We start from the raw sequence: 113,722 nt of genomic DNA, 5'->3' as shown, positions 1-113,722 counted from the left end.
GCCGGTCCGTCCGCGGCCCAGTGCGATCGGCCGACCTCGGGCGGGCCGGGACAGGTACGCACGGACCTCGCGCAGCGCCTAGCGGCCGGGCAGTTCGCCGGCGAGCTCGACGCCCGCGGCCTCGAGTTCGCCGAGCGCCTTCTCGGTCGTCGCCTGCGCCACGCCCGCGGTCAGGCCGAGCAGCACGCGCGTCTCGAATCCGGCCGCCCTGGCGTCCAGCGCGGTGGCGCGCACGCAGTGATCGGTGGCGATGCCGACGACGTCGACCGTGTCGATATCGCGCTCGCGCAGCCACTCGGCGAGGTCGGTCCCGTCGGCGGCCGCGCCCTCGAAACCCGAATAGGCGGCGCTGTATTCGCCCTTGGAGAAGATCTCGTGGATCGGCGCGGTGTCCAGGTTCGGGTGGAAATCGGCGCCCGGGGTGCCGACGCGGCAGTGCGGGGGCCAGCTGTCCACGTAGTCCGGCTCGGTCGAGAAGTGCGCGCCGGGATCGACGTGGTAGTCGCGAGTGGCCACGACGGCGGCGTAGTCACCGGCGGTCACGTGCTCGCTGATGCGGCGTGCGACCGCGGCGCCCCCGTCGACCGCGAGCGAACCGCCTTCGCAGAAATCGTTCTGCACGTCGACGATGATCAACGCCCGATTCATCTCATGACACCTTCCGGGTGATGTAAACGAAGATTACCCCGCCGGTGATTACCTCTTGCCGCTCTGTTGTCCGGGCGGATCGGTTCGACAGGGAGGTGGATATGAGTCCTGCGGCGAAGTTGGCGACCGGGGTTTCTCTCGGTACGGCGGCGGGCTTCACCGGGTTCTCGCTGGCGCTGCGCGCGTCCGACGGCGAGTGGCCCGCGGGCGCCGAGTGGTTCTCGGTGGTGATCAGCGGAGTGGTGGTCGGCGTGATCGCACTGCTGGTCGTCTTGGCCCTCGTCGCCTTCACGGGCATCGGGCGACCCGGTGGCAGGCCCTCCGGGAAATGACGGCGGTCAGCTCACGAATGTCGTCGGGATCGCGGGCTCCCCGTCGGAAAGCTTGAGACCCTCCCACGGCAGGCTGACCAGCCCGCGCGCGACCAGCCCCCGGCTCTCGGCCAAGGTCGGAAGTCCGTCCAGCGCTTTGCCGTCGCGCATCAGCGGGACCGACAGCGGGCGGGGCTGGAAGCCGTCGCTCGCGGGCTCGGGGCCTGCCGCGAGGTAGACGATCTCCTCGACGACGGTGCCGGTGTCGCGCGCCAGCCGCACCGCCTTCTTCGCGCCGCCGCGAGATTCCTTGTGGCTGCTGCGCTTGGCGACCGGCAGTCCGTCCACCTCCACCAGCTTGAAGACCATGCCCGCGGTCGGCGCGCCGGACCCGGTGACCAGTGCGGTGCCGACGCCGTACACGTCGACGGGGTCGGCGTGCAGCGCGGCGATCGAGTACTCGTCCAGGTCGCCCGAGACCACGATGCGGGTCTTCGTCGCGCCGAGTCCGTCGAGTTGCGCGCGCACCTGCCTGGCCAGCACCCCGAGGTCGCCGGAATCGATGCGCACCCCGCCGAGTTCGGTGCCCGCGACCTCGATCGCGGTGGCCACGCCCTGGGTGATGTCGAAGGTGTCGACCAGCAGGGTGGTGCCGACGCCGAGCGTCTCGACCTGGCCGCGGAAGGCCGCGGCCTCGTGCGCGCCGTCGGCGGCGCTGTGCAGCAGCGTGAAGGCGTGCGCGCTGGTGCCCGCGCCCGGCACGCCGTAGGTGCGCACCGCCTCCAGATTCGAGGTGGCGTCGAAGCCCGCGAGGTAGGCGGCCCGCGATGCCGAGGGCGCGGCCAGTTCGTGGGCGCGCCGCGAGCCCATCTCGATCATCCGGCGGCCCGCGGCGGCGCTCACCATGCGTGCCGCGGCCGAGGCGATCGCGCTGTCGTGGTTGAGGATCGACAGGATCAGCGTCTCCAGCACGACGCACTCGGCGAAGCTGCCGCGCACCGAAAGGATCGGGGAGCCAGGGAAGTACAGCTCCCCTTCGGCGTAGCCGTCGATCGCGCCGGTGAAGCGGTAGTCGCGCAGCCAGTCCAGGGTGCGGTCGTCCAGGAATTCGGCGACGATCGCCAGCTCCTTTGCACCGAAACGGAAGTTCGCCAGCGCGTCGAGCAATCGGCATGTTCCGGCGACGACACCGTACCGGCGACCATGTGGCAACCGCCTGGCGAAGACCTCGAACGTGCACGTGCGATGCGCGGAGCCGTCGGCGAGCGCGGCAGCCAGCATGGTCAGTTCGTACTGGTCGGTCAGCAGCGCGGTGCTGGCGATCCCGTGGTGGTGCTCCACATCGGCCACTGTAGCCAGCGGGACTCGCGGGGCTGCCGTGCACGGGTGTTGTATCTCCGGAGGCGAGTCGTACCCTGGACGTTATGAGCTTGTGCGAAACGAGAACGACACTGTCGGCGGCACAGGCGACCCCGGAAGCGGTCGAGTACACCGAGATCCTGGAGGCGGAGGACCGTCCGTGGGTAACTGTGGTGTGGGACGACCCGGTCAATCTCATGCACTACGTGGCCTACATCTTTCAGAAGCTCTTCGGCTACAGCAAAGCCAAGGCGACCGAATTGATGCTGCAGGTACACAACGAAGGAAAGGCCGTGGTGTCGTCCGGCTCGCGCGACAAGATGGAGCACGACGTCCGCAGGCTGCACGCCGCGGGCTTGTGGGCGACCATGCAACGGGACGACTGATCGGTACGACTACCCTGGCGCTCGTGCGTGAATGGAGCAGGCTCCGTGCGTAAGTGGAGCCGGAAGAACTCGCTGAGCGGCCTCAAATTGCGGTCCGAGATGGACGCAAGGGAGGCCGGAGTCCTGCGCTCCCTGGTCGGCGCCGTGTCCGGGTTGCTCACCGAGCGGTCGCGGTCCGCGCCCGAGGACGAGCTCGCCGCGCTCACCGGCCTACGCACCGGCAACACCTCCCCGCCGGACGATCCGCGACTGCTGCGGCTGCTGCCGGACTTCCATCGCGCCGAGCCCGGTTCCCCCGACGCCGAGCGCGCGGGCCTGAACAGCGCCCTGCGCGGCCTGCACGAGCCGGAGATCATCGACAGCAAGCTCGCCGCGGGCGCCGTGGTGCTCGACACCGTCCCGCCGGACGGCGGCAAGATCGTGCTCACCCCGGAACAGGCCGACGCCTGGCTCGCCGCGCTCACCGATGTCCGCCTGGCGCTGGGCACGGTGCTCGAGATCGACGCCGACACGCCCGACCATCTCGATCCCGACGATCCGCGCGGTCCGCACCTGGACGTCTACCACTGGCTGACCTGGATGCAGGACACGCTGCTGCAAGCGCTCGCGCCCTGACCGAAGCCGAACGCTGCCGCCGCCCGCCCGGCGACGGGTCGCGCGTGCGTTCCGGTACCGAGTCCGATCGCACGACCGGGCGCAGAATGAAGCGGGTCGTCCCGCAACCTCTGGAGGGCAGCGCATGAACGCAGTGCCGGGTCCACGCGATTCGCTCACCGACGTCGCCGGTCTGCTCGTCGGGCACCATCACGCCCTCGATCCCGACGCCACCCTCGGTTCGGGCGCCGCCACCGGCTGCACCGTGGTACGGGCATCGGGCGGCGCGGTCGCCTCGGTCGACGTGCGCGGTGGCGGGCCAGGCACCCGCGAGACCGATCTGCTCGACCCGGCCAACACCGTTCGCCAGGTCCATTCGATCCTGCTGACCGGCGGCAGCGCGTACGGCCTCGCCGCCGCCGACGGTGTCATGCGCTGGCTGGAGGAGCAGGGCGAAGGCATACCGATGGACCCCGAGGACGCCGACCGGGTGGTGCCGATCGTGCCGGGCGCGGTGATCTTCGATCTGCCGGTCGGCGACTGGGACGTGCGGCCCACCGCCGAATTCGGCTACCGTGCCGCCGCGGCCGCAGCCGCCGATTTCGAGCGCGGCTCGGTCGGCGCGGGCGTCGGAGCGCGCGCCGGATCGATCAAGGGCGGCGTGGGCAGCGCGAGCCTCGTGCTCGGTGAAGGACCTGCCGCGGGCGTCACCGTGGCCGCGCTGGTGGTGGCCAACCCGGTCGGGTCGGTGTTCGATCCGCGCACCGGTCTGCCGTGGGGAGCGGGCACCGACGGACCCGATCGGTTCGGGCTGCGACCGGCCGATCCGGAGCGCTTGGCCCGCGCCAACGCGTTGCCCGTCAAGGGCACCGTCCTCAACACCACGATCGGCGTGGTCGCCACCGACGCGCCGCTCGATCCGTCCGCCTGCCGCCGGATGGCGGCCACCGCGCACGACGGCCTCGCCCGTGCGGTACGCCCCGCGCACTCGCCACTCGACGGCGACACCCTGTTCGCCTTGGCCACCGGCACCGCCAGGCCCGCGCCCGTTCCGCTGCCGCCCGCCTTCCCGGACGACCTGCTGCTCCTCGACGCCCTCTGCACCGCGGCCGCCCTCTGCGTCGAACGCGCCATCGTCGACGCCGTCCTCGCCGCCACCCCGGTCGCCGCCATCCCCACCTACACCGACCTCTTCCTGGACTGACTCCACACCTTTCGCGCTAGCGCACACCGACTCGCCGCGCGACACGCCGAGACGGTGACCGGAAACTGCGTGCCGACGAATCCGGGAAACCGGGACCGGAGAGTGGAACGGGGGGAATAGGCGAATAGGCTGGCTCGTTGTCGGCTGTGGATCAGGTCGGCGAAGGTATGCGGAAGGGTTCTACTCGTGTTGGTGATCAGAGCCGACCTCGTGGAGGCGATGGTGGCGCACGCGCGCGCCGACCACCCGGACGAGGCCTGCGGGGTCATCGCGGGTCCGGAGGGCTCCGATCGGCCGGAGCGGTTCGTCTCGATGGTCAATGCCGAACGCTCCCCGACCTTCTACCGCTTCGATTCCGGCGAACAGCTGAAGGTGTGGCGCGAGATGGACGCGGCCGACGAGGAGCCGGTGGTGATCTACCACTCGCACACCGCCACCGAGGCCTACCCCAGCCGCACGGACATCTCCTACGCGTCCGAGCCCAACGCGCACTACGTGCTGGTCTCGACCCGCGACCCCGAACAGCACGAGCTGCGCAGCTACCGGATCCTCGACGGCGAGGTCACCGAGGAGCCGGTGCGGATCGTCGCCGCCTACGAGACCGCCTGACCCCGAGCCCTGACGAGAACCACCGAGGAGTACCCATGTCGGTAACCGTGTCCATCCCGACCATCATGCGCGGCCTCACCGGAGGCGAGAAGCGCGTGCAGGCCGAGGGCGAGACGCTGTCCGCGCTGATCCAGAACCTCGACGCCAACCACCCCGGGCTGGCCGAGCGGCTGCTCAAGGACGGCAAGCTGAACCGCTTCGTCAACATCTACGTCGACGACGAGGACGTGCGCTTCGCGGGCGGTCTGGCCGCCGAGGTGCCCGCGGGCGCGAGCGTCACCATCCTGCCCGCGGTCGCCGGTGGCGCGCGGACGCACGTCGACGGGATTCGCTGATTCCGTGGCGCGCTACGAATCGCTGATCGCGACCCTCGGTAACACCCCGCTGGTCGGCCTGCGCACGCTGTCCCCGCAGTGGGACGGCGAGAACCACGTGCGGCTGTGGGCCAAGCTGGAGGACCGCAACCCCACCGGGTCGATCAAGGACCGGCCCGCTCTGCGCATGATCGAACAGGCCGAGGCCGACGGTCTGCTGCGGCCGGGTTGCACCATCCTCGAGCCCACCAGCGGCAACACCGGTATCTCGCTGGCCATGGCCGCCAAGCTCAAGGGCTACCGGCTGGTGTGCGTGATGCCGGAGAACACCTCGGTGGAGCGACGTCAGCTGCTCACCATGTTCGGCGCGGAGATCATCGATTCGCCCGCCGCGGGCGGCTCCAACCAGGCGGTGGCCAAGGCCAAGGAGATCGCCGCGGCCAACCCCGACTGGGTGATGCTCTACCAGTACGGCAACCCCGCCAACGCGCTCGCGCACTACGAGGGGACCGGTCCCGAACTGCTCGCCGATCTGCCCGAGATCACGCACTTCGTCGCGGGACTCGGGACCACCGGCACGCTGATGGGCACCGGGCGCTTCCTGCGCGAGAAGGTCCCGAACATCGAAATCGTCGCGGCCGAACCGCGATACGGCGAACTCGTCTACGGTCTGCGCAACATCGACGAGGGCTTCATCCCCGAGCTGTACGACGAGTCGGTGCTGACCTCCCGCTTCTCCGTCGGTCCGTTCGACGCGGTCAAGCGCACTCGCGAACTGGTGCTCGAGGAGGGCATCTTCGCGGGCATCTCGACCGGAGCCATCCTGCACGCGGCGCTCGGCGTGGCGCGCAAGGCGGTCAAGGCGGGCACGCGGGCCGATATCGCGTTCGTGGTGGCCGACGGCGGCTGGAAGTACCTGTCGACCGGTGCCTACGACGGAACGCTCGAAGAGGCGGAGGAGCGGCTGGAAGGCCAGCTCTGGGCGTGAGCGCCGCGGCGCCGGGTGCGTGACCCGGCGCCGTGTCGGCCGGGGCGGCGACTCGGGATCGGTACGCTCGAAGGACGAGCTGTGGCATCGATCAGGAGGTTGCCATGACCGGCGGACTCGGGCCCTCGTTCGACCCGGATCGGATCGCGGCCTTGCGGGCGCAGTGGGGGACGCCGCGCTCGGTAACGCCCGGTGCGGCGCCGCCGGGCTCGAAGCCCGTGCCGCGTCCGGGCAATGCCGGGGCGGTCAGGCAGTTGTGGCTGCGCGCCGGGGTGCTGATCACCGGATTCGTGCTGCTGCTGTACGCCATCGAAGGCTTCGACGCCATCGACAGCCGCGAGCTCGATCGCGCGGGTATCGAACCGCGCGAGGCGGACGGGTTGTGGGGCATTCTCTGGGCTCCGCTGCTGCACAGCGGCTGGGAGCATCTGATCGGCAACACGCTGCCGGTGCTCGTCCTCGGGTTCCTCGTCCTGGCGGCGGGGATCGGGCGCGGCTTGGCGGCCACCGCGATCATCTGGGTGCTTGCCGGGCTCGGCACCTGGCTCACCGGGGGCGACGGCACCGTGCACGTCGGGGCCTCCTCGCTGGTCTTCGGGTGGCTCACCTTCCTCATCCTGCGCGGCTGGTTCACCAAGCAGATCGGACAGATCGTGCTCGGGTTCGTCGTCCTGGTGCTGTACGGCTCGCTGCTCTGGGGCGTGCTGCCCGGCCAGAACGGAATCTCTTGGCAGGGCCACCTTTTCGGTGCGATCGGCGGTGTCGTCGCGGCGTGGCTGCTCGCCCCGAGGCAACGGCGCGCGCCCGAGCCGACACCCGCCTGAGGCCGCCCGGAATCTCTTGGCCGGGGGATGATTTCGCGGGTGGCGCATGAGTCGCCCGGCGGCTGGGTACGCTCTGCTAATGGACGTCGACGCCGTTGGAAGGATCGAGCGGGGATCCTGGGCGCACCACGGTGCGAGTGCAACCCGTCGGAGATTTGGGGGGATCGTTTCGTGACCGAGAATTCGTCGTGGCAGCATGAGGGCATGCGCCTTACCGTCCTCGGGTGCTCGGGCAGTGTGTCCGGCCCGGACTCCCCAGCGTCGGGATACCTGCTGAGCGGCCCGGATATGAATCCGACCGTCATCGATTTCGGTCCGGGTGTGCTCGGCGCGCTGCAGCGCTACGCCGACCCCGGCGAGGTCGACGTCTTCCTCACCCACCTGCACGCGGATCACTGCCTCGACCTGCCCGGTCTGCTGGTGTGGCGGCGCTACCACCCCACCCCGCCGGTCGGGCGGGCCATCGTGCGCGGGCCCTCGGACGCCGCGCTGCGCATCGGCAACGCCTCGGCCGAGATCGGCGGCGAATGCGACGACTGGTCCGACGTGATCGACATGCGGCAGTGGGCCGAGGGCGAGCAGATCGAGTTCGGCCCTGGCCACACGGTCGTGGCGCGGCGGATGTACCACCCGCCGGAGTCCTACGGTCTGCGCATCACCACCAAGGCGGGCCGCACCTTCGTCTACACCGGCGACACCGCGATGTGCGACGCCGTACAGGAGCTCGCCCAGGGCGCCGACATCCTGATGGCGGAGGCGTCGTGGACCCACGATCCGGCGAATCGTCCGCCCGGCATCCACCTTTCGGGCACCGAGGCGGGCCAGATCGCGGCCCGCGCCGGCGTGAAGGAACTGCTGCTGACCCACATTCCGCCGTGGACCTCGCGCGAGGACGTCATCGCCGAGGCCAAGGCCGAGTTCACCGGCCCGGTGCACGCCGTCGCGCCGGGGGAGAGCTTCGAGATCTGACGGGTCGCCGGGGTTGCGGTCGGACCGCGCCGGGCACGTCCACTAGGCTGGCCTCGTGTCGAGACGAGCCGATGGCAGGGCGGACGATGAACTCCGCGAGGTACGGATCACCCGTGGATTCACCACGCATCCAGCCGGTTCGGTGCTGGTGGAGTTCGGTCAGACGCGGGTGATGTGCACGGCCAGTGTGACCGAGGGCGTGCCGCCGTGGCGGCGCGATTCCGGACTCGGCTGGCTCACCGCCGAATACGCGATGCTGCCCGCGGCCACCCACACCCGCTCCGGCCGGGAGTCGGTGAAGGGCAAGGTCGGTGGGCGCACCCAGGAGATCAGCAGGCTGATCGGCCGCTCGCTGCGCGCCTGCATCGATCTCGCGGCCATCGGCGAGAACACCATCGCCATCGACTGCGACGTGCTCCAGGCCGACGGCGGCACCCGCACCGCGGCCATCACCGGCGCGTACGTGGCGCTCTCCGACGCGGTGACCTGGCTCGGCGCCTCCGGCAGGCTGGCCGACCCGCAGCCCATCTCGTGCGCGATCGCCGCGGTGAGCGTCGGCGTCGTCGACGGCCGGGTGCGGCTCGACCTACCCTACGAGGAGGATTCGCGCGCGGAGGTCGACATGAACGTGGTCGCCACCGACACCGGAACCCTGGTCGAGATCCAGGGCACCGGCGAGGGCGCCACCTTCCCACGCTCCACCCTGGACAAGCTCCTCGACTCCGCGCTTGCCGGATGCGAGCAGCTGTTCACGGTGCAGAAGGAGGCGCTGGCGCTGCCGTACCCCGGAGTGCTGCCGGACCCCGTCGAGACGTCGAAGAAGAAGTGATGAGCCGCCGCGTCCTGGTCGCCAGCCGCAATGCCAAGAAACTGAAGGAACTGCGCCGCATTCTCGACGAGGCGGGCGTCGCGGGGGTGGAGATCGTCGGTCTGGACGACGTGCCCCCCTACGACGAGGCGCCCGAGACCGGAGCGACCTTCGAAGAGAACGCGCTCGCCAAGGCTCGAGACGGCGCTGCGGCGACCGGATTGCCTTGTGTCGCAGACGATTCCGGTATCGAGGTGGACGCGCTGAACGGCATGCCCGGCGTGCTCTCGGCCCGCTGGGCTGGGCGGCACGGCGAGGATGCCGCCAACAACGCGCTACTGCTCGCCCAGCTCACCGATGTTCCCGACGAGCGGCGCGGTGCGCGCTTCGTCTCGACCTGCGCGCTGGTGGCGCCCGATGGCGCGGAACTCGTGGTGCGCGGCGAGTGGCCCGGCGTCATCGCCCGGAAACCGGTGGGGGAGGGCGGTTTCGGTTACGACCCGCTGTTCGTGCCGGAGGGCGGCGAGGTCTCGGCCGCCCAGCTCACGCCCGCCGAGAAGGACGCCGCCTCGCATCGCGGCCGCGCGCTGCGGCAGCTGCTGCCCGCGCTGACCGAGCTCGCCGAGGGCTGACGCCCGCGCGGCTCAGACGCCGAAGTCGTTCTTGACCTGCTTGGCGTTGGTGTGCTCGACGAAGAACGACAGCAGCGGGACGGTGCCCGCGATGAGGGTGCCGACGGTGCGGCCGATCGGCCAGCGCACCTTGACCGCGAGGTCGGCGGTGGCGATCAGGTAGATGAAGTACACCCAGCCGTGCACGACCGCGATCCAGCTCGGCGTGCTCGCGCCGAAGCCGTACTTGGCGATCATCTCGCCGGTGAGCAGCAGCAGCCACAGGCCGGTGGTCCAGGCGAGCACCCGGTAGCGCAGCAGGGCCGAGGCGATCTTGGCGGTGTTCGCCGCCTTGGTGAGCGTGGGCGCGGGCGCGGCCTGCGGCTCGGTGGCGACGGTGGTCTCGTTCTCGCTGGCGCTCAACCGGCGCTCCTCTCGGTGTTGCGGGTGTCCAGGCCCGCCCGGCGAACCCGGTCGTCGAGCTCGTTGGCGTTGAGCGCGGCCAGGTACTTGTTGTATTCGGCGAGCACCGGGTCGTCGTCGCGCGCGGCTTTGGGTCGCTCGGGCAGGATGCCCGCCGGAATCTCGCGCGGCGCGGTCTTGGGGGCGGCTTCGGTCCGCTGCGGCGCGGGGCCCTGGGTGTGCTGGTCTTCGGCCTCGGTCTCCAGCCGCACGAACCGGAAATAGGCGAATACCGCGAACCCGGCGAACAACGGCCACTGCAGCGCGTACCCGAGATTCTGGCCGGTGCCGCTGGACGACTCGAATCGCTCCCACTGCCACCAGCCCAGCGCCAGACAGGCCAGGGCGGCCACGATCACCAGCACGATAAGGGCTGGGCGATTGTGTGCCGAGCGGCGGGGAGAAGCGGACACGCCTACTACGGTACCTGTCTACTACAGGGTGCGTAGGAGCAGGTCGGCCTCGGCTCTCCCCGCCGCGAGCACGGTCAGAACTTGTACGTGATCCCGGTCATCCGCTCCGATTCCGACCACAGCCGCCGCTGTAATTCGGGGTTCTTCGAGAGCCTGGTCGACGGCGAGGGCCGGACGGGTCCCTGGGTGCCGAACAGCCGGGTCGGACCCCAGTAGATGTCGGGATCGGCGTCGGGCATGGTGGCGGCGAACAGCGTCGAGTGCGCGGCCTTCGCCGGGGCGTGCCCGATCAGGCGGATGAACGGTTTGCTGACCCGGTCGAGCGGGGTCTCCGTCCTGGCGAACAGATCGGTGGCCGAGACACCGGGGTGCACGGCGTACGAGCGCTTCTTCGAGCCGGACTCGGCCAGGCGGCGCTGGAGCTCCCGCGCGAACATCAGGTTCGCCAGCTTGGCCTGCGCGTAGGCGAGATTGCGCTGGTAGCGGCGGTTCTCGTAGTTGAGGTCGTCGATCCACAGCTTCGGGGTCTGCTTGTGCGCGATGCTGGCGAGCGTGACCACCCGGTCGCGGACACGGTCGAGCAGCAGGCCGGTCAGCGCGAAGTGGCCGAGATGGTTGACGCCGAACTGGGTCTCGAAGCCGTCCGCGGTCCGGGAGAAGGGGATGTTCATCAGGCCCGCGTTGTTGACGAGCACGTCGAACTCGCCGGACTGTTCGGCGAACGCGCGCACCGAGGTCAGGTCGGCGAGGTCGAGCGCGGCGACCCGCACGTCACCGGGGATCTCGGCCGCCACCTCCTTCGCTTTCGCGGCGTTGCGGCAGGCCATGACGACGGTCGCGCCCTTGGCGGCCAGCACCTTGGTGGTCTCCGCGCCGAGGCCGCCGTTGGCGCCGGTGATGACATAAGTGCGCCCGGTCTGGTCCGGGATTTCGGTAGGTTTCCACGCCATGCGGCAACCTTACTCCGGAGTAAGTTTTGTGGGAAGGAAGCGCGCCAGGGTCGCCGCGTCGATGTCGGCCCAGACAGTTCTTGCTACCGGTCCGTAGCGGGATTCGGTGACCTTACCCCGCCATGACGTTCGATACGGTGAAGGCGTGACAACCACGGTGGGGAGGCAATACGGCGGGCGCGCCGTAGCCGAGCGCAAGGCGGAACGGCGGCTGCGCTTCCTGGAGGCGGCGACGCGCCTCTTCGCCGAACGCGGGTACACGGAGTGCTCGCTCGCCGACGTGTGCGCGGCCGCCGGACTGTCCAAGCGTCAGTTCTACGAGGAGTTCGACACCAGGGAGGACGTGCTCGTCGCAGCCTACGACCGCATTCAGGACGACGCGGTCACCGCGGTGGGCGGCGCCCTCGCCGTGCTCGATCCCCGGCTGGACGCGAGCGCTGCGATGACGGCCGTGCTCACCGCCTACCTCGGCTCGCTCGGCGCCGATCCGTACCGCGCCAAGGTCGCCTTCATCGAGGTGGTCGGGGTCAGCGAGCGGATGGAGCGGCATCGGCGCGAGCGCAGGCACGCTTGGGCGACCGTCCTCGAAACGGCGGTGGTGCCGAGGGTCGTGCCCGGCGGCCGGATTCGCGGCAGTGGTCCCAGTCTCGCGGCGAGCGCGCTCATCGGCGCGATCAACGGACTCACCCACGAGTGGCTGCTCTGCGACCCACGGCCGCCGGTGTCCGAGCTGGTGGAGCTGCTGGTTCCGGTGGCTATCGCGCTGATCGAAACCACCTGACCGGCAACGGAACCCGGCGGCCGCCGGGTCGCCGCGTCAGGCGAGCATGCCTGCCAGCCGCCGCGCGCGGTGGGGCTGGCGCAGTTTGTTCATGGCCTTCGCCTCGAGCTGACGGATCCGCTCGCGGGAGACGCCGAGCGCGGTGCCGACCTGCGCGAGTGTGCGCGCTTCGTCCCGGTCCATGCCGAAGCGCAGCAGGATCACCGCCCGCTCCCGGTCGGTGAGCGTGGCGAGCACCGCGTCGAGCCTGCCGCGGATCATGTTCGCCGCCACCACATCGGCCGGGTCGGGGGCGTCGTCCGGGATCAGGCCGCCGAACTCGGTCTCGCCGTCCCCGACGGGAGTGTGCAGCGAGATCGGCTCGCGTCCGTGCCGCAGCACCTCCTCGACCTGTGCCACCGGCAGCTCCAGCTCGGCGGCCACCTCGGCCGCGGTGGCTTCGCGACCCAGTTGCTGGGCGAGCTCGCGCCCGGTGCGGGTCACCCGGTTGAGCACGTCCACGACATGCACCGGGATGCGGATGGTCCGGCCCTGGTCGGCGATGGCGCGGCCGACGGCTTGGCGGATCCACCAGGTGGCGTACGTGGACAGCTTCAGCCCGAGCCGGTGGTCGAACTTCTCGATCGCGCGGATCAGGCCGAAGGTGCCCTCCTGCACCAGGTCGAGCAGCGACATCCCGGTGGGCGTCGGGTAGCGCTTGGCGATGGAGACCACCAATCGCAGATTGGCGCGGATCATGTGGTCCTTGGCGCAGCGTCCGTCGGCGGCGGCGCTGCGCAGCTCGCGTCGCTCGGCCGGAGTGAGTTCGATTCCGGCGGAGGTGCTTTCGTCGAGGCGCCGCTGTGCGAGCGCGCCCGCCTCGATGCGGACGGCCAGCGCCACCTCCTCGGTGGGGGTGAGCAGCGGGGTGCGGCCGATGTGGTGCAGGTAGTCCCGCACCGGATCTTCGGAGAGGGGAGCGGTGTCGAGCTGGGGCACGGGTGGTCCTTCCGGTCGAGACAAACTTAGATCAGACCCAAAAATATGTCAACTACAAAATTATGACGAGATCGGATACGCTCGCCGACATGGCCGAACAGGGACTTCGTGCGCGCAAGAAGCAGCAGACGCGCGAGAACATCTCGCACCAGGCGACGCTGCTCTTCCTGGAGCGCGGATTCGACAAGGTGACGATCGCCGAGGTGGCGGCCGCCGCCGACGTCGCCAAGATGACGGTGACCAACTACTTTCCCCGCAAGGAAGACCTCGCCCTCGACCTCGGGGAGGTCTTCGTCGACCAGCTCGCCCGCATCGTGCGTGAGCGCGCGCCGGGCGAGTCCGCGCTGGCCGCGCTGCGGCGCGCCTACCTCGCCGCCGCCGCGGACCAGGACCCGGTGGTCGGCTTCTCCGGTCTGGAGTTCGCCCGGATGATCGCCGAGAGCCCGGCGTTGACGGCGCGGCTGCGCGAGTTCCACGAAGACAGGGAGTCGGCGCTGGCCCGCGCGCTGGCCGCGGAAACCGGCGCCGCGTCCGACGACATCGCGCCGCGGGTGGCCGCGGCTCAGCTCGGCGGCGTGCACCGCGTGCTGTTCGAGGAGACCGTGCGCCGCACCCTCGCGGGGGAATCGAACGACGAGATCGCCGGAGCGCTCGCCGAATACATCCGGGTGGCCTTCGACGCGCTGGAACCAGGATTGCGGGAGTACGCGGTTCGCGCGGGCTGACGCCCGGCGGCACGTTCGCTGCCGTGTCGCTGGCCGTTCGCCGGGTGACCGTCGGACGATACTGACACGATGACCGGTGCAGTCGCTGTCGCCGAAGAATCCAGCCGGGAGCCGCTCGGCCGCGGGCGGACCAACGTCGTCTTCGCCACCATCGTGCTCGGCATGCTGATGGCCGCACTGGATCAGACCATCGTCTCCACCGCCCTGCCCACCATCGTCGCCGATCTCGGCGGCGCCGGGCACATGGCCTGGGTGGTCACCTCCTACCTGCTCGCCGAGGCGGTGGCCACGGCGCTGGCGGGCAAGCTCGGCGATTTGTTCGGACGCAAACTGATCTTCCAGCTCAGCGCGCTGATCTTCATCGCGGGCTCGATGCTGGCCGGCCTGGCCAACGGCATGCTGGTGCTGATCGTCGCCCGCGGCATCCAGGGCGTCGGCGCGGGCGGCCTGATGGTCACCTCGATGGCCCTCATCGCCGACACCATTCCGCTGCGCGAGCGCGGCAAGTACCAGGGCGCGCTCGGCGCGGTCTTCGGCGTCACCACGGTCATCGGTCCCACACTGGGCGGACTGTTCACCGACCACGCCAGCTGGCGGTGGTGCTTCTACGTCAACGTGCCCGTCGCGATCGTCATGATCGCGATGGCGGCGCGCACCATCCCGCACGTCAAGGCCGCGGCCAAGCCCGTCATCGACTACGCGGGCATCGGCCTGGTCGCGCTCGGCGTGTCCAGCCTGATCCTCGGCCTGGAGTGGGGCGGACAGGAATATCCCTGGGCCTCGTGGCAGATCATCGGCCTGTTCGTCGCGGCGGCGATCCTGCTCGCGGCGTTCGTCGCGGTGGAGTTGCGCGCCGCCGAGCCGATGCTGCCCATGAAGCTGTTCCGCAGCAACGTCTTCACCGTGTGCTCGATCCTGAGCTTCATCGTCGGGTTCGCCATGCTCGGCTCGATGACCTACCTGCCCGCGTATCTCCAATACGTGGACGGGGTTTCGGCCACCGTGTCGGGCGTGCGCACGCTGCCGCTGGTGGTCGGCCTGTTCTTCACCTCGATCCTGTCCGGTCAGGTGGTCGGGCAGACCGGGCGCTACCGGTACTTTCCGATCGCGGGCACGGCGGTGATGGCGCTCGGGCTGTATCTGATGTCGACCATGGGTCGCGACACCGGCATCTGGCAGGAATCGCTCTACATGCTGATCCTCGGTCTCGGCCTCGGTCTGACCATGCAGGTGCTGACCATCGTCGTGCAGAACACCGTGCCCTACGCCGATCTCGGCACCGCGACCTCGGGCGTCACCTTCTTCCGCACCCTCGGCAGCGCCTTCGGCACCGCGGTGTTCGGCACCCTGTACTCCGACCAGCTCACCCCGAACCTGGCCGGGGCGCTGGCCGAAGTGCGGGTGGTGCCGCCCGAGGTGGCGGCGAGCCCGGAGGCGCTGCGCGCGCTGCCGCCGGAGCAGTCCGCGCCGATCATCGACGCCTACGCCATGACCATCGACCACGTCTTCCGCTGGGTGGTGCCGGTAGCGCTGGCCGGGTTCGTGGTGGCCTGGTTCCTGAAGGAGGTGCCCTTGCGCGACAGCGCACGCGCGGGCGCTTCCGATGTGGGCGAAGGGTTTTCGGTACCCGACAACGCCGACCGTGCGGGTCTGCTGGAACGCGCCGTCGCGGTGACCATGCGCAAGGCGCGCGCCGAAGGCCCGGTGTTCCCCGCCGTCCTCGCCGACGCGCGCAGCCCGCTCAGCCGCGGTCAAGCCTGGGCGCTGGGACAGGTATACCTGCACAACAGGATTCGCGGCGTGGCCACCATGCACACCATCGCGCAGGCGCACCGGGTGCCCGACGAGGTGATCGAGCCGGTGGTGCTGAAGGTCATCGGCGCGGGCTACGTCTACGCCGACGACGGCGCACTGCACCTCACCGATTCCGGTGTCGCCGAGGTCGATCGGGTGAAGGCGGCCTGGCGCCGCTGGCTCGGCGCCCACCTCGACACCTGGGACGATCGCGACCCCGCCGATCGCGCGCTGCTCGACCAGGCACTCATGAGCGTCGCCGCCAAGCTGTTGGAAGAACACCTGGACGAGGTCGAACCCGCCGGGGTCGGCTGAACGATCACCGGTGACGGCCGTCCGGCGCAGGGCGTTCGCCGGCTTGCGCGCCGGGTTCTGTTGCCTCTAGGTTGAATTCGTGACTGCCGGGTCGGCGATACGCCGCGCACAGAAGGGTCGCCCGGTCGGCCGGTGACCCTCCGGCGGGCGCGAGGCCCGCCCCCTCCTTCGCTTTTTCCTTGTGACACAAGATTTCCCAGGGACAGCGAAAGGAGATGTACTCATGTCCCATTCCCATTTCGACCTGGACGCCTGGCATCGGTTCGCGGCCACGCACAGCGTGCAGGGCGTGCTCGAAGCCACCGTCGTCCAGATCGTGCCCTTCGGCGCGTTCTTCGAGGTCGCGCCCGGCGTGCACGGTCTACTGCATCGCAACGAATGGTCGCACTGGTCGACGGAACCGCAGGTCGGCGCGACCATGGCGGTCCGGATTCTGGCCATCGATGCCGAGCGTCATCGGGTGAGCCTGGCCGCGGCGTGACATTCGGTTGAGCGGGGTGCGCGGAGGCAGACTCCACCTGCCTCCGCGCACCGTCAGCCTAGGCGGGACCGTATCTCCCACACCTCCCGATGATTACCGGTGCGAAGAATACTTGCGCCCGAATACTCGCGCACGTATATTCGTATACGAGTAAGGAGGTGTCATGGCCACGAAGCGCAAGGTGAACAACCTGCTGGCGCTCGCGATTCTCTCGGTGATCATCGAACGGCCGATGCACCGCTACGAGATCGCCTCGAAGCTGCGCGAGCGCGGCAAAGACCAGGACATGGACATCAAGTGGGGTTCGCTCTACACGGTGGTCCAGAACATGGTCAAAGCCGGTTTCCTCGAACCTGTCGGCAGCGAACGCGACGGCGCCCGCCCTGAGCGGGTCATCTACCGCGTCACCGACGCGGGTCGCGCCGAAATGTCCGACTGGACAAGGGAATTGATCGCCACCCCGGTGCAGGAGCACGACGCCTTCACGGCGGGGCTCTCGGTGGTCGCCGCGCTGTCGCCGGACGAGGTGATCGAGTTGCTCGGCGCCAGGATCGGCGCGCTCGACGCCATCGTCGCGGGCATCCGCCGGGAGATGGAGAAGCTCGCGGGCACGCTGCCTCGCCTGTTCGTGATCGAGACCGAATACGGTCTGGCGATGCTGGAGGCCGAGGCCGCGTGGGCGCGCTCCTGGCGCGCCGAGCTGGTCGACGGCACCTTCCCCGACCTGCCGATGTGGCGGCAGTTCCATGCCGGTGGCATGGCGCCGTCCGACGTCGTCGAGATGGTGGAGAGGGGGATGCGGGAACCGCAGTAGACACCGTCGCCCGGCCGTAGCCGGGAGGGACGCACTCGAGACCGGGCCCGACGGAGGTGCGGCAACACCGCCGCCGAGCCCGATGAAACCGTCTCGAACCGTGCCCGCACGAGCGCACCCGGCCACGAGGCTGGCAACCACAGGATAGCTGGGTGCGCGGTACGCGGATCGGTTCGGGGAAACCAACCCGACTCACTTACGGAGATACCCCATGTCCAGAATCCGTTCCGCGCTCGTCATCGGCGGCGGCATCGCCGGGCCCGTCGCGGCCACCGCCCTGCTGAAGGCGGGCATCGACGCCCGCGTGTACGAGGCATACCCCGGCCCCTCCTACGGGATCGGCAGCGGGCTCGCGCTCGCCCCCAACGGCGTCGCCGCGCTCGACATCATCGGCGCTGGCGATCCGGTGCGCGGCATCGCGCAGCCGGTGACGAAGATGATCCTCTCGGTGGGTGGCAAGGAGCACCACCTGCCCGCCCTGCGAGGCGAGCCGCCGCTGCAACTGGTCGACCGCGCCGAATTGCACCGGACGCTGCACGATCACGCGGTGGCCGCGGGCGTCCAGGTCGAGTTCGACAAGCGCCTGGTCGGCGTCGACGAGCACGCCGACGGTGTCACCGCTCGGTTCGCGGACGGCAGCACCGCCACCGCGGACGTGCTGATCGGCGCGGACGGCATCCGCTCGACCGTGCGCGACCTGATCGATCCGAACGCGCCCGGCCCGCAGTACACCGGCATGCTCGGCTTCGGCGCCGCGACCGTGTGCGATGCCGAAGTGCCCACCGACACCATGGTTTTCGCCTTCGGCAAGCAGGCGTACTACCTGTACTGGTCGGCCGGTGACGGGCGAGTCTTCTGGGGCGCCAACCTGCCGCACAAGCAATACCTGACGCTCACCGAGGCCCGTGCGATCCCGGCCGAGCACTGGCTGTCGATCCTGCGCGACACCTACGCCGAGGACACTCCGGGCGGCGCGCTGGCCCGCAGCACCACCGCGGAGCAGTTGGAGGCCACCGGCGGCCTGCACATCATGCCGCCGGTGCCGCACTGGTACCGCGGACGCATGGTGCTGGTCGGCGACGCGGTGCACGCGCCGTCCAACAGCTCCGGACAGGGGGCCTCGCTCGCCATCGAGAGCGCGGTGCAGCTGGCCAGGTGCCTGCGGGATCTGCCCGAGCCCGAGGCGGCGTTCGCGGCCTACGAGCGGCTGCGCCGGGAGCGGGTGGAGGGCATCGCGGCGCGCGCCGCGAAGATCAACAGCAGCAAGACGCCAGGTCCGGTGGCGCGCAAGATGATGAATCTGCTCATGCCGCTGATGGTGAAGACGGTGATGAACCCCGAGAAGACCATGGGCGCCGAGCAACGCTACCGCATCGACTGGGATGCCCCGGTCCAATCGGAACTGGTCCCCGCCTGAGTCCCTGGCAGAGTTACCGACTTTGCTTCCAGCTTGGCGCCGCCGTCCCTGGTGCATACAGTTACCCCTCGTGCGCTCCCCCACCACTCAGTACATCGATATCCAAGTTGCCGACGCGGCGCGAGCTTTGGCCGCGTTGGGCCTCGTCGACGCCTTCGGGCACGTGTCCGCCAGGGACGTCGACCACATGGTTATCACTCCTGCGGCCGATGTGGAGACCTTCGCGGCTTCGGACTGCCTCCGCGTCCCGTTGACCGCCACGGCATTGCCATCCAGGTGCCCGGCCGAGGCATGGGCCCACCTGGCCCTCTACCGGATCTTCGGTCCGTCCCTGGCCGCCGGTCGCGACATCCGCTCGCGACCGGCGGTTCGTGTGTTCCCCCTTGGGTGGGGAATCTTTCACCCTCGGAGGTGGGGAGGCAGCCTTGGGGTTCCTGTCGGCAACGGCCTCGGAAGACGAAATTGGAAGGCACAAAGAAAACGCCGCATCCCGAGGAGCATCGCAATGTCGACCGAAACCACCGCACCTTCCGTTCTGGTCAGGACGGGCGCGCTCGCGTCGGTCGACCACTTCGACCCGAACGCGATCGCGGTGTCCACCGGCGACTACGAGCTGACCTACGGCGAACTCGACTCCTGGTCGAATCGGCTCGCCCGAGTGCTGCTCGACAACGGAGCCGGACCGGGCGCGACGGTCGCCATGGCGGTGGAGCCTGCGATCGAAGCGGCCGTCACCCGCTGGGCCATCGCCAAGTCCGGCGCGACCCCGGTGCTCGTCACGTCGCGCGGGCCCGGTTCGAGTGAGGTCGAGGCGGCCGCGATCGGCGTCACCACCACCGCGCTGCGCGGCGAGCTGACCGAGGCCATCGGCTGGCTGGCGCTCGACGACCGATCGATGCTCGTTCGTTACCTCACCGGCTCGGACGCGCCGATCACCGACGCCGAGCGCGCGCCGCTGCGGCAGGCATCCTGACGCCGCGCCTCATCCCGCAGCGGGAAATCCTTCCCTGACATGCGGATTTCGAGTTGTCGACCAGCGTGCGGAGCTAAACTCTCCAGGGGAAGTACTCCTATGCGCACGCTGGTCGACTCATCCGCGGGAAGGCTCGTTCCCACACGAGTCGAGACCCGTCGCGGTCGACAGCGCGCTCACCCCTAGCGGGCACCGCGCGCGTCTCGACTTGTTCTCTCCGTCTTTTTCTTAGCCAGCAGGGACCTTGTATGCCTCAGCCGTCTCTCACCCCAGTGGTCGCGGCCGGCCGCCTGCCCGCAGGCGCCTTTCCGCTCTCCGCGGCCCAGCGCGGCATCTGGTTCGCGCAGCACTTCGCGGGTGACATTCCGATCTCGATCGCGCAGTACGTGGAGTTCCGCGGCGCGCTCGACCTGGATCTGCTGGCCGACGTGGCGCGCCAGGCCGTGCACGAGTTCGGGAGCGGCTATGTGCGGCTGATCGAGGTGGACGGCTTCCCTTATCAGATGATCGACACCTCGCTCGAGGACGAGACGTTGCTCGTCGACCTGCGCGGCGAGCCCGATCCGGCGGAGGCCGCGCGGGCGTGGATGCGCGCGGAGTACACCGCCCCGCTGGATCTGCTGCGCGACCGGCTCGCCAAGTCCGCCATGCTGCGCCTCGGCGACGATCACTGGTACTGGTACCAGCGCATCCACCACATCCTGCTGGACGGCTTCGGCGCCATGAGCGTGCTGCAGCGCACCGCCGAGCTGTACAACGCCGGGCCGGCCGGCGGCGAGCCGCCCGCGAACAAGGCCGCCGATCTGCGCACCATCGTCGACGCGGACGTGGCCTACCGGGATTCGGACCGTTTCGCCGCCGACGCGCAGTACTGGCGCGAGCATCTCGTCGGCATGGCCGAACCGGTCAGCCTGGCCGGACGCGCGGCCGACGTGGACGCGCACCCCAGCCTCGTGGCGGGCGAATTGCCCTCCGCCACCGCGGAATTGCTGGACGCGGCGGCGAAGGAGCATTCGACCAGCGTGGCGCCCGTCGTGGTGGCCGCGTTCGGCGCCTACCTCGGCGCGATGACCGGCGCGCCCGAGGTGATGCTGAGCCTGCCGGTCTCGGGGCGCACCACCGCGGTGCTGCGGCGCTCCGGCGGCATGATCGCCAACGTGGTGCCGCTGCGGCTGCCGCTCGGCGCCAGGGGCACCGTCGGCGGGTTGATTCGCGCCGCGCAGCACGAGCTGACCTCGGCGCTGCGCAGGCAGCGGTACCGCCAGGAGGACATCGTCCGCGATCTTGGCTGGTCGGTGGACGAGGCGGTCTCGTTCGGCCCGACGGTCAATCTCATGATGGGGGACACCAGGATTCGGCTCGGCGAGGTCACCGGCCGGATGCACGTGCTGACCTCCGGGTCGATCGAGGACTTGTTCCTGAATCTGTATCCGGGCATGGGCGCGGAGAACACGCACCTCGATTTCCAGGCCAACCCCAACCTCTACGACGACGAGGAACTGGCCGCCCAGCACCGGAGGTTTCTCGACTTCCTGCATCGTTTCCTGGCCGCGGGGCCGGCCGCGCCGCTGTCCGAGTTGTCGGTGCTCTCGCCCGAGGAGCGGGACGAGCTCGCCCCCGCGCGCGGACCCGGCTCGGTGCCGCCGCGCACGCTGCTCGAGATCCTGTCCGACGGCGCGGCCATCGATCCGGACGCGATCGCCGTCCGCGCCGACGGCACGGCGCTGACGTATCGGGAGGTCGACGCCTACGCCAACCGCCTCGCGCGGTTGCTCATCGCGGCGGGCGCCGGACCGGAAACCGCGGTGGCCGTCGCTGTTCCGCGCTCGCTGCGATCGGTGCTCGCGGTCTGGGGCGTGGCGCGGACCGGCGCCGCGTTCGTGCCGGTCGATCCCGGCTATCCCGCCGACCGCATCGAGTACATGATCGCGGACAGCGGCGTCGTCGCCGGGCTCACGGTGGCAGACGCGCGTCCGGCGCTGCCCGACAGCATCACCTGGCTGACGCTCGACGATCCCGAGACGGACGAGATCGTGGGGCGCCAGGATTCGGCGCCCGTCACGGATGCCGAACGGTCGGCCGCGATCGCTCTCGACCAGCCCGCCTATCTCATCTACACGTCCGGGTCGACGGGAATGCCCAAGGGCGTCACCGTGACCCATCGCGGGCTCGCGAACCTGGTCGCGGCATCCGGCGCGTCGTTCGGCGTGGACGCGAACGCGGTAGTGGCGCACGCGGTCTCGCCGAGTTTCGACATCTCGGTCGAGGAGCTGCTCGTCGCGTTCGCGGTGGGCGCATCGATCGCCGTCGTGCCGCCCGCCGCCTACGCGGGCGAGGACTTGGCGCAGGTGTTGCGCGAGCAGCGGGTCACCCATCTGAATGTCACACCGGCCGTGGTCGGTTCGCTGGACCCGGACACGCTGCCGGATCTGCGCACCGTGGTGGTCGGCGGCGACGCGTGTCCGCCGGAGCTGGTGGCGAAGTGGGCGGGCCGCACGCTGCTCAACGGGTACGGCCCCACCGAGACCACGGTCACCGTCACCGTGAGCGTGCCACTGACACCGCAGGGGCCGGTGAGCATCGGCAGCCTCGCCCGCGGGGTCGTCGGGCTGGTGCTAGACCCGTGGCTGCGGCCGGTCGCGCCCGGTGTGGTCGGCGAACTGTACCTGGGCGGGCCCGCCGTGGCGCGTGGCTACCACCAGCGCACCGGGCTCACCGCGAGCCGGTTCGTCGCGGACCCGTACGAGCCGGGCGCGCGCATGTACCGCACCGGCGACCTGGTGCGGTGGCGGCGCCGCGCGGGCAGGCTGGAGCTGGACTACGTCGGCCGCGGCGATTTCCAGGTGAAGGTGCGCGGCTACCGCATCGAACTCGGCGAGGTGGACGCCGCACTGGAGCGGCAGCCCGAGGTCGAGTTCGCCCTCACCATCGGAGCGACCACCCCGAGCGGGGCCACCGCGCTGGTGTCCTACGTGCTCGGTGCGCCGGGCGTCGAAGTACAGCCCGAGGCGCTGAAAGCCGCTGTCGGCGAACGTCTTCCGGCGTACATGGTGCCGACGGTGATCATGGTGCTGGACAGCGTGCCGCTGACGCCGGTCGGCAAGGTCGACCGCAGGGCGCTGCCCGCACCCGATTTCGGCATGCGCACCACCGTGCGCCGCCCGCCCTCCACTCCGCGCGAGGAGACGCTCGCCGGCCTCTACGCGGAGGTGCTCGGCCTGGACGCGGTGGGCGTGGACGAGAACTTCTTCGCCCTCGGCGGCGACAGCATCATCTCCATCCAGCTGGTCTCCCGCGCCCGCACCGCCGGGCTGCGGTTCAGCGCGCGCGATGTGTTCGAGCGCAAGACGGTGGCCGCGCTGGCCGCCGTCGCCACCGACGCGGCCGCCGCCGCCGTGCTCGAATTGCCCGGCGGTGGCATGGGTCCGGTGGAGATCACCCCGATCGTGCACGCGATGCTCGACCAAGGCGAGACCTGGAACCGGTACAGCCAGGCCGTCCTGATCGCGCTGCCGCCGGACGGCGACCGCACCCGCCTCACCGAGGCGGTGCAGGCGCTGCTCGATCACCACGACGCGCTGCGCAGCACCCTGCGGAAGGCCGAGGTCGGCTGGGAATGGGTTGTCGCGGACCCGGGTTCGGTGCGTGCGGCCGACTGCATCGACTCGGTGACCGTCGGCGAAGACCTCGAGGCGAGTTGCGAGTACGCCTTGCAGCGCGCCGCCGATCGGCTGGATCCGGCCGCGGGGATTGTCCTTCGGTTCGTTCTGGTGGAGCCGAATTCGGCTGCGGGCGCATCCGTCGGCGACACCACTGGCACCGGCACTGGCGACAGGACCGGTGTTGCCGCCCCGGGCGCTGCCGGTGGAACAGCTGTCGGGACTCACGTCGGCGTTGACGCCGCCAGTAGCCGTGGAATCGACATGAGTGCCACAGACGGAGTCGGCAGCGCCGATGCGGACCCGATGGATGCGCGCATCGCCGGTGATGTCGGCATTGCCGACGACGGCCGTGGCATCGCCGAGGGGACCCGGCTCTGGTTGGTGCTGCACCACCTGGTCACCGACGGTGTCTCCTGGCGAATCCTGTTGCCCGACTTGGCCACTGCCTTCTCCGGCGGCGAGCTGGAACCCGTCGGCACCTCCTACCGCCGCTGGGCGCACGCGAACATCGAGCAGGCCGAGTCGCGTGCGACCGAACTGCCCGTGTGGCAGCGCGTGCTGGCCACCCCGGACGCACCCTTCGGCGCGCGGCCCGCGGATCCGGCGGTGGACACCGTGGCCACCGCGGCCGAGGTGCGCACCACCGTGCCCGTGGACGTCGCCACCGCCGTACTGGACACGGTGCCCGCGCTGTTCCACTGCGGCGCCGACGACGTGCTGCTGGCCGCGCTCACCATGGCGGTCGCGCGCTGGCGGGCCAGGACCGGCGCGCTGTTCACCCTCGAGGGTCACGGGCGCGAGGAGTCGGTGCTGCCCGGCGCCGATCTGGCTCGCACGGTCGGCTGGTTCACCAGCGTGTACCCGGTGGCGATCGATCTCGCCGGTATCGACTTGGACGAGGCTTTCACGGGCGGGCCCGCGGCCGGTCTGGCGATCAAGGCCGCCAAGGAGCAGCTGCGCGCCATTCCGGACCGTGGCGTCGGATACGGCATGCTGCGCCACCTGAACCCGCGGACCGCCGCGGAGCTGGCCGCCGGGCCGACCCCGCAGATCAGCTTCAACTACCTGGGCCGCGCTGCGGTCGGACCCGAAGGGCCTTGGCTGCCGAGGCGATTCGCCGCGACACAGGACGACCGCTCGCCCTTGCCCGCCGTGATCGACGTCAACGCCATCATGGGCGCCGACGGGCTGGAGGTCACCTGGGCCTACGCCACCGAGCTGCTGGGCGAGGACGACGTCCGCGAATTCGCCGAACAGTGGGCCACCGCGCTCGCCGCGCTGGCCGCGCACGCGCGGACGACCGGCGCCGGTGGGCACACACCCTCTGACTTCCCGCTCACCACGGTGACTCAGCCCCAGATCGATGGCTGGGAGCGCATCTACCCGAACCTGTCCGACGTGTGGCCGCTCTCGCCACTGCAATACGGTCTGCTCTTCCACGCCTGGTACGACACCGACACCGCCGACGGCTACACCGTGCAGTCCCGGCTCACCCTCGCGGGCCGGGTGGACGCCGCCCGCCTGCGCGCCGCGGCGCAGGTGCTGGTGGACCGGCACGAGAATCTGCGCGTCGCGTTCGTGGAGACACCGGACGGACCACGCCAACTGGTGCTCGCCGACGCCGAAGTGCGCTGGCAGGAACTGGATCTCACGCATCTCTCCGAGCCGTCCGAGCGCACGAGGGAGCTCGACCGAATCCTGGCGCTCGACGCGAACACTCGCTTCGATCTCACCCGTCCGCCGCTGCTGCGCTTCCAGCTCATCCGCACCGACGACGACACCTACACCTTGCTGATGACCAACCACCACCTGGTGCTGGACGGCTGGTCGACGCCGCTGCTGGTGCGCGAGCTGCTGACCGTGTACGTCGCGTCCGGTGCCGGTGCGAGTGCTGCGGAGGTGCTCGCCCCCGCACCGTCCTATCGCGGCTTCCTCGCCTGGCTCGCCGAACAGGAAGCCGCCGAGAGCGCCGCCGGGCTCGCCGCCGCTGTCGCCGCGTCCGCGCCTGTCGAACCCGCGGGCGTCGCGACGGCCGAACAGCCGACCGAGGCCGAACAGCCGACAGCCGAACCTGCCGCTGCCGAGGCGGCCGCTGCCGAGGCGGCCGCTGCCGAACCTGCCGCTGCGCCCGGTCCGGTCGCCGAGATGATCACCGGCGCAGCGGCGTCCGCATCCCTCGCCGCCTGGCGCGAAGCGCTGGCCGGGATCGATGCCCCCACCCGCGCGGTGCCGACACTGGCCGGGTTCCAGTCCACCGAGTCCGGCATGGTGTCGGTCGATCTGTCCGCCGAGGCGGTCGCGCGACTGGAGGCGACCACCCGCGCGGCGGGCGCGACCGTGAACACGGCCGTCCAAGCGGCGTGGGCGCTGCTGCTCGCCATGCTGACCGGACGCACCGACGTGGTGTTCGGCGGCACCGTGTCCGGCAGGCCGCCGCAGCTGCCGGGCGTCGAGGACATGGTCGGCCTGTTCATCAACACCCTCCCGGTGCGGATCCGGCTCGACCCCGCCGAACGCGTCGCCGACCTGCTGGCCCGCGTGCAGTCCGAGCAGGCGCGGCTGCTCGATCACCAGCACGTGGGACTCGCGGCCATCCACCAGGCGGTCGGCCTCGCCGAATTGTTCGACACTCTCACCGTTTTCGAGTCGTACCCGATCGATCGGGAAGCGCTGTCGCAGTCGCTGGACATCGCGGGCATGCGGGTGCTCGACATCGCGGGCACCGACGCGACGCCGTATCCGTTGAACCTGATGGTGATTCCGCTGCACGGGCTGCCCGGCGAGGCGGGCGACAAGCTGCGGGTCACGGTGAAGTTCATGGCCGACCAGCTGACGGAGCGGCACGCGCGCAGGTTGCTCGACCGTTTCGTCCTGCTGCTCGAGCAGATCGCCGAGCAGCCGGAGTCCGGCGTCGCGCGGTTGCAGCACTGCGACGCCGTCGAGCGCGCCGCCCTGCTGCCCGTGCACGGCATCGACTCGGTGCCCCAGCGCACGTTGCCCGAGATCCTCGCCGCGGGCGCCGCGGTGAATCCCGACGCCGTCGCGGTGAGCGCGAACGGCGACAGCATGACCTACCGCGAGCTGGACGCCTGGTCGAACCGGTACGCCAGGGTGCTGCTCCGCCGCGGCATCGGCGCCGAGATCTTCGTCGTGCTCGCCCTCACTCGCTCGATCGAGTCGGTGGTCGCGGTGTGGGCGCTGGTCAAGACGGGCGCGGCCTTCCTGCCGCTGGACCCGAACTATCCGGTGGAACGGATCGAGCACATCCTCACCGATTCCCAAGCGCCCATCGGCGTGACCGTGCGCGCCACCGGCGAAACCCTGCCGAGCACCATCGACTGGCTGCTGCTCGACGACCTCAACACCATCCGCAGGGCGATGACGGTCCCGGACGGACCCCTCACCGACGAGGAGCGCGGCGGCGCCATCCGGATGGACCAGACCGCCTACCTGATCTACACCTCGGGCTCCACCGGCAAGCCGAAGGCGGTGCTGCTCAGCCATCGCGGCGTAGCGAATCTCACCACGGCGCAACGCGAATCGCTGGACCTGGATCCCACGGTCAAGGCGTTGCAGGTCGCTTCGCCGAGCTTCGACGCCTCGGTCTTCGAGCTGCTCACCGCGCACGCGGTGGGCGGGCAGCTGGTGCTCTCGCCGCCCGAGGTGTACGGCGGCGCCGAGCTCGAGCACCTGCTGCGCGCCGAGCGGGTCACCCACGCGGTGATCACGCCGTCGGTGCTGGCCACCATGGATCCGAGCGGCCTGCCCGACCTGCGCGTGCTGTCGGTCGCGGGCGAAGCCGTCGGGCCGGAGCTGACCGCGCAGTGGTCCATCGGCAGGCGCATGCTGAACCTCTACGGCCCAACGGAGTTCAGCATCTGGGCCACCGGGCCGGGTGAACTGGAGGCGGGGAAGCCGATCACCATGGGCGGACCGATCCGCGGCGCCGCGGTCATGGTGCTCGACGCCTGGTTGCGTCCGGTGCCGGTCGGTGTGGAGGGCGAGCTGTACCTCGCCGGTCCCGCCATCGCGCGCGGCTACTTCAACCGGTTCGCGATGACCGCGGGCCGCTTCGTGGCGAACCCGTACGGTGCGCGCGGAGAGCGGATGTACCGCACCGGCGACATGGTGCGCTGGGTCGAATCCGAGCGCACCCGTGGACCGGTGCTGGAGCTGGAGTACCTGGGCCGCAGCGATTTCCAGGTCAAGATCCGCGGCCTGCGCATCGAACTCGGCGAGATCGACGCCGTGCTCGCGGCCGACGACCACGTGGAATACGCCGCGACCGTCGGCATGCCTGGCCCGGCGGGGGAGACCGTGCTCGTCTCCTACGTGGTGCTCAGCGACGTGGGCCGCGAATCCCTCGGCGAGGAGGCCGAATACGACACCGAACGGCTGCGCTCGCGCATCGCGGGCGCGCTGCCCGGCTACATGGTGCCCGGCTATCTCGTCGTGCTGGACGAGGTGCCGCTGACACCGGTCGGCAAGCTGGATCGCAACGCGCTGCCCGTGCCCGATTTCGCCGCGTTCCTGCGCCGGTACCTGGCGCCGCGCACGACGGTGGAGCAGGCGGTCGCCGAGGTGTTCGCGGAGGTGCTCGGCGCCGAGCGGGTCAGCATCGACCACTCGTTCTTCGAACTGGGCGGCAACTCGCTCAGCGCGACCAAGGTGGTGGCCAGGGTCAACGCGGCGCTCGGCGCCACGATCGCGCTGCGGGACCTGTTCGACGCCCCTACTGTCGCGCAACTGTCGGCGCGGGTGGTCCCCGCCGCGCCGGGGGCGCGCGCCCGCTTCGCGCTGGCACCGCGCATCCGGCCGGACCGTATCCCGCTCTCACCCGCCCAGCAGCGGATGTGGGTGCTCAACCGGCTCGACCCCACCTCGCCCGCCTACAACATCGCTGTCGCGCTGCGGCTCACCGGTGAACTGGACGTTGCGGGCATGCGGCGCGCGCTGCGGGCCGTGATCGACCGGCACGAAAGCCTGCGCACCATGTACCCGGCCGACGCCGAGGGGCCGCGGCAGGTGGTCCTCGGCGCCGACGCCGTGGCGCCCGAGCTCCACGCGGTCGTCACCGAACCCGGTGCGCCGCTGCGTGATCGGATCGCCGCACTGGCCGGTGTCGGATTCGACCTGGTGACCGAGCCGGCGCTGCGGGTCGGACTGTTCCGGTTGCACACGGCCGACGGCAACGGGCGCGCGACGCCGGTGCACGTCGTGGTCCTGGTGGTGCACCACATCAGCGCGGACGGCGCGTCGATGGCGCCGCTGGCCACCGACCTGATGACCGCGTACGCCGCGGCCACGATGGGCCAGGAGGCGGCGTTGGCCGCGCTGCCGGTGCAGTACACCGATTTCGCGCTGTGGCACCGGGAACTGCTCGGCGACGAGTCCGATCCGGAATCGCCGGCCGCGAGCCAGATTCGCTTCTGGACCGAATCGCTCTCGGGCGCACCGGATCTGCTGGAGCTGCCCGCCGACCGGCCGCGCCCCGCGGTGCAGTCGATGCGCAGCGCCGACCTGGATTTCGCGGTCGAGCAGGGGTTGCACCGGGCCATGGCCGAGCTGGCCGCCGACGCCGACGTCAGCATGTTCATGCTGGTGCACGCCGCCCTCGCGGTGCTGCTCGCGCGGCTGGGCAGCGCCGAGGACGTGGTGATCGGCACCGCGGTCGCCGGGCGCGGGGAGGCCGCGCTGGACGAGATGGTGGGCATGTTCGTGAACACCCTCGCGCTGCGCACACCGGTCGACCCGAACCTGACCTTCCGCGAATTCCTCAGCGCGGTGCGCTCGTCGGATCTGGACGCCTTCGGCAACGCCGACGTGCCCTTCGAACGCCTCGTGCAGGTGCTGAACCCGACCAGGTCCACCGCGCACCACCCGATCTTCCAGGTCTCGCTCTCCTTGCAGAACTTCGTCGAACCGGCGCTCGAGCTGCCCGGCCTGCGCATCGACGTGGAGGATCTGGATCGCGACGCGGCACAGTTCGACCTGACGCTCGACCTGCGTGAGCGCTTCGACGGCGCTCAGCTCGATGAAACCCCGCTCGATGAAACCCCGCTCGAGGGAACCCAGCCCGAGGGAACCCAGCGCGCGGGCATCGATGCCACGTTGACCTATGCCACCGACCTGTTCGACGCGCCGACGGTCGACACCCTCGCCCGCCGGTGGCTCGGGGTGCTCGCCGCGGTCGTCGCCGATCCGGGGCAGCGCCTCGGCGACATCGATCTGCTGGTGCCGCTGGAGCGCGCCGAACTGGCTCCCGCGCGCGGCCCGGAATCCGCCGGGGTGCGCACTCTGCCCGAGGTGTTCGCGGCGACGGCGGACGCGTATCCGGAGCGCGCCGCGGTGGTCGCCGCGGGCGCGACACTGACCTACCGCGAAGTGGCCGCCCGCGCCGCTCAACTCGCCCGCCTGCTGATCGAGGCGGGCGCGGGACCGGAGACGGTGGTGGCGCTCGGGCTGACCAGGGGCGCGGAGCTGCTGGTCGGCATGTGGGCGGCCGCCGCGGCGGGCGCGGCCTTCCTCCCGGTCGACCCGAAGCATCCGGTGGACCGCATCGAGCACATGCTCACCGATTCCGGTGCGGTGCTCGGGCTCACCGTCGCCGCGCACCGGCCGCAGCTGCCCGAGGACACGCGGTGGCTGGTCCTCGACGACGCGACCTTCGCCGCCCGCTGGCGCGCGGCCGACGACGCACCGCTGCGCGCCGACGAGCCGCGCGTGACGATCCTGCCGGACCACCCGGCGTGGATGATCTACACCTCGGGCTCCACCGGAACGCCGAAGGGCGTGACGGTCTCACATCGCGGCATCGCCGATCTCGTGGCCGCGCAGCGCGAGTCGCTGGCGCTGGACGAGCACGCGCGCGTATTGCAGGTCGCCTCACCGAGTTTCGACGCGTCGGTGTTCGAGGCGATCATGGCCTTCGGCGCGGGCGGCGCCTCGGTGGTCGCGCCGCCGGAGGTGTTCGGCGGGGACGCCCTGGCCGAACTGATCGAGGCCGAACGCGTGACGCACGCGGTGATCACGCCGTCGGCGCTGGCCACGGTGGATCCGGCGCGGGTGTCGAGTCTGCGGGTGCTGGCGGTGGCGGGCGAGGCGGTCGGCGCGGAGCTGGTGGAACGCTGGGCGCCGGACCGGACCATGGTGAACCTGTACGGCCCTACCGAATCCACCATCTGGGCGACGGGTTCGGGTGCGCTGTCGGTGGACGCGCCGGTGACCATCGGCGGTCCCATTCGCGGCGCGTCGGTGCTGGTGCTGGACGGGCGGCTGCGCCCGGTGCCGGTGGGTGTCGCGGGAGAGCTCTATCTCGCCGGTCCCTCCCTGGCGCGCGGCTATCACGCCCGCCCCGATCTGAACGCCACCCGCTTCGTCGCGAATCCCTATGGGACGGAGGGGGAGCGGATGTACCGGACCGGCGACCTGGTGCGCTGGGACGGCGACGGTGAACTGGAATACGTCGGCCGCACCGATTTCCAGGTGAAGGTGCGCGGCCAGCGCATCGAGCTCGGCGAGATCGACGCCGTGCTCGGCCGGGCCGATGGCGTGGAATTCGCCGTGACGCTCGGCGTCCGCGGCCCAGCCGGCGGCACCGCACTGGCCGCCTACGTGGTCCACGAATCCGGCGTCGAGCTGGACGTCGAGGGGCTGCGCGCGCACGCCGCCGCGGCACTGCCCGGCTACATGGTGCCCGCGGCCTTCGTGGTGCTCGACGCGATTCCGCTCAACGCCGTCGGCAAGCTCGACCGGAAAGCACTGCCGGAACCGGTGTTCGCCGACGAACGGATCGAGTACGTCGCACCACGCACGCCCACCGAGGAGACTCTGGCGGTGGTCTTCGCGGAACTCCTGGGCCGCGAGCGGGTCGGCGCCGAGGACTCCTTCTTCGCGCTCGGCGGCGACAGCATCCTCGCCATCCAACTGGTCTCCCGCGCCAGGCAAGGCGGCGTGACCATCACCCCGTTGCAGGTGTTCGAGCACCGCACCGTCGCCGCGCTGGCCGCCGCGGCGGACGCCGCGGGTGAGCTGGTGGTGCTCGAGGAGCTGCCCGGCGGCGGGGTCGGCGAGATGCCGCTGCCGCCGATCGTGCGGTACATGATCGAACGCGGCGGCGACTACGACCGTTTCGCGCAGACCGCGGTATTGGAACTGCCCGTCGGCATCCGCGCCGAGCAGCTGGCGGCGACGATCGCGGCCGTGGTCGACCGCCACGACATGCTGCGCGCCAGGCTGCTGCACGACCCGGACGTGCGGCTCGAGGTGTCCGAACCGGGCAGCGTCGATGTGGCGAGCCTGATCCGCCGCATCGAGTTCGCCGCCGACGCGGACACGGTCGACCTGCGCGAATACGCGCTCACCGAACTGGATTCCGCGATGAACCGGCTGAACCCGGCGCGCGGTGTGGTGTTGCAGTTCCTCTGGCTCGATCCGGTCGGCGAGGCCGGTGATCGCAGCCGGTCCGGTCGCCTCATCGTGATCGCGCACCACCTCGTCGTGGACGGGGTGTCCTGGCGGATCCTGGTGCCCGACCTGATGGCCGCCTGGGCTCAGGTCTCGGCGGGCGCGACGCCGGTGCTCGCCGACACCGGCACGTCGATGCGGCGCTGGGCGCACGCGCTGGCCGAGGAAGCGCACAGCGCCGCGCGGGTCGCCGAACTCGACTACTGGCGCGACCTGATCGACGGACCCGATCCGCTGATCGGCGGCCGCGAGCTGGATCCGGCCGTGGATCAGGCGGGGCAGCTGCGCATGGTGGAGGCGGAGGTGTCCGAGGCGGTCACCGCCGCGCTGCTGACCACGCTGCCCGCGCTGTTCCACGGCGGCGTCGAGGACGCGCTGCTCACCACGCTGGCCCTCGCCGTGCACAAGTGGCGCGCGAGCCAGGAGCGCAGCGTCCTGGTGCGATTGGAAGGGCACGGTCGTCAGCAGGAAGTGATCCCCGGCGCCGACCTGTCCCGGACCGTCGGGTGGTTCACCAGCATCTACCCGGTGCGGCTGGACCTCGGGACGGTGGACGTCGACGAGGCATGGGCCGGTGGCCCCGCGCTGGGGCAGGCGATCCGCGCGATCAAGCACCAGCTGCTCGCGGTGCCCGACAAGGGCATCGGGTTCGGCCTGCTGCGCTACCTGAATCACCAGACCGCCGAACAATTTCCGCGTCGCCTGCCGGGCCGCGTCGCCTTCAACTACCTGGGCCGCTACGCCACCGGCGAGATCCCGCCCGGCCTGGAGGGACTCGGCTGGCTGCCCACCGAGGAGCTCGGCGATCTGCCCGCGACCGAGTGCCAGGACGTGCCGCTGCAAGCCGAGATCGACGTGAACGCGGTGGTCCTCGGCGACCGGCTGCGCGCCACCTTCGGCTTCCCCGCGACGCTGCTGGACCGCGCCGAAGTCGCCGAGCTCTCCCGCCTCTGGGTCGAAGCGCTCGGTGTCGCCGCCGCATTCGCGTCCACCCCGGAGGCGCGCGCGGCGGGCGCGGAAGAGGAGCGGGCCATGGCCGAACTCGCCGCCGCCGCGGCGCAACCCGCGCCGGGCACGGCCCTCGGTCTCGACGTGCTGCTGCCGATCCGCCCGGGCGGCGACGCACCCGCGCTGTTCTGCATCCACCCGTCGTCCGGAATGTCGTGGACCTACCTGGGTCTCGCGGAGGCGCTCGCGCCAGGCCGCCCGATCTACGGTCTGCAAGCGCCGGATCTGAGCGGCCGCGAACCGTCCGTGCGCAGCATCGAGGAATTCGCCGACCGCTACGTGCGCGAGATCCGCGCTGTGCAGCCGGAAGGTCCGTATCACCTGCTCGGCTGGTCGTTCGGCGGGCTCATCGCGCACGCCATGGCCACCCGGCTCGAACAGGAGGGCGCGTCCGTCGGCGTGCTCGCCCTGCTGGACGCCGACACCGCGGACATCGACGGCGACAGCATCGAGCCGCTCACCGCGGGCTCGTTCGTCAGCACCTTCGGCGCGGTGTTCGGCATCGACGACGTCCCCGCCGATGCCACGGCGCAGGAGGCGGCCGCGCTGATCGCCGAGCGGACCGGCGGCGTGGCCCTGGTGGACGCCGACACCCTCGAGCGAATGGCGGGCTCCTACAACGCCTCGGCGCGCACCAGAACCGGGTATCAGCGTCCCGTCTACCACGGCGACGCCCTGTATTTCAGTGCCACCGTGGACAGTTCGGACATCTTCGGCCCCGAGGGCTGGCGTCCGTACGTCACCGGTGCGATCACCAACTACGACGTCGAGGTCACCCACGACGAAATGACCGCACCACACGTGCTGCCGATCATCGCGCGTGTGCTCGACGAGCAACTTGGAGGCATGCAGTGAACGACAGCGGAGTTGTGGTGGAAGGCGTGGAGAAATCCTTCGGCCCGGTGCGCGCCCTGCGCGGCGTGGATTTCACCGCCGCGCAGGGTGAGGTGCTCGGCATCCTCGGCCCGAACGGCGCGGGCAAGACCACCATGGTGAACGTCCTGTCCACGCTCATCGCGCCGGATCGCGGCCGCGCGCAGGTCGCAGGCTACGACGTGGTCGCCGATCCGGCGGCGGTGCGCCGCTCGATCATGCTGACCGGGCAGTTCGCGGCGCTGGACGACATGCTCAGCGGCTACGAGAACCTGGTCATGTTCGGCAGGCTCATGGGACTGCGCAAACCCGCCGCGCGGGCGCGCGCCGACGAACTGCTCGCCGAATTCGACCTGGTCGAGGCCGCGGACAGGCGGGTGGGCACCTATTCCGGCGGTATGCGCAGGCGCATCGATATCGCGTGCGGACTCGTCGTGCGGCCCGACGTGGTGTTCCTCGACGAGCCGACGACGGGCCTGGATCCGCGCAGCCGCCAGGGCGTGTGGGATCTGGTGTCCGGCTTCCGCAAACACGGCATCACCACGCTGCTCACCACGCAGTACCTGGAAGAGGCCGACGCGCTGTGCGATCGGATCATCGTCATCGATCACGGCGTGGTCATCGCCGAAGGCACCGCCGACGAGCTGAAGTCGCGCACCGGAGGCAGCTACTGCGAGGTGGTCCCGCTGCGGCTGGAGGATCTGCCCGCCATCGCGGCCGCGCTGGGTTCACTACTGCCCGAGGAGAATCGGGCCGCCCTCACACCGGAGTCCGACCGCATCGCGATCCCCGCTCCCGAGGGCGCGAAGACGCTCGCCGAGGCGCTGCGCAGGCTGGACTCGTCGGGCATCCAGTTGGTCGACATCGCCCTGCGCCGTCCTTCCCTCGACGACGTGTTCCTCCAGCTCACCGGCCACCTGGCGGCCACGGAGACGGGAGCGGCCGGATGACCGCGGGCACCTGGCTGACCGAGACCCGCGCCACGCCGGTCCGCGTGCAACAGTGGTGGGTGCTCACCACCAGGCTGGTGACGCCCGCGATCAAGAGCGGCGAGGTGCTCAGCTCCGTCGTCGCGCCCGTCGCCTTCACCGCGAGCTTCTACATTCCGCTGAAAACGGTGATGACCTTCATCGGCACCGGATTCAGCAGCTACGCGCAGTTCATGATGCCCATCGTCATCCTGCAGGCCTGTGCGTTCACCGCGATCGGCGCCGCGTTCCGGTCGGCCACCGACGTCGTCGCCGGGATCGACCGCCGCTTCGGTTCGATGCCGATCGGTCCGCTCGTTCCGGTCGGTGCGCGCATGTCCGGCAATGTGTTCCGGCTGTTCATCGCGATAGCGGCGGCGCTGGTCTGCGGACACGTGATCGGCTTCCGCTTCCGGCTCGACGGCTGGCACACGCTCGGATTCCTGGCCTTCTCGTTGCTCATCGGCATCGTGTTCACGCTGGGCGGCGACGTCATCGGGACGCTGGCCAAGAGTCCGGAGGCGACCACGCAGGCGTTGGTGCTGCCGCCGTTGATCCTCGGCATGCTCTCGACGGGTTTGGCTCCCGCGGACCAATTCCCCAGCTGGATCCAGCCTTTCGTGCGCAACCAGCCGGTTTCGCAGTTCGTCATCGCGTTGCGCGCGCTGGCGGGCGACACGAAAGGCAATGCGGGCGAGGTGAGCTGGGCGCTGATGGGTCCGCCGCTGCTGTGGGCGGCGGCGATTCTGGTCGTCTGTGTGCCGACGGCGATCCGGCTGAGCTCGAGGAGGGCGTGATGATTGTGACGACCCAACACCCGACGCTGTCGCACGGCGAGAGCTCGCCGGTCTCGTTGCTGCGGCACACCGCGATCCAGACCCAACGCCTGCTGGTGCGCTGGTCCCGCAGTCCGGTGGCGCTGCTGGAGACGCTGATCATCCCGTGCCTGCTGCTGTTGATGCTCGACATCGTCATCGGCAATCAGATCGCGAAGTTCTCCGGCACCGACGCGCTGTACGGGTCCGTGCCGATGGTCGCCATCGTCGGCGCGCTGAGCGGCGCGATAGCGGGCGGGGTGATGCTCGGCCGGGAACGCGACGCGGGACTGCTCGCCCGTTTCTGGGTGCTGCCGGTGCACCGGTCCTCCGGGCTGATCGCCCGGATCCTGGCCGAGGGCTGCCGGATTCTGCTCGGCACGCTCGTGGTCCTCGTCGTGGGCTATGCGCTCGGCTTCCGCTTCCACCAGGGGTTGCCGGCCGGGCTGCTGTTCGTGTTCATTCCGGTGCTCTTCGGGTTGGCGTTCGCCACCATGGTCACCGCCATCGCGGTCTTCACCGCGAAAGCGGCGCTGGTGGAGGGAATCACGATCCTCACCTCGCTGCTGATGTTCTTCAGCACCGGCTTCGTCCCGCTGATCGCCTTCCCGCCGTGGATCCAGCCCGTGGTCCGCAACCAGCCGATGTCGGTCGCGGTGGACACCATGAAGGCGCTCTCGCTGGGCGGCCCGCTGGCCCACCCCCTCACGATGACCTTCGTCTGGTCGATCGGCGCGGTCGTCGTCTTCGCGGTGCCCGCGGTGATCGGCTACCGGCGCGCCAGCCGCCGGTGAGCCGTTCCCATATACGCGTTTCCACGCGTCACAGGGTGGCGTGCGATGACCGTGTGGGGGCGGCTGGCGTCAGCGGCGGTCGGCGCGGGCGCGGAGGACGGCCGCGGTGTGGTCGTCGGCGGGGAGGAAGGCCTCCAGGTGCAGTTCCGAGAGCGTGACGTCGACGGCGGTCGCGAAGGACGTGATGGTGGTGATCAGCCGCAGTTCGCCCTCCTCGCTGCGCAACCGCAGCGGGACGGCGAAACCGAGGTGGTCGGGGCCGGGCTCGGCGGCGGGCAGATAGCCCGTCAACTCGGCGATGAAAGCGTCCAGCTCGGGATCGGGACTGCGCAGCGCGCGCCCGCGCAGTGACTCGGTCACGTGCCTGCCCCACTCCGGCAGGTTCAGCACCCGGCGGGCGAGGCCGTCCGGATGCAGCGCCAGACGCAGCACGTTGATCGGCGGGGCGAGCAGCTCGGGCGCCGCATCGTCGGTGAGCAGCTCGAAAGCGGCGTTGGCGGCGACCAGCACGCCGTACGGGCGCACCACGACCGCGGGGTAGGGCATGTGGCCATCCAGAATGCGGTCGAGCGCGGCCCGGACCGGCGCCAATTCCGGCGTGTCCAACCGTGATTCGGCGAAGACGGGCGCGTATCCCGCGGCGAGCAGCAGACCGTTGCGTTCCCGCAGCGAGAGTTCCAGCGACTCGGCGAGGCGCACGACCATGGTGCGGCCGGGGCGGGAGCGGCCCTGCTCGAGGAAGCTGAGGTAGCGCTGGGTGGTGTCGGCGCGGATGGCCAGATCCAGCTGACTCACCCGGCGCATAGTGCGCCAGCGTTTGAGCTGATGGGCGAACGCTCCGGGTTGTGCGCCCGCGCCGGCAGGTGGCTCGGCCACGGTGCCGATAGGTGGCTGCGCCACGGTGTATCTGGGTGACTGCGCCACGGTGCTCATCGGTCCTTGATATCGAACCCGGTGCGGCCGCGCCATACCCTGCGGGGAATCGCGGCGTCGCACCGCGCTCGCCAGACTCGTTCCCATGAGCATTCACCACGATGACAAAGAACCGGCCCGCTTCGCCGAGCGGTACATCGCACTCTGGAACGAGCCCGACCCCGCGCTCCGCCGCGGCCTGATCGACGAACTCTGGGCCGTCGACGGTGCGCAGGTGCTGATCGATCCCCCCGAAGCCATCCGCGACGCCGCGACCGACCTGGCCTTCCCGATCCCGCCGCTGGAGGTGCGCGGCGCCGAAGCCTTGGAGCGGCGCGTGAGCCGCGCCTACGAGATGTTCGTCGCCCCCGGCGAGCACGTCTTCGAAACCCACGGTCCGGCCACCCGGCTCAGCACGAACCTGATCGGCTTCGGCTGGGCGATGGTGACCAGGGCCGACGGCGCCGTCGCAGGCGGCGGCTACGAGGTGATCGCGCTGGACGGCGAGGGCCGAATCCGCCTGGACCACCAGTACATCGGCATCGACGCCTAGCCGATCGCGTCGCAGCGGTTCCGGTCAGCGGGATGCGCGCGAACTCGTCACGCCTCGAAGAACACCACGTTGCCCGCCGCGTCGCGGGCGCCGAGGCCTGCTTCGATGGCGGCGGCGAGTTCGGCCGTCGTCGACCAGGTGCGCGGGGGGTCACCGTCGAGATTGCCGATGGTCAGCCACGTCTCGGTATCGCGGTAGCGGACCAGTCCCTTGCCCGTCGCGTCGACAGTGACATCGAGATCGCCGGACACCGTCCCTTCCTCTTCGGTCATGACGGCGGCCTTGGCGGAGATCTCGATGATGTCGATTATCTGAATCCTCCTCGGCTGACGCAGTCGTCGACTGCGGCGCGCAGCGCGGATTGTTCGGCAGGGTCGATGGTCAAGCCGTATTTTACTTTGATCTGGAGGTAGTGACCGATATAGCCGCACCGGAAGTTTCCCGGCGGCAGATAGTTCGCGGCGTCCTGATCGCCCTTCGACCTGTTGGCCGATGGGTCGGAGGCGACGAGGTTGATCGCGTCGTTCGCGATGCGGCGGCGCGTGTCCTCGTCACGGGTGGCCGCTCCGGATCGCCACGCCTCGGCCAGCGGGACGATGTGCTCGGCGTCGACACCGGACGGGTCGGTGATCCACTTGTACTCTTTGAGCTGTCCGGTCTTGCTGTCCAGGACGCCGTACTGATCGCGCCAGCCCCCGTCGGAACCGATCGTGAGCTCACAGGTTTTGGGATCGAGCCGGACCGAGCCGACGGCGTCGCGCAGCATCATCACTTCCCGCGTGGTGCAGCGACTGTATTGCGTGAAGTCAGCGCCGAAACCGTGTTCGGGCTTGTTGGTATCCCAATGCGGGAACTTCTCGCGGCTGTACCCGGTCATCGGCGCCTCCTGCGCGACAGCGAGTTTCGCGAGCAGGTCGCGGACTTCCTTGGCGGACACCGAAATCTGCTGTCCGGGCGAGACCGGAGGTTTGCTGTCGGTACCGCGAGAAGCGGTGCATGCGGCGGTCAGCAAGAGAGTGCAGACGATCGGTGCGACAACGGCCACCATCTTGCGGGATGCGATCCACTTCACAGCGATCCCCCATCGCACGGGACCGGCGTGGTGCCGATGACTCTCCCGGCCACCGGTTGCCAGAGGGACGATTGCCGGGCCGTGAACTTCATCGAGTTGTTTCCTAACGCCTACCTCGTGCAATTATCGCGGGCGCCAAGGTACCTTGTCTCGGCTATGTCGGAATGCCAACGCCGCGTATGAGGTTCGGCACACTCGCCTCGACGGAGTCGTTCGGCTGCCAGCGTCACGCGTGGGTCGCCGTCCTCGCGCCGAGGTCATCGGGTGAGTGGCGTCGGTACGTGGACTATCTCGCTGTGCTCAGGCCTCGTCCGGCTCCGGGTCCGCGGGCTGTGCCATCGGCGGAACTCCGGTGTCGAGGAACCGGATCAGCCGCTCGATGCGCGTGGTGTGGTCGACGCAGCGCTCCAGGTAATTGCCGAGCAGTGCGAGGTCGATCGCGGCGGTCGCCGGCTGCGTGCGCTCCGGATCGATCAACGCCGCGTGCAGGCGCGTGCGCAGATCGGTGAGCGCCGCGGTGACCTGTTCGGCGTCGGCGGACTGGTGGGCGGTGGCCACGGCCTCCCCGGCGAGGGCGGTGCGGTGCGCCGCGAACGTGCCGAGCTCGGTCAGCACGTCCAGGATGGGTTGCGGTGCCACGTGGTTCGGATGACTTCGGTAGACCTGGTCGGCGACGCGGCTGGTGAGCCAGCCGATGCGGGACAGCTCGTTGGCGATCTGGATCGCCGTCACCACATGCCGCAGATCCCTGGCCACCGGTGCCTGCAGTGCGAGCAGCACCACCGTCCGCGCCTCGCACGCGCCATACATCTTCTGTAGCTGCTCGTCGAGGGCGAAAACCTCGTAGGTGACGGCGAGGTCGGCGCCCGCGATGGCGTCGGTGACGCGCTCGACGGTGTCGTGGGCGAGTCGGCACATCAGCGTCAGATCGTTCGTCAACGCGTTGAGCTCGTGGGTGAACTGGGTCCGCACGGGGCAAATTCTCGCTTATGCCGGGGCGAGCAGGGAAACGATTCGCACTGCCCGGTATGGCGATAGCGTACGCGTCGTATCGGATGATCCGCGAAAGTGGCGGTGTGCAGTGAAAATAGCGTATGCGTATCACGTGGCCTTCGTGTCGCTCGCCCTCTCCGGTGTTACGGTCGGCGTATGCCGAAGAGGGACGATGTGCAACACCGTCTGGTGACCACCTTCCAGCGCTGGGTCGGCAATCCGATTCTGCGCAGGCTGCCGAGCCAGCAGCTGCTCGAGACGACAGGCAGGGTGAGCGGCGAGCCGCGCATCACCCCGATCGGCGGCCGCCGGACCGGCGATCAGTTCTGGCTGGTCTCCGAGTTCGGCGAACGCTCGCAGTACATCCGGAACATCAAAGCCGACAATCGGGTTCGCGTGCGGCTGCACGGTCGCTGGCACACCGGCACCGCCCACCTGCTCCCCGAAGACGACGCCCGCGCCCGCCTGCGCCAACTCCCGCGCGCCAACAGCGCCGCCGTCCGCCTCGTCGGCACCGACCTGCTGACCGTCCGCGTAGACCTCACCGACTGAGGCGTGGCCGACTACATTCGCTGGCTGCGCGAGCGGGTCGGCCACGACCACATCCAATTGGCGTACGCCGCGGCATGTGTGGTGGCCGACGGGCGTGTGCTCATGCAACGTCGCAGCGACGACGGCCAGTGGGGACTGCCGGGCGGCGCCATCGAGCTGGGCGAGTCGGCCGCGTCGGCCGTCGTGCGCGAGGTCGCCGAGGAGACGGGCCCACCTAAGCGGGCTGTTTGTCGAGCACTTCGACCAGGCGCCACGTGACCGATGGTGCGTCGGCGGGTGGGTTGTCCACGGGGGTCTGTTCGATGCGCAGGCGGTAGCGGTAGCCAGGCTGAAACTCGAAATCCGTGATCGAGCCGTAGAACAACTCCCACGGGCCGTTGTGGCCGCGGCGGATCTGGAGGCAGTCCATCGGTGCGACGCCGGTGCACCGCATGGTCTGTGGCGCGACATCGATCACGAAGGTTCCGTCGCGTTCCACGGATTCGCTGGTCGTGGCCGCGGCGAGGAATGGTTGGGCCTGCGGTGCGGTGGTGCACGCGGCCAGCAGCGGGGCGAGCAGGATGCTCGCGGCGACGGCCTTGTGGAGTCGTTGCTGCATCCCCCCGATGATACCGATCGGGGTGCGCGGAGATAGCTGGGACGATGGAAGACATGATCCGTGCGTTGACAACCCGCTGGACCTCGTTCGTCCCTCTCCTCGCCGCACTCGCCTTGGTCGCCGCCTGGGGCCGAAGCCTGCCGACAGCGGGAGTGATCGTGGTCGCACTGTTTCTCGCGGGATCGGTGCTCGCCGCCGTGCATCATGCCGAGGTCGTCGCGCACCGGGTGGGGAAGCCGTTCGGATCGCTGGTGCTCGCGGTCGCCGTGACGGTGATCGAGGTCGCGCTCATCGTGACGCTGATGATCTCCGGCGGCGAGAAGTCCGCCACCCTGGCCCGCGACACCGTCTTCGCCGCGGTGATGATCACCTGCAACGGCATCTTCGGCCTGGCCTTGCTGGTCGGCGCGCTGCGCAGGCGCATAGCGGTGTTCAACGCGGAAGGCACCGGCGCCGCGCTGGCCACGGTGGCGACGCTGGCCACGCTGAGCCTGGTGCTGCCGACCTTCACCTCGAGCGTGCCAGGCCCGGAGTTCTCGCCCGCGCAGCTCGCCTTCGCCGCGGTCGCCTCGCTCGCGCTGTACGGCCTGTTCGTGATGGTTCAGACGGTGCGCCACCGCGACGACTTCCTCCCGGTGGAGGGTGACGGCGTGGTCACCGGCGACGGCGCGCACGACGCGCGGCCCTCCGTCCGGGCGACGCTCGCCAGCCTGGGGTTGTTGCTGGTCGCGCTGGTCGGAGTGGTCGGTCTGGCGAAAGTGGTCTCGCCGACCATCGAATCGGCGGTGGCGAACGCGGGCCTGCCGCCCGCGGCGGTGGGTGTGGCGATCGCGCTGTTGGTGCTGCTGCCCGAGACGCTCGCTGCGGTGCGTGCCGCGCGCCGCGATCAGGTGCAGATCAGCCTGAACCTGGCGCTGGGCTCGGCGATGGCCAGCATCGGCCTGACCATCCCGGCCATCGCTGTAGCAACTATCTGGCTACAGGGTCCTCTGGTGCTCGGACTGGGTGCGACGCAGATGGTTCTGCTCGCGCTGACGGTGGTCGTCGGCGTGCTGACCGTCGTTCCAGGTCGCGCCACCCTTCTGCAAGGTGGTGTCCATCTGGCTCTGTTCTCGGCTTTTGTGTTCCTCGCCGTCAGTCCCTAGTCATAGTGATGCGTCTCACGGATAACCGGGAGCGTTTACCTGAACGGTTGATCAGTGGTCAGCGTCACAGCATCCGAATTTTGTTGTGACGCAGAGTACCGATTAGCTTGACGGATGTTGGCATTGACGCCGGATTCGGAGAGCGCCATGAATTTCGACATCTCCCGTGCGGAAAGCGCGGCACGCGGGTCTGGTCTATGACCCCGGAAATCCGCACCGCCGATCGCGAATCCGCGACCATGATCGTTCGCAAGAATTTCTCCGACACGATGGTGTCGTCGCTGCGGACGTTCGGTCGTGCGGTGGGTATCGCGCAGGAGTCGGTCACCGGAACGGTCGGTGATATCGCGCGCCGGGAGTTCCAGTGGCGTGAGGCGATCGTGCAGGCGTGGCGGTTGATCACGGTGACGACGGTGCCCGCGATCTTGATGGCGATCCCGTTCGGAGTGATCGTCTCGATTCAGGTGGGGAATCTGATTCATACGTTGGGCGCGGATTCGCTGCTGGGTGCGACCGGTGGTCTGGGCGTGATCAAGCAGGGTGCGCCGATGGCGACGGGGTTCCTGCTCGGCGGCGCGGGGGCGGCGGCGATCGCGGCGGATCTGGGTGCGCGCACGATTCGGGAGGAGATCGATGCGTTGCACACGATGGGGATCTCGCCGATCCATCGGTTGGTGATTCCGCGGATGGTGGCGATGCTGGTGGTCGCGCCGCTGTTGAACGTGTTGATCATTTTCGTGGGTGTGCTGGCGGGATACGCGGTGGCGATCGGCGGACAAGGGGTCACGCCGGGCAGTTATTGGGCGACGTTCGGTTCGTTCACCACGGCCGCCGATGTGTGGGTGTCGTTGGTGAAGGCGTTGATCTTCGGGTTCGTGGTGGTGACCATCGCGTGCCAGCGGGGGTTGGAGGCCAAGGGCGGTCCGCGGGGTGTGGCCGACGCGGTGAACGCGGCGGTGGTGTTGTCGGTGGTGTCGATCGTGTGCGTGAATCTGTTGCTGACGCAGGTGACCGCGATGTTCCTGCCCACGAGGCTGGCGTGATGGCTGTCTCCTCCTACGTCCCGAAGGGACTCGCTCCCGTCGCGCGCTACTTCCGTCGCGGCAGCCGCGTGCTGCGGGCGATCGATTCGCTCGGCTTCGTCGCGGTGTTCGTCTGGCAGGTGCTCTCGTCCATTCCGCTGACGTTGCAGCGCTATCGCGCGGAGACCATGCGCGCCATCACGAACATGACATGGGGCCGCGGCTCCATCGTGGTCGGCGGCGGCACGGTGCCCATGATGGTCGTGCTCGGCCTGGTGATGGGCGCCTCGGTCGGCGTCGAATCCTTCGCCACCCTGGACATGCTCGGCATGGGCCCGGTCACCGGCATCGTGTCGGCCTACGCGACGACCCGCGAACTCGCCCCGATCGCGGCCGCCGTCGGCTTCGCCGCGCAGGCGGGTTGCCGGATCACCGCCGAGATCGGCTCCATGCGCATCTCCGAGGAGATCGACGCGATCGAATCGCTCGGCTTGCGGTCGGTGCCGTTCGTGGTGACCACCCGGGTGATCGCGGGCGCGCTGGCCATCGTGCCGACCTTCCTGATCGCGCTGATCCTGTCCTACCTCGCCTGCCGCGGCCTCATCACGCTGGTGCACGGCCAATCCGCGGGCGTCTACGACCACTACTTCTTCCAATTCGTGTCCGGATTCGACGTGATCGCCGCGGTGATCAAGGTCGCCATCTTCGGCACCGTGGTGATTCTCGTGCACAGCTATTACGGCTTCTTCGCGAAAGGCGGCCCCGAGGGCGTCGGCATCGCGTCGGGCCGTGCGGTGCGCACCAGTTTCGTGGCGATCATCGCCATCGACATGGTGCTGTCCATCGTGCTGTGGGGTTTCAACACGGCGATCAGCTTCACGGGGTGAACATTGCCTGAGTACGGCTTGCCCGGCGTCGCCGCGGACAAGAAACGTTCGCGCACGATCGGATTGGTGATCGTCGCGCTGATCGGGGTGGTCGCGCTGACCACCGCGCTCTACCGCACCGTGCGTTCGGAAGACGGCCTGCGCATCGCGCTGCGCACCGAGCAGATCGGCGACGGCGTCACCGAGGGCACCCAGGTGCGCCTGGACGGCGTGCTGGTCGGCGAGGTGGCGCGAATCGCGCCCGCCGAGCGCGGCACCCAGCGAATCACCTTGCGGCTGGACGACTCCCGGCTGTACGGCATCGACGACTCGCTGCTGGTCGACTACGCGCCCGCCAATCTGTTCGGCATCAGCGAACTCGAACTGCGCCGCGGGCCAGGCGGTTCGCCGCTGCGCCAGGATGCCGAGATCGACCTGACCGGACCGCGCGCCGCAGGCGTCTACGACGCCACGATGGGCAGCATCCTGCGCAGCCTGTCGCAGGTGAGCGCGTCGGTCTTCAGCCCGCAGCTGGCGACCGTCATCGCGCAGGTCTCGGCGGACTTCAAGGCGTTCACGCCGCTGGTGCAGGCGCTGATCACGGTGGCGCGGACCATCGCCGACAACCAGACCATGCCCGCCTCCGAGCTGATGGGCAGGCTGGGCCCGGCCTTCGACGGCGGCGGCGACTTCGCGGGCGCGACGATCCAGATCCTGGACCAGATCCACGACATCAGGATCGTGCAGACCGACAAGGACCGCTACGACGTCGGCGTCGCCGCCCTCACCGGACAGATCCTGCCCGGCCTCGCCACCACGGTGAGCACCGCGGGCGGACAGCTGGCCGAGGCCACCGACATGCTGGCCCCGCTGCTGAGCGTGCTCGCCCAGATGGTGCCGCGGCCGCAGCAGTCGGCGGCCGAATTGCGCCTGCTGCTGGAGCGTTTGCGCGCGGCGATGCCGGAGTCGCCGGACGGGCCGGTGCTGAATCTGGAGGTCGACCTGCAGGGCGTGCCCGGTATCGCGGTGCCGCTGCTCGGCCAGGGAGGTGTGCGATGACGGTGCGCGGCGCGGCATGGCGCCTCGGTCTGTTCGCCGCGGTGATGGCGGTGGTGCTCGCGCTGGTGCTCACCGCGATCAAGCGGCCGGTGTCCGGCGAAACCCAGGCGCACGACGCGCTGTTCACCGACGCCAACGGCCTGAAGGTCGGCGACGACGTGCGCATGTACGGCGTGCAGGTGGGCAAGGTCGAGAAGATCTCGCTCGACGGGGTGAAGGCGAAGGTCCATCTCACCGTCCGGACGGCGACGCCGATCTACGACAACAGCACGCTTGCCATCCGGTACCAGAACCTGACGGGGCAGCGGTACATCGATCTCCAGCAACAGCCGAATCCCGGTGTGCGCCTAGCGGCCGACGCGCTGATCGGCGCCGACATGACGGTGCCGTCGTTCGATGTGACCAGCCTGTTCAACGGTCTGAAGCCGGTGCTCGCGACGCTGTCGCCGGAAGCGGTCAACCAGTTCGCCGAGAGCATGCTCGCGGTGATCGAGGGCGACGGCACCGGCATCGGTCCCGCGATGGAGGCGATCGGCAAGCTCAGCCAGTACGTGGGCGACCGCCAGCAGGTGATCGGTCAGCTGGTGAAGAACATGTCCGACATCGCCGACCGGGTCGGCGGGCGGGTGCACTACCTGGTGCCGCTACTGGCCAGGCTCAGCGACGTCTTCCAGTCCCTCCAGGCCAACATCGGCGGGCTCGCCGATTTCGCGATGTCCGCGCCCGCGGTGCTCGGTCCGCTGGACCGGCTGCTGGCCACGCTCGGGCTCGACCCGCACAGCGGCCAGGACATCGACGCGATGATCCGCGGCCTGTTCCCCGATCCGGAGCAAGCGGTCGAGGTTTTCGGCCGGCTGCCCGGCCTGCTCCAGTCGGTGGACAACGCACTGCCACGCACCGTCGCAGGCTGGCGGCCGGAGTGCAGCAAGGGCGCGGCCGAGCTGCCCGCGCCGGTGCGCGTGCTGGTAGCAGGACAGAAGGTGGCGATATGCCAGGCGTGATTTCCCGCTGGTTCGGCGGTGACCGGCCGATCCTCGACGACGCGGCCAAGCGGCACAAGGAGATTCGGCTCGGTGTCCTCGGCGCGGCGCTCGTCGTGCTCGGCATGGTCGCGGCGGGCGTGCTGTACGCGGTGCCGTTCGGCAAGACCACCTACACGGCCGAACTGTCGGAGGCGCAGTCGGTGAAGACAGGCGACGATGTGCGCCTCGCCGGAGTCCCGGTGGGTTCGGTGGATTCGCTCGAGCTGAAGCCGGACCGGGTGGTCATGAAGTTCACCGTGAAATCCGATGTGTTCCTCGGTGACAAGACATCCCTGGACATCCGCATGCTCACGGTGGTGGGCGGGCACTATGTCGCGCTGTTCCCCGCGGGAGACGCGCCGCTGGGCAAGAAGCCGATCCCCGCGGATCGAGTCCGCCTGCCCTACAGCCTGATCCAGACCTTCCAGGACGCGACGACGCCGCTGAACGAGCTCGACGGTGACACGCTGCGGCGCAACCTGTCCGCGCTGGACGACTCGCTCTCCTCCGCCCCGGACACCCTGCGCACCACGCTGGACATGGTCGGCGGCTACATCGACGCCATCGACCGCCAGCGCGCCCAGGTCTCCAACGCCATCGCGGTGGCGGACGAATACGTCACCATGTACGACGGCGCGAAGACCGACCTGGGCAGGCTGATGGACAACGTCAACCTGCTGGAGACCGTGCTCATCGACAAGCGCGCGGAACTGCGCGAGTCGATCGCGCTGCTCAACAGCGTGGTACAGCGGCTGGCCGCGCTCGCACCCGCCTGGGACGCCACCCTGAAGCCGAGGGCGCAGCAGCTGGCCGACGCGCTGCCGCGGCTCGAGGAGATGGGCGGCAAGCTCGAACCGATGATCGCGAGCACCCAGCAGCTCGGCGAGAAGCTGCGGTCGCTGGTGATCCCGGAGGAGGGCATCGTGCTCGACCGCCCGGAGACGACGGTGCCCGCTCCCTCTGGTCTGGATCTGTCGTCGGTGTGCGTGCCGGTGCCGGGGAAGGAGTGCTGATGCTGAAGAAGCTGCTCGGCACACAGGCGTTCATGTCGATCGCGGGCGTCGCGGTCATCGCGCTGCTCGGGGTGGCCGGTTACTTCGTGGTCTTCGATCCGATGAAGAAGACCGAATCCTATTGCGCGATCATGCCCGACAGCATCGGTCTGTACCAGGGCAACCAGGTGACCATGCGCGGCATCACGGTCGGCAGCGTCACCTCGGTGCGCAACCAGGGCGGGAACGTGCGGGTCGATTTCGAGGTCGACGCCGACCACCCGGTGTACGCCGACGCCTCGGCCACCACGGTGTCCGACACCGTCGTCGCCGACCGGGAACTCGCCGTGCTGGCCAGCGGAACCAACCTGGAGCGCTGGAACAGTGCGCAGTGCATCACCAAGACGCTGACCCCGAAGAGCCTCACCGAGACCCTCACGGCGCTAGCGCAACTTTCCGACCAGATCGTGGGGCCCGACCCGTCCCAGCCCCATTCGCTGGCCAACGGGCTCACGGCGCTGGACAGGGCGACGGCGGGCACCGGCTCTCAGATCAACGAGCTGATCCGCAAGCTGGGTTCGGCGCTGAAATCGCCGGACGCCGACATCGGTCACCTCGCAGGCATTTTCGACGCGTTCGCCTCGGTCTCGCAGAAGGTGAACCAGTACTGGGGCGACCTGCAGACCATGCTGGTGCGCGTCGGGCCCGTGCTGAATCAAGCGAGCGATGACCTGCTGATCCCCGGCGCGCAGCTGTTCGACGGCTTGGCCGATGTGCTGCCGATGCTGAACGACATCACGAACTCGTTCGGCGACCAGATCCTCACCCTGCTCGACCGGGCGGTGCCGATGCTGAAGCTGCTGCGCGCCAACGTCGGCTCGTTGCGCGAGATCGTGCTCACCACACCGGTGTTCGCCTCCGCGCTGCGCAGCGTCGCCGATCCGGAGACCGGCGCGGCGAGCCTGACCTACGCCCCGCCGAAGGTGGCGATCCCGCAGCAGAACGCCGAGCAAGTGTGCGCGGCCCTGAACGCGGCGTCGCCCGGCCGGTGCGCAGGCGTCGAGAACGGCATGGTGAACGTGGAACTGGTGCAGCTGGTGCTGGGATTGGCGGGTGCCCGATGATCGAACGGCGGAAAACCGTGCGGTGCACCGGGATCGCGCTGGCGCTGGCGGCCTCGGTCCTGCTCGGCGGCTGCGCCTTCGACCCGTCCTCGGTGCCTGTGCCTGGCACCTCGGTGTCGGGGCCGACCTACCGCGTCCGGATCGAGTTCGCGAACGTGCTGAACCTGCCCGCCCGTGCGAAGGTCATCGCCAACGGCGCGCAGGTCGGCGCCGTCGAGAAGGTCACCGTGGTGCCCGCGGCCGAGGCGCGGCAGGGCCGCGGCGGGTACGTCGTCGTGGATATCGACCTCGCGAAATCGGTACGGCTGCCGTCGAACACGATCGCGGAGCTGCGCCAGAACACGGTGCTCGGTGACATCCACATCGCGCTGACCACCCCGCCGGACGGCTTCGGCTCGCTGCTCGAACCGGGCGGCACCATCGATCTGGATCACACGAAACCTCCTGTGCAGCTGGAGGACACGATGGCGGCGATGGCGTTCTTCGTACAGGGCGGCGCGGTCGGCCAGTTGCAGGACATCATCAACCGGTTCAACTCGGTGCTGCCGCAGGACCCGAAGGAGACCGCGCGGATCGCGGGCGTGATGGGCGCCGACGCCGCCGACCTGGCCGCCAACCTCGACCAGGTGGACAAGTTGCTCTACGGTCTCGCCAACAACGCCGAAGTGCTGCACAAGGTGCAGCCGGAGCTGGACAACATCCTCAGCGCGGCGTCGGTGGACCGCCTCGGCGCCGCGACGCAATCCATCGACGGCGTGACGAAGATCTTCCACGAGCTCGGCCCGGTCGGCCAATCGCTGGTGTGGCTCGCGCCGCTCGTACAGTCCGGCGACGCGGCAGCCATGGCGTTCGTGCCGCTGGCCACCGGCGGACCGCTGGATCTGCGCAACCCCTCGAATCTGGCCATGCTGGTCGCGCTGCTGCGGGACAAGATCATTCCGTTCGTCGAGCGCGGGCCGAAGGTGAACGTCACCGGCGTGCGGGTGGACGCGAGTCCCGTCGCGGAGCAGGAGCAGGTCGACCGCATCGTTCAGACCCTGCGCATGATCGGAGCTGTCCGATGAAGATCGGTTCGCTGGCCTCGCTCGGCGGCATCGCCGCCATCATGATCCTCGGCGCGGCCTACCTGACCTTCGGCGTGGTGCGGTTCGATCCGTTCGCCGACTACACCCACGCCACCATGGTGCTGAAGAACTCCGGCGGGCTCGGCGTCGGTTCGCCGATCCTGTTGACCGGCATCGAGATCGGCGACGTCACCTCGGTGGACAACACCGCCGCCGGTGTCGAGGTCGGCTTCCGCGTCGACGCCGCGCACCGGGTGCCCACCGCGAGCGTCGTCACCATCGAACATCTGTCGGCGCTCGGCGAGCCGTACGTGCAGTTCGTTCCGAAGGGCGACAGCGGACCGTACCTGCGCGACGGCCAGCGCCTGGACACCGAGGACGTCCGGACGCCGCTGTCCGTCGCCGAGGTGGCGCGCATGGTCACCAAGACCATGAACCAGCTCGATCCGGCGGTGGTCGGCTCGCTGGTGGAGACCATGAGCAAGTCCGTCACCGGCACCGAATCCGTGATGCCCGAGCTCGCCAGGTCCGGTGATCTGCTCGCCTCGACCATCATGACCAGGGCGCCGAAGATCGCCGAGCTGATCAACAGCTTCCAGCTCGCCGCCGCCGACATCGAATGGGCAGGCCCGGCGACCGCGGCGGGCGCACCCGGCCTGGTGCGCTTCGGCCAGGCGCTCGACGAGCTCGTCGAGGCGGTCGGCCGCCTGGTCACCGCGCAGGGCAGTCCGGAGAGGTACCTCGAGGGCGGCGGTGTCGTGCCCTTCCTCGAAAAGCTCACGGCATGGCTCCGCGAAGCGGGCCCCGAACTGCGCGAACTCATCCCGGGCCTGCGACCGCTCGCGGACGCGGCGACCTCCGCCGCGCCCCAACTCGACCTGAGCACCCTGATCGGCCAAGCGCTGCACAGCACCGACGACGACGCGATTCAGGTTCGCGTCGCCATCAAATAACCGGCCTCGCAAGAGGTCTCGCAGAACCGACACACGCCTCGCAGCGCGGAAGCGTCTGGCAGTTCTGCGTGGCAACCGGTGAATCGTTTCATCGGATGGCTGTTGAGCAGAGAGAACACGGGCTTCGGGTGGTTGGACTTCGTGTCAGCGACCTTCGGGTAACCTGCCGGGAAAGATCGACTACTCGTGACGGTGTTCTCTGTTCGGCAGCGAAGGCGGTGCGATGGTGGAGTCCGGCGGTGGCCCTGCGCCCTATGGCTATGACGAAGGGTCGAACAACACTCGCGTTCTCGTGATCGCGGCGGCCATCGCCGCGACACTCGCGGTGGTGGTGGCGATCGGACTCGTGCTGCGTTCGGATCCGGAATCGGACGACGGGCCGACGCCGCTGACGCCCTCGTTCACCGCCAAAACGACGGCAGCCAGTCCCACCGCGCGCACCACGCCGATGGCCACGACCGCCCGTCCGACCGCCTTCGCGTCGGCGACCCCGCAGCCCGCTCGCCGGATCGGCGACGACTGCTCGGCGGGCGGCATCACCGCGCAGTGGGATCTGCGCGAGGGGCAGTGGACGTGCGTGCCGCAGGGCCAGGGTCACGAACCGCACCGCGTCGGCGACGATTGCTCGCACGACGGGATCACCGCGCAGTGGGGCCACGCCCCGGACGGCGAGTGGGTCTGCCTGCCGCAGGAGCAGGCGCGCGAGGATCACCAGGTCGGCGACGATTGTTCGCACGACGGCATCATCGCCCAGTGGGGCCTGTCCCCGGACGGCCGGTGGATCTGCGTGGCGCAGGAACAGGGCGTGGGCGGACCGGTGCCGCCGGTCGTCGTCCCCGCGCCTCCGATCGCGCCAGGACTCCCTGCGCCGCCGGTCGCGCCAGGACCTGCCGCGCCGCCTTTCGCGCCCGCGCCTGCCGGGCCGCCGGTCGCGCCCGCTGGGCCGCCGGTCGGCCCCGTGCCTCCGGTCCTGCCCCAGTTCTTCCCGTTGCCGGTCCCGGCCGCGCCGCCGGTGGTGCCGGGACCGCCTGCAGGTGAGTGAGCGAGAACGCCGTCGCGGTGCGTCGTGGCGACGATGCCGCGGTGTGCGCAGCGGTTATGCCGTGGCGAAGACCGGCACGACGAATCGATCGACCAGGGCCCGCTCCGCCGCGTAATCGCCTGCTGGCCAGAACAACAGCGACAGGACCACCCGGACGATCCACTGCCCGGCGGCGGGGTCGTCGCCGGTGGCGGTGAGCGCGGAGGCGGCCTGCGCGAGCCGCGGGTTGCTCGCCAGGAATCGCTCGACCTCGCGCGGGGCGGCGCCGTTGAGGAAGGCGACCGCGACGCGGTCGGCGCGTACCGCGTCGAGCGCGGCGAGGATCGCGCCCGCGACGCGCTCGGCGCCCGTCGTCCCGGCGATCGCGGCGGCGATGGTCTCCCCGATGCGGGCCGTCGCACCGGCGAGGACCGCCTCGCGCAGCGCCGACTTCCCGCCGACATAGCGGTAGACGGTGGCGCGTGAGCAGCCCGCCTCCGTCGCGACGCGCTCGATGCTCAGCCCGGCCATACCGTCGCGGGCGATGAGATCGGCCGCGGCGGCGTGAATGCGTTCGACCGCCAGCGCGCGGCGATCGCCACCGGCCAGCCAGTCGGGTTGTCCGGACATCGCGACCTCGTTTCTCGGCGGATACGGTCGAAGTATTTTGTCTCACGGTGAGACATCTCGCCAAGTGCGACCACGCGGGGCCGCAGCTGGAGGAGGGGGCGCGAGACGGCTTCTGACCAGGCGTTTCCGGCCGCGAATCTCACTTTTCCCAAGCCATTGACGCGGGCTGCCGCGACGGCGAAACCTGGTGTGCGACATCGCTGTCGGAGTGCGAAAGGCGGAGCGGATGACCCGCGCAGTGGACGAGATCGACCTGTTCGACCCGGGGTCGCTCGACGACCCGTATCCCCTCTACGAGCGGCTGCGCCGCACGGCGCCGGTGCACCGGGTGGACGGCACCGATTTCTACCTGGTGAGCCGCTGGGATCTCGTCGTGGAGGCGACCACCCGCCCCGCCGACTTCTCTTCGCGCCTGACCGCCGCGCTGGTGCACCAGCCCGACGGCTCGGCCGCCGTCTTCGACATGGACGGCGACGGGCAGGCGGTGCACGTGCTCGCCACCGCCGACGATCCGGAGCACCTGCGCCAGCGCAAACTGGTGCTGCCCGCGCTCGTCGCGAAACGCATTCGCGCACTGGAGCCCACGATGGCGGCGAACGTGCGCCGGCTGTGGGTCGAGGGAGTGGACGGCGATCGCATCGAGTGGATGGCGGCGATGGCCGACCGTCTTCCGATGACCATGGTCGCGGGTCTGATCGGGCTGCCCGACGCGGACGTTCCGCGCCTGGTGGAGTGGGGCTACGCCTCCACCGAACTGCTCGGCGGGGTGGTCACCACCGATCGGCTCGGGATCGTGATCACCGCGGCGACCGAGCTCGCCGGCTATCTGCATCAGGCGTTCACCGCGTCGTGCGCGGCGCCCGGCGACGATCTGCTCGGCGATCTGGCGCGAGCGTGCGCCGCGGGCGATCTCGAGCCGCAGGTCGCGGTGCTGATGCTGGTGCAGCTGGTCGGTGCGGGCGGGGAGTCGACCGCGGGCCTGATCGGCAATGCCGTCCGCTTGCTCGCCGCCGATTCGGCTCTACAACAACGGCTTCGGGAGGATCCGGACCTGCTGCCGGACTTTCTCGAGGAGGTGCTGCGGGTGGAGTCGCCGTTCCGCGCCCACCACCGGCACGTCGTCGCGGACACCACGCTCGGCGGCGTCGACCTGCCCTCGGGCGCGCACCTGCTCCTGCTCTGGGGCGCGGCGAATCGCGACCCAGCCGTCTTTCCCGACGCCGATCGGCTCCGCTTGGATCGCGCCGTCCAACGCGGTCATCTCGCGTTCGGCAAGGGCGTGCATTTCTGCGTCGGCGCCGCGTTGGCCCGGCTCGAGGCGCGGGTCGCGCTCGGCGCGCTGCTCGCCGGTACCGCGTCGTTCGAGCTGGCTCCGGAAGGCGGTGCGGCCCAGTGGGTTCCGAGCGTCTTCGTGCGCAGGCACGCGCGACTCGCGCTCGTCCTCCGTTGACTCAGTGCGGGTGCTGGGCGGCGTAGCGTGCGCGTTCCAGCGCGCGCCTGCGCGCCCGCTCCGGGTTCTCCAGATCGGCGGGCAGCCCGTGCTCGGTCAGACGGTGCGCGCGGTTCATCGGCATGAACGCGGCGGTGTAGAACAGCGCGAGCAGCATGGCGAGCAGCACCATCGACCCGCGCAACCACAGCTCGCCGGGGAAGAAAAGGAACACCGCGAACAGCGGCGTGAAGGGAACCATGCCGCGCACCAGATGGCGTGCGACGGCGTGCTTTCCGGTCAGGTCCTCGCGCACCCAGTCGTGCAGCGAATCGGGCAGCCTGCGCCCGAAGGCGTAGCCGATCCACTCGACGGGGTTGGGGCGGCGGCGGGCGCCTGTCATGCGTCGGCTCCTGTCGATGCGGGGTCGGCGAGCACCGACCGGCGGGCGGCCTCGTTGACCCTGGTCAGCACGTCACGCAGTTCTTCGAGGTCGGCCAGGGTGACGCCGAGGCGCTGCACCACCGCGGGCGGAATGCGTTCGGCCTGCGCGCGCAGCGCGGCGCCCGCCTCGGTCAGGTCGATGACCAGGTTCCGCTCGTCGCGCGGGTCGCGCCCTCTGCTGATCAGTCCGGCCGACTCCAGGCGCTTGAGCAGTGGCGAGAGGGTCGGCGAATCGAGCTGGATGGCCTCGGCGATCTCTTTCACCGACATCGGCGCCTCGCCCCACAGCGCGAGCATCACCAGGTACTGCGGGTGCGTCAGCCCGAGCGGCTCCAACAGCGGGCGATAGACGGCGAGCACCGCGCGATTGGCCACGGCCAACGCGAAACACACCTGCCGGTCCAGCCGCAGCGGGTCCTCGATCTCGGTCTCCACGGTTCCTCCTCGGGCCCCGGCTAGGTTAACGCACAAATAGTTAGTGCGTTAAGTGTATGTGCGGGACATCTCCCTCGGACGGCTCCGCCGCTGCTCCGACGGACTTCGCCCGACCCCGCACCGTCGACGCGCATTTCCGCCGCTCCGGCCGTCCGCAGGCCGGTTGACCGAATTCCGCCGACTCCGCCGCTACTGTCGGGGCATGTACGACGTCTCCCCGCGTGAGCGCATTCGCGAACTGGACGCCGTGCGCGGGTTCGCCCTGTGCGGAATGCCGGTGGTCATCATCTGGCAGATGACCGACATGACGGCCACCGTTCCCTCCGGCGAGGCCATGGACCCGCTCCGGCACGCTCTGTCGGTGCTGGTCGAGGGGCGCTTCTTCCCGATCTTCGCGTTCCTGTTCGGCCTGAGCTTCGCGCTGTTCCTGGACCGCGCCGCCGAGCGGACCGCGCGTCCGCGACTCGCGGTGGCGCGCAGGCTGATCGCGCTCGGCGTGCTCGGGCTGGCGCACCAGAGGTTCCAGCCGGGGGAGGCGCTGCTGCCGTACGCGGCCGTGGGAGCGGTGTTCCTGCTGCCCGCGTCCGCTCTGCCGCTGTGGCTGATTCTGGCCGCGGGCCTGGTGGGCACGGTGGGCGTGGCGCTCACCCTCGGCGGCGGACTCGCCCTGGTACCCGGCCTGTTCCTGCTCGGCCTGGCCGCGGGCCGTCACGGTCTCGTCGTCGACCTGCGCGGCCGAACCTGGCAGCTCGCGGCGGTCTTCGCGCTCGCGCTGCCCGCCGCGCTGGTGGCTGCCGTATGGGAGTGGCGCACACCGTATCTGGAGCTGTGGACCAGCTCCATCGAGCCGATCGCGGGCCTGTTCGGCGCGCTCACCTACCTGACCGGCCTGTTGCTCGTGCTGCGCACCGGATACTTCGAAGTGCTCGCCGAGGTGCTCGAGCCGATGGGGCGCATGGCGCTGACGAACTACGTGTCGGCCACGGCGCTGATCCTGCTCGCGGAGCCGCACCTGCGTCTGGGCGGCACCACCCGCTATCCCGCGCTGCTCGGTCTCGCCGCGGGCATCGTCGTCTTCCAGGCCTTCGTCAGTTACCTGTGGCTGTCCTGGTTCCGATACGGCCCGCTGGAATGGGTGTGGCGGTGCGTCACCTGGTGGCGGATCGTCCCACTCGGCAAGACCGAGCCGGAAGGCGTGGCCGCGATCGGTCTGCCGCGCAGGTGACCCGAGATCGCGCCGGGAACACTCGCGCTCAGGCGAGCGCGACCGGCAGGATCAGCGGACCGCGATGCCGGAAACCGGAGCGCCACGGGATCTCTCGCGCGGGCGTGGTCAGCGTCGTCGCAGGCCAGCGATCGCAGAAGCGCGTGAGCACCGCCCCGGCGACGCCGTGCACCAGCGCGGTGCCGAGACAGGAGTGCGGGCCGTGGCCGAGGCCGAGCTGAGCGTTGCGGGCGCGGTTCGGATCGAACCGCTCGGGCCGGTCGAACGCCGCAGGATCGCGATTGGCGCCCGCCAGACACAGCAACACGGTCTGCCCGGCCTTGACGGTGTAGCCGCCGATATCCAGATCCGTTGTAGCGAACCGGGGTCCGGCGAGCACCTGCGGTGAGAGGTAGCGCAGCAGCTCGTCCACGGCGCGCCGCCGGTCGGTGGCGGCGCGGAAAGCCCTGCGGTGCGCGGGCTCGGCGACGAGCGTGAGCGCCGCACCCGCGATCAGGTCGGCGAGCACCTCGTACCAGACGAACAGCAGGTAGAACAGCACGCCGGTGAGCTCGTCGGCCGTCGGCGAACCGGTCTCGTCGCGCGCGGCGACCAGTCGTCCGACCGCGGTGTCAGCGCCCGCCCGCGCGATCACGGCGTCGACGAGCGTGCGCATGGTCACGAGGGTGTCCCTGGCGCGCGGCACCGTCGCGCCGGGCAGCAGCGTCGAATTCGCCCAGGCGAGCAGGGCTTCGCGTTCCGCGCCGGCCAGTCCGAGCAGCTCACCGAGCACCGCGGCGGGCAGCGGGATCGCCAGCCGTGCGACCAGATCCACCTTCGGGTCCGTGTCTGTGTCCTCGAGCAGCGTGTCGACCAGATCGCTTGCGCGCTCGTCCCATTCGGCAGCCCTGCGCGGCGCGATTTCGGCCGTGATCAGGCGGCGCAGCCGCGCGTGGGCGTCGGCGTCGGCGACGAGCAGCGCGTCCATCGGGGGCGGGACGGCGAATCCCGTGTAGTCGGTCTGCCCGGCCCTGGTGACGTCGGCGGTCAGGCGCTCGTCCGACAGCGCGGCGCGCACGTCGGCATGCCTGGTAACCAGCCAGGCGGGCGGGCCGTCGGGCGTGCGGACGCGGTGCATGCCGCCCTCACGACGCAGCGCGCTCAGCACCGGCCACGGATCCGCCGCGAAACCGGCATCGAAGATCTGTCGCACCCCAGCCCCCATCCGCTTGTCCGCCAACACTTCTCGGTACCGTTCGGTCGGCACCAAAGTACTCCGCTCGGGCCGCGTGCGCCGCTCGGGCTGGTGGGGGGCGTCCGCCGCGGTTGCCGCGACGCGGGGCGGCGATCGGGCGGGGCGTCGCTGGTGTTGCCGCCGCTGCTGTACGCGGCCGCGCGATCAGTTCCGCGGGCGTTCGGCCTGCGCCGACCCGGAGGCCGCCCACGAGGACGCGAAAGAGCGGGCCGCGCGGGACCTGCGGGGTACTGCCTGCGGGCCATCCGGGCGGAGATGATCGAGGCAGGCCGCGGGGAGGCGCTCGCGGCACGGCGCGAATCCGGCGTGCCGCCGGATCTGGTCGACCAGGGGACCAAGCGCCTCGATCTCGGCCCGACTCGCTGAGCGCTACTTGGCGGGAACGCCCGCCTGCCGGATCGCGTTCAGGACCTCGCCGTAGCTGAGGGTGGTGGAGTTCACCGAGATGGTCTCCGCCACGCGGTCGACGTCGACGGAATCGACGCCGCCGAGTCCGCGCAGCGCATTCTGGGCGACGCTGGCGGATGCGTCCGAGTAATCGGTGAGGTCGAAGGTGTAGGTCATGGTGTCCGATTCTCCTTGGTTGCTGATCGATCGGTCCGGTCAGTTCTGCGCATACACCGAAACCGGGGGGCGTAAACGTTCGCGATCGCGGTGAGTTTGATCCCGCCGGAACAGGGAATAGCGAACTCGTAATACAACTTTTCAACGCACCAGGATTGTCATGATCATTCTCATAGGGCTGATCGTCCTGATCGGCGCGATGGTCGTCGGCGTCGCCGCTGTGGCGGCGAATACCGGCGAGCTACGCACGTCGACGGGCGATTTCGCCGTTTTCGACTATCACTTCACAGCGTCCGCGGGAGAGGTGTTCCTTTACGGCACGGTGATCGGCGCGGTGGCCGCGCTCGGGTTGCTCCTCGTGCTGACCGGGCTGTGGCGTACCTCCCGCCGCGGTAGCGAGGCGCGCAGGGAGCTGCGCAGGTCACGCCGGGAGATCGCGGCTACTCGCCGCGATGCTCCGCCTCCGCAGGCACCGCCGGTCGCGCCGCCGCCGGGCAACAAGCCCGCGTGGAGCGCCAACCGATTCCTGCGCCGACCGTCCGGAACCGCGCCGCTGGCGGGCCCTCCGGGCGGCAAGACACAGGCGCCTACTGCCGGCTGACAAGTCAACGGTTGACCAAGAGGAAAGGGATGAGACCGTGATTGTTCTCGGATTGATACTGCTGATCGTGGGCTGGCTGCTCGGGATCGGGTGGCTGACCACGGCGGGCATCATCGTGCTGATCATCGGCGCGGCGCTCTGGATCGCTGGTTCGGTGGGCCGTCCGGTCGGCGGCCGCAGGCACTATTACTGAGGCCATCGATGCACGACGAAAATTACCGCAGGAACGGTCGTTTCGACCACCGAATTCAGGCCGCGCGTGGCCGTATGAAGAAATTCCTCGGACGCGCGACCGATAATCCGCGGCTGTCGGCGGAGGGACGGCGGGACCAGTTCCTCGGCAACATGAAACAGGCAGCAGGCAAAGTGCGGGACGCGTTCCGGCGCTGACCGATCGCCGATGTCGGCCGAGGTGTGCACCCGGCCGACATCGGCATGCGGCTGGACAGCGACTACTCCATCGTCACTCGTTCCGGTACTGCCGAAGGACTGGCACAGCAGTTGAGATCACTGGACGCGGTGTCCCCAGCCAGAGAGAAGCGGCATGTTGCGGAGCCAGGGATCCCATGTCGCGCTACTCCGAAACCGGCTGCCCGACTGGCGTGTCGAAGCGATCCGTCATGTGCAAATCGGTGGCTGTGGTGGAATCGGTGGTCCCATCGGGCTCATGATGGACCGGCACTCCGAACACGCTGGATGTACTGGTCACTCGCAATCTGGGTAAAGGGGTGATCGAGAATGAACGGATGGCCAGATGACGGTCGGCCGAATCACCACGCACGAATATGAGCTGGAGGTAGCGTGCTGCCAGGCCTGAGTGCTCGGTGTAGTTGAGCTCTTTCGGACTGTGGGAGGCTCTTGTCAGGTGAAAGTATTTTTTTCTGTCTGCAGACCACTCCAATGCACAGGAATTCGGTAGATGGTTCCCCGATGGATCACCAAAGCGGAGCCTGATGGAGGTCAGCGGCGGCGCGTTCTCCCCTCTGTCCACCACGAGGTATCCAACAACGGTCGTAATAGGCGATTTGCTCAGGTAATAGGTGTCAGGCGAGCCGTCGAACATGTGCTCGAAGGGATGGTCCGGTGCCGGCTCGAAGTAGTCAGCGAACGACGGCACGGTTGCGGTTTCATGCCCGACGAACAGATCGCCGCGCACAGTCAAGTGTCCGACCTCCAGATCCGGCACCCGGACGGTGATGGTGACGGCCAGTGTCCGCTCGACGGTGTCGTTGCCCGCCTGGACGGTGCCCCGCAGGTAGAACACTGTCGTCCGACTGATGTTCGGAACCGTGTAGGTGGTCTTGTTCGTTACATCGATTTCGGCGACGTCGTACAGCAGTTTCAGCGACGACACGCCACCGGCCTCCCAGGTCAGCCGCGCCGAACCGCCGTTCTCGATGATCGGATCGTCGGTGGTCAGGTTGTCGAGACGAAAGTCCGGCGGAAACTTGCCGACGTTGATCGTGACGCTTCCGGTCTCCCAGGCGCCGTCGCCGTCTACCTCCCGCCACTCCATCGCGATGGCCAGCATCGTGCTCCCGACCACCGAGTTGATGCGCGCGTCCATCAACTGGATCGTGACGCCGTCGCCGCGGTCGATCACGGTGAATTCCGTTGTCGGCGTGAAGGTGATCGTCTTCGCCGCCGGGTCCGTGCGCGGCGTCCACTCCGCCAAACTGATCTGCGGGGCGATGCTGGTGATATCCGGTGTCAGATCGCCGGAGTTGGGTCCGGTCGGCACTGTGATGGTGATCTTGCGGCATTCGATCGCCAACCCGCTGCGGCGACTGCCGACCAACACGAAATCGGCGCGTTCCGGATCGCCGCTGGACGGCGAGATACGCACTGGATCCGGATCAGTGTGCAGCTCGAAATACAGTGGTGCGCTGGAGCTCACGTGAACACCATCGGTAGCGGCGTACTGGCCGATGATCGACATGCGTGGTTCTCCTCGTTCGTCGCTGGGATCGGTCGGACGGCATCGGACGTCAAGCGGTGAATCCGAATCGGTTAGGGCTCCGTGATTCCGGATCGGGCGATCACCGGCACACTGAACTCCGCCGCGTTGTCGTCGAGAATCAGCGGCGTAGCCGGTGGATCGACCTCGAGTGACCGAATGGCCACGCCGTCCCACGCCCAGTTGCTAATCGACTCGATACCGATGTACCTAGCGATCACGGACCCTCCCGCGGCGGCCTTCCAGTGGAATTCGGTCGCGTTGTCGCTCCACGCATCGAGGGCGTTCCATTCCTTGCCATCGGTGGACACTGCGACCCGTCCCATGCGCGGCCGAAAGTTTCCTGCGCGATCACCGAACCAGAGGTCCACCGACGTGATCAGCGATCGCGATCCCCGGTCGACGATAATCAGCGTGCCGCCGAAGATCCTGTTCTTGGTCAGGAAGTAGGTATCGAGCGATCCATCGAGAATGTCCTCCATCGGGTGTCCCGGCTCGGCTTCGATACCCTGTTTCAGGCTCACCGACTGCGGCCTGCTCATCCGCACCGAGCCGTGTATTTCGAGATTGCCGATCACCAGGTCCGGAATGCGGACGGTGACGGTGGTCATGAGCGTCCGTTCGACGGTGTTGTTGCCGACCTGGACGGTGCCGCGCAGATAGAACACCGTCGTACCGGTGACGTTCGGAACCGTCCACGTGGTCTTGTTTGTGACATCGACCTCGGCGACGTCGTACAGCAACTTCACCGACGAGGCGCCCTGCGCGACCCAGGACAACCGCACCGAATCACCGTTGTCGATGATCGGCTGCTCGGCGGTGAAGTTGTCCAGGACGAAGTCCGGTGGGAACTTGCCGATATTCATCGTGGCGAGCCCGGTCTCCCACGGATCATCGAAGCCGATTTCCCGCCACTCCATTTCGATGCGCAACGGGGCGCTGCCGACCTGGGTGTTGATCCGAGCGTCCATCAGCTGGATCGTGACGCCCTCATCGCGGCCGATGACGGTGAATTCCGTTGTCGGCGTGAAGGTGATCGTCTTGGCCTCGGCATCGGTGCGTGGCGTCCAGTCCTTCAGACTGATCTGCGGGGCGATGCTGTTGATGTCGGACGTGAGATCGGGTGAGTTGTTTCCGGCCGGCACCGTGATGGTGATCTTGCGGCATTCGATGCCCAGTCCGCTGCGTCGACTGCCGACCAGAACGATATCGGCGCGCTGTGGATCACCGCTGGACGGCGAGACACGCACCGGGTCCGGATCGGTGGTCAACTCGAAATACAGTGGCGCGCTGCTGGTGGCCTGTTCGGTCCCGGTGACGAGGTACTCCCGGACAATTGTCATTACCGTGCTCCTCGTTCGTTGCTGGTACGGCTGTATTGGGCGGCGTCTTCGAGAACCAGGAAACCGGAACGAATTTCGGGATCGACGCCGACGGGCAGCGAGGCCGGGTCGGGGACAACGATCGGGAACTCCGACCACTCCGCGCCCACGGCCTCGGTCCACGACCACGTGCCGGTGGCGGTGGTGGGCTGGGGGAGCGTGACCGCGCCGGTTTCGGTGCGGGCGATGAGCAGCGGGCCCGCGCGGAAGTTCACCGCCATGGCGGCCAGCGCGGCGTCGGTGAAGCGTTGCGGCACAACGACCGAGGACACCGGGAGGATGTCGGTGGTGGCGTGGACGGCGGCGCGGGGGTCGAGCAGCAGGGTGACGGTGGCGCTGCTGTCGCCTTCGAACGCCAGCTTCAGACGCTCGCCGACATCGATGGGCCGCAGATATCCGCCCGAGTCGTCCGGATTGTCCAGTACCGTTTCGAAATGCTCGTAGTCCTCGTCGATTACGCAGCCGATGAGCCCGTCGTCGGTTTGCATCGCCTCGCCTAGGCGGACATTCCACCGGTAGGAGGGCATGTGCGGCGCGGGGGGATTCACCACCCGCGGCCAGGTGACGTCGGTGCGGACCGGCCCGCACAACTCCAGGTCGAGCCGGGCGCGCACCAGGGCCAGCGGACGGCCGAGCAGGAAGCCGAGACTGTAGTCCTCCGGCCCGTCGGGGTCGATGGACACGAGGGTTCGGTCGATGAGATCGCGCACGGCGTCGAGGACGTCGGGGCCTTTCTGCACGACCACCGACAGGTACCGGTGGACGTGCGGGTATTCCGCTGCCAGATCGTCGAATTCGGCGACCGGTGAGCCGGGGAGCGCGGTCCAGGCGACGATCTGCTGGCCGGACGCCGACAGCACCCGCCGAAGATCACCGAGCGCATGGCCCTCGGGATCGTAGATGGCGAGGGACCGATCCAGCCGGTTGTGTATCAGCCACGCGCACACCGGATTCGCGCCGGGAGTGAGTTCGGCGTCGTCGTCGGACCGTGCGGACAGGAAGTCGAAGTGCAGCCGGGCGGGTTGCAGTAGCCGCGGCCCGAGTTCCACATAGCGATCGACTTGGATATCACCGACGGCGTGCTTCGGTGTCATGGAATCGGGCTTGCGCAGCTGATCGAAATGCGACGGATTGTCGATGAGGTTGACCGCGCGGCCGAATCGGTCCACCACCGACAGCCGGATGAACAGCAGCTGCCCGGACCGCAATTCCTGGAAGTCGGACTCCGGCCAGTCGTCCCATTCGAAGACCGGCCGCGCGCCGCCATCCGGCGATGCTCCGGCACCGGTGCCGATCAATCCGGCGATGTCGCCGGTGGGGGCCCGGTTGACCATCGAAAGACGTTGCCCGACGGCGGTGCTCAGCCCGTCCAGCCGCTGCGACAACTGGTCCAGGTCGGTCAGTTGTTCGTGCATGGCGGCGAGCACGTCGGCGCGCAGGTCGGTGCGGCCGTTGGCGTAGCTGTCGAGCTGTCCGTCCTGGTCGTACCCGCTGGTGGGCATGAGGACCTGGCGGCCGCTGACGGTGATGGCGGGCTTCAGGTGGCCCTCGCCCTCCCAGCGGTAGTAGTTCCCGTCGAAGGAAAAGCGTTCCTGGCCGGCTTCGACGAACGGGATGGCGGTGTACTCGACCTCCCACTGCAGATACAGCGGCTGCCACGGCTGCTCCCACGGAGCGGTGCCGTACTCCGGCAATGTCCCGGTCGGATCATCGAGGCTCGCACCGGTTTTGCGGGCTTGATCGATGACGAAGAATTCGGTGACCAGCTTCGCCATCGGCCCCGGCAGGTCGGTGACATTCACCTTCGCGACCTCGGCGGCAACCGTGTCGGCGGTGATGGCGCCGATCTTGGTGACGACTCGTTCCTCGACCCGGCACGGCAGGTCGGAGCCGCGGGTCAGCGGGGCGCTCAGGTTCGCGCCCTGCATCATCAGCACCGGGTCCGCGTGCTGTTCGAACGGAGCCAGGGGCACACGTTGCAGCTCGAGGCCGGTACGCAGACCGTGTTCGGCGGCGTAGGCGCGGGCCTTGGCGGCCAGCGCGTCGGCCTTGGTGTCCCACGGTATCTCGTCCCGCAGCGCCGCGACCTCGTTCGACAGCTGCGCCACCCGCCAGGCCGCCGAGTTCTCTCGCGTCGGATCGAGTTGCCTGAGGATGCCCGGCGCATAATCCTCCGGTGGTTCCGGGTCGCACGACAGCGCCCACAGAACGTAGAGCCGCTGCTGCGCGCCCGCGAGTTCGCGTTCGAGGGTGTCGAGATCGCGTTGGCGGCCATTCAAATCGGCGGTGACCTCGGCGGCGAGCCGCTGTTCGGCGGCGAGTTCGGCGACCGACAGCGCGGCTCGCGCGTCCTCGCCGCCGCGGTCGACGGTGCGCCACACGAACCCGCCCGGCACCGGCCCGAATCCGGAATCGTGGGCGGCGCGTTCGGGGAACAGCTCGCCGTCGGCACGATCGTATTCGTCGAGCACACCGAGCGCGAACGCGCGGTAGAGCTGAGCATCTTTCTCGCTCAACGCATTCGAACCACCCGACTGCTCCTGGAGTTCGCCCGCGGCCTCGCCCGCGCTGTTGCCGATCGCCACCGCGATCTCATTGGCGTGCGGGCTCGCCGACGGGTACACGCCGCCGTTGGGTCGCCAGTCGACGCCGATCGCGCTGCCGGTGTAGACCGAGCGCCGCGGCTCACCGAAGGTCGCGGCCAGCTGCCACTCCAGCCGCGACATCAGGTCGGCGAACCGCTCGTCGGCATGGTCGCCGGCCACCAGGATGTCGCTTTTCGGTTCCGAATACCAGCCTGCGACAAAGTAGCTCAGCCGGTCGTCGTTGTCGGGATGGAGGTCGTCGAGTGTGTCGTGGATGGAGAAGACGTTTTTGTTGTACGGCTGGAACACCGAGAACGTCAGGAGCCCGGGCCCGATCGCGGTGAGGAACTGCTCGCCCCCCGGCTCCTGCCACGGGCTGCCGGTGGTGAGCTCGACCAGTCGGCCGATCTTGGTGGCGGTCGCGGTGTCGGTGGTGGGGTCGAGATACGACACCGCCCCCTCACGGGAGTCGAGGTAGTCGCTGTGCACGATCCACGCGCGCACACCGCCGTTGGAGCGGCGCACCACCAGCCAGCGATTGGGCACCAGCGGGAAGTCGCCGACCTCGCCGGTCTCCTCGTCCTGCAGGCCCTCGCTGAGTGCCTCCGGCAACTGCCAGTGCAAGTACACGCCGAGACGAGACGGGTCGCCCGTCCACTGCTCGGGCCCGGCGAACGGCGCGGGCTCCGGGGCGGCGTTGTCGTTGACGAACGGGACGAAGTTCGAGGTCCAGCGCTGCATGACATAGCTGCCGTCGGCGTCGCGGGTCCGCGCGTTCACCGCGAACGCCGCCACCTCGACCGGCACGATCAGAGTGTCGTTGGGCATGAGAATCCCTCCGGATAGCGTCGATCAGGGGCGGGCGAAGGTCTGCAGTTGCGGCGCCTTGAACATCTGCAGCGCGAACTGTGCGGGCGACAGGGGGGTCTGCAACTCGAGGGCGGCCTTCAGCGCGGGTACCAGTGCGCCCTCGACGTCGAGCACGTCGTGGGAGGGCCGCAGGAATTTGTCGAACCCGGGAGGGTCGGGAAACTCCTTGATGTACTCGCCGACGACGCCGCTGAGTTTGCGCAGGTCGATGGTGTGGAGATCGCCGATGCCGAAGTGGATGCCCTGCGGCGCTTCGGCGATGGTGAAGGTGTCGAGGGTGTCCGGGTACAGCAGCATGAGCACGTTGCTGCCGAACATCGCGCGGTGCAGTGGCTCCAGTTCCGTCTCACCGTGAAAGGCGGTGTAGCGGGTACGCGGCCAGTTCGGCACCAGCAGCGAACGGATCAGCACCCCGCAGGCGGGTGGATCCGGTACTGCGGCGGCCAGCTCGTTGAGGTCCTCGTCCAGCGCGTGACCGACCCCGACACTCAGCGCGCCGTCGACCGCGGCCCGCACCCATCCCGGATCGACGTAGAAGAACCGGATGCTCTCCGGCGGAAGCATTCTCGGGTCGGGGACGAGGTGATCGAAGGGCACCATCTGCAGTGCCGCGAGCCGGTTCAGCCACTCCTGCACCGGATCCAGTTGCTCGCGGACAGCCGACCGCAGCACCGCCCTGGTGTGGGTGTCGGACACCGTGACGCGCAGCGCGTCCGCCGACAGCGCCGACAGCGCGCCGTTGCCCCGTACCGCCGCGGCGGCGGGGCGGCGGGGCGCGGTGGCCAGCTCGGCCCCGCTGCGCGCCAGCGCCAGCGGCAGCCTCGACTCGAGTAGGTGATCGAAGGCGGTGCGCACCCGGCTCTCGTGCAACGCCGCTCCCGCCTCGCTCACCGCGCGTCCCGCGATCAGCTCCGGATGCGCGGCCGCCCGGCGCGCGGCCCGCCTGGCCGCTTTGCGGAATTCCAGCAGCCGATTCCGGAACGGGGCGTCGGCCAAGGCCACTGTGCGGCCGAGGCTGAAGGCGCTGGCGTAGCCGGAGTCGAAGACACCGGACTGCTTCAGGTAGATCAGCGCCTCACCGCCGGAATCGAGCCTGGGTTCACGCGGGGGAGGAAGTGGCTGCGCGGGCGTGGCGGTGAACGGTCCGCGATAGAAGGCGATGGTGCGTTCCCCCGATTCCAGGCGCTGCGGGAGCACCGTCGCGCCACCCTGAATCCGTTGCCGCGCATCGGCATCCAGTTCACCGGGCGGCACCGGCAGGCACAGCTGGAGATCGGGTTCCGCCGCCAGGTTCGCCACCAGGTCACCGAACCCGATGCCGTTGTCGTCGAGGGTTTCGAATGTCCACGTGTGCAGCGACACCATCCGCAGGCCCTCCGACGGCGCCGCCGTGTCCCGCAGGTATGGCTCGAATCCTTCCACCGTGACCAGATGCGCTACGTGCCGTGCGGCGGTCGCGGCGGGGAAGCGATTGGCGACGACGACCGCGTTGCACTCGTCGAGATTCGGTTCCGGGTCGGCGCCGCGCACGTGGTCGGCGTCCGGCCGCCCACCCTCCCTCAGGTGGGCGAGCAGCGCCGCCTCCGCGAAGGTCGGGCGGAGCTTCGTGAACAGATCCGCCGGGATGTGGATGCTGCGGCAGGCCATTTCGGCTTCGCCGTCGAGCAGGCTGTCGGTGTCGATGGCGGGCGGTTTACCCGGTCCGGCCTGCCCGCGGAGCAGTTGGGCGACAGTGGAGACGGTGACCTCACCGATCGCATGGGGGTCGTCCGGAAGTTCGCCTTCCCGGAACACCAGCAGGAACATCCACGGGCTGCCGTCGTCCTCCCCTGCGGGCAGCATCGCCCACGGCAGGCCGGGGGTGTCGAGCGTGATGTGTGGCAGGAGCTGGCTGTACTTCCCGACACCGCCCGGCACCGGGTAGCAGGCCTGCACCTCGGAGTCGCCGAGCGCGAAACGCTGGGTGCGCACGTCGAATCGCTGGTCGCGGGCCGGCAGCGGGGCGACGGTGTCGATCTTCTGCTCAACGGCGAGGGCATAGCGGCCCGCGTAGAGCGACGGGATCCGGTGGTCGAGGAATCGTGTGCGGTGCGTGGTGGTTGGCATGTCGATCCCCTCTTGTCTCAGCCGACGAGCATCGGTTCGGCCGTGAAGGCCGTCTGGCAGGCGCGGGCGTAGGCGGACAGGTCGCTGTCGACCTCACCCAGGTCGAAGCCGAGTGCGGCCAGCTGTCCGGCCAAGCGGCGGCGAGCATCGGCCTGCGCCGAGGCGGCGACCGTGCTCGCGATGGTGGCGATGACGTTCCCCGGCCGCTGCGGCACGGCCCCGACCGGGCCCGCCGCGGGGTCGAGTGGCTGACTGCCGTCGGGCGCGACGGTATCGAAGTCGAGCGCCTCCTCGTCGATGAATCCGGTGGACGTGCCGTATCGCGGTGCGGGCGAGGTGAATTGGACGCCGAGCAACTGGTTCTTCACCAGGTGGTCGTCTCCGGCGGGCAGGTCGCCAGTGCTGCCGGAACCCCACAGTTCGGCCGACACCGTCGCCATCCGGCGGCTGCGGGTCCACTGCCCGAGGTCGAGGTCCGTATCGCCCCGCGTCAACTTCACCCGCTGGGTACTGGTGACACCGCGCCATGTGGTCGGCCGCAGGTCGACGGGACTGCCGTCCTCGACAGCGGTACTCGACGTGCCGAGGTACACCTTGGTGAGCGGCACGGTGGTGTCGGTGTCGAAGGTGAATCCGTTGGCCGACACCTCCCACGAGCCGTCTCCGCCGGTCTCGCGGTTCTTGTCCATGAGCAGCCCGGCCTGCGGCAGGACGCGTACGTTGTTGCCCGCGGGCGGCAGCATGGCGGAGAACCCGGCCCAGTCCAGATCGTTGCTCGCCCCGGCGCGTCCGTTGCCGAAATTGATGGTGAACGAGATGAACCACAGCTTCACCTTGGCCCGGCCGCCGGTGGGCGGTCCCCAAACCGTCAGTCCGACACCGACTTCCACGGTGATGGTGATCCTGACGAAGATGATCTTCACCGAGGCGGACACACCCATCGACACCCGGATGCCGACGTCGAAGTAGAAGGGGTTCCATTGGACGAGGGCGTCCATCTTCGCGTCACACCAGGCGCGGACCGGACCCGCGTGGAAACGCACGGCGAGCTGCCCGCCCGCCATCGCGGCGCCCGGGGTGAACGCCAGGTACGCCTTGCCGGAGATAGTGACCGCGCCGGTCAGATCCCAGTCGAAACCGACCCGCGGCACCGACGGATACCGCTGCGGGGCACGGTAATTCTTGTGGTATCCACCCACGGTGTAGACGAAGTCGCCCGCGTGCGGACTCGGCCCGAACCAGGTGCGGAAGGCCACGCCGCCGTGCAACCGGCAGTTCGGGTCGAGGACGAACGAGTTCGGGGCGAGCGCCATCGCGAAGCCCATCTCGCCCTCGCCGGGTTTGAGCACCGCTTGCAGATTCGCCGCTACACGGGCCAGTTTCCGGCCGCCCCCCTTGGGGAATTCCGCGGCCGCGGTGCCGAGCAGGGCGACGGTGAACTCGTCACCGACCTGCACGATCGCCATCGCGCGGCCCGAGACGAATTCGGCGAGGGTGAAGCCGAGCCCGGCCGCCACCCAGAGCTCGTTCTCCCTGGGCGAGATCCACGGGTTGTCGCCGCCTATCAGGGTGCGCAGCACCGAGACGGGCTTACCGGACCCCGCGCCGATCGAACCCGGATCGGCCAGCGCCTTGACGAACGGGAAGTTCGCGACCTGCGCGACCTCGGGTACGCGGATGTGGCTGTTCCATCCGAACCCCACCGACACGCCGGTCAGTCGCAGCGCGGGGATGCCGATGCCGGGATTGCCGCCGATGCCGGCGTAGCCGAAGAAGGAGGGCTCGGCGGCACCGGACTCCGGGACCACGTACGCGCCCATACCGGTGCCGTAGATACCCGACTTGCCGCCCTTGAACGAGAACATCAGCACGCCGCCGATGACCGTCTTGTAGGGGGATTCCGCCTGCGTCACACCGAGTTCGCCGACGATGTGCAGGGGGTTGTAGTCCAGGGCGAGACTCGCGACGGCGCCGTCCTCGCTGAGCGTCAGCCCGAACCGGCCGTTGCCCCGCTCGGACGACGACCTGGTACCTGCCAGCAGAGCGAAGCCGTCGCTGGTCGCCACCGCGCGCACCGGGCGGTACGGCGAACCGGTGCGCCGGACGTGGGTCGAGGCCGAGGGCATCGGTCGGCCCAACCCGTCCAGCCGCGAGGGATCCGTCGGCGTCTCGGGACGCGGGGTGTCCAGGCGTACCAGGAAGCGGCATGGCTGGGGACCTGGCCTCGGGAGCAGCAACCAGGCCCCTGGCGGCAGCTCGTCGGCGAACGGGTCGGGTAGTAGGGCGCGCGAAAGACCTTCGTCTTCCAGAACTGCCAGCTCGGCCAGCCGGGCGGCAGGCAGCGATCTGTCGGTGCAGATCACCTGCCAGCCGTCGGCGCTCGCGGTGAACATGCGCTCACCGTTCTCCCGGAGCACGACCGCCACGCCCGTGCCGGTCGCCCGCACCGTCGTGCCCGCATGCTCGTCGAGACGCAGCGTGAGGGTGTCGGACGGGCCGCACGGCAGGTCGGGTAGCTCGAACCCGGCGCACCGGGCCAGCAGTTGCGCCGACGCTCCCACCCCGGGGAGCTGGACATCGAGCGCGATGTCCGCGCCGTCGTGCGCGCGGCTCAGCCGTGCAGAAGCGGGTTGGTCGGCGTAGGACACCCGCGCGATCCCGTCACCTGTCTCGATTCCCGCCGAGAATTGCAGAGCGCCGTCGGGAAACAGCGCGCGCAATCCGTCGCCGAAGCCGAACGAATCGATCGGAATTTCGACCGATTCCCCGTTCGATTCGTCGAGAAGTTTATGGAGCCACTGGATTCGGACCGTCACGAATACCCCTCCTCCTCCGACGCCCACCCGCGGCCCGAGTGGACTGCTCGCGTTCAGCGTAGGGCTGATCATCTGAGGTTGGTGACGATTCGCAATTGCCGCTGCGCACCAAGCGGTTTCGTGAGCTATTCCGTCTTTCGTGCAATGGTCACACGGAAGCCGAATATATGGGAAAAACCATCGCTGAATGGGCGCCGAAAAATAGCGAATTGCGCAGCGGGTGCGCAACGCGCCGATGACCGCTGATGACACGTCTACGGCTGCCGGATGCATTCTCGAAAATCGGCGTCGAAAGCGGGTCCTGCGGCCGAAGCAGGTGGAGAGTCGCCAGCCTAGGAGCGGGCACGTGATCCGCGCCGTGGCTGGGACAGGTCAACCTCGGACACACCCTACGGCCGGCCCGATTCGCCGGAACGCTGGCGCAGGTCGGCCGCCGCGCTGTCCAGCAGATCGCACACCTGAGCGTCGTCGACCGGGGTGAAGTCCCCGTACCACCTGGCGATCGACGTGACCACTTCCGCGCCCTCCAGGCAGACGACCTGGTCGACCCGCCCGCCGAGCGCACGGATCGCCGAGGCCGCGCCGACGGGCGCGGCGAGCGCGACGCGGGCCGCTCCCGCCGCGCGCACCACCTCGACGGCCGCGCGGGCCGTGACACCGGTCGCGATGCCGTCGTCGACGATTACCGCTGTCCGGCCGTGCAGCGCGAGTCCGGACGCGCCGCCCCGGTAGCGAATGGCGCTGCGGGCCAGGTCTGCTCGCTGTTCCGCCTCCAGCTCGGCCCGGCCCGTTTCGGAGACGAACGCGCGCGCCAGAATCTTGTCGTCGATCACCCCGACCCCGCCCTCGCCGACCGCGCCGAACGCCAGGTCCGGCCGATAGGGCACCCGCAGCCTGCGCACCATCGCCACCGTGAGCGGCGCGCGCAACGCGCCCGCCACCTCGTAAGCGACCGGAACGCCACCGCGGGGCACCCCGAGCACCACCGTGTCGGCGTCGCGAAAGTGGGCCAACCGCAGGGCGAGTCGCCGACCCGCCGCCCGGCGATCACGGAAGGGCATGCTGGGCCTCCGGACTCGGACTTCGGAAAGCACCGAAGTCTACGCCCGGCCGAAACCCCTGCGGCGGGTGGGAGACTCGAGCTTCCGTTCAGATTCCGGCGACGTCGGTCAGCTGCCCGATGCCGTAGGTGACCAGCATGGCCAGCGCGCCGCCGAGCACCACCCGCAGCATGGCGCGGACGGGATCGCTGCCGCCGAGCCTGGCGCTGATCGAACCGGTGAGCGCCAGCGCCAGCAGCACCGCGGCGACGGTCACCGGGATGCGTGCGGTGACCGGCGGCAGCAGGATCGCCACCAGCGGCAGCAGCGCGCCGAGGGTGAACGCGATCGCCGAGGAGAACGCGGCCTGCCACGGATTGGTGAGTGCGCGCGGGTTCAGGCCGAGTTCGGCCTCGGCGTGCGCGGTGAAGGCATCGTGCGCGGTGAGCTCCTCGGCGACCTTGCGCGCGGTGTCGGGGGAGAGTCCCTTGGCGCGATAGATGGCGGTGAGCTCCGTGAGCTCGTAGTCCGGCTCGTCGGCGAGCTCCCTGCGTTCCTTGGCGAGCAGCGCGCGCTCGGAATCCCGCTGGGTGCTGACCGACACGTACTCACCGACCGCCATCGACAGCGCACCGGCCGAGAGACCCGCGATGCCCGCGGTGAAGATCGCGCTCGTGGTGGTGGTCGCCGCGGCGACGCCGACCACGAGCCCGGCCGTCGACACGATGCCGTCGTTCGCGCCGAGCACGCCGGCGCGCAACCAGTTCAGCCTGGTCGCGAATCCGCCCCCGTGCGGCTCGTGCGGATGAGAACCGCTGATCGTCGAGTCCTCCATGCCCCGCACCCTAATGGACGCTGCCGGACGAAGTCCGTCGAAAACCTACGCATGGCCGGTGCGAAAGCGGAGGTACGCCTAAACGGCGGTGGTGACCTTCGTGCGGAGGCGATCGGCCAAGCGGACCGCGAGCGCGACGATCGTGAGCGTCGGATTGGCATGGCCCGTGGTGGGAAACACCGAGCTGCCCGCGACGAACAGGTTGTCCATTCCGTGCACCAGGCAGTCGGCGTCGACGACGCCGTCGCGCGGGGCGGCGGACATCCGGGTGGTGCCGGTCGGGTGCGCCCAGTCGGTGAGGGTCGGCGGCAGCGTGCTGTCCGGTGTGGCCCAGTCGAACAGGGTCGGTCCGGCGAATCCCAGCCTGGCGAATTCCTGGACCGCCAGCGCGGCGGCGCGGCGCACGGTGGCGTCCTCCTGGGCGTGCACCCGCCAGTCCACCCGCGCCGCCGGCATCCCGAGCCGGTCGGCGCGATCGGTCAGGGTGACACGGCTGTCTCGGTTCGGGGCCTGTTCGACCATGCAGCGCAACTCGATTCGGTCCAGCTTGTGCGGCAGCCCGGTGTGCTGGAGGAGTCGCCGTCGCGCGCCCGCGAGCAGCAGTCCGGAATTGGCCAGCGCGACTTTCGCGTCGTGCCGGTCGCCGCGCCCGCGCAGCAGTTGCTTCACCGAGTCCCACGGATCGTCCGCGGCGGGCACCTCCTGTAACCACAGTGCGCAGTTCAACAGACCCTCGTCGGCCTGGATCTCAGGGGCGAGGGCCACGCCGTGCACGAAAGTGTGGCGGCCGTGCGGCGTCTTCACCACGTACTTGCCGAAGCGGTGCGTGATCGCCTCGGCCGCAGCCGGTTCCAGCGCGCCGACCGCCCCGCAGCGGTGGTCCATCAGATAGCGCCCGACCTGGTCGTTCCGGTTGCCGAGCCCCTCGGGCCGCGCCCGGCGCGAGGCGAGCAGCAGGCGGGGATTGCCGATGCCGCCGGTCGCGAGCACCACCGCGCGGACACGGACGGTGCGCGGTCGTGGGTCGGCTCCCGCCACTTGCAGCGTCTGCACGTGCGTGCCGTCCGGATCGGTGTCGAGATGGGTGACGGTCGCGCCGACGATCACCAGAACATTGGGCGCGGTGAGGCTTTCGATGTGCGCGCCGAAGCGCTTGCAGTCGAACGGGTCGGCGGGGTCGCGGCTGATCTGCCAGAAGTAGGGGCGGAACCGCCGCGGGTCGAGCGCGTCGGCCGGGCGTGTTCGTCCGGCCAGTTCCCAGAAGCCGTCGTCGGTGAAGCCGCTGCCGTGTCCGATGCCGATGTGGCAGGCGGCGCGGGGCAGGTAGGGCTCCAGGTCGGCGGGGCCGATCGGCCATCCGGAGCCGGGAACCCAAGGGCGGTCACGGAAGTCGAGTTCGTCGAGCAGCGCGCAGCGCCCGCTCCACGAGTGCGAATTGCCGCCGAGGATCCGGTCGCCCGCGATCCGGTTCGGCTGCGCCCGGCGCGCGCCGACGTTGTCGTAGTCGTCGAGCGCGTTGGTCGTGTCCGAGGATTCGCGCCCGCCGCTCTCCAGGACCAGTACGCGCAGTGCGGAATTCGCCAACTCGGCCGCGATCGTCAGTCCGGCGGGGCCCGAGCCCACCACGCACACGTCGGCGGTCAGTTCCTCGTCCCGGACCGCTGCCAATTCTTCGATCCGCACGGTCGCCCTCCCGCAAGCCAGAAACCCCGCCCGGCGGGCCGTCGGCCGGTCCGCACGTCACGTTCACTGTACGAGGCGCGCGCCGATCACACGCCGAAAACCGTTGGCGTCAACGAAGTTCGGTGTGGTTTCCGGAACGGACGCGGCGGGCGCGCCGGATGGGCACGGGGTGCGGGATCAGCTTGCGGTGTGCGAACTGCATACCGCCGAGCAGCGCGAGCGCGAGAAGTGCCGTGACATAGTCGCCGAGAGCGAGTGAGAGCACCGCGAAGCCTCCGAGTAGCGGTAGTTCCAACAGGGCGCACCAGCCGAGAATCCGTAGTCGAGTGGCATTGGCGTCCAGCCAGCGCACGCCGTCGTCGATGATCTCGCCCGCCGTGACCGAACAGATCATGCCGTCGCCCACCTGAACGAAGCGATGCACTGCGTCGTCGCGGGTGAGTTCGCCCAGCCAGGCCAGGTCGATGAGCCGCTTGCCCTCTTCGGCGACTTCTCGGACTGTGTCCATGCGACCCCTTCCGAGTCGATATTCGGCCGAATTCTATGTCGACGGAACCCGGCTTCCTAGAGGTGATTCCCGCCGCCTGACCTTGTCCGCGCCGCGCCGGGCCGACCCGAGTACCCACCGGCGGATTCCGTCGAATGTCCTGCGGCGCGTACGCCCACGTGCTGCCCGCGGAGCCGGCGAGCTGCGGGTGATGAGCGCGTGGCCGAGGGCGTTTCGGCCTCTTCGCGCGCGTAGCACGGGGTGGACCGGTGCGGACGTACGGCACGGTTCCTGGCATGCTGACCGGCATGATCACACTGCGGTACTCAGGGGCACGCCTGCTGGCGGGGATTTCGGCGGGCGTCATGCTGCTCGCCGGTTGCGGCGGGAACGACGAGGCAGCGACGAGTTCGGCCGCGCCAACCACCCCGCGTGACCAGCTACTGCTGTCGGAGTCCGAATTCCCGGCCAATACCAAGAAAGTGGACCTGCCCAAGGACCGCCTGGAGACCGCCGCCGCCGATCTGGCAGGCACGCAACAGAATTCCACCATCACCCCGGCGGACTGCGCGGGCACCCAGGAGGATCTGGGAACCGCGACCAAGAACCTGCTCTCGGACGCGGCGGTCGCGGGCGCGACCGACGACAAGGCCGGGCTGATGTTCGTGGAGTTCGTCGCGGGCCGCACCGCCGATCTGGCGCAGATCACCGCGGGAAACAAGAAGTGCGGTGAGGTGAGCGCGACCTCGACCGTGGAGGGCAAGCAGATCACCTCGGTGGTCAAGGTGGAGAACCTCGACGCTCCCGCGGAGCTGAAGGGCGCCGAGGCCATCGTCTACCGCTCGGTCAGCACCTCGACCGTCGGCACCGGCAAGCCGCTCACCTCCACCGCCTACCAGGGCATGGCCGTGCTGCGCGGCACCACAGTCGTCGTGCGCGTCGCCGCGCTGAAGGACTCGCTGGACGAGGCCGCGTTCGAGAAGTTCTTCGTGGACGCGGTGGAGAAGGTGCGCAAGGCCTCGTAGTCAGCGTTCCGCGCGGCCCGCGTTCAGCGTTCCGAACGACGCAGTGCGGTGGGCGTGCGTCCCCACCAGCGACGGGAGGATCGGGTGAAGGTCGCCTGTTCGGCGAAGCCGAGGAGCGAGGCGACCTGGCTCAGCGGCATGTCGGTGGTGGTGAGGTAGCGGTGGGCCTCCTCGCGGCGCACGTCGTCGAGCAGCGCGGCGAAGGTGGCGCCCTCGGCGGCCAGCCTGCGCTGTAGCGTGCGCGGATGCGTTCTCAAAATTCTTGCTACCACGGCGATTTCGGGTGGGGTCGTGCCGAGCAGCTGGCGCAGCGCGGCACGCACCCGTGGCGCGATCGAGGTGCCGATCCCCGCGGTCTGCTCGGCGAGGAAGGCCATGGCCAGCCGGTGCAGATTCTGGTCGCCGCCGGAGAGCGGGCGGTCGGCCAGACCGCACGGCATCCGCAGGATGGCCGCGGACCGGCCCACCCGCACCGGTGCGCCGAAGAATTCCTCATAGGCGCGCAGCGGGGCGGGCGGGTGGTACGGCAGTTCCACCGACCGCAGTCCGTAGCGTTCGCCGACCAGCCGTTGGATGGTGCGGTGCAGGAAGCCGAGGCCGAGATCGGTGCCTTGGACCGGGGCGGGCACGTCCGGCGGTCCGTCGTACCGCAGGGCGATCACGCCGGGGTCGCCGTACGGGTCGGCGGTCAGGCCGAGGCTGAGCGAGCGGGCGTGCACGAACAGGTAGCGCGAGGAGCAGGCGAGCGCGTCGGCCAGGGTGGGGGAGTTGCGGATCGCCAACGCCAGCGGGCCGAGCATGGCCAGGTCCTGGCGGTAGGCGATGCGCAGTCCGAGGTCGGGGCAGTCGAGGCGGTGGGCGGCCAGCTCCAGCGCCGCCCCCATGGCATGGTCGGGGACGAGCAGATCGTCGGCGTCCAGCGCGGCCGTGGGCAGGCCCACCGCGGTCACGTATTCCTCGGCGTCGCCGCCCAGCTCTGCCACCGTGGCGCGGAAGCCGCGCAAGCCTGCGGATCGGATGACGGACATGTCGTCCAGAGTCAAATACTTGTCGCCCGAAGTCAAGAATGCCGCCGGTCGGATCCGCACACTGGAACCCATGACCGCAGTAGCACCGGAGGCCAGTGATGTCCGGAACCGTGATGTCCGGGACCACCTCGACGTCGTGATCGTCGGGGCGGGCCTGTCCGGCATCGGCGCCGCGTACCGGCTCCAGACCGAATGCCCCGGCAAGAGCTACGCCGTGCTGGAGGCCCGCGACGCACTCGGCGGCACCTGGGACCTGTTCCGCTACCCGGGCATTCGCTCGGACTCGGACATGTTCACCCTCGGCTACCCCTTCCAGCCGTGGCGCGACGCGAAGGCGATCGCCGACGGATCCTCGATCCTGCGCTACCTCGAGGAGACGGCGGCCGAGCACGGCATCGACCGGCACATCCGCTTTCGCACCAAGGTGCTCTCGGCCGACTGGTCCAGCGCCGAGTGCCGGTGGACGCTGACCCTCGCCGAGCGCGACGCGGCGGGCCGCACCGTCGAGCGCACGCTCACCTGCGACTTCCTCTACACCTGCGCGGGCTACTACGACTACGACCGCGGCCACGCGCCGGAATTCGCCGGCGCGGACACCTTCTCCGGGCGGATCGTGCACCCCCAGTTCTGGCCGGAGGACCTCGACTACGCGGGCAAGCGAGTCGCGGTGATCGGCAGCGGCGCCACGGCGGTCACGCTGGTGCCGTCGATGGCCGATCAGGCCGAGCTGGTGACGATGGTGCAGCGCAGCCCGACCTGGATCAGCCCCGTCCCCGGCCGGGACAAGCAGGCCGACGCGATTCGCCGTCTGTTGCCGCCGCGCCTGGCGCACCGGGTGATCCGCGCCAAGAAGATCCTGTTCGGCATCGGGTTCTACCAGTACTGCCGCCGTTTTCCCGGCTCAGCGCGCAAGCTGCTCACCGGCCTGACCACGCGGATCATGAAGGACGAGCAGGCCGTCGCCGAGCACTTCACGCCCAGCTACGACCCGTGGGACCAGCGGTTGTGCGCGGTGCCGGACGCCGACTTCTTCAAGGCGATGAAGAAGGGCAAAGCGCAGATCGTCACCGATCACATCGACCGCTTCGTGCCCGAGGGCATCCGGCTGAAGTCAGGGCGGGTGGTGGAGGCCGACATCATCGTCACGGCCACCGGGTTGCGGCTGCTCGCGTTCGGCGGCATCACTCCGCATGTCGACGGCATCCCGGTCCAGCTGTCCGAGCAGTTCGTCTGGCAGGGCGCGATGCTCACCGGCGTGCCCAACTTCGCGGTCTGCGTCGGCTACACCAACGCCTCGTGGACGTTGCGCGCCGACCTCACCTCCCGGCTGGTCTGCAAGGTGCTGCGGCACATGGACGCCAACGGCTACGCGGCCGTCGTCCCGGAACCGGACGGCGAGCTCACCGAGCACCCGCTGCTCGATCTGGCCTCCGGATACGTCCAGCGCTCCATCGGCGACTTCCCCCGCCAAGGCGAGCGTCACCCGTGGAAGGTCCGCCAGAACTATTTGCTGGATTCGGCCACGACGCTGCGCACCAACCTGCACAAGACGCTGAAGCCGACGCCGCGCGCGGATCTCCGCGCTCCGGTCTCCGCTACCGCGCGCTGATCGCGAATCCTCACCCGAAACGGGTGAGGTATTCCGCGGGCGCACCGGCTGGGATGGACATTCAGGTTTCTCCTTCGCGGAAGGGAATGCAGATGACCACACCGACACCGGAAACCCAGCACCCGGTTCGCCAGGGCATCGCGGCGGGCACCTCCATCGGCGCCGCGATCCTGCTGCTGACCGTTGGTGTACTGCAGATCTTCGAAGGCATTTCGGCCATCATCGACGACGAACTGTTCGTCGTGGGGCCCGAGTACGTGTACCAGTTCGACATCTCCACCTGGGGCTGGATCCATCTCGTGCTCGGCATCCTCCTGGTGATCTGCTCGATCGGGCTCATGACGGGAAGCACCTGGGGCAGGGTCGCGGCCATCGCCATCGCGGCGCTCGCGATCATCGCCAATTTCCTCTCGCTGCCCTACTACCCGTACTGGTCGATCCTGATCATCGCCCTGAGCATCGTGGTGATCTGGGCGGTGTCGACTTGGAAGCCGACCGACGAATACTGAGGGCGGCTCGGTCGCTACGGTGGGCCGATGGCCGAGACGATCGCCGTCGCCCGCGCCCAGTGGCTCGGTCACCGCTGGCGCCGCCACGGCCTGAACGGGCGAACGAACGGCGGGGCGCTGGACGACCTGCTGCTGCTCGGACTCCAGGATGGGCGATTCGGCGGCGCCGCGTACTCGCTGCGTCAGCGCACCGAGCGGATCGGCTCCACACCGCTCGGCCGGGCGATCGATCCGGCCGGGCCGTTGGTGAGCTGGTGGTCGATGCGCGGCGCCCCGCACGCGCACCGGCTGGCCCAGCTGGACGTCGTGCGCGACGCGCTGGCGCCGCAGGTCTCGGACGAGGGCGGCGCGGCGCAGGCCGACGCCGTCGCCGAGGTCGCCGCGGCGCTGCGCGCTGTCGTCACCCGACCGATGCCGAAGGCCGAGGTCAGCGCGGCGGTGACCGCGCGGGTCTCACCCGCGCTGGTGCGCTGGTGCGAGCGCTGCGCAGCGGAGCATGTGCCGGACGGGCTGTTCCGCGCAGCCGGATGTCAGGCGCAGATCGTGCTCGGGCCGGAGGTGAACCGGGCGACGGTGCTGTATCCGACCCCGGATCATCCCGCCGTCGGCGTGCGACAGCCGCGCCTGGCGCTGTTGCGAGCCTTCTTTCGAGTGAACGGGCCGACCACCCGTCCGCTGTTCCGCGATTGGCTCGGCGCCGCCGCCGACGAGCCGTGGCGCGCGGTGGCGGGCACGCTGGTGCGAGTGCGGGTGGACGATCGACGATACGACCTGCCCGAATCGCTGCTGGACGAGGTGCGCGGCGCACCGCCGCCGGAGGGTGTGCTGCTGGTTCCGCCCGGCGATCCCTATCTGCGCCAAGCGGATCGGTCGCTGCTCGTCCCCGACCGCGCGAGGCGGGGACAGGTGTGGCGGGCGCTGTCCGCGCCGGGCGCGGTGCTCGTCGACGGTGAGGTGGCGGGTGTCTGGCGGTACCGCCGTGATCGGCACCGGATGGCGGTGAGCCTGTTCGCGGCGCTTCCGAGCGGACGCCGCGATGAGATGGAGCGGAATGCGCAGTGGCTGACCGGAGACGACCGGTTGCGCTTCGGCTTCGATGAAGTCGGCTAGCACGGGAGGTCGTCGGACGCGATGGTCAGCTGGGAGCGGGTGCTCGCGGTTCCGTACGTCCGTCCCGGATCGCTTGCGCCACCTCTTCCACGGCCGTGCGCACTGTCGCACCGTACTCGTCGTCACCGAGCGTGTGCAGGCAACCGCGGGCGGCTTCGATCTGACGCTCGGCGGCCTCGAACGAGGCGAGGCGGCGGTAGTTGTCGGCGAGGTTCAGGTGCAGCGAGGGGTAGAAGCCGCGCACGTTCAGTCCCGCGTGGTGGCGGCGCACGCGCTCGTCGGTGAGGCTGTCCGCGGCGTCGAGTGCGCGGATGTCCCAGGTGAGGGCCTGCGCGGCGTCGTCGTGCAGGTCGGCGAGGTAGTGCGCGAGGGTGCAGCGGTGCAGTGGATCGCCCTGCGGGCCGAGTTCGGTCCACAGCTCGGTCAGCATGGTGCGTGCGGTGTCGCGGTCGCCCGCGCGGCCGAGCCCGACCGCGCGGGTGATGGCGTCCATGGTGGTGTCGGTTGGATCGGTCATCGGTCGTCCTCCGTGGTCGGTACGAATGTGGGCATGACGAGGGTGGTGAGATCGCCGTCGGTCGCCGAACGGACGACGACCGGTTGGTCGGGGGCGGCGAGGTCGAACATCAGGTCCGGCCCGATCGCGCTCGCGACGGCGGGGCGCAGCACCGTGGAACGGAACGCGAGATCCATCGGGGGGCCGTTGATCACGGCGGGCAGCCGGGTGGCGGTGACGGCGCCGGAGACCGCGAGCCCGGCCCCGTCGACGGCGCAGACGACGCTCTCGTCCGCGGCCGTCTCCAGCAGGTCGAGCAGCGCGGCGCGGGCAACCAGCACCCGGGTGCGCACGGTGGGCAGTCCATCGAGCACCGCTCGGTAGTCGGGGAAGGGCTCTCCGATTCCGGCGCAGTCGTGCTCGGTGTCGCCGGAGGTGAGCGCGAGGCCGGATTCGCGCGGCGCGAGGACGACCTCCTCGATCGAGTCCAGCCACGGGCGCAGCGACGCCAGCGTCGCGGCCCCGATCACCGCTGTCCACTCGCGGCCGTTCCGCAGCGGAGCCACGGTGCGCGTCGACAGCCGGTACCGGTCGGTGGCAGTGAGCGTCAGCGCGGTCGAATCCGCCTCCACCAGGATGCCGGTGAGTACCGGGGCCGAGTCGTCGACCGCCGCGGCCGCGCCCACTTGCGCGATGGCGCGCGCCAATTCGGCCGCGGGCACCGCCGTGCCGTGCCCCGCGCCGAGAGTCCGCTTGACCTGCGCCGCGACCCGCGCGGCCGCCTTCGCCCGCCGTTCCAGCACCGCGACGTGCGCGTCGAGCAACCGTTCGGCGCGGTCCGGGTCGGCCGCGAGCACCTCGGTGATGGCCTCCAGCGACAGGTCGATGCCGCGCAGCCGCCGGATCAGCACCGCCCGCTCGCACTGCGAGCGCGTGTAATACCGGTATCCGGTCGCCGCGTCGACCTCGGTGGGCGTGAGCAGCCCGCAGTCGGCGTAGAACCGCAGCGCGCTCGCGGTCAGGCCGCTGGCCCGCGCCAGCGCCCCGATGGTGATCAACTCCTCGACCCTGGAACTCCACACCGGGCCATCATGGAGTCTCAACCAACGTGAAGGTCAACCGCGCCCAGCCAACCGCGTCGCCGTCCCGCTCGATCAGACCGGGTACGGCTCCCGACACGACCAGCACCGTTAGATGTGATCCTGCGGCAGCCAATTTCCGTGGAAGCCGGACGGAATCCGAACCGGCAGGTGCACTTCCGCGATAGGCGGGTTGGCCAGGTCGGCGGCATCGAGGATCGCCAGATAGCTGGTGCCGCGTGCGCGGTCGTGGACGAAGGTCATCAGATATCCGTCGTCACTGCCCGAAGAGCCGTGGTGCGGGACGAAAACCGCTTCACCGCAAGTGTGTCCGGTGGGCAGCCGATGTACTCGGCGCGAAACCTCCGCGCTGAAGTCGTATTTGTAGATTTCCGAGTGGTTCGGCTCGGCCTCCAGCGAAAAGCTCGTGACATACCCGAAGCGGTTGTGCCGCCCGATCTCGGCGTCCGCGATGCGCGGATATTCGATCGCCGCGTCGTCGAGTGCCTGCTCGGTGGCGGTGCCCGTGCTGAGATCGAGCCGCCAGCGGTGCAGGCGCGGCAGTCCTCCGCCGATGTCGTCGGGACCGGTTCGCCACAGCGTCGGCACCCGGCAGCCGGTGACCGTGATGGTGCCGTCGGCCTCGTACGCGTTCATGGTGTGCCATACGTAGCAAGGCTCGACGTCGAACCAGCGCACGCGTCCGCCTTGCCGGGGCATGACGCCGAAACGAGCGCTGTGCCGATCGTCCCAGCGCCAAGGCATGCCCGTGCCGGCCGGATCGAAGACCACGGGAAGGTCCATGAAGATCGCGTAGGTCTCGGTGATGGCGAAGTCGTGCATCATCGTCGCGCGCGGAACGGGTACCACCTGCGCATGGAGCAGCTCGCCGGTCGCCGCGGCCCGGTAGTACGTCAAGTACGGCGGGCGCAGCTGGACGCCGAAGAACAACAGCTCCCCGGTCCTCGGGCAGATCTTGGGATGGGCGGTCATCGGAGTACGCAGCGCGTCCGCGAAAGTGAACGGTCCGACGGTCTCCAATTCCGGGCTGATCTCATAGGGAAAGCCGCCTTCCTCGAGCGCCAGCAGCCGGCCCGCGTGCGCGACCACGTGGGTGTTGGCAGTGGTGACGCGGTAGTCCAGCTTCCCGGTGTCGGCGTCGACGGTCAGCGCGAGCCTGGACTGCGCGGGATGCGCGAACAAGGGGGTTCGCACGTACCGGTTGCGATACCAGCGAGCCTGTCCGTCCCGCAGCGCCACCGCGTGGATCATGCCGTCGCCCGAGAAGTAGTGCGGCGACCAGCCCGTGCGCGGATTGGGGCCGTTGCGCAGATACACCCCGTTCAAATCTTCGGGAACGGTCCCGATCACCGTGGCCGGTTGCACTGTCACCTCGTCGGTGATCGGCGCATTGTTTCCCGAAAGGTGCAAGGGCGGATCGGTGTTGGGCGGGGTCGTCATGAGCTGCTCTCCTGTTCTCAGTAGGCGGCCCAAGCTTGCGGCGACGATCTGCGAAGAAACAGTCTTGTTCTTGCCGCCGCCCTCAGCCGGTCGAAGAAGACGCAGCGCAACGGCGATGAAATTGACACCGCGCCCGTCTCATGCCCGGTGCACCGGCCCGTGCGGCTCGGCGCAGTGCAGATCCGCGCGCGGCGCGGTCGGATCGGACACGTGGTCCACCTGCAACGTCGTGTGCTCCAGGCCGAACTCCGCCAGCAGCACCCGCTCGATCCCCAGCCGCACGGCGTGGCAGTCGGACCGGTCGTCGACCAGGATGTGCGCCGACAGCGAGGGCTCGCCCGAGGTGATCACCCAGACGTGCAGGTCGTGTACCTCGCTGACCTGCGGGATGGTGACGATGCGCGCGCCGATGGCATCGGGATCGAGGTGTGCGGGCGCGGCCTCCAAGAAGATCCGCCCCGATTCGCGGACCAGCGCCCAGCCTGCCTTCAGCATCAGCGCGGCGACCACCAGCGCCGCGATGGCGTCGGCGCGGGGATAACCGGCAAGCCACACCACCGCGCCCGCGATGGCCGTGCCGATGAAGGCGTACATGTCGTTGAGGATGTGCTGGAAGGCGCCTTCGACATTGAGGCTGGTGCGGTTGGCGCGGCTGATGCACCACGCGGCGACGACGTTGACGACGATGCCGACCAGCGCGGTGACGAAGACCAGCGGGCCTGCCACGTCCGGCGGGTGGATCAGCCGGTCCACGCCTTCGTAGACGAACCACGCCGCCAGCAGCAGCAGGGTGATGCCGTTGGCTTGCGCCGACAGGATCTCCGCGCGCTTGTAGCCGTAGGTGTAGCGGCCGCGCGCGGGGCGCTTGGACAGCCGGATGGCGATGAGCGCGAGGACGATCGATGCGGCGTCGGTGAGCATGTGCGCGGCGTCGGTGATCAGCGCCAGCGACTGCGCCAGCAGGCCGACCACCACCTCGGCCGCCATGAACGCGAGGATCAGGGCGAGCGCGATGCTCAGCCAGCGCGGGTCCGAGTCCGCGGACACGCCGTGATCGTGGTGGTGCCCGCCGCCGTGGTCGTGGCTGTGATCATGGGAGTGCCGGAGCTCATCGGCGCACTCGCGTTCCCGCGTCGTGCTGTCCGCCGGTCGCGCCGGGTGCCGCGGCGACACGCAGTGATCTCCCATGAGCGAACGTCCCTTCCACGTCGGATGGCTGCCGCGCCACAGCCTAGCCTATCTTGCAGACATGCGCATGTCTGCATTTATTTGGAGGTGTAGGAGGATTGCCGGGCGGGTACCCGCATCCGGCGTACCGCCGCGGTGCGCAACTGTGATCATGTGCAGTGCACTGTCGTTCGGACCTGCGGTTACGATGCGGACGGCGCCTAGCGGGTGATCGGCGACACCACCCGTTCGGTGCGAGCCTTCCCGGTCGCGGAAGGCCGGCTCGTGGACACAAAGGGGTATGCGATGGACAGGCCGGCGTGGGCGCCCGAGGGCGTGGATATGCAGCAGGCGAGCCCGGCACGCATGTACGACGCGCTGCTCGGCGGCTCGCACAATTTCGAGGTCGACCGCAAGGCCGCCGACTTGGGCAAGCGGCTGGTGCCCGATCTGCCGCTGGTCGCGCTGAGCAACCGCGCGTTCCTGCGCAGGGCGGTGCGCTTCCTGGTGGACGCGGGCATACGCCAGTTCCTCGACATAGGCTCGGGCATCCCGACGGCGGGCAACGTGCACGAGGTGGCGCAGCGGCTCGACCCGGAGATCCGGGTGCTCTACGTCGACATCGATCCGGTCGCCGTCGCGCACTCGAAGGCGATCCTGCGCGACAACGACCGCGCCGCGGCGATCGAAGCGGATCTGCGCAAGCCGGAGGAACTGCTCGGCAAGGTCCGCGAGACCGGATTGATCGATTTCGACCAGCCCGTCGGGCTGCTGCTGGTCGCGGTGCTGCACCTGCTCTCCGACGAGGACGCGCCCGCCGCGAAGGTCGCCGCGATGCGCGCCGCCGTGCCGAGCGGTTCCTTCGTGGCGATCTCGCACCTGACCTCGGAGCTGCGGCCCGAGGACGCCGCGCAGCTCGGTGCGAACGCGGCACAGCAGAGCAAGGTCGGGATTCACTTCCGCTCCGCCCCTGCCATCGCGGCTATGTTCGACGGATGGGACCTGGTGGAGCCGGGTGTGGTGGAACTACCCGCCTGGCGCCCGGAATCCGAGCGCGATCTCCACGAGGCGCCCGGCCGATCACTCGGTCTGGCCGGACTCGGTCACAAGGTCTGAGGCCGGAACTGTCGAGGGCGCCGGTCGGACGGGCAGGAGGTCGCGGGTAGTGGGTCTGCGCGAGCTGGCGTTGCGATGGGCGGACGCGCTGGACGGCGTCGTCGCACCCACGCTCACGCGGACCGAGACCGAGGCGATGCTCGCCGACCTGTCCGAGCTCCTTGTCGCCGCCATCCGCGGCGACGGCGATCTGCGCGACGCCCACGACGCGGCCGTGGTGCTGGTGGCCGCGAACTACCGCGACCCGCTGATGGTCAGCCGTTCGATCGCGGTGATCTGCCACGACATGGTCGAGGAGATCTGCGCCCCCGGCGACGCGGACCACGACCGGGTGCGCGATCGCGCGGTGGCCGTGGCCGCCGAGTTCGCCTCCGGTTGCACCGGCGCCTTGCGTGCGGCCGCGCTGGTCGAGCAGGAGACGACCCTCGGCGCGGCGCTGGCCGCGGCACGGGACGCCGAAGCGCGGCGCCAGCTTTCGGAGGCGAGGTTCGAGGCCGTGTTCGCGGGCGCCTCGGTCGGCATCGGCACCGTCGACGTCACCGGGCGCGTGCTCGCGGTGAACGCCGCCTTCGCCGAGATGCTCGGCCTGCCGCAGGAGCACATGCCGGGGCGCGCGGTGGCCGAGCTGCTCGGGCCCGCCAACATCGGGCACGCCTACGGACGGTTCCGGAGCATGCTGGCGGGCGAGACCGATCGCTTCCGCCTGGAGACCACGCACGTGCGCCCGGACGGCGGACTTGCTCACATCGACCTGTCGATGTCGGCGGTGCGCGACGCGGACAGGCGCATCCAGTTCCTGATCGGCGTGGCGGTGGACGTCACCGAGCGCAAGCAGCTGTCCGACCGGCTCTGGCACGACGCTCACCACGACAACCTGACCGGGCTGCCCAATCGGCTGCTCTTCTTCGATCGGCTGGCGAGCGCGGTGCCGCCGATCGGTCTGTGCTACCTGGATCTGGACGGCTTCAAAACGGTCAACGACGAATGGGGACACACCGTCGGCGACCGGGTGCTGCACGAGGTGGCGCAACGCTTGCGTGCCGCCGCCGAATCGCTCGGCGGACTGACCGCCCGCATCGGCGGCGACGAGTTCATCGTGCTGGTCGAGCGCTGCGCGGGGGAGCCACAGCTGACCGCGGTCGCCGACGAACTGCGCGCCGCGCTGGCGACGCCGTTGTGGGTGGCGGGTCATCCGGTGCACGTCGGCGCCAGCGTCGGCACCGTGTTCGTGGTGGACCGGCCGAGCGCGATCGACGCGCTCATGCACGCGGTGGACACCGCCATGTATCGCGACAAGACGGGCCGTTCGCCGCGCGGACCGTAGACGGCCTGACGTCTCAGGCGATGCCCGCGACGGGTTCGGCCAGCGAGCTGTCCCCGGCCGCGGCGATCACCGCGCCGTGCTCGCTGATCAGCCAGCGCCCGCACACACAGCGCAGATAGCTGATCTCGCCGTGCGCGGACACGACCGTGGGGGAGGGCCAGGAGCAGGAAGGGCAGATGGCGGACACGCCCTCAGCCTGATGTAATGGCTTTGTGCATTTCAACCCTTACGGCGGCACGGCCGCCGAGCTGGCCGCACGCCTGGTGAACGCCGATCCGGACGCGGACCTGCTCGCGGTGCTGGACGCGGCGGGATACAAGCCGCTGGGGTCGCTCGACGCGCGGCAGACCGCCGAATTGCGCCGCTGGATCGCGCGGCTCGGCGAGGTCTTCGACGCGCCCTCGGTACCGCAGCTCAACGCGTTGCTGGCGGAAACGACCAGTCGCCCATACATTTCGACGCACGACGGCCGCGCGCCGCATCTGCACTACGCCCATGAGGACGCGCCGACCGACGAGCGGGTGAAGGCCTACACGGCCGCCGGGCTCGCGGCCCTGTTCTGCGAAGACCCCGACCGCATCGGCCGCTGCGCGCGGCCGGGCTGCGCGCAGGTGTTCGTGGACACCTCACGCAACGGGCGGCGTCGCTTCTGCTCGACTCGCTGCTCGAATCGAGTGCACGTGGCCGACCACCGTATGCGGCGCTCGGCGTGAGCAGGCCGATTCGCGCGACCGGATGCCGCGCGCGTCGTTGGGCTCAGTTGGTGACAACGGGTCCGTGCAGCCGGAAGTGCGGATGCTCCTCGGCGCGCATCCACCGCCCGTAGGTCGCCTGGCCCGTGTCGTCGTCGCGCTGGATCGGGCTGACCCAGGTGCGGCGCGGAATCTGGCCGCCGCTGCGCGGGCCGTGCGCGACCAGCGGGACCTGCCTGGCGACCAGGTAGTAGTCCTCGTCGGAGTGGGTCTCCGGGAGGTATTCGCACAGTTGCTCGGCGGCGTCGCCGAGATCGGCGCCCGCCACCACGCCGTGGCGCGGACTGGGGCCGTCGGCCTCGACGACGACGGCCGAGACCGTCCACATGCGATTGCCCGGCAAACGGGCAGCGGGCCCGTCCGGGTCGGTGGCGGTGCGATGACGCGGTTCGGTGGTGTCTGCCGCCTCGGCCGCGTACGCGCTCTCGATCATCCTGCACCTCCGGGTGTGGGCCGCGGGTCGGCCGGACCGAAAGGGCTGTAATCGATCATCTTGCCTCCCAACGTAATCAGAAGAGAACAGCCGGTCATAGGTCGGGACATCTTGTGTCCGGGGTCAATTCGGCAATTCGGAGGAGAACTGACCTACAAAACAGTGTATAGCCCCCGCGGGGACGCCGTGGCCGAACCGTCCGGTTGACGTGGTGAAACACGTTCCCCGGCATGATGATTCAACCGTCGAGCGGCTTTCCGGCGTTACAGGCGGCGGGGGTGCGCCGAATCGGCAAATCGCAGGCAATTGGCGTGTGTGATCGAACGTGTTCGGTTCTCCGCGCGTTCGTGCGCGATTACGCGGTGCCGTTGAGCCGCCCGGCCACCGCGGGCAGTCGATCGATCATCGCGATGGTGAAATCCGCGAGCAGATCGATCAGGCCGTCTCGGTCGACGTCCAGTCCGCCGTCCAGCCAGACGAGCACCAGTTCGGCGGCTCCGCCGGTGATGAGCTGGGAGGTCGCGGCGACCGCGGCGTCCTGACCCTCGGGCAGGTCGAGGACGATGCGGGTTTGCTCGATGATCGTCGCGGCGACGCTGCGCATGCCCGCGAAACGGGTGCGCATCAGCACCTCGTCGCCGTAGGCCTGCGCGAAGACGATCTTGGCCCGGCGCGGGTCGTCGGTGAGTTCGGTGATCAGCGCGGCCACCGCGGCGCGGATGCGCCGCGCGGGCGCGCCCTCGGTCTCGGCGATGGCCGTGCGGGCCCGGTCGAGCGCCGAACGCTGCACTGCGAGCAGCAGTTCGGAGGCCAGCGCGCCCAGGTCGGGGAACGCCTCGTAGAAGAACCGGGGGCCGACTTTGGCCTGTTCGCAGACCCCGCGCACGGTCAGCGCCGCGAGGCCCTGGGTGCCGACGATGGCGAGCGCGGCGTCGAGCAGGCGCCTGCGCCGATCCTCGCGGCGCTCGGCGCTGGACACCCCGCGATAGGTGCCGGTGAATGCTCGGGTCACCCGGCCAGCTTGGCACAGCACAAGTTGGGAAACAAACGTATACGGAAACGTCCGTTTCCTATATGGTCGATGCATCGCAGCGTCGCGAAGGGAATGGGACCATGAGTCTTCTCGTGCCACAACGAGTCAGTGCGGTGTCCGACGGGGCCAGGCAGCTGCGAACCCAGCTGTCGTGGCGGGTCCAGCGGGTCGGCGTCCGTTTCGTGCAGCACTATCCGACCAAGGTGCGGCCGCTGGCCGAACCGCCCGCGGGGAGCGGGCTGCGGCCGACCCTCGGCGACTTCGGACCGCCCGGCATCGGATACACGCTGCACACCCTCGCGGACCCGATCGAGTTCGCGCGCAAGCGTTTCGAACGGTTCGGCCCGGTGCAGTGGATGGGCGTCCTCGGCAGGCCGGTGGTGACCGTCGGAAGCCCGGAGGCGTTCGAGGTCGTCATGCTGGACCGGGACAAGGTCTTCTCCGCGCAACGCGGCTGGGAGTTCCTCATCGGCCCGTTCTTCCGCGGCGGGCTGCTGCTGCGCGATTTCGACGAGCACATGTTCCATCGCCGGATCATGCAGCAGGCCTTCACCCGGCCACGCCTGGTCGGCTACCTCGACCTGACCACGCCGCTGCTGCGCGCAGGCATCGAGAAGTGGCGTCCGGCCCCGGATTTCCCCGTCTACAGCGCCATCAAGAAGCTGCTGCTGCAACAGGCCACCGAGGTGTTCGCGGGCGCCGCGCTCGGTGCGGAGGGCGACCGGCTCGAGCGCGCCTTCGAGGACGCGGTGCACGGAGGGAAGGCGCTGGTGCGCGCCAACCTGCCCGGCGGTGTGTGGGCGCGCGGGCTGCGCGGGCGCCGGGTGCTCGAGGAGTACTTCCGCCGCGAGCTCCCGGTCAAGCGCGCGGGCGAGGGCAACGACCTGTTCAGCGTGCTGTGCCGGGCCAGCACCGTCGAGGGCCACGCCTTCACCGACGAGGAGGTCGTCCAGCACATGATCTTCGTGATGATGGCCGCCCACGACACCAGCACCATCGCCTCCGCCATGCTCGTCCACGAACTGGGCAGGCATCCCGAGTGGCAGGAGCGGCTGCGGGCGGAATCCCGTGCGCTGGGCAAGGTTTCGCTCGGCTACGACGATCTGGATCGGCTGCCCGCGCTGGACATGGCGTTCAAGGAGGCGCTGCGGATGTACGCGCCGGTCGCCCAGCAGGCCCGCGAGACCTTGCGCGACACCGAGATTCTCGGCCACTACGTGCCGCGCGGAACGCTGATCATGTGCGGCCTGTACGCGATGATGCGCACCGACGCATTCTGGCGCGACGCGCACGCGTTCGATCCCGAGCGGTTCGCGCCGGAGCGCCGCGAGGACAAGGCGCACCGCTTCGCCTGGTCGCCGTTCGGCGGCGGGGCGCACAAGTGCATCGGACTGTACTTCGGCGGGATGACGGTGAAAGCCGTGCTGCACCAGATGCTGCTCGAGTACCGCTGGACGGTGCCCGCCGGTTACCGGGTGCCGCTGGTGGCGGGGACCGGCCCGACGCCCGCCGACGGATTGCCCGTCCGGCTCGAACGGATCGGGCGGTGAGGCTCGCGGCCGATCGCGGCCGGTGCGAGGGGCACGGCATGTGCGAGGCGCTCGCGCCCGCGCTGTTCCGCGTCGGCGCGGACGGTGTCGTCGCGCCGCTGGTCGACTCGGTGTCCCCGGCGGACGCCGAGGTGGTGGCGCTGGCCGTCGACAGCTGTCCCGTCCAGGCGTTACGGTGGGCAGAGGATTGATTGTGATCGACGAACAAGTGGCTGAACTCGCGAAACCGTCCCTCGGAGGTCCGTACGAGGAGGCTCATGAGCGAGCCGGATGAAGCTGCGTCGTCGAGTGCTGGACGCGTGATCACGCGCCGCACGATGCTCGGCTGGGCGACCACGACCGCTTTCGTCCTTGCCGCGTGCGGCCGCGACGACGAGGGTGCCGCCGCCACGAGCGAAGCCGCCGTCATCGCGGAAGACGCCTACGCCTTCGGCTATCCGCTGGTGCTGATGCACGAGACGCGGGATGCGGCGCTGAAGAGCACACCGGTCAACCACTTCCAGCACTCCGACGCGCTGCCGACGCCGGAGCGGCGCGACATAGTGCGGTTGAACGTGGACACCCTGTACTCCAGCGCCTGGCTCGATCTCTCCCGCGGTCCCATGACGTTGCAGGTCCCGGCGGTGAACCCGGGCCGCTTCTGGCTGATGCAGGTCATGGACGCGTGGACCAACACCGTCCACAATCCGAGCAGCGTGCGCCCGCAGGTGCGGCCGGGGGCGCGCACGCCGCCGTTCAGCTACGTGATCACCGGCCCGAACTGGTCCGGCGCGCTGCCCGAGGAGTTGACCCCGCTGCCGATGCCGACGCCCACCGTGTGGGTACTCGGCCGCATCCAGGTCGACGGCGTCGACGACATCCCCGCCGTGCGCGCGATCCAGCGGGATTTGCGGCTGGCCTCGCTGGACGACTGGGTCGCGGGGCGGCCCGTGCCCGTCGAGCCGATCCGGCCCGCACCGTCGCGGCCGCCCGCCGAGCAAGTCACCGAGATGGACGCCAGGAAGTTCTACGACCGGCTCTGCACGCTGATGGACACCGATCCGCCCGCACTCGCCGACGCACCGGCGATGGCGCGGTTCGCCGAGATCGGGATCGAGCCGGGCGGCCGGGTGACGGGACTCTCGGACGCGGCCCTCACGACCGCGGCCACCGATGCGAAACGGACGATCGGCGTCTATGTCGACCCGCAGACCCGGTTGGACAACGGCTGGACCTTCGATCCGACAGCGGGCGAGTACGGCACCGACTACCTGCACCGTGCCGCGACGGCGGACAAGGGGCTGGGCTCCAACCTGGCCGAGGACGCGATCTATCCCACCTTCTTCGAAACCGCGGACACCGACGGCACGCCCAAGCGGTTCCGGCTGCGTTTCGCGCCGGGACAGACCCCGCCCGTCGACGCGTTCTGGTCGCTCACCGCGTACGGTGCGGACGGCTTCCTGGTGCCCAATCCGGCGGGCATCTATGCGGTCGGCCATCAGGAGCCGGTCGTGCCGGAACCGGACGGCGCGGTCGAGCTGGCGATTCAGCACCGGAATCCGGGACCCGCGGTGCGACAGGGCAATTGGCTGCCCATCCCGGCGGACGGCGAGTTCTCGCTCATCATGCGGCTGTACGCGCCGCGGCCCGAGGCGATCGACGGTCGCTGGCAGCTGCCCGCCGTCACGACTGCCACGTGAGCGGAGACCGCTTCGCGCTGCATACCGTCCGGGCTGCGTAGGCTGGTCGAGACCCGCCCGCCGATCCGCGACCGGAGCGCCTCGTGACCGATCCCAGTCCCTTCCCGTTGCGTGCGAGCGAGCGTGCGGCGCTCGACCGAGTCACCGAGCTGGCCGCCGAATTCGCCGCCGTCGCAGCCGATTACGACGAACGCGCGGAGATCGCGGTCGCGCATCTCACGGCGTTGCACGAGGCCGGGGTCGATCGCGCGGCGCTGCCGGAGTGGGTCGGCGGGACGGGACTGAGCTACCGGGCGTTCGGGCAGCTGGTGCGCACGCTGGCGAAGGCCGACCCCTCCACCGCGACCATCTGGACCATGCACGCGGGCGCGGGCGTGGCGCTGGCCGAGATCACCGCGGACACGCTGGGCTCGTTCTTCGCCGAGGAGTTCCTGGCGGGCAAGCGATTCGCGAACGCGCTCTCCGAACCCGCCAGCGGCAACCGGTTCCTCCAGCCGCAACAGGAGGCCGTGCCCGCGCCGGGCGGTTGGGAACTGACCGGCGCCAAGCGCTTCGTCTCCGGCGCGGAGATCGCCGACTATCTGCTGGTCAACGCCCTGGTCGACGGAGCGCCGACGTTCTTCGGCCTGGCTCCGGACGCCACGGTGTCGATCATCCCGATCTGGGACACCCTCGGGCTGCGCGCCACCCGCAGCCAGCTGCTGTCCTTCGAGCGGACCGTGCTGCGCGCCGAATACCGCGGCCGTCGGCCCGACGCCGGTGATTTCGCGGTGATCCCCGCCGGGCTGCCCGCCCTCTCGCTCGGCATCGCCGACGCGGCGCTGGACGCCTTGGTCGAGCACGCCAGGTCGCGGGTGATTCTCGGCGCGCCGCTGTCGCACCAGCAGTGGGTGCAGCACGAGGCCGCCGACGCGCAGACCAGGCTGGCCGCGGCGCACGCGCTGTACGAGCAGGCACTGTGGCAGGCGGACAACGGGATTCCGGCCTTCCTGCCGACGCTGGGGCGGGCCAAGTACCTCGCCAACAAGGTGGCTGTCGACGTCGCGCAGCTCGGCGTCCGGGTCGGCGGCGCGTCCGGATATCTCAAGCGCTCGCCCATTCAGCGGCATCTGCGCGACGCCGAGGCAGGTCAGCTCATGGCGTACTCGACCGAGGTGCTGGCCGGCGTCATCGGCAAGGAAGTACTCGGCGTCACCGACTGATCCGCCTGCGCCCCCACGGGATTCGCGTCACGGGGTGACGATGGCGAAGCCGGGATCCGGCTTGTCGAACAGTCCGGGCAGCTGCGCGAGCGCCGCCGCGTTGCCCTCGATACCGATCTCGCCGTCGCGCACCGCCGCCCGCAGATCGCCGCCCGCCACGAACGCCCGCAGCAGCGCGGGGCGGGTGAGCGTGATGGTGGCGTCCGGCGCGGGCAGCCCGTCGTCGGGGCGCCGGTCGTAGTGCACGAGCACCCCGTTGCGCAGTTCGGAGCGGTGCGTGCGATCGCCCTCGTCGCGGAAACGCCAGTCGATGACCAGCCGGGTGTCCCACGCCTTCGGCCCGTCCAGGCGCAGCGACATCGCGTCGAACGCCTGCTCCACGCTGAGCGCGCTCAGCAGGCCCGCGGAATTCGCTTGGGTGGGCGTGCCGAACGGGCCGTTGCGCAGTTCGTGCGCGCCGCTGAGGAAGAAATTGCGCCAGGTGGCGTTCTCGGATCCGTACGCGAGCTGTTCGAAAGCGCTGGCCTGCAAGTGTTTCGCGGTCGTGTCGGCCGGGTCGGCGAAGAGGGCGTAGTCGAGCAGTTGCACCGCCCAGCGATAGTCGCCCGCATCGTAGGCCCGCTGCGCCTTCTTCAGCACTTCCTTCGCGCCGCCCATCGCCTCGACGTGGCGCTCGGCGGACTCGACCGGCGGATGCTGCCACAGGTGCGCGGGATTGCCGTCGAACCAGCCCATGTACCGCTGGTAGATGGCTTTGACGTTGTGGCTGACCGAGCCGTAGTAGCCGTGCGTCGACCAGGATTTCGTCAGGCCGGGGGGCAGCTGCATCATCTCGGCGATCTCGGCCCCGACGTAGCCCTTGTTCAGCAGCCGCAGCGTCTGATCGTTGAGGTAGCCGTACAGATCGCGTTGCACCGAAAGGAATTCGACGATCCGGTCGGTGCCCCAGACCGGCCAGTGGTGGGAGGAGAACACCACATCGCTGGCGCGGCCGTAGCGATTGATCGATTCGGTGAGGTACTTCGACCATACGTGCGGATCCCGGACAAGGGCCCCGCGCAGCGTCACGATGTTGTGCATGGTGTGCGTGGCGTTCTCGGCCATGCACAGCGCCCTGCGGCCGGGGAAGTAGAAGTTCATCTCCGAGGGCGCCTCGGTGCCCGGCGTCAGCTGGAAGACCATGCGGACACCGTCGATCGTCTCCTCCTGATCGGTGCGGACGATGTCGACGGTGGGCGGGATCAGGGTGACGGTGCCGAGCGAGGTGGTCTGGCCGAGCCCGGCGCCGATCTGCCCCTTCGGGCCGCGCGGCAGGGCGGCGCCGTACATGTACGCCGCGCGGCGCGCCATCGCCGTTCCGGCGTAGATGTTCTCGGCGACAGCGTGTTCCAGGAAGCCGACGGGCGCGAGCACCGGGCAGCGGCCCGCGGCGACGTCCTGTTCGGTCGTCACGCCGAGCGCCCCGCCGAAGTGGTCGACGTGGGAGTGGCTGTAGATCAACCCGGTGACGGGGCGGTTCCCGCGGTGCGCGTGGTAGAGCGCCATCCCGGCGGCCGCGGTCTCGGCCGAGATCAACGGGTCGATCACGATGACGCCCGTGTCGCCCTCGACCAGCGTCATGTTCGACAGGTCGAGGCCGCGGATCTGGTAAAAGCCCGGCGCGAGCTCGTACAGCCCCTGCTTCACGGTGAGCTGGGCCTGCCGCCACAGGCTCGGATGTGCCGACTGCGGGCAGGGTTCGCGCAGGAAACCATAGGAGTCGTTGTCCCACACCACCTTTCCCTGAGCGTCGGTGACGACGCCCGGGTCGAGCGCCGCGCGGAAGCCGCGGTCGGCGTCGGCGAAGTCGGCGGTGTCGGAGAAGGGCATGGTCTCGGCGGCCTGCCGGTTCGCGGCCAGGATGTGGTCGCTGGGGTCGGTCGGTGTGGCCGAGGGGCGCACCGGGTCGTCGTCCGCGCAGCCGCCGAGGCCGACGCCGACCCCGGCGGCGGCGAGCGCCGCGGCGCCGACGCCGAATACGCCGCGCCGGGACACCCGCCGGGCCGCGGTCTCCTCGTTCTCCCGCTCGACCATGCACGCTCCTCGCTCGTCCCGTCGGCATGTGCCCGACAGCCGCCGTCCGTCGGCGTTCGGTCGACCATACGTACTATTACAGTGATACTGCAATAGTGATCTCGCCGCCGACTGCCGCCGACACCTTCCTGCCCGGTCGCCGCCGCAAGGGCGATCTGTGATCGGATGCGGTCATGGGTGAGGGCACAACCGGCGCGCGACGGCGCCGCAATCCGGAGCAGACCCGGGGCGCGATCATCGACGCCCTGCTGGCCGCAGTGAAAGAGGGCGTCTTCGCGCCGACGGCCAAGGACATCGCGCAGCGCGCGGGCGCCTCCGAGCGCAGCATCTTCGTCCACTTTCCCGGCATCGACGAGCTGCGCATCGCCGCCGTCGACCGGCAGTCCGAACAGGTCGAGGCCCTGATCCGGACCATCGACCCCGAACTACCGCTGGATACCCGCATCGATCTGGTCGTGGAGCAGAGCGCCGACATCTTCGCGCTCCAGCGCAACCCGCGGGTGCTCGGCCTGCTGGAATCGCACAGCCTGCCTGCGCTCGACGCGCGAATGCGACTGACCGACAGGCGTATTCGCGCCGCGCTCGCGCAGGCCTTCCGCGCCGAGCTGACCCGGTCCGGCAAACCCGACGAGCAGCTGCTCGACACGATCGACGCCACCGTCGGCTGGCCGTTCCGGCATCACCTGGTGGAACGGCGCGGACTCTCCCGCGCGGCCGCGTCCGCCGCCGTTCGGCGCGCCCTCGCGGCGCTGCTGCACGCGGACCATCCTGGGCGGTCCGATTTCGGGTAGTCCACTACTCAAGCGATCGCGGCTCGGGTGAGCAGAATCGGCGAGTGACAAGCTGTCCGAGATCAGGGGGTGCCGGATGTCCGACGATCACCAGGCGTTGTCGCCTGCTCCGCACAACGAGCCGCCGCTGCGCGGCTTCCACGCGCCGCCGCGACCCCGGTCGTGCCGGGTGCGCCCGCGCGGCGCGACGCCCGCGGTCGCCGGGGCGGGAGTGCAGCGTGCCGTCCGCGAGTCGCACGCGGCGGACCGGGACGAAATGGTCGTCTCGGCACGAAAGTTCGCCGAGCGCGCGTTGCGCATGACCCTGGAGGTGCTCGATCAGCGCAGGCCGATCGGCCAGCTGGCGTCCGTCGCGGACGGTGCGGTGGTGTCGGCGGTGCGCACCCTGATCGCCGGGGAGCTCGCGCCGGGACGCGGTTTGGGCGTCGCCGTCTTGGCGCGCGTCGCCGTGACGCCGGTCGACGCGCGCACCGCCGAAGTCTTCGCCGGGTACGACCGCGGGCAGCGGCGCTTCGCGCTGGCCGGGCGCATCGTCCACAGCCGCGCCTCGGGGTGGCGGGTGACCGCGCTGCGCGTCCGGTGAACCGGCGGGATGCTCAGCGGGGACCGTTGGTGTTCAGGAACAGCACCGGACCCGCGCCGAAACCGCCGTCGGCATTGCGGGCGAGCAGCGCGGCGAGCGCCTTCGCGGTGTACACCGGCTCGAGGTCGAGTCCCTCGTTGTCGTGGGCGATCGCGGCGGCTTCGGCGGCCGCGGGGATCGGATGGCCGTAGCCGGGGCCGAGCCAGTCCTTGGTGAGCTCGAGATCGTCCGCCGAGATCGCGGGCGCGTCGAATCGGGCGCCGCGCTCGCGCAGCAGGGCGATGGTGCGGTCGGCCAAGCCGAGCAGCGCGGGTGCGTCGAGGCGCAGCGTGTCGTTGACGACGACGCCGAACACGCGGGTGCGCAGCCCCGCCAGCCGCAGGCCGACAACCAGCCCGGCCGCCGTCCCGCCGGAGCCGATCGCGGTGACGACGTGCGAAGGTTCGGGCAGGATGCCCGCGCGGACCTGGGCGGCGATCTCCAATCCCGCCTCGACGTAACCGAGTACGCCGAGCGGCGCGGAGCCGCCTGCGGGCAGGTAGTACGGCGCAGCGCCCGGTCGCCAGTGCTTGGCGTACAGCAGCGGAGCGGTGAGGACGGTCCGCGATTTCGTGTGCGTGCGGTGGATTTCCGCGCCGGAGGCCGCGAGCCGGACCAGCTGTGCCCGCACGTGCTCGTCGACCGGTTGATCGATGAGTGCGAGCACCGTGTGCAGTCCGAGGTCACGCCCGTACAGCGCGGCGGCCAGACCCCAGTTGGTGCCGATGCCGCCCACTGTGAGCAAGGTGCGGCGACCGGTGCGAATCGCCTCGGGTAGCAGCCATTCCAGCTTGCGCACCTTGTTGCCGCCCCAGCCGCCGTCGCCGTAGCCGCTCTCGTCCTTCAGCCAGACCGGAGCGACGCCGGTCGTCAGCCCGGGCAGCGGCCGGACCGATGTCGGCGCGGCGCCGAGCCGGTGGAAAGGCAGGTTGTCCCCGACCTCGGGAAGGCGCGCGTGCAGCAGCGAGGATGTTGGTCGATTGTCCAGTTTCATGGCGTCTTCAGCCTACGACGCGGTGGCCGTCGGTGCGGGTCGAATCGCGCCGCTCGGTCCACTCAGTGACACGCATGTGCCGGTAATCAACCGTTTGCCCGTTGACTGAACTACCTTTGACCTGGTGCGACACTGCACGGGTGCGGTCGAGCTGATCACGGCGTTCGTCGCCGCCGTGGTGGGTGGACTTGCGCTCACCACACCGATCTCGCTGGCATTGGTGGCGCACGGGACAGCGACGGTGCAGATGCAGCTGCTGGCGCACAACATGCCGAGGGCGACCGCGATCGGCTTCATCGTCGCCGTGATGGCCGCGGTCTTCACCTACACCGCCGACTCGGCGGTGGTGGCGTGGCTGGTGGCGCTGTTCGGCACGTTCGTGCTACTGACGAATCACATGTTGGGCCGCAGCTTCTCCTCACTGGCCCCGCTGACCACGCTCAACGACATCGATTCGCTGGCGGGCGGAATGCTGCTCGGCGGGTTGATGACAGCGGCGCAGCGGCACATGGTGTACGCGGGCGCGGCCACCCTCGGCGCACTCACCAGCATCGTCATCGGCGATTTGAGCGTGCCAGGCATCGGTCACCCGGCCGAGCCGGAGGAGCCCGCAGGCTTGGTGACGGACTCGCCGCCGCTGTGGCTGCTCTGGCCGACCGTCGCCCTGGTGCTGATATGCACTCTGCTGAACCGGCACCGGCGCCGCGAATCGGTGATCGCGGTCGAGCTGCCACTGCGGCCGATCATCGCGGTGTTGCTGACCATGCTCATCACCCTCGGAAGCTCGGAGTGGCTGGTCCGCCGGGGCTCGACGCTGTTCGAGGTGCTGCTCGTCGCCGCCATCACGGTGGTCACGGTGCTGGTCGCGGCGCTGCTGCTGCCCGGCCGCGACGGAGTGATCGTCGCCCTCAGTGCGGCCATCGCGGCGGCCGGTGGCGCGATCCTGATGACCGGTCTGTCGGGGTGGACGGTGCCGTTGCTGATCGGGGCCACGGTCGGCGGCATGATGCTCGGTTTGTACCGCCCGATGCCGATGGCCGGGCTGGCGGCCACCGCGATCCTCAGCGCTTTCGCCACGGCCGCCGCGCGGCCCGAAGGCCTGACGCCCGCGGCGACCATCACCGGCTGTCTGGCGCTGGCGCTGATCACCGGATATTGCTTCGGTACAGCGCAGCCCATCCAGAGCCCGAGCAAGGTGCTCGCCCTCTCGCTGCTGTTCGTGCCCGGCGTGGTCGTCGCGCTCCGTGGCCGCATCTTCGGCGGTGAGCTGGACATCCCGCGCGGCTATGCCAATCCCGACCGGCTGCTCGCCACGGTGCCCGGCCTGACGGCGATCTTGATCACCGGTGGTTGCACGCTCGTGGTGATGCTGCTGTACCGGCTGCGCACCGAGGAGTCCGAGGCGGAGTCCGCCGACGCCGCCCGCCCCGCCGCGCGCTAACGTCGCTGCCATGCGGCTTCACGTGGGATGTGCGATGTGGACGCACGCGGCATGGCAGGAGCGGCAGCTGGGGCCCGCGCAGCGGTTGCGCTGGTACGCCGATCGCTGCACCGCGGTCGAGGGCAACACCACGTTCTACGCGACCCCGGCGCGCCACACCGTCGAATCCTGGGCCGAGCAGACCGCGCCCGACTTCCGTTTCGTGGTGAAGCTGCCCAAGCCGATCACCCATGAGCGCAGACTCGCAGGCGCCGACCGGGAACTGCGTGCCTTCCTCGCGGCGATGGAGCCGCTCGGGCCGCGCCTGCACACGCTCTGGGTGCAGCTGCCCGGCTCGTTCGGCCCGACCGATCTCGGCGCGCTCGCCGCCTTCCTGCGCGAGCTGGCTCCGGCGTACCGGTGCGGCGTCGAGGTCAGGCACCCGGCGTTCTTCGAGGACCATCGCGCGGGCCAGGCGCTGGAGCGCGTGCTCGGCCGCGTCGGCGCGGAGTGGATAACCTTCGACACCACAGTGCTTTTCGACGGCGTCGCGGCGGGCCCCGCGGAGCAGGAGGCACGGTCGAAGAAGCCCCGGGTGCCCCGGCGCACCGCCGCGCTCACCGAACATCCGATCGTGCGATACCACGGTCGCGACGACATCGATCGCACCGTGGCGGGGTGGCGTCCGTGGCTCGACATGGTGACCGCCTGGTTGCGCGAGGGCCGCTCGCCGACGGTATTTCTGCACACCCCGGACAACGCGGGGGCCTTGGACTTGGCCAGACGCTTCCACGACGAGGTTCGCGCCCGGCTCCCGGAACTCGACCCGCTGCCCGAACCGGTGGCGGACGAGCCGATGACGCTGTTCTGAATTCCGCTGCGTCAGCGACTACTTCGCCGCTTCAGGGGATACCGAGCACCGTGGACGCGAAATCCACGAACAGCGGCGCCAATTCGGGCACTCGCGCCGGTCCGTCCGAGACCATCCTGCGGCGGGTCCGCTCGCCGATCGCCTCCGGGATGAGCGCGATCAGCTCGTCCGCCAGCTCCGGCAGGGTGGGATCGGCCGCGCGCGCCTGGTTGTAGAAGACCCGGTAGAGCTCGGCGAAGCGGTCGACGGCGAGGTCGCGGTAGGCCACGGCGGCCTGGTCGACCTTGAACGATTCCACCAGCACGATGAACGCGAAATCCGGTTCGGCGGCGATCATTTCGCAGTAAGTGTTCACGATCGAGCGGATCTTGATGCGGGCGTCGGCATCCGGAGGGAGCTGGGCCAGTTCCTCCGCGATACGCGTCGCGACGATGTCGATGCCGGTGTGCACGGCCTCGACGAAACACTCCTCCTTGTTGGCGAAATGCTCGTAGAAGGTGCTGCGCGAGACCCTGGCCCGGCCGACGACGTCGGAGAGCGTCGTGGCCGAATAGCCTTTGGCCTGCACGCTTTCCACCATCGCAGCGATGAGCCTGCCCCGCTGCGAGGCGAGGACCGCTTGGCGGGTCGCACGGTGCCGCTCGGCGAATCCGCTTCTCGGCAGCGTCATCGGACGCATGGTCGCCTGCTCTCGGCGCATGTGTGCCTCTCTGTCGAAACGATCGAGATCGGACACGGCCCCGCCGATCGTGTCGCCTCAGCTCCCACCCGGGCGGCGACAGTTCGTGAACCACCTTGTCCGCGACCACCGCCCGTGACCGGCACGCCGTTGCGACGACGCCAACCCCACCGGTGCAGCGAGGGTACCGGAACCGGCACACGGCGTGTGCCGTGTGGTCTTCAGCCCGTCTGCGCCATTCGGCCGTCATTTTCGGCGCATCTGTGCAATCTTGTTATTGCGCAATGGCATTGATACGGAGGGTGCGGCGGAGTCATGGCGTCGAACGCGTTCGATCTCGGCGGCCGCACTGTCGCGCGTCGCGGTGCGCTGCGCCGCGGGCGGGACGCGCCGACGGTGCCGTTGTGGCCAGGCATGATTCCGCCGCAACAGGTCGGGCAGCCGCTACGAGCGCCGAAGCGCCGCAGGCCGCCGCCGCGGCGTGGACGACCGCGAAACCGGCGCCGCCCGTGGCTCTTCGGCGGCGCCACCATCTGCGCGTCGCTCGCGGCGGTGGCGGTGGTGCTGGTGTACGCGGCGGAGGTGACCGAGCCGCGCCAGTCGGCCACGGTCGCCGACCCGGTGCTCGGCGGTGGACCCGGCTGCGAGCCGACCAGATCCGATCAGCTGGTGCGCGGCAACGGCACCGGCTCGCTCGCCAGCGGACCCGACGCGATCCTGGCCTTCCAGCACGCCTACTACGTGACCAAGTCCGGCGCGAAGGCGCGGGCGGTCACCACGCCCGACGCCGCCGTGTCCCGCGTCGACCTCATCGACGCGGGCATCGCCTCGGTCCCCCCTGGCGCGCGGCACTGCGTGCTGGTGCTGCCGCTGCCGGACGGCCGCTTCGACGTCGTGATCACCGAGACCCGCCCGGACGCCGTCGTGCGCACCTACCGGCAGTTCGTGACGGTGACCCCGCGCGGCGACGACGTCCTGATCAGCAAGATCGCCCCGCCGGACCGGTAACTCTCCCTCGGGACTTTCCGCGTCGTTCCCTGTTCTCGCGCGCTCGAGCGCTGATACATTCTCGTATCGAATACACTCGTGTATCGAATACGCTCACGTATCGAACCGCGCATTCGGTATCGAACCGCGCGTCGCCGAGAGGAGTCACCATGGCGTCGTCCCCCGGGGAGACATCGGCGCGTCCGGCCACTCGAAGACGGGTGGCGACCAGGAAACGGCTGCTCACCGCCGCGTACGAGGTCTTCGCCGAGGACGGGTTCGGCCGCGCCACGGTGGAGCGGGTCTGCGAGCGCGCTGGTTTCACCCGTGGCGCGTTCTACTCGAACTTCACCTCGCTCGACGAGCTGTTCCTCGCCATGTGGGAGGAACGCTCGGCGGCGATGCTCGCCGATGTCGGCACTGCTCTCGACGACATCTCGGTCGATGGCGTCGCCGACCTCCGCGACGTGGTGGACCGCCTGCTGCGTGCCGTCCCGCTGGACGATGCGTGGTACCGCATCACGGCGGAGTTCACCAGCCACGCGCTGCGCACACCGGCGCTGCGCCGGGTGATGGCCGCCCGCGAGGACGCGATCGTCGCGGCGCTGATGCCCGCCGTGGTCGGCACGCTCGCCCGGTTCGGGCGCGCCGTGCCCGACCCGGGGGCGCTCGGCCAGGCGATGGTGGCCGTACACGACGGCACCGCGGTGCAGGTGCTGATGGAACCGCGCAGCCGCACCGCCCAGCGGCGGCGCACCGATCTCTTCTGCCACGTCGTGCTGGCCTACAGCACGCCAATCGAAGGATGAACATGACCAATTGCAGTCCCGAATTCGCGCGCGAGGCCGATGTGATCGTGGTCGGCGCGGGCCTGTCCGGCCTGGTCGCCGCCTACGAGCTGGTCAAGGCGGGCCGCAAGGTGCACCTGCTCGACCAGGAGAACCGCAACAACCTCGGCGGGCAGGCCTTCTGGTCGCTGGGCGGGCTGTTCTTCGTCGACAGCCCGGAGCAGCGCCGCCTCGGTATCAAGGACTCCTACGAACTGGCGCTGCAGGACTGGCTGGGGTCGGCCGGATTCGACCGCGACGACGAGGACCACTGGGCGCGGCAGTGGGCCGAGGCGTACGTGCGGTTCGCGGCCACCGAGAAGCGGGATTACCTGCACGCCTTGGGTTTGCGGGTGACGCCGCTGGTGGGCTGGGCCGAGCGCGGCGGCGCGCTGGCCGACGGCCACGGCAATTCGGTGCCGCGCTTCCACCTCACCTGGGGCACCGGTCCCGAGGTGGTGCGGGTCTTCCAGGAGCCGGTGCTCGAAGGGGAGCAGCGCGGGCTGGCCGGCTTCAGCTTCCGGCACCGGGTGGACGAGTTGATCGTCGAGGACGGCGCGGTGGTCGGCGTGCGCGGCGCGGTCCTGGAGGACACCGACCTGGAGCGGGGTAAGGCATCCTCGCGAACGGAGGTGGGGGAGTTCGAGTTCCGCGCGAAGGCCGTCGTGGTCACCTCCGGCGGTATCGGCCACAACCACGAGATGATCCGGCGCAACTGGCCCACCGAGCGGCTCGGTCCCTGCCCGGAGACGCTCATCTCCGGCGTCCCCGCGCACGTCGACGGTCGCATGCTCGCCATCTCGGAGACCGCGGGCGGCGCGATCGTCAACCGGGATCGCATGTGGCACTACACCGAAGGCATCAACAACTGGGATCCGATCTGGCCGGACCACGCCATCCGGATCATCCCCGGTCCGTCCTCGCTGTGGTTCGACGCCAACGGAAAGCGTTTGCCCGCACCGTGTTTCCCCGGATTCGACACCAACTCCACGATGAAGGAGATCCTGGCCACCGGTTACGACTACTCCTGGTTCGTGCTGACCCAGTCGATCATCGAGAAGGAGTTCGCGCTGTCGGGTTCCGAGCAGAACCCCGACATCACGGGCAAGGATCTCAAGCTCACCCTCAAGAGCCGGGTGGCCAAGGGCGCGCCGGGCCCGGTGGAGGCGTTCAAGCAGCACGGCGTCGATTTCGTCGTCGCCGACACGCTGCGCGAGCTGGTCGACGGCATGAACAAGATCGCGCGCGGACCCCAGCTGGACTACGACGACCTGGAGCGTCAGATCGTCGCGCGTGATCGCGAGATCGGCAACAAGTACGGCAAGGACGCCCAGCTGATGGCGATCACCAACGCCCGCCAGTACTTCGGGGACAAGGCGGGCCGCGTCGCCAAGCCGCACCGCATCCTCGATCCCAAGGCGGGCCCGCTGATCGCGGTGCGGTTGAACATCCTGACCCGCAAGACGCTCGGCGGCTTGCAGACCGACCTCGACTCCCAGGTGATTCGGCCGGACGGCGCCCCGCTGCCCGGCCTCTACGCCGCAGGCGAGGTCGCGGGCTTCGGCGGCGGCGGCGTGCACGGCTACAACGCGCTGGAAGGCACCTTCCTCGGCGGCTGCATCTTCTCCGGTCGCGCCGCTGGCCGGGCGTTGGCGAAGAAGCTCGCCTGACGCCCGGCGGCGACCCGGTCACCGGTGCGGCTCAGCGCACCGGTTCGATCGGGAGCCGCAACGCCGCCGGTGCGCTCGGCGGGACCACCGGGCGGCGCGGCGGGATCGGGTCCATGCGCCGGTAGGGTGCGCCGAGCGCGGGTCGCGGGTCGGCCTCACCCTTGTTGGGCCACAACGAGACCGCGCGCTCGGCCTGCGCGGTGATGGTCAGCGACGGATTGACCCCGAGGTTCGCCGAGATCGTCGAGCCGTCCACGACGTGCAGCCCGGGGTGCCCGTAGAGCCGGTGGTACGGATCGACGACGCCGGTTCGCGGCGAGTCGCCGATCACGCAGCCGCCGATGAAGTGCCCGGTCATCGGGATGTTCAGGACACCGGAGGTGGTGCCGAGGGGGAAGCCGTCGATCTTGTCGGCCACCCGCCGCGCCACCTCGTGCCCGGACGGCACCCAAGTCGGGTTGGGTTGGCCCGCACCCTGTTTCGTGGTCATCGTGCGGCGGCCGAACCAGTTTCGCTTGGTGTAGGTCGTGATGGAGTTGTCCACCGACTGCATCACCAGCAGGCCGATGGTCTGCTCCGACCAGTGCCGCGGGGTGTGCGCGCGCAGCACGTCGCGGCGGTTGCGCCACAGCGCGCGCACCCACAGCCCGATGCGCGGGGTGTCGCCGCTGACCATCACGGTCGCCATCAGCGAGAGGGCGTTGCTGCCTTTGCCATAGCGCACCGGTTCGACATGGGTGTCGTCGTCGGGGTGGATCGACGAGGTGATGGCGACGCCCTTGGTGAAATCGCTGTCCCCGCGGCGGCTGCGCGCCCCGAGCAGTTCCTCGGAGTTGGTGCGCGAGAGTTGTCCGAGCATCTCCGAGATCGCGGGCAGCGAGCCGGTGTCGCGCAAGCGATGCAGCAGGCGCTGGGTGCCGAGCGCGGCGGCGGAGAAGACCACCTGCTCGGCCGTGAACTCCCGGCGTCGTCTGCGCACCGTGCGCCCGGTGCGCTGCGTGGTGATCGTGAAGCCGCCGCCTTCGCGGGGACGCACGTCGGTCACCGTGGTGAGGGGATGCACCGTGGCGCCCGCCTTTTCCGCCAGATACAGGTAGTTCTTGACCAGGGTGTTCTTCGCGTTGTGGCGGCAGCCGGTCATGCACTCGCCGCAGTGCGTGCAGGCCCGCCGGTCCGGTCCGGCGCCGCCGAAGTACGGGTCGGGCACGTCCTGTCCCGGCCGGACGCCCGCACCGCCGAAGAAGACGCCGACCGGCGTGCTGCGGTAGGAGTCGGCGACGCCGAGATCCGCGGCGACCTCGCGCAACACCCGGTCGGACTGGGTCGTCGCCGGGTTGGTCGTCACGCCCAGCATGCGCTTGGCCTGGTCGTAGTGCGGCGTCAGTTCCGCGCGCCAATCGGTGATGTGGCCCCACTGGCGATCGGTGAAGAACCGCTCCGGCGGCTCGTAGAGGGTGTTCGCATAGACCAGCGAGCCGCCGCCCACGCCCGCGCCCGCCATCACGAAGGTGTCCTTCAGCAGCGCCAGGCGCTGGATGCCGAAGCAACCGAATCGTGGCGCCCAGAGATATTTCCTGATGCGCCAGGAGGTTTCGGCGAACTCTTCGTCGGTGAAGCGCCGGCCCGCCTCCAGCACGCCGACCCGGTAACCCTTCTCGGTCAGGCGCAGCGCGGTGACGCTGCCGCCGAACCCCGAACCGACGACCACCACGTCGTAGTCGAATGTCATGGACCCGCGCCTTCCTCGTTGCCGCTCACGTTCGTGCACCAACGCTAGGAGCGAGCGGCCCGGTGACAGGACAGACCTGCGGCCAAGAAATCGACATTTCCGGCCATCGGGTGTGCGCCCGCCCGATCGGGCCTAGGTCCGGCGCAGGGCCAGTTCGACGAGGTCGGTCCAGTCGGCGAGCGCCTGTTTACGACGAGCGCGGTCGCGGCCGACCATTTCGTCCAGGGTGGCGCCGCGGACGAGGTTGATGGTGAGCCAGAAGGCGGAGTCGAGGCGATCGCGGGAAATGTCGGGGCCGACCAGGGCGGCGCAGCGGTCGAGCAGTTCGACGGTGAGATCGTGTTGGACGCGCAGCATTTCGCGGCGCAGCTCGCGGTCGTTGGCGATCCCGACGTAGAGCTCGACGCAGGCGCGGCCGAGTTTGCCCGCGAAGGTGGCGGTCACCAGCTCGACGAGCACGGCGCCGGCCGCCGTCTCCGCGGGCACGGTGCGCAGGCGGCGGTGCAGCGCCTGGCGCTGGCGCTCGGTGAGATGCCCGATGGTCTGCGCGAACAGCTCTTGGCGGGTGTGGAAGTGGTGCAGCTGGGCGCCGCGGGTGACGCCGGCGCGGGCGGTGATGTCGGCGATGGAGGCGCCGCCGTAGCCCACCTCGGCGAGGCTGTCGATCGCCGCGTCCAGCAGCTGCGCGCGCGTCCGCAGACTCTTCTCCTGGTGCTTGTTCGGCGGCAGCTCGGAAACCATTCGAGCAGTATAACCGGCAAAAAGTACATGCTTCCTTGCATGCAATTGGATGTTGGCCATAATGTGTTGGCAAGCCGACCACCCTGCCGCGGAGATGATGAGATGCCTGTCGACCGACTGCTGCCCACCGAGGAAGCCCGCGATCTGATCGAGCTCACCAGGGAGATCGCCGACAAGGTGCTGGAGCCGCACGCGGCGGAGTTCGAGAAGCGGCAGCAGTACCCCGAGGAGGCGTTCCGCGCGCTGGGCGCGGCCGGGCTGCTGAGCCTGCCCTACCCGGAGGAGTTCGGCGGCGGCGCGCAGCCCTACGAGGTGTACCTGCAGGTGCTGGAGGAGCTGGCGGCCCGGTGGGCGGCGGTGGCCGTCGCGGTCAGCGTGCACAGCCTCTCGTGTCACCCGCTGTTCGTCTTCGGCACGCCGGAACAGCGGCAGCGCTGGCTGCCCGAGATGTTGTCCGGCAACGTGATCGGCGCCTACAGCCTCTCCGAGGCGCACGCGGGATCCGACGCGGCGGCGCTGCGCTGCAAGGCCACCGCCGTCGAGGGCGGATACCGCGTCGACGGCTCGAAAGCGTGGATCACCAACGGCGGCAGGGCGGACTACTACACCCTGTTCGCCCGCACCGGCGAGGGCTCTCGCGGCGTCTCCTGCTTCCTGGTTCCCGCGGGCACCCAGGGGCTGAGCTTCGGCAAGCCCGAGGAGAAGATGGGTCTGCGCGCGGTGCCCACCACCACCGCCGCCTACGACGGCGCCTTCCTGCCCGCCGAGCGGCTGATCGGCGACGAGGGGCAGGGCCTCTCGATCGCGTTCAGCGCCTTGGATTCCGGACGGCTCGGCATCGCCGCCGTGGCGACCGGCCTCGCTCAGCGCGCCCTGGACGACGCGGTGGCCTATGCCAAGGAACGCGAGGCGTTCGGCCACCGCATCATCGACCACCAGGGCCTCGGCTTCGTCCTGGCCGACATGGCCGCCGCCGTGGACTCCGCCCGCGCGACCTATCTGGACGCCGCCCGCCGCCGCGACGCGGGCCTACCCTATTCGCGGCAGGCCAGCGTCGCGAAACTGGTCGCCACCGACGCCGCCATGAAGGTCACCACCGACGCGGTGCAGGTCTTCGGCGGCTACGGCTACACCCAGGATTTCCCGGTCGAGCGCTACATGCGCGAGGCCAAGATCACCCAGATCTTCGAGGGCACCAACCAGATTCAGCGTTTGGTCATCGCCAGAGACCTGGCCCGCTGATCCTCAGAGGCCGCCGCCACCACCGATCAACCACGGGTTGAAGGCGCACGCCAGCTCCGACTGCGCCGCCGGGTCGAGCGCGCGCAGCGCGATCGAGGTGGAGCGGGGTGAGTACATCATGGTCAGGTGGTCGGAGATGTCCTGCTCGCAGCCCGCCTGGAGGGTGATGTTGTCCACGGTGGCGTCCGGGCCCGCCGTCAGGAAGGTCCAGTCGTAGGGGTTGGAGATCTCGTCCCAGCGCGAGCCGACGGAGGTGTAGGCCACCCCGGGGACGGTGTCGCCCACGGCGTTCAGCGTGGCGTAGAACGACGAGCCGACCGCCTGCTGAATATTCGACAGCCCGACGATGGGCTCGTAGAAGCCGAGGATGTTCACGCCGAGGTTGTTGATCGCCCTGCCCAGCGTGGCGATGCCCATCAGCGAGGTGCCGTGGTGGGTGGCGCCGAAGCTGATCAGCTTGCCGACCTTGCCCTCACCGCCGTCGAACTTCAGGTACCGATTGGCCACCGTGCCGCCCTGCGAGTGCCCGATGATGTCGACCTTGTCCGCGCCGGTCGCGCCGCGCACCTGTTCGACGAATTCGGCGAGCTGGCGCGAGGATTCCTCCATCGGCCCCACGCCGAACCGGCCCGGCAGCACCGCGCCGAGACCGCCGCCTTCCATCAGCCCGGAGCGGCCGAAGTTGAAGGCGAACACGCAATACCCGGCGCGCGCCAGCCGCGGCGACATGTAGGCGAAGGTGTCGTAGGCGTTGAGCCAGGTGCCGTGCAGCAGCACCACCGGGTTCGGGTGTGCGGCGCTCGGCTTGCAGTCCCACCGGTTCGCGCCCGCGGGCGCGGCGTCCGGGTGGGTGAGACCGTAGGCGAACGCGGCGAGCGCCGCGGTCATCTCCGGCCCCTCGCCGATGGCCGCCGAGGAGGTGCTCTTGGCCCAGCCGGAGCCGGAGCCGGTGTCGACGATCGCCTTCGGCTGCCTGCCGTCGGCCGCGGGCAGCAGCCCGGCGTCGATGGCGTCGGCGAGCGCCTGCGCTGTCGACTCGACGCTCCCCTCGACGGCCGGGTTCGCGATCGTCACCCCCGCGCCCGATCCCTGCGCCAGCGCGAGCCCCGCGATCATCGCGGCGCAGGCCATGGCACGCCTGCTTCGTTGCCTCGTTGCAAACATCTTTCGTACTTCCCATCAGCTCGACTGCCGCCCCCCGAGGGAATTACTATGGCGCAGCTCACAATTGGACGTCGTCTGTGACGCGCGCCATCTCGCGACGGCGGTGATGAAAATGTAAGACCGGATGGTCTATCGCGTCACTGCACGCCAGGACGAAGAAAGTCGACGGGCCCTTGTCGCCTGCGACAAAGTTCTTGGCCGTGGCGACGGACGCATTGTCGTCAACCCTGTCGTGGGTAACAATCGGGCCATGGCTGTCGCTTCACCCCCGGTCACCGGGGACCTCCCGCTGGTGTCCCGATTGCTGACCAGGTGGCCGCAGATCGCGGAGCGCATGCTCGCCGCGGGTCTCGGCGCCACGCCGCCCGCGTCGGAATTGCCCGCGGGCCATTTCACCGCCGAGGTGTTGCCGACCATCTACGCCTGCGGCCGCGCCGTGCTCCAGGCCATCGGCGAACGACGCGAGTTCACCAGGGCCGAGGTCGCCGGGTTCGTGGTCCCCGTCGCCGAGCGGCACGCCGAGGACCGCTTCCCGCTGGGTCTCCTGATCGAGGCGATGCACGGCTCGGCGCAGTCGGTGCTCGCCGAGGCCGCCGCGCAGGCCAGGCCCGACGAGAAGGACGAGCTGGTCGTCGTCGGCTCGCGACTGCTCGACCTGCTGATGCACATCAACATCGTCGTCGTCGAGACCTACACCGAGGTCGAGCAGTCCATCTACAACGCCGAGCGCGAGGCGCGCCGCGAACTGTGTACGGCCTTGCTGCGCGGGCTGCCCGCCGAGGAACTCGCGGCTCGCGCCGATACGCCGCTGACCGATCGCTACACCGTGCTCGCCATCCACCTGCGTCCGGACGAGCAACCGCATACGGTGGCCGACCTGGTCGCCCGCCGCCGCATCCGCGTCCTGCACCGCACGCTGGACACGCTCAGCAACGGCACCGCGCTGGTCACCTTCGACGGCTCGAGCGGAATCGCCTTGCTGCCCAACCACTCCGAATCCGCCAAAGCGGATGCCGCGCGCCATCGCGGCCTCGCCACCGAGCTCGCCGAGCAGTTCGGCACCCAGGTCTACCTCGCCGAGTGTCGCGGCGTGCCGCGCGCCGATCTCCCCGGCTCCGCGGAGCAGGCCGCCGAGGTGGCGACGCTGGCCAGGCTGCTCAACCGCCCGACCGGCCGCTACCAGCTCGACGATCTGCTCCTCGAGTACCAGCTCACCAGGCCGGGCCCGGCGCGCGACCGGCTGGCCCAGCGCATCGCCCCGCTGCTGCGCAATCCGCACCTGCTGGAGGCGCTGGAGGCCCATCTGGAGTACGGCTCGGACCGCAAGGCCGCCGCCGCGTGCCTGCACGTGCACCCCAACACGTTCAGCTACCGGCTGCGCCGCATCGCCGAGCTCACCGGCATCGACCCCGCCGAACCCACCAACTCGCGGATGCTCGCCGCGGCGCTCACCATCCACCGGCTCTATCCGGCGGTCGATCGCCCCTGAGCGCTCGCGGCGGCCTTCTCGCGGTACATCGCGGTGTCGGCGTCGTGCAGGATCTCGGTGGCGGTGCGCGGATCGCCCGGCGCGATCGTGGTGACCCCGATCGAGGCCCGCATCGCGAGCCGTTGTCCTTGGGCGACAATCGGTTCGGCGACCGAGGCGGCGAGCCGCCGGACGATCGGCCCCGGGCCGATCTCGTGTCCGCAGAGCAGGACGAGGAACTCGTCGCCGCCCAGCCTGCCGACCAGATCGCCGTGTCGCACGGCCCGCCGCAGGCGCTGCGCCACGACCTGCAGGACGACGTCGCCGACCACGTGTCCGTGCCCGTCGTTGATGGCCTTGAACCCGTCGAGATCGACGAACAGCACGGCCGACAGCGTGCCGCCCGCGGGATGGGCGAGGGCGGTGTCGAGGGCGGACAGGATGGTATTCCGGTTGAGCAGCCCGGTCAGCCCGTCGTGGGTGGCCTGATACTGCAGCTCGCGCTGGCTGGCGCGGGTGGCGGTGATGTCGGTGAACGAGCTCACCACCGGCGATGTCCGGTCGGCCGGATCGAGCAGCCTGCAGCTGCCCGTCAGCCAGCGGCGGTGATGATCGGTGCCGTCCACGCCGAAGACGAAGCGGGTGACCGGCTCGCCGGTCGCCATCGTCCGCGCGACCGGATGCCGGATGGCGGGTAGCGGGACGCCCTCGGTGTCGACCATGCGCAGCGGTAGCCTGTCGAACCGGGCGCCGACGAGTTGTCCACCGCGACAACCGAATATGCGCAGCGCGGCCGGGTTGATCGATTCGATCATGCCCTGCCTGCTGATCACGATGACGCCCTCCTCCAGCTGCGAGACGATCGCGCTGAAGTGCTGCTCGGCTCGGCGTTGGGCCTGCTCGGCCGCGTGCTGCGCGCTCAGATCGTGCAGCACCACCTGGTACGCGCGCCTGCCCTGCCAGACGGTGAGCACCGAGACGGTCTGCACCGGTACGCGGCCGCCGTCGGCGTGCAGCAGCGTGAGCACGGCTCGTTCGGACGCGTCGCCGTTGCCGCGCAACCCGTCGATCCTGGCCAGGGTCGAGGCGACGGAATCAGGTGCGATGAAATCGCTGACCGGGCGTCCGACGATCTCGTCCGCGGACCGGGCGCCCACCAGGCGCACGCCGGCCGGGTTGAGATACACGACGACGCCGCGTTCGTGCACGCAAATGGCATCGGGAGAGTGTTCGACCAGCGAACGGTACCGCTCGGCCGCCTGCTCCGGATCGCCCACCATGGTCTTCTTCTCGTCCATGCGAATCCCCGTTCGACGAACGACGCGCGGTCGGTGTCCACATCAATCCACAGTGCTTGGAACCCCGCCGGGTCCGGCGATCGCCCACCCTGCCGATCCGAACGAGGTAACGGTGCTGCCATCCACTAGCCGAGAGCGAGATTATGAGACTAGTTGGTATCGAAGGTCAAGGATACCGCCCGCGGTTAATGAACAGCAATCACCGAGCTCGCGTCGCGGGGCGCCCTGACCAGCGCGCTGCTTAGCCTCGTTAAAGAGGCCGTGCCGTCCACCGGTAAGCTCGCCGCGTCGCAGCATCCCCTTGATCTATCAGTACGACACAGCAGATCGCTTGTGGCGCATGGCTTGGTCGCGCGCGAGTGCGCGCGGCCGCCGGATGCGCTTTGTTCCGAACGCAAGATCGCAACCGTTGGACGATCAGAACCAGGGCATCTACATGACCAATACGACCATCCAGGCTCCGGCGCCGACGCCGGACCTGGCGGCCGAGGCAGGCACGCAGCTGTCGCATCGGCAGATTCTCACCATCCTCTCCGGCCTGCTGCTCGGCATCTTCCTGGCCGCGTTGGACCAGAACATCGTGAGCGTCGCGATCGTGCCGATCGCCAACAGCCTGCACGGATTCGACGAACAGGCCTGGGCGACAACGGCATACCTGATCACCGCGACCATCACCACGCCGCTCTACGGCAAACTCGCCGACATCTACGGCCGTAAACCGTGGTACCTCACCGCGATCGGGCTGTTCGTGGCAGGCTCGGTGGCCTGTACCTTCGCCACCTCGATGTACGAACTCGCCGCGTTCCGCGCGTTCCAGGGTCTCGGCGCGGGCGGCCTGATGTCGCTGGCCTTCACCATCGTCGGCGATATCGTCCCGGCCCGCGAAAGGGTCAGGTACCAAGGCTATTTCATGGTGGTGTTCGGCTCGTCCACCGTGCTGGGGCCGGTGCTCGGCGGACTGTTCTCCGGCTACGACGAGCTCGCGGGCCTGGAAGGCTGGCGCTGGGTGTTCCTGGTGAACGTGCCCATCGGCGTGGTCGCTTTCCTGGTGGTCGCCAAGGTGCTGAATGTGCCGCATCAGCGGCAGCCGCATCGCATCGACTGGTTCGGGGCGCTGACCCTCACGGTGTGCGTCGTCCCGCTGCTGATCGTCGCCGAACAGGGCAGGGAGTGGGGCTGGAGCTCGGATCGGGCGCTGCTCTGCTACGGCGTCGGCGCGGCCGGTCTCGTGCTGTTCGTGCTGGTGGAATTCCTGATGAAGGACGCGGCGCTGATTCCGCTGCGGTTGTTCCGCAACTCCACCTTCAGTGTGTCCATCGTGGGCGGCTTCATCGTCGGCGTCGCGATGTTCGGCGCGATCGTGCTCGTGCCGCTGTATTTCCAAGTGGTGCGCGGATATTCGCCGACCAAGGCGGGCTTGCTGATGCTGCCGCTGGTGGTCGGGATCATGGTCGGCTCGCAGATCGCCGGGATCATCACCAAGCTCACCGGCAAGTACAAGATCCTGCCGGTGGCGGGCTGCTTCCTGATCGCGCTCGGCGCGGTGCTGCACGGCGGGGTGCGCTACGACAGCCCGCTGTGGGAGCCGCTGCTGTACGGCGGTGTGATCGGCTGCGGGCTCGGCGCCTGCATGCAGACGTTGATCATCGCCGCGCAGAACGCGGGTCCGCGCACCGACATGGGCGTCTCGACCGCCGCGGCCACCTTCTTCCGGCAGATGGGCGGCACCCTCGGCGTCGCGATCTTCCTGACCATCCTGTTCAACCTGCTACCCGGCCGCATTGTCGACGCCTTCGGCGGGCGGCTGCCGGACGGTTTCGACGCCGCCAGGCTCGGCGAGTTGCAGAGCAACACCGGCGAGCTCGCCGCCATGCCCGCGGATCTGCGCGTGCCGATCCTGGTCGGTTTCACCGACTCCATGCAGGGCGTGTTCTACGTCGCCGCCGCGGTGGCCGTGCTCGCGGGCGTCGTGCTGATGTTCATGAAAGAGATTCCGCTGCAAGATGATCCGATCGTGCCGCCGGATGGCCCCGACGGCGCGAAGGGCTCGTCGAGCTGGGAGGAGGCGCAGGTGTGGGCTGGCGCCGCCGAGGTCTTCTCCGAACCGGAACCGGTGCTCGCCGCCGCGGCCGAGTCCCGCTCGTTGTTCGGCCGCATCCAGCACGAGGACGGGCACCCGGTGCCGGACGCGGCGCTGACGTTGATCGACAAGGGCGGGCGTCAGATCGCCAGGGCGGTGGGCGACACGAACGGCTCCTACGCCATCGACGTGCCGGACGCGAGCACCTACGTGCTGATCGCGGCCGCGGCCGGACATCAGCCGACCGCGGTCAGCATCGTGGCCGGTTCGTGGCCACAGGAACTCGACGTGAAGCTGAGTGGCTCCGGTGCGCTCTCCGGGACGGTCAGATCCGCGGGCAGCGGAAATTCGCTCGGCGGCGCGACCGTCACGCTGACCGATCGGCAGGGCGAGGTCGTCGGGGCCACCGTCACCGCGGACGACGGCGCCTACGTCTGCCACGGGGTGGTCTCGGGCACCTACACGATGGTCGCGCTCGCCGAGCACATGCGCCCGCACGCGACCACGCTCACCGTGCCGGACAGCGGCCTGCTGCGCCACGACATCGACATGGAGCCGAACGCGGTGCTGGCCGGGTCGGCGCTGGCCGACGGCAGGGCGGTGCCGGACGCGCAGATCATGCTGCTGGACTTGGCGGGCGATCTCACGGCGACGGTGCGCACCGACGCCAACGGCCGCTACGTCGTGCAGGACCTTGCCGAGGGCCAGTACACCGTGGTCGCGCGCGGATATCCGCCGGTGACGAGCCGGGTGACGGTGTCGGGCGGCGAGGCCGTGCACGACGTGCGGCTCGGCTACGGCCGCGACGGTGAGGACTGAGCGCGGCCGGTCAGTTCGCCGGTTCGGATCGCCGCGCCGGATCGCCGCCGCGGCTCACCTCGTAGCCGAGCAGGAGTTCGGCCTCTTCG

101 protein-coding genes and 1 pseudogene are annotated in these 113,722 nt (G+C 69.7%); 62 read left to right on the top strand and 40 right to left on the bottom strand.

Annotation, left to right across the window (positions count from 1 at the left end; genetic code table 11):
* Window positions 1-78 precede the first annotated feature (78 nt).
* Window positions 79-648: a nicotinamidase gene (locus AC3EO7_RS25115; RefSeq protein WP_435592531.1), complete on the bottom strand. Its 570-nt coding sequence runs from the start codon at window positions 646-648 to the stop codon at window positions 79-81.
* Window positions 649-749: 101 nt separating this feature from the next.
* Between AC3EO7_RS25115 and AC3EO7_RS25110 the strand changes: the two genes are divergently transcribed.
* On the top strand, window positions 750-980 hold the full coding sequence (locus AC3EO7_RS25110) for a hypothetical protein (protein ID WP_435592530.1): 231 nt from the start codon (window positions 750-752) through the stop codon (window positions 978-980).
* Window positions 981-986: 6 nt separating this feature from the next.
* Here AC3EO7_RS25110 and AC3EO7_RS25105 read toward each other — a convergent pair whose 3' ends face one another.
* Window positions 987-2,318, bottom strand: coding sequence for a nicotinate phosphoribosyltransferase (locus tag AC3EO7_RS25105; RefSeq protein WP_435592546.1), 1,332 nt, complete (start codon window positions 2,316-2,318; stop codon window positions 987-989).
* A 65-nt stretch (window positions 2,319-2,383) separates the two neighbouring features.
* On the opposite strand from AC3EO7_RS25105, the gene clpS reads away from it, so the two are divergent.
* The 10 genes from clpS to rdgB all read left to right on the top strand — a co-directional run bounded on the left by clpS (window position 2,384) and on the right by rdgB (window position 9,646).
* Complete coding sequence (gene clpS, locus AC3EO7_RS25100) at window positions 2,384-2,704, top strand: ATP-dependent Clp protease adapter ClpS (protein ID WP_357410159.1); 321 nt, start codon at window positions 2,384-2,386, stop codon at window positions 2,702-2,704.
* A gap of 45 nt (window positions 2,705-2,749) precedes the next feature.
* Window positions 2,750-3,319, top strand: a complete 570-nt coding sequence (aosR, locus tag AC3EO7_RS25095) for an oxidative stress transcriptional regulator AosR (RefSeq protein WP_431962155.1) — start codon at window positions 2,750-2,752, stop codon at window positions 3,317-3,319.
* A gap of 124 nt (window positions 3,320-3,443) precedes the next feature.
* Entirely contained in the window at window positions 3,444-4,502 is a 1,059-nt protein-coding gene (locus AC3EO7_RS25090) for a P1 family peptidase (RefSeq protein WP_435592529.1), read from the top strand.
* A gap of 186 nt (window positions 4,503-4,688) precedes the next feature.
* Complete coding sequence (locus AC3EO7_RS25085; RefSeq protein WP_435592528.1) at window positions 4,689-5,111, top strand: M67 family metallopeptidase; 423 nt, start codon at window positions 4,689-4,691, stop codon at window positions 5,109-5,111.
* Window positions 5,112-5,146: 35 nt separating this feature from the next.
* A complete protein-coding gene (locus tag AC3EO7_RS25080; protein WP_431962161.1) occupies window positions 5,147-5,446 on the top strand; it encodes a MoaD/ThiS family protein in 300 nt (99 codons plus the stop codon).
* 4 nt (window positions 5,447-5,450) lie between these two features.
* A complete protein-coding gene (locus AC3EO7_RS25075; RefSeq protein WP_067841390.1) occupies window positions 5,451-6,413 on the top strand; it encodes a PLP-dependent cysteine synthase family protein in 963 nt (320 codons plus the stop codon).
* 104 nt (window positions 6,414-6,517) lie between these two features.
* Window positions 6,518-7,237 carry a rhomboid family intramembrane serine protease gene (locus AC3EO7_RS25070; protein ID WP_431962163.1) on the top strand — a complete coding sequence of 240 codons (720 nt, stop codon included), beginning with the start codon at window positions 6,518-6,520 and terminating at the stop codon, window positions 7,235-7,237.
* A gap of 204 nt (window positions 7,238-7,441) precedes the next feature.
* Window positions 7,442-8,206 (top strand): cyclic nucleotide-degrading phosphodiesterase, encoded by a 765-nt coding sequence (locus tag AC3EO7_RS25065; protein ID WP_431963534.1) that lies wholly within the window; start codon window positions 7,442-7,444, stop codon window positions 8,204-8,206.
* Window positions 8,207-8,261: 55 nt separating this feature from the next.
* Complete coding sequence (rph, locus tag AC3EO7_RS25060) at window positions 8,262-9,035, top strand: ribonuclease PH (RefSeq protein ID WP_431962165.1); 774 nt, start codon at window positions 8,262-8,264, stop codon at window positions 9,033-9,035.
* Window positions 9,035-9,646 (top strand): RdgB/HAM1 family non-canonical purine NTP pyrophosphatase, encoded by a 612-nt coding sequence (gene rdgB, locus AC3EO7_RS25055; protein WP_431962167.1) that lies wholly within the window; start codon window positions 9,035-9,037, stop codon window positions 9,644-9,646. Before rph ends, rdgB begins: the two co-directional genes overlap by 1 nt.
* Before the next feature lie 12 nt (window positions 9,647-9,658).
* Here the strand turns inward: rdgB and AC3EO7_RS25050 are convergent, their stop codons facing one another.
* The 3 genes from AC3EO7_RS25050 to AC3EO7_RS25040 all read right to left on the bottom strand — a co-directional run bounded on the left by AC3EO7_RS25050 (window position 9,659) and on the right by AC3EO7_RS25040 (window position 11,450).
* On the bottom strand, window positions 9,659-10,048 hold the full coding sequence (locus tag AC3EO7_RS25050; RefSeq protein ID WP_431962169.1) for a DUF3817 domain-containing protein: 390 nt from the start codon (window positions 10,046-10,048) through the stop codon (window positions 9,659-9,661).
* Window positions 10,045-10,500, bottom strand: a complete 456-nt coding sequence (locus tag AC3EO7_RS25045) for a transcriptional regulator (protein ID WP_431962171.1) — start codon at window positions 10,498-10,500, stop codon at window positions 10,045-10,047. The genes AC3EO7_RS25050 and AC3EO7_RS25045 overlap by 4 nt, the downstream gene beginning before the upstream one ends.
* Before the next feature lie 74 nt (window positions 10,501-10,574).
* Entirely contained in the window at window positions 10,575-11,450 is an 876-nt protein-coding gene (locus AC3EO7_RS25040) for an oxidoreductase (protein ID WP_431962173.1), read from the bottom strand.
* A 145-nt stretch (window positions 11,451-11,595) separates the two neighbouring features.
* Here AC3EO7_RS25040 and AC3EO7_RS25035 point away from each other — a divergent pair, with 145 nt between their 5' ends.
* A complete protein-coding gene (locus tag AC3EO7_RS25035; RefSeq protein ID WP_431962175.1) occupies window positions 11,596-12,231 on the top strand; it encodes a TetR/AcrR family transcriptional regulator in 636 nt (211 codons plus the stop codon).
* 36 nt (window positions 12,232-12,267) lie between these two features.
* Here AC3EO7_RS25035 and AC3EO7_RS25030 read toward each other — a convergent pair whose 3' ends face one another.
* Entirely contained in the window at window positions 12,268-13,209 is a 942-nt protein-coding gene (locus tag AC3EO7_RS25030) for a sigma-70 family RNA polymerase sigma factor (protein ID WP_431962177.1), read from the bottom strand.
* A gap of 62 nt (window positions 13,210-13,271) precedes the next feature.
* Between AC3EO7_RS25030 and AC3EO7_RS25025 the strand changes: the two genes are divergently transcribed.
* The 11 genes and pseudogenes from AC3EO7_RS25025 to AC3EO7_RS24975 all read left to right on the top strand — a co-directional run bounded on the left by AC3EO7_RS25025 (window position 13,272) and on the right by AC3EO7_RS24975 (window position 36,314).
* Window positions 13,272-13,934, top strand: a complete 663-nt coding sequence (locus AC3EO7_RS25025; protein ID WP_431962179.1) for a TetR/AcrR family transcriptional regulator — start codon at window positions 13,272-13,274, stop codon at window positions 13,932-13,934.
* 69 nt (window positions 13,935-14,003) lie between these two features.
* Window positions 14,004-16,043 carry an MDR family MFS transporter gene (locus AC3EO7_RS25020; RefSeq protein ID WP_431962181.1) on the top strand — a complete coding sequence of 680 codons (2,040 nt, stop codon included), beginning with the start codon at window positions 14,004-14,006 and terminating at the stop codon, window positions 16,041-16,043.
* Between the two features lie 223 nt (window positions 16,044-16,266).
* On the top strand, window positions 16,267-16,524 hold the full coding sequence (locus tag AC3EO7_RS25015) for a S1 RNA-binding domain-containing protein (protein WP_431962183.1): 258 nt from the start codon (window positions 16,267-16,269) through the stop codon (window positions 16,522-16,524).
* Between the two features lie 163 nt (window positions 16,525-16,687).
* Window positions 16,688-17,338 carry a PadR family transcriptional regulator gene (locus tag AC3EO7_RS25010; protein ID WP_431962185.1) on the top strand — a complete coding sequence of 217 codons (651 nt, stop codon included), beginning with the start codon at window positions 16,688-16,690 and terminating at the stop codon, window positions 17,336-17,338.
* A gap of 211 nt (window positions 17,339-17,549) precedes the next feature.
* Window positions 17,550-18,755, top strand: coding sequence for an FAD-dependent oxidoreductase (locus AC3EO7_RS25005; RefSeq protein WP_431962186.1), 1,206 nt, complete (start codon window positions 17,550-17,552; stop codon window positions 18,753-18,755).
* Window positions 18,721-19,059 (top strand): annotated as a pseudogene (locus AC3EO7_RS25000) (hypothetical protein); the annotation flags it as partial. The gene AC3EO7_RS25005 and the pseudogene AC3EO7_RS25000, both read left to right, overlap by 35 nt.
* 201 nt (window positions 19,060-19,260) lie before the next feature.
* Complete coding sequence (locus AC3EO7_RS24995) at window positions 19,261-19,728, top strand: AMP-binding protein (RefSeq protein ID WP_431963536.1); 468 nt, start codon at window positions 19,261-19,263, stop codon at window positions 19,726-19,728.
* Window positions 19,729-19,976: 248 nt separating this feature from the next.
* Entirely contained in the window at window positions 19,977-33,719 is a 13,743-nt protein-coding gene (locus tag AC3EO7_RS24990; protein WP_435592527.1) for an amino acid adenylation domain-containing protein, read from the top strand.
* The gene (locus tag AC3EO7_RS24985; RefSeq protein WP_431962190.1) at window positions 33,716-34,687 is read left to right on the top strand and encodes an ATP-binding cassette domain-containing protein; all 972 of its coding nucleotides are present in this window, start codon (window positions 33,716-33,718) and stop codon (window positions 34,685-34,687) included. Before AC3EO7_RS24990 ends, AC3EO7_RS24985 begins: the two co-directional genes overlap by 4 nt.
* Entirely contained in the window at window positions 34,684-35,502 is an 819-nt protein-coding gene (locus AC3EO7_RS24980) for an ABC-2 transporter permease (RefSeq protein WP_431962192.1), read from the top strand. The genes AC3EO7_RS24985 and AC3EO7_RS24980 overlap by 4 nt, the downstream gene beginning before the upstream one ends.
* Window positions 35,502-36,314: an ABC transporter permease gene (locus AC3EO7_RS24975; protein ID WP_431962194.1), complete on the top strand. Its 813-nt coding sequence runs from the start codon at window positions 35,502-35,504 to the stop codon at window positions 36,312-36,314. The genes AC3EO7_RS24980 and AC3EO7_RS24975 overlap by 1 nt, the downstream gene beginning before the upstream one ends.
* A 69-nt stretch (window positions 36,315-36,383) precedes the next feature.
* Here the strand turns inward: AC3EO7_RS24975 and AC3EO7_RS24970 are convergent, their stop codons facing one another.
* Entirely contained in the window at window positions 36,384-37,247 is an 864-nt protein-coding gene (locus AC3EO7_RS24970) for a helix-turn-helix domain-containing protein (RefSeq protein ID WP_431962196.1), read from the bottom strand.
* Window positions 37,248-37,332: 85 nt separating this feature from the next.
* On the opposite strand from AC3EO7_RS24970, the gene AC3EO7_RS24965 reads away from it, so the two are divergent.
* Window positions 37,333-37,779 (top strand): hypothetical protein, encoded by a 447-nt coding sequence (locus AC3EO7_RS24965; RefSeq protein ID WP_435592526.1) that lies wholly within the window; start codon window positions 37,333-37,335, stop codon window positions 37,777-37,779.
* Window positions 37,780-37,826: 47 nt separating this feature from the next.
* Here AC3EO7_RS24965 and AC3EO7_RS24960 read toward each other — a convergent pair whose 3' ends face one another.
* From AC3EO7_RS24960 to AC3EO7_RS24950, 3 genes are all read right to left on the bottom strand, one after another.
* Window positions 37,827-38,051, bottom strand: coding sequence for a hypothetical protein (locus AC3EO7_RS24960; protein ID WP_431962200.1), 225 nt, complete (start codon window positions 38,049-38,051; stop codon window positions 37,827-37,829).
* A 35-nt stretch (window positions 38,052-38,086) separates the two neighbouring features.
* Window positions 38,087-38,851, bottom strand: coding sequence for an HNH endonuclease family protein (locus AC3EO7_RS24955; RefSeq protein ID WP_435592525.1), 765 nt, complete (start codon window positions 38,849-38,851; stop codon window positions 38,087-38,089).
* A 300-nt stretch (window positions 38,852-39,151) separates the two neighbouring features.
* Window positions 39,152-39,823, bottom strand: coding sequence for a phosphate signaling complex PhoU family protein (locus AC3EO7_RS24950; protein ID WP_431962204.1), 672 nt, complete (start codon window positions 39,821-39,823; stop codon window positions 39,152-39,154).
* A 177-nt stretch (window positions 39,824-40,000) separates the two neighbouring features.
* Between AC3EO7_RS24950 and AC3EO7_RS24945 the strand changes: the two genes are divergently transcribed.
* The gene (locus AC3EO7_RS24945) at window positions 40,001-40,396 is read left to right on the top strand and encodes a nitroreductase/quinone reductase family protein (RefSeq protein ID WP_431962206.1); all 396 of its coding nucleotides are present in this window, start codon (window positions 40,001-40,003) and stop codon (window positions 40,394-40,396) included.
* Between the two features lie 3 nt (window positions 40,397-40,399).
* Entirely contained in the window at window positions 40,400-40,654 is a 255-nt protein-coding gene (locus AC3EO7_RS24940; protein ID WP_431962208.1) for an NUDIX domain-containing protein, read from the top strand.
* Here AC3EO7_RS24940 and AC3EO7_RS24935 read toward each other — a convergent pair.
* Complete coding sequence (locus tag AC3EO7_RS24935) at window positions 40,611-40,994, bottom strand: DUF4377 domain-containing protein (RefSeq protein WP_431962210.1); 384 nt, start codon at window positions 40,992-40,994, stop codon at window positions 40,611-40,613. The genes AC3EO7_RS24940 and AC3EO7_RS24935 overlap by 44 nt on opposite strands.
* Window positions 40,995-41,047: 53 nt before the next feature.
* Here AC3EO7_RS24935 and AC3EO7_RS24930 point away from each other — a divergent pair, with 53 nt between their 5' ends.
* The 10 genes from AC3EO7_RS24930 to AC3EO7_RS24885 all read left to right on the top strand — a co-directional run bounded on the left by AC3EO7_RS24930 (window position 41,048) and on the right by AC3EO7_RS24885 (window position 51,283).
* Window positions 41,048-42,139, top strand: a complete 1,092-nt coding sequence (locus tag AC3EO7_RS24930) for a calcium:cation antiporter (RefSeq protein ID WP_435592524.1) — start codon at window positions 41,048-41,050, stop codon at window positions 42,137-42,139.
* Between the two features lie 197 nt (window positions 42,140-42,336).
* Window positions 42,337-43,182, top strand: coding sequence for an ABC transporter permease (locus AC3EO7_RS24925; protein ID WP_435592523.1), 846 nt, complete (start codon window positions 42,337-42,339; stop codon window positions 43,180-43,182).
* On the top strand, window positions 43,182-44,048 hold the full coding sequence (locus AC3EO7_RS24920; protein ID WP_357458190.1) for an MlaE family ABC transporter permease: 867 nt from the start codon (window positions 43,182-43,184) through the stop codon (window positions 44,046-44,048). The genes AC3EO7_RS24925 and AC3EO7_RS24920 overlap by 1 nt, the downstream gene beginning before the upstream one ends.
* A 3-nt stretch (window positions 44,049-44,051) precedes the next feature.
* A complete protein-coding gene (locus AC3EO7_RS24915; RefSeq protein ID WP_435592522.1) occupies window positions 44,052-45,086 on the top strand; it encodes an MlaD family protein in 1,035 nt (344 codons plus the stop codon).
* Complete coding sequence (locus AC3EO7_RS24910; RefSeq protein WP_435592521.1) at window positions 45,083-46,087, top strand: MlaD family protein; 1,005 nt, start codon at window positions 45,083-45,085, stop codon at window positions 46,085-46,087. Before AC3EO7_RS24915 ends, AC3EO7_RS24910 begins: the two co-directional genes overlap by 4 nt.
* Window positions 46,075-47,121 (top strand): MlaD family protein, encoded by a 1,047-nt coding sequence (locus tag AC3EO7_RS24905; RefSeq protein WP_435592520.1) that lies wholly within the window; start codon window positions 46,075-46,077, stop codon window positions 47,119-47,121. Before AC3EO7_RS24910 ends, AC3EO7_RS24905 begins: the two co-directional genes overlap by 13 nt.
* Window positions 47,121-48,224 carry an MlaD family protein gene (locus AC3EO7_RS24900; RefSeq protein WP_435592519.1) on the top strand — a complete coding sequence of 368 codons (1,104 nt, stop codon included), beginning with the start codon at window positions 47,121-47,123 and terminating at the stop codon, window positions 48,222-48,224. The genes AC3EO7_RS24905 and AC3EO7_RS24900 overlap by 1 nt, the downstream gene beginning before the upstream one ends.
* Window positions 48,221-49,288, top strand: a complete 1,068-nt coding sequence (locus AC3EO7_RS24895) for an MlaD family protein (protein WP_435592518.1) — start codon at window positions 48,221-48,223, stop codon at window positions 49,286-49,288. The genes AC3EO7_RS24900 and AC3EO7_RS24895 overlap by 4 nt, the downstream gene beginning before the upstream one ends.
* The gene (locus AC3EO7_RS24890) at window positions 49,285-50,241 is read left to right on the top strand and encodes an MlaD family protein (RefSeq protein ID WP_431962226.1); all 957 of its coding nucleotides are present in this window, start codon (window positions 49,285-49,287) and stop codon (window positions 50,239-50,241) included. The genes AC3EO7_RS24895 and AC3EO7_RS24890 overlap by 4 nt, the downstream gene beginning before the upstream one ends.
* A gap of 223 nt (window positions 50,242-50,464) precedes the next feature.
* Window positions 50,465-51,283, top strand: coding sequence for a hypothetical protein (locus AC3EO7_RS24885; protein WP_431962228.1), 819 nt, complete (start codon window positions 50,465-50,467; stop codon window positions 51,281-51,283).
* A gap of 54 nt (window positions 51,284-51,337) precedes the next feature.
* Here the strand turns inward: AC3EO7_RS24885 and AC3EO7_RS24880 are convergent, their stop codons facing one another.
* Window positions 51,338-51,892 carry a TetR/AcrR family transcriptional regulator gene (locus AC3EO7_RS24880; protein ID WP_431962230.1) on the bottom strand — a complete coding sequence of 185 codons (555 nt, stop codon included), beginning with the start codon at window positions 51,890-51,892 and terminating at the stop codon, window positions 51,338-51,340.
* Window positions 51,893-52,118: 226 nt separating this feature from the next.
* Between AC3EO7_RS24880 and AC3EO7_RS24875 the strand changes: the two genes are divergently transcribed.
* Entirely contained in the window at window positions 52,119-53,342 is a 1,224-nt protein-coding gene (locus tag AC3EO7_RS24875) for a cytochrome P450 (protein WP_435592517.1), read from the top strand.
* 1 nt (window position 53,343) lies between these two features.
* Here the strand turns inward: AC3EO7_RS24875 and AC3EO7_RS24870 are convergent, their stop codons facing one another.
* On the bottom strand, window positions 53,344-53,724 hold the full coding sequence (locus AC3EO7_RS24870; RefSeq protein ID WP_431962234.1) for a DUF5313 family protein: 381 nt from the start codon (window positions 53,722-53,724) through the stop codon (window positions 53,344-53,346).
* On the bottom strand, window positions 53,721-54,200 hold the full coding sequence (locus AC3EO7_RS24865) for a MarR family winged helix-turn-helix transcriptional regulator (protein ID WP_431962236.1): 480 nt from the start codon (window positions 54,198-54,200) through the stop codon (window positions 53,721-53,723). The genes AC3EO7_RS24870 and AC3EO7_RS24865 overlap by 4 nt, the downstream gene beginning before the upstream one ends.
* 202 nt (window positions 54,201-54,402) lie before the next feature.
* On the opposite strand from AC3EO7_RS24865, the gene AC3EO7_RS24860 reads away from it, so the two are divergent.
* On the top strand, window positions 54,403-55,425 hold the full coding sequence (locus AC3EO7_RS24860) for a DUF418 domain-containing protein (RefSeq protein ID WP_435592516.1): 1,023 nt from the start codon (window positions 54,403-54,405) through the stop codon (window positions 55,423-55,425).
* Window positions 55,426-55,453: 28 nt separating this feature from the next.
* Here AC3EO7_RS24860 and AC3EO7_RS24855 read toward each other — a convergent pair whose 3' ends face one another.
* Together AC3EO7_RS24855 and AC3EO7_RS24850 are read right to left on the bottom strand one after the other, a co-directional pair.
* Window positions 55,454-56,671 carry a cytochrome P450 gene (locus AC3EO7_RS24855; RefSeq protein WP_435592515.1) on the bottom strand — a complete coding sequence of 406 codons (1,218 nt, stop codon included), beginning with the start codon at window positions 56,669-56,671 and terminating at the stop codon, window positions 55,454-55,456.
* 357 nt (window positions 56,672-57,028) lie between these two features.
* On the bottom strand, window positions 57,029-57,223 hold the full coding sequence (locus AC3EO7_RS24850; protein WP_431962242.1) for a hypothetical protein: 195 nt from the start codon (window positions 57,221-57,223) through the stop codon (window positions 57,029-57,031).
* Window positions 57,224-57,383: 160 nt separating this feature from the next.
* On the opposite strand from AC3EO7_RS24850, the gene AC3EO7_RS24845 reads away from it, so the two are divergent.
* The 3 genes from AC3EO7_RS24845 to AC3EO7_RS24835 are packed head-to-tail and all read left to right on the top strand — an operon-like array spanning window position 57,384 to window position 58,214.
* Complete coding sequence (locus AC3EO7_RS24845; RefSeq protein ID WP_435592514.1) at window positions 57,384-57,824, top strand: hypothetical protein; 441 nt, start codon at window positions 57,384-57,386, stop codon at window positions 57,822-57,824.
* A 37-nt stretch (window positions 57,825-57,861) separates the two neighbouring features.
* Window positions 57,862-58,017: a hypothetical protein gene (locus tag AC3EO7_RS24840; protein WP_431962246.1), complete on the top strand. Its 156-nt coding sequence runs from the start codon at window positions 57,862-57,864 to the stop codon at window positions 58,015-58,017.
* Window positions 58,018-58,025: 8 nt separating this feature from the next.
* On the top strand, window positions 58,026-58,214 hold the full coding sequence (locus AC3EO7_RS24835; protein ID WP_431962248.1) for a CsbD family protein: 189 nt from the start codon (window positions 58,026-58,028) through the stop codon (window positions 58,212-58,214).
* Window positions 58,215-58,398: 184 nt separating this feature from the next.
* On the opposite strand, the gene AC3EO7_RS24830 is transcribed toward AC3EO7_RS24835, so the two are convergent.
* The 9 genes from AC3EO7_RS24830 to AC3EO7_RS24790 form a co-directional block, all read right to left on the bottom strand.
* Window positions 58,399-59,763, bottom strand: coding sequence for a hypothetical protein (locus AC3EO7_RS24830; RefSeq protein WP_431962250.1), 1,365 nt, complete (start codon window positions 59,761-59,763; stop codon window positions 58,399-58,401).
* 71 nt (window positions 59,764-59,834) lie between these two features.
* Window positions 59,835-61,124 carry a discoidin domain-containing protein gene (locus tag AC3EO7_RS24825; protein WP_435592513.1) on the bottom strand — a complete coding sequence of 430 codons (1,290 nt, stop codon included), beginning with the start codon at window positions 61,122-61,124 and terminating at the stop codon, window positions 59,835-59,837.
* Entirely contained in the window at window positions 61,124-64,576 is a 3,453-nt protein-coding gene (locus tag AC3EO7_RS24820) for a hypothetical protein (protein ID WP_435592512.1), read from the bottom strand. Before AC3EO7_RS24820 ends, AC3EO7_RS24825 begins: the two co-directional genes overlap by 1 nt.
* Before the next feature lie 24 nt (window positions 64,577-64,600).
* The gene (locus AC3EO7_RS24815) at window positions 64,601-66,724 is read right to left on the bottom strand and encodes a hypothetical protein (RefSeq protein ID WP_435592511.1); all 2,124 of its coding nucleotides are present in this window, start codon (window positions 66,722-66,724) and stop codon (window positions 64,601-64,603) included.
* A gap of 17 nt (window positions 66,725-66,741) precedes the next feature.
* Window positions 66,742-69,540: a DUF6603 domain-containing protein gene (locus tag AC3EO7_RS24810; protein ID WP_435592510.1), complete on the bottom strand. Its 2,799-nt coding sequence runs from the start codon at window positions 69,538-69,540 to the stop codon at window positions 66,742-66,744.
* Between the two features lie 389 nt (window positions 69,541-69,929).
* The gene (locus AC3EO7_RS24805) at window positions 69,930-70,601 is read right to left on the bottom strand and encodes a phosphoribosyltransferase (protein ID WP_431962260.1); all 672 of its coding nucleotides are present in this window, start codon (window positions 70,599-70,601) and stop codon (window positions 69,930-69,932) included.
* A gap of 88 nt (window positions 70,602-70,689) precedes the next feature.
* Entirely contained in the window at window positions 70,690-71,415 is a 726-nt protein-coding gene (locus AC3EO7_RS24800) for a VIT1/CCC1 transporter family protein (RefSeq protein ID WP_431962262.1), read from the bottom strand.
* 78 nt (window positions 71,416-71,493) lie between these two features.
* Window positions 71,494-73,098, bottom strand: coding sequence for a GMC oxidoreductase (locus AC3EO7_RS24795; protein ID WP_431962264.1), 1,605 nt, complete (start codon window positions 73,096-73,098; stop codon window positions 71,494-71,496).
* 109 nt (window positions 73,099-73,207) lie between these two features.
* On the bottom strand, window positions 73,208-73,606 hold the full coding sequence (locus tag AC3EO7_RS24790) for a hypothetical protein (protein WP_431962266.1): 399 nt from the start codon (window positions 73,604-73,606) through the stop codon (window positions 73,208-73,210).
* 287 nt (window positions 73,607-73,893) lie between these two features.
* Between AC3EO7_RS24790 and AC3EO7_RS24785 the strand changes: the two genes are divergently transcribed.
* Complete coding sequence (locus tag AC3EO7_RS24785) at window positions 73,894-74,610, top strand: hypothetical protein (RefSeq protein WP_431962268.1); 717 nt, start codon at window positions 73,894-73,896, stop codon at window positions 74,608-74,610.
* A gap of 23 nt (window positions 74,611-74,633) precedes the next feature.
* Here AC3EO7_RS24785 and AC3EO7_RS24780 read toward each other — a convergent pair whose 3' ends face one another.
* Window positions 74,634-75,638: an AraC family transcriptional regulator gene (locus AC3EO7_RS24780; protein WP_435592509.1), complete on the bottom strand. Its 1,005-nt coding sequence runs from the start codon at window positions 75,636-75,638 to the stop codon at window positions 74,634-74,636.
* A 70-nt stretch (window positions 75,639-75,708) separates the two neighbouring features.
* Here AC3EO7_RS24780 and AC3EO7_RS24775 point away from each other — a divergent pair, with 70 nt between their 5' ends.
* From AC3EO7_RS24775 to AC3EO7_RS24765, 3 genes are all read left to right on the top strand, one after another.
* Window positions 75,709-77,247, top strand: a complete 1,539-nt coding sequence (locus AC3EO7_RS24775) for a flavin-containing monooxygenase (protein ID WP_435592508.1) — start codon at window positions 75,709-75,711, stop codon at window positions 77,245-77,247.
* 86 nt (window positions 77,248-77,333) lie between these two features.
* On the top strand, window positions 77,334-77,756 hold the full coding sequence (locus AC3EO7_RS24770; protein ID WP_431962274.1) for a DUF7144 family membrane protein: 423 nt from the start codon (window positions 77,334-77,336) through the stop codon (window positions 77,754-77,756).
* A gap of 27 nt (window positions 77,757-77,783) precedes the next feature.
* The gene (locus AC3EO7_RS24765) at window positions 77,784-78,866 is read left to right on the top strand and encodes a DNA glycosylase AlkZ-like family protein (RefSeq protein WP_431962276.1); all 1,083 of its coding nucleotides are present in this window, start codon (window positions 77,784-77,786) and stop codon (window positions 78,864-78,866) included.
* Window positions 78,867-78,891: 25 nt separating this feature from the next.
* On the opposite strand, the gene AC3EO7_RS24760 is transcribed toward AC3EO7_RS24765, so the two are convergent.
* The 4 genes from AC3EO7_RS24760 to AC3EO7_RS24745 all read right to left on the bottom strand — a co-directional run bounded on the left by AC3EO7_RS24760 (window position 78,892) and on the right by AC3EO7_RS24745 (window position 82,949).
* Window positions 78,892-79,383: a hypothetical protein gene (locus AC3EO7_RS24760; RefSeq protein WP_435592507.1), complete on the bottom strand. Its 492-nt coding sequence runs from the start codon at window positions 79,381-79,383 to the stop codon at window positions 78,892-78,894.
* Complete coding sequence (locus AC3EO7_RS24755; RefSeq protein ID WP_435592506.1) at window positions 79,380-80,444, bottom strand: DNA polymerase III subunit beta family protein; 1,065 nt, start codon at window positions 80,442-80,444, stop codon at window positions 79,380-79,382. The genes AC3EO7_RS24760 and AC3EO7_RS24755 overlap by 4 nt, the downstream gene beginning before the upstream one ends.
* Window positions 80,445-80,552: 108 nt before the next feature.
* On the bottom strand, window positions 80,553-81,902 hold the full coding sequence (locus AC3EO7_RS24750) for a carotenoid oxygenase family protein (RefSeq protein WP_435592505.1): 1,350 nt from the start codon (window positions 81,900-81,902) through the stop codon (window positions 80,553-80,555).
* A 138-nt stretch (window positions 81,903-82,040) separates the two neighbouring features.
* The gene (locus AC3EO7_RS24745) at window positions 82,041-82,949 is read right to left on the bottom strand and encodes a cation diffusion facilitator family transporter (RefSeq protein WP_431962284.1); all 909 of its coding nucleotides are present in this window, start codon (window positions 82,947-82,949) and stop codon (window positions 82,041-82,043) included.
* Window positions 82,950-83,375: 426 nt separating this feature from the next.
* On the opposite strand from AC3EO7_RS24745, the gene AC3EO7_RS24740 reads away from it, so the two are divergent.
* The gene (locus AC3EO7_RS24740; RefSeq protein ID WP_431962286.1) at window positions 83,376-84,185 is read left to right on the top strand and encodes an SAM-dependent methyltransferase; all 810 of its coding nucleotides are present in this window, start codon (window positions 83,376-83,378) and stop codon (window positions 84,183-84,185) included.
* A 49-nt stretch (window positions 84,186-84,234) separates the two neighbouring features.
* Window positions 84,235-85,509 (top strand): diguanylate cyclase domain-containing protein, encoded by a 1,275-nt coding sequence (locus AC3EO7_RS24735; RefSeq protein ID WP_435592504.1) that lies wholly within the window; start codon window positions 84,235-84,237, stop codon window positions 85,507-85,509.
* A gap of 13 nt (window positions 85,510-85,522) precedes the next feature.
* On the opposite strand, the gene AC3EO7_RS24730 is transcribed toward AC3EO7_RS24735, so the two are convergent.
* The gene (locus AC3EO7_RS24730) at window positions 85,523-85,696 is read right to left on the bottom strand and encodes a hypothetical protein (RefSeq protein WP_435592503.1); all 174 of its coding nucleotides are present in this window, start codon (window positions 85,694-85,696) and stop codon (window positions 85,523-85,525) included.
* 25 nt (window positions 85,697-85,721) lie between these two features.
* Between AC3EO7_RS24730 and AC3EO7_RS24725 the strand changes: the two genes are divergently transcribed.
* Complete coding sequence (locus AC3EO7_RS24725; RefSeq protein WP_431962292.1) at window positions 85,722-86,222, top strand: CGNR zinc finger domain-containing protein; 501 nt, start codon at window positions 85,722-85,724, stop codon at window positions 86,220-86,222.
* Between the two features lie 43 nt (window positions 86,223-86,265).
* Here the strand turns inward: AC3EO7_RS24725 and AC3EO7_RS24720 are convergent, their stop codons facing one another.
* Both AC3EO7_RS24720 and AC3EO7_RS24715 read right to left on the bottom strand, forming a co-directional pair.
* The gene (locus tag AC3EO7_RS24720) at window positions 86,266-86,694 is read right to left on the bottom strand and encodes a hypothetical protein (protein ID WP_431962294.1); all 429 of its coding nucleotides are present in this window, start codon (window positions 86,692-86,694) and stop codon (window positions 86,266-86,268) included.
* 355 nt (window positions 86,695-87,049) lie between these two features.
* Window positions 87,050-87,706 (bottom strand): TetR family transcriptional regulator, encoded by a 657-nt coding sequence (locus tag AC3EO7_RS24715; RefSeq protein ID WP_435592502.1) that lies wholly within the window; start codon window positions 87,704-87,706, stop codon window positions 87,050-87,052.
* Between the two features lie 101 nt (window positions 87,707-87,807).
* Between AC3EO7_RS24715 and AC3EO7_RS24710 the strand changes: the two genes are divergently transcribed.
* The 4 genes from AC3EO7_RS24710 to AC3EO7_RS24695 all read left to right on the top strand — a co-directional run bounded on the left by AC3EO7_RS24710 (window position 87,808) and on the right by AC3EO7_RS24695 (window position 92,158).
* On the top strand, window positions 87,808-89,277 hold the full coding sequence (locus AC3EO7_RS24710) for a cytochrome P450 (protein WP_435592501.1): 1,470 nt from the start codon (window positions 87,808-87,810) through the stop codon (window positions 89,275-89,277).
* A complete protein-coding gene (locus AC3EO7_RS24705) occupies window positions 89,274-89,468 on the top strand; it encodes a ferredoxin (RefSeq protein WP_431962300.1) in 195 nt (64 codons plus the stop codon). Before AC3EO7_RS24710 ends, AC3EO7_RS24705 begins: the two co-directional genes overlap by 4 nt.
* A gap of 66 nt (window positions 89,469-89,534) precedes the next feature.
* Window positions 89,535-90,956: a DUF1254 domain-containing protein gene (locus AC3EO7_RS24700; RefSeq protein WP_435592500.1), complete on the top strand. Its 1,422-nt coding sequence runs from the start codon at window positions 89,535-89,537 to the stop codon at window positions 90,954-90,956.
* A gap of 83 nt (window positions 90,957-91,039) precedes the next feature.
* Complete coding sequence (locus tag AC3EO7_RS24695) at window positions 91,040-92,158, top strand: acyl-CoA dehydrogenase family protein (RefSeq protein WP_431962304.1); 1,119 nt, start codon at window positions 91,040-91,042, stop codon at window positions 92,156-92,158.
* A gap of 27 nt (window positions 92,159-92,185) precedes the next feature.
* Here the strand turns inward: AC3EO7_RS24695 and AC3EO7_RS24690 are convergent, their stop codons facing one another.
* Complete coding sequence (locus AC3EO7_RS24690; protein WP_435592545.1) at window positions 92,186-94,027, bottom strand: alkyl/aryl-sulfatase; 1,842 nt, start codon at window positions 94,025-94,027, stop codon at window positions 92,186-92,188.
* A 377-nt stretch (window positions 94,028-94,404) separates the two neighbouring features.
* Here AC3EO7_RS24690 and AC3EO7_RS24685 point away from each other — a divergent pair, with 377 nt between their 5' ends.
* Both AC3EO7_RS24685 and AC3EO7_RS24680 read left to right on the top strand, forming a co-directional pair.
* A complete protein-coding gene (locus tag AC3EO7_RS24685) occupies window positions 94,405-95,022 on the top strand; it encodes a TetR/AcrR family transcriptional regulator (protein ID WP_435592499.1) in 618 nt (205 codons plus the stop codon).
* A gap of 76 nt (window positions 95,023-95,098) precedes the next feature.
* Window positions 95,099-95,605 carry an Rv3235 family protein gene (locus AC3EO7_RS24680; RefSeq protein WP_431962308.1) on the top strand — a complete coding sequence of 169 codons (507 nt, stop codon included), beginning with the start codon at window positions 95,099-95,101 and terminating at the stop codon, window positions 95,603-95,605.
* Between the two features lie 13 nt (window positions 95,606-95,618).
* Here AC3EO7_RS24680 and AC3EO7_RS24675 read toward each other — a convergent pair whose 3' ends face one another.
* Window positions 95,619-96,638 carry a 1-aminocyclopropane-1-carboxylate deaminase/D-cysteine desulfhydrase gene (locus AC3EO7_RS24675; RefSeq protein ID WP_435592498.1) on the bottom strand — a complete coding sequence of 340 codons (1,020 nt, stop codon included), beginning with the start codon at window positions 96,636-96,638 and terminating at the stop codon, window positions 95,619-95,621.
* Window positions 96,639-96,762: 124 nt separating this feature from the next.
* Between AC3EO7_RS24675 and AC3EO7_RS24670 the strand changes: the two genes are divergently transcribed.
* On the top strand, window positions 96,763-98,079 hold the full coding sequence (locus AC3EO7_RS24670) for a hypothetical protein (RefSeq protein WP_435592497.1): 1,317 nt from the start codon (window positions 96,763-96,765) through the stop codon (window positions 98,077-98,079).
* A gap of 10 nt (window positions 98,080-98,089) precedes the next feature.
* Complete coding sequence (locus tag AC3EO7_RS24665) at window positions 98,090-98,929, top strand: DUF72 domain-containing protein (protein ID WP_431962314.1); 840 nt, start codon at window positions 98,090-98,092, stop codon at window positions 98,927-98,929.
* A gap of 31 nt (window positions 98,930-98,960) precedes the next feature.
* On the opposite strand, the gene AC3EO7_RS24660 is transcribed toward AC3EO7_RS24665, so the two are convergent.
* Window positions 98,961-99,599: a TetR/AcrR family transcriptional regulator gene (locus tag AC3EO7_RS24660; protein ID WP_431962316.1), complete on the bottom strand. Its 639-nt coding sequence runs from the start codon at window positions 99,597-99,599 to the stop codon at window positions 98,961-98,963.
* Between the two features lie 324 nt (window positions 99,600-99,923).
* On the opposite strand from AC3EO7_RS24660, the gene AC3EO7_RS24655 reads away from it, so the two are divergent.
* The 3 genes from AC3EO7_RS24655 to AC3EO7_RS24645 all read left to right on the top strand — a co-directional run bounded on the left by AC3EO7_RS24655 (window position 99,924) and on the right by AC3EO7_RS24645 (window position 103,092).
* On the top strand, window positions 99,924-100,616 hold the full coding sequence (locus AC3EO7_RS24655; protein WP_435592495.1) for a DUF8176 domain-containing protein: 693 nt from the start codon (window positions 99,924-99,926) through the stop codon (window positions 100,614-100,616).
* A 149-nt stretch (window positions 100,617-100,765) separates the two neighbouring features.
* Window positions 100,766-101,404: a TetR/AcrR family transcriptional regulator gene (locus AC3EO7_RS24650; protein WP_431962320.1), complete on the top strand. Its 639-nt coding sequence runs from the start codon at window positions 100,766-100,768 to the stop codon at window positions 101,402-101,404.
* Between the two features lie 2 nt (window positions 101,405-101,406).
* On the top strand, window positions 101,407-103,092 hold the full coding sequence (locus AC3EO7_RS24645) for an FAD-binding dehydrogenase (protein WP_435592494.1): 1,686 nt from the start codon (window positions 101,407-101,409) through the stop codon (window positions 103,090-103,092).
* A 31-nt stretch (window positions 103,093-103,123) separates the two neighbouring features.
* Here AC3EO7_RS24645 and AC3EO7_RS24640 read toward each other — a convergent pair whose 3' ends face one another.
* Window positions 103,124-104,821 carry a GMC oxidoreductase gene (locus tag AC3EO7_RS24640; protein WP_431962324.1) on the bottom strand — a complete coding sequence of 566 codons (1,698 nt, stop codon included), beginning with the start codon at window positions 104,819-104,821 and terminating at the stop codon, window positions 103,124-103,126.
* Window positions 104,822-104,953: 132 nt separating this feature from the next.
* Complete coding sequence (locus AC3EO7_RS24635) at window positions 104,954-105,562, bottom strand: TetR/AcrR family transcriptional regulator (RefSeq protein ID WP_435592493.1); 609 nt, start codon at window positions 105,560-105,562, stop codon at window positions 104,954-104,956.
* A gap of 102 nt (window positions 105,563-105,664) precedes the next feature.
* On the opposite strand from AC3EO7_RS24635, the gene AC3EO7_RS24630 reads away from it, so the two are divergent.
* Complete coding sequence (locus AC3EO7_RS24630; protein WP_431962328.1) at window positions 105,665-106,804, top strand: acyl-CoA dehydrogenase family protein; 1,140 nt, start codon at window positions 105,665-105,667, stop codon at window positions 106,802-106,804.
* Window positions 106,805-106,807: 3 nt separating this feature from the next.
* Here AC3EO7_RS24630 and AC3EO7_RS24625 read toward each other — a convergent pair whose 3' ends face one another.
* Entirely contained in the window at window positions 106,808-107,935 is a 1,128-nt protein-coding gene (locus AC3EO7_RS24625) for an esterase/lipase family protein (RefSeq protein ID WP_431962330.1), read from the bottom strand.
* A 283-nt stretch (window positions 107,936-108,218) separates the two neighbouring features.
* Here AC3EO7_RS24625 and AC3EO7_RS24620 point away from each other — a divergent pair, with 283 nt between their 5' ends.
* A complete protein-coding gene (locus AC3EO7_RS24620; RefSeq protein WP_435592492.1) occupies window positions 108,219-109,457 on the top strand; it encodes a PucR family transcriptional regulator in 1,239 nt (412 codons plus the stop codon).
* Here the strand turns inward: AC3EO7_RS24620 and AC3EO7_RS24615 are convergent.
* Window positions 109,433-110,734, bottom strand: a complete 1,302-nt coding sequence (locus tag AC3EO7_RS24615; protein ID WP_435592491.1) for a diguanylate cyclase domain-containing protein — start codon at window positions 110,732-110,734, stop codon at window positions 109,433-109,435. The genes AC3EO7_RS24620 and AC3EO7_RS24615 overlap by 25 nt on opposite strands.
* Before the next feature lie 436 nt (window positions 110,735-111,170).
* Here AC3EO7_RS24615 and AC3EO7_RS24610 point away from each other — a divergent pair, with 436 nt between their 5' ends.
* A complete protein-coding gene (locus tag AC3EO7_RS24610; RefSeq protein ID WP_435592544.1) occupies window positions 111,171-113,633 on the top strand; it encodes an MFS transporter in 2,463 nt (820 codons plus the stop codon).
* The last annotated feature ends 89 nt before the right edge of the window (window positions 113,634-113,722 follow it).

The sequence above is a fragment of the Nocardia sp. bgisy118 genome (genome assembly GCF_057708605.1).
Note: the sequence above shows the minus strand (reverse complement) of the source record. Positions and strands in the feature narration are given on the sequence as shown.

What these genes read in the sequence shown, in the direction of transcription:
- AC3EO7_RS24660 (WP_431962316.1), bottom strand. Translation starts at nt 99,599, where the DNA reads ATGACGCTGCCGAGAAGCGGATTCGCCGAGCGGCACCGTGCGACCCGC.
- AC3EO7_RS24960 (WP_431962200.1), bottom strand. Translation starts at nt 38,051, where the DNA reads ATGACCGAAGAGGAAGGGACGGTGTCCGGCGATCTCGATGTCACTGTC.
- AC3EO7_RS24990 (WP_435592527.1), top strand. Translation starts at nt 19,977, where the DNA reads ATGCCTCAGCCGTCTCTCACCCCAGTGGTCGCGGCCGGCCGCCTGCCC.
- AC3EO7_RS24630 (WP_431962328.1), top strand. Translation starts at nt 105,665, where the DNA reads ATGCCTGTCGACCGACTGCTGCCCACCGAGGAAGCCCGCGATCTGATC.
- AC3EO7_RS25020 (WP_431962181.1), top strand. Translation starts at nt 14,004, where the DNA reads ATGACCGGTGCAGTCGCTGTCGCCGAAGAATCCAGCCGGGAGCCGCTC.
- AC3EO7_RS24610 (WP_435592544.1), top strand. Translation starts at nt 111,171, where the DNA reads ATGACCAATACGACCATCCAGGCTCCGGCGCCGACGCCGGACCTGGCG.
- AC3EO7_RS24975 (WP_431962194.1), top strand. Translation starts at nt 35,502, where the DNA reads ATGATTGTGACGACCCAACACCCGACGCTGTCGCACGGCGAGAGCTCG.
- AC3EO7_RS24700 (WP_435592500.1), top strand. Translation starts at nt 89,535, where the DNA reads ATGAGCGAGCCGGATGAAGCTGCGTCGTCGAGTGCTGGACGCGTGATC.
- AC3EO7_RS24615 (WP_435592491.1), bottom strand. Translation starts at nt 110,734, where the DNA reads ATGGACGAGAAGAAGACCATGGTGGGCGATCCGGAGCAGGCGGCCGAG.
- AC3EO7_RS24650 (WP_431962320.1), top strand. Translation starts at nt 100,766, where the DNA reads ATGGCGTCGTCCCCCGGGGAGACATCGGCGCGTCCGGCCACTCGAAGA.
- AC3EO7_RS24770 (WP_431962274.1), top strand. Translation starts at nt 77,334, where the DNA reads ATGCAGATGACCACACCGACACCGGAAACCCAGCACCCGGTTCGCCAG.
- AC3EO7_RS24675 (WP_435592498.1), bottom strand. Translation starts at nt 96,638, where the DNA reads ATGAAACTGGACAATCGACCAACATCCTCGCTGCTGCACGCGCGCCTT.
- AC3EO7_RS25015 (WP_431962183.1), top strand. Translation starts at nt 16,267, where the DNA reads ATGTCCCATTCCCATTTCGACCTGGACGCCTGGCATCGGTTCGCGGCC.
- AC3EO7_RS24935 (WP_431962210.1), bottom strand. Translation starts at nt 40,994, where the DNA reads ATGCAGCAACGACTCCACAAGGCCGTCGCCGCGAGCATCCTGCTCGCC.
- AC3EO7_RS24830 (WP_431962250.1), bottom strand. Translation starts at nt 59,763, where the DNA reads ATGTCGATCATCGGCCAGTACGCCGCTACCGATGGTGTTCACGTGAGC.
- AC3EO7_RS25115 (WP_435592531.1), bottom strand. Translation starts at nt 648, where the DNA reads ATGAATCGGGCGTTGATCATCGTCGACGTGCAGAACGATTTCTGCGAA.
- AC3EO7_RS24970 (WP_431962196.1), bottom strand. Translation starts at nt 37,247, where the DNA reads ATGAGCACCGTGGCGCAGTCACCCAGATACACCGTGGCGCAGCCACCT.
- AC3EO7_RS24805 (WP_431962260.1), bottom strand. Translation starts at nt 70,601, where the DNA reads ATGCCCTTCCGTGATCGCCGGGCGGCGGGTCGGCGACTCGCCCTGCGG.
- AC3EO7_RS25110 (WP_435592530.1), top strand. Translation starts at nt 750, where the DNA reads ATGAGTCCTGCGGCGAAGTTGGCGACCGGGGTTTCTCTCGGTACGGCG.
- AC3EO7_RS24965 (WP_435592526.1), top strand. Translation starts at nt 37,333, where the DNA reads ATGAGCATTCACCACGATGACAAAGAACCGGCCCGCTTCGCCGAGCGG.
- AC3EO7_RS24860 (WP_435592516.1), top strand. Translation starts at nt 54,403, where the DNA reads ATGTACGACGTCTCCCCGCGTGAGCGCATTCGCGAACTGGACGCCGTG.
- AC3EO7_RS24635 (WP_435592493.1), bottom strand. Translation starts at nt 105,562, where the DNA reads ATGGTTTCCGAGCTGCCGCCGAACAAGCACCAGGAGAAGAGTCTGCGG.
- AC3EO7_RS24880 (WP_431962230.1), bottom strand. Translation starts at nt 51,892, where the DNA reads ATGTCCGGACAACCCGACTGGCTGGCCGGTGGCGATCGCCGCGCGCTG.
- AC3EO7_RS25025 (WP_431962179.1), top strand. Translation starts at nt 13,272, where the DNA reads ATGACGAGATCGGATACGCTCGCCGACATGGCCGAACAGGGACTTCGT.
- AC3EO7_RS24680 (WP_431962308.1), top strand. Translation starts at nt 95,099, where the DNA reads ATGTCCGACGATCACCAGGCGTTGTCGCCTGCTCCGCACAACGAGCCG.
- AC3EO7_RS24690 (WP_435592545.1), bottom strand. Translation starts at nt 94,027, where the DNA reads ATGCCCTTCTCCGACACCGCCGACTTCGCCGACGCCGACCGCGGCTTC.
- AC3EO7_RS24995 (WP_431963536.1), top strand. Translation starts at nt 19,261, where the DNA reads ATGTCGACCGAAACCACCGCACCTTCCGTTCTGGTCAGGACGGGCGCG.
- AC3EO7_RS24815 (WP_435592511.1), bottom strand. Translation starts at nt 66,724, where the DNA reads ATGCCAACCACCACGCACCGCACACGATTCCTCGACCACCGGATCCCG.
- AC3EO7_RS24905 (WP_435592520.1), top strand. Translation starts at nt 46,075, where the DNA reads ATGCCAGGCGTGATTTCCCGCTGGTTCGGCGGTGACCGGCCGATCCTC.
- AC3EO7_RS25010 (WP_431962185.1), top strand. Translation starts at nt 16,688, where the DNA reads ATGGCCACGAAGCGCAAGGTGAACAACCTGCTGGCGCTCGCGATTCTC.
- AC3EO7_RS24885 (WP_431962228.1), top strand. Translation starts at nt 50,465, where the DNA reads ATGGTGGAGTCCGGCGGTGGCCCTGCGCCCTATGGCTATGACGAAGGG.
- AC3EO7_RS24945 (WP_431962206.1), top strand. Translation starts at nt 40,001, where the DNA reads ATGCCGAAGAGGGACGATGTGCAACACCGTCTGGTGACCACCTTCCAG.
- AC3EO7_RS24640 (WP_431962324.1), bottom strand. Translation starts at nt 104,821, where the DNA reads ATGACATTCGACTACGACGTGGTGGTCGTCGGTTCGGGGTTCGGCGGC.
- AC3EO7_RS24710 (WP_435592501.1), top strand. Translation starts at nt 87,808, where the DNA reads ATGAGTCTTCTCGTGCCACAACGAGTCAGTGCGGTGTCCGACGGGGCC.
- AC3EO7_RS24785 (WP_431962268.1), top strand. Translation starts at nt 73,894, where the DNA reads ATGATCACACTGCGGTACTCAGGGGCACGCCTGCTGGCGGGGATTTCG.
- AC3EO7_RS24655 (WP_435592495.1), top strand. Translation starts at nt 99,924, where the DNA reads ATGGCGTCGAACGCGTTCGATCTCGGCGGCCGCACTGTCGCGCGTCGC.
- AC3EO7_RS24930 (WP_435592524.1), top strand. Translation starts at nt 41,048, where the DNA reads ATGATCCGTGCGTTGACAACCCGCTGGACCTCGTTCGTCCCTCTCCTC.
- AC3EO7_RS24845 (WP_435592514.1), top strand. Translation starts at nt 57,384, where the DNA reads ATGATCATTCTCATAGGGCTGATCGTCCTGATCGGCGCGATGGTCGTC.
- AC3EO7_RS25080 (WP_431962161.1), top strand. Translation starts at nt 5,147, where the DNA reads ATGTCGGTAACCGTGTCCATCCCGACCATCATGCGCGGCCTCACCGGA.
- rdgB (WP_431962167.1), top strand. Translation starts at nt 9,035, where the DNA reads ATGAGCCGCCGCGTCCTGGTCGCCAGCCGCAATGCCAAGAAACTGAAG.
- AC3EO7_RS24920 (WP_357458190.1), top strand. Translation starts at nt 43,182, where the DNA reads ATGGCTGTCTCCTCCTACGTCCCGAAGGGACTCGCTCCCGTCGCGCGC.
- AC3EO7_RS24750 (WP_435592505.1), bottom strand. Translation starts at nt 81,902, where the DNA reads ATGACGACCCCGCCCAACACCGATCCGCCCTTGCACCTTTCGGGAAAC.
- AC3EO7_RS24765 (WP_431962276.1), top strand. Translation starts at nt 77,784, where the DNA reads ATGGCCGAGACGATCGCCGTCGCCCGCGCCCAGTGGCTCGGTCACCGC.
- AC3EO7_RS24800 (WP_431962262.1), bottom strand. Translation starts at nt 71,415, where the DNA reads ATGGAGGACTCGACGATCAGCGGTTCTCATCCGCACGAGCCGCACGGG.
- AC3EO7_RS24740 (WP_431962286.1), top strand. Translation starts at nt 83,376, where the DNA reads ATGGACAGGCCGGCGTGGGCGCCCGAGGGCGTGGATATGCAGCAGGCG.
- AC3EO7_RS24685 (WP_435592499.1), top strand. Translation starts at nt 94,405, where the DNA reads ATGGGTGAGGGCACAACCGGCGCGCGACGGCGCCGCAATCCGGAGCAG.
- AC3EO7_RS24720 (WP_431962294.1), bottom strand. Translation starts at nt 86,694, where the DNA reads ATGATCGAGAGCGCGTACGCGGCCGAGGCGGCAGACACCACCGAACCG.
- AC3EO7_RS24850 (WP_431962242.1), bottom strand. Translation starts at nt 57,223, where the DNA reads ATGACCTACACCTTCGACCTCACCGATTACTCGGACGCATCCGCCAGC.
- AC3EO7_RS25065 (WP_431963534.1), top strand. Translation starts at nt 7,442, where the DNA reads ATGCGCCTTACCGTCCTCGGGTGCTCGGGCAGTGTGTCCGGCCCGGAC.
- AC3EO7_RS24900 (WP_435592519.1), top strand. Translation starts at nt 47,121, where the DNA reads ATGCTGAAGAAGCTGCTCGGCACACAGGCGTTCATGTCGATCGCGGGC.
- clpS (WP_357410159.1), top strand. Translation starts at nt 2,384, where the DNA reads ATGAGCTTGTGCGAAACGAGAACGACACTGTCGGCGGCACAGGCGACC.
- AC3EO7_RS24760 (WP_435592507.1), bottom strand. Translation starts at nt 79,383, where the DNA reads ATGACCGATCCAACCGACACCACCATGGACGCCATCACCCGCGCGGTC.
- AC3EO7_RS24775 (WP_435592508.1), top strand. Translation starts at nt 75,709, where the DNA reads ATGACCGCAGTAGCACCGGAGGCCAGTGATGTCCGGAACCGTGATGTC.
- AC3EO7_RS24925 (WP_435592523.1), top strand. Translation starts at nt 42,337, where the DNA reads ATGACCCCGGAAATCCGCACCGCCGATCGCGAATCCGCGACCATGATC.
- AC3EO7_RS24890 (WP_431962226.1), top strand. Translation starts at nt 49,285, where the DNA reads ATGAAGATCGGTTCGCTGGCCTCGCTCGGCGGCATCGCCGCCATCATG.
- AC3EO7_RS24620 (WP_435592492.1), top strand. Translation starts at nt 108,219, where the DNA reads ATGGCTGTCGCTTCACCCCCGGTCACCGGGGACCTCCCGCTGGTGTCC.
- AC3EO7_RS24645 (WP_435592494.1), top strand. Translation starts at nt 101,407, where the DNA reads ATGACCAATTGCAGTCCCGAATTCGCGCGCGAGGCCGATGTGATCGTG.
- AC3EO7_RS24895 (WP_435592518.1), top strand. Translation starts at nt 48,221, where the DNA reads ATGATCGAACGGCGGAAAACCGTGCGGTGCACCGGGATCGCGCTGGCG.
- AC3EO7_RS24980 (WP_431962192.1), top strand. Translation starts at nt 34,684, where the DNA reads ATGACCGCGGGCACCTGGCTGACCGAGACCCGCGCCACGCCGGTCCGC.
- AC3EO7_RS24825 (WP_435592513.1), bottom strand. Translation starts at nt 61,124, where the DNA reads ATGACAATTGTCCGGGAGTACCTCGTCACCGGGACCGAACAGGCCACC.
- AC3EO7_RS24625 (WP_431962330.1), bottom strand. Translation starts at nt 107,935, where the DNA reads ATGGCCTGCGCCGCGATGATCGCGGGGCTCGCGCTGGCGCAGGGATCG.
- AC3EO7_RS24665 (WP_431962314.1), top strand. Translation starts at nt 98,090, where the DNA reads ATGCGGCTTCACGTGGGATGTGCGATGTGGACGCACGCGGCATGGCAG.
- AC3EO7_RS24835 (WP_431962248.1), top strand. Translation starts at nt 58,026, where the DNA reads ATGCACGACGAAAATTACCGCAGGAACGGTCGTTTCGACCACCGAATT.
- AC3EO7_RS25090 (WP_435592529.1), top strand. Translation starts at nt 3,444, where the DNA reads ATGAACGCAGTGCCGGGTCCACGCGATTCGCTCACCGACGTCGCCGGT.
- AC3EO7_RS25005 (WP_431962186.1), top strand. Translation starts at nt 17,550, where the DNA reads ATGTCCAGAATCCGTTCCGCGCTCGTCATCGGCGGCGGCATCGCCGGG.
- AC3EO7_RS24790 (WP_431962266.1), bottom strand. Translation starts at nt 73,606, where the DNA reads ATGGACACAGTCCGAGAAGTCGCCGAAGAGGGCAAGCGGCTCATCGAC.
- AC3EO7_RS24780 (WP_435592509.1), bottom strand. Translation starts at nt 75,638, where the DNA reads ATGTCCGTCATCCGATCCGCAGGCTTGCGCGGCTTCCGCGCCACGGTG.
- AC3EO7_RS24820 (WP_435592512.1), bottom strand. Translation starts at nt 64,576, where the DNA reads ATGCCCAACGACACTCTGATCGTGCCGGTCGAGGTGGCGGCGTTCGCG.
- AC3EO7_RS24875 (WP_435592517.1), top strand. Translation starts at nt 52,119, where the DNA reads ATGACCCGCGCAGTGGACGAGATCGACCTGTTCGACCCGGGGTCGCTC.
- AC3EO7_RS25040 (WP_431962173.1), bottom strand. Translation starts at nt 11,450, where the DNA reads ATGGCGTGGAAACCTACCGAAATCCCGGACCAGACCGGGCGCACTTAT.
- AC3EO7_RS25070 (WP_431962163.1), top strand. Translation starts at nt 6,518, where the DNA reads ATGACCGGCGGACTCGGGCCCTCGTTCGACCCGGATCGGATCGCGGCC.
- AC3EO7_RS24910 (WP_435592521.1), top strand. Translation starts at nt 45,083, where the DNA reads ATGACGGTGCGCGGCGCGGCATGGCGCCTCGGTCTGTTCGCCGCGGTG.
- AC3EO7_RS24870 (WP_431962234.1), bottom strand. Translation starts at nt 53,724, where the DNA reads ATGACAGGCGCCCGCCGCCGCCCCAACCCCGTCGAGTGGATCGGCTAC.